Consider the following 109,778-nt stretch of genomic DNA (forward strand, 5'->3'; position numbering starts at 1 on the left):
GCCGCAGCGCGGGCTTCGACCGGCGCATCATGGACTGGGTCAACACCATCCGCAGCAAGGAGGCCAGCGGTGCGGTGCCCCCGGGCGAGTTCACCGACCTCGACCACATGCTGCACGACCTGCGCCTGGTCAAGAGCGCCGCCGAGCTGCGCCTGATGCGCCGCGCCGGCGAGGTCAGCGCAGCGGCGCACCGCCACATCATGCAGCTGTGCCGCCCCGGCATGTTCGAGTACGAGCTGGAGGGCGCGCTGCATTACCAGTTCGTGCGCGGCGGTGCGCGCTACCCGGCGTATCCCTGCATCGTCGGCGGCGGCCGTAATGCCTGCACCCTGCACTACACCAGCAACGACCAGCGCCTGCGCGACGGCGACCTGGTCCTGGTGGATGCCGGCTGCGAGTACGACTACTACGCCGCAGACGTCACCCGCACCTTCCCGGTGGGCGGCAAATTCAGTCCCGAGCAGCGACAGGTCTACGACCTGGTGCTGGCGGCGCAGGAGGCGGCGCTGGCGGAAATACGCGCCGGCAATCACTGGAACCACCCCCACGACGCCAGCGTGCGGGCGATCACCGCGGGGTTGGTCGAACTCGGCCTGCTGGATGGCGAGGTGGAGGAGCTCATCGCCTCCGGCGCCTACCGCGAGTACTACATGCACCGCGTCGGCCACTGGCTGGGGCTGGATGTACACGATGTCGGCGACTATCGCGTCGGCGACGAGTGGCGGGTGCTGGAACCGGGTATGGTGCTCACCGTCGAGCCCGGCGTTTACATCGCACCGGACAACACCAGCGTCGCACGCAAGTGGCGCGGTATCGGCGTGCGTATCGAGGACGACGTGCTGGTCACCCGCGACGGCTACGAGCTGCTCACCGCTGGCGCGCCGCGTCGCGCCGAGGAAATCGAGACACTGATGGCGGAGTCCGCATGAGCCCGGCGCGCGATGTGGTCATCGCCGGCGGCGGCATGGTCGGCATCAGTCTCGCCCTGGAACTGGCCGACCGCCTGCCCGCCCAGCAGCGCATCACCCTGGTGGAGAGCTTCCCCATGCCCGGCGCCACCAGCGCCGGCGACTACCACCCCTCCTTCGATGCGCGCTCTACCGCCCTGAGTTATTCCAGTCGAGTGATCTATGAGCGCCTGGGCGTGTGGGAGACCCTGTCGGCCCACGTCTGCCCGATCGAGACCATTCACGTTTCCAACCAGGGGCGTTTCGGCAGCACACTGATGCGCGCGACCGACTACGGCTGGCCCGCGCTGGGCTACGTGATCGAAAACCCCTGGCTGGGGCGCTGCCTGGCGGCTGCGCTGCAGCGCCAGGGCCGGGTGGAGGTGATCTCCCCGGCCAGGGTGGCGGGAGCGAAGAGCGCGGCGGACGGCAGCGTCGTGCAGCTGTCCGGTGAACACCAGCAGGAGCTGCAAACCCGGCTGCTGGTGGTGGCCGACGGCGCCGGTTCCGGGCTGCGCGCCACGCTGGGCATGCCGGTCAGCGAGAAGTCCTACGACCAGCACGCGGTGATCGCCAATGTCGCGACTGCCCGCTCCCACGACGGCTGCGCCTTCGAGCGCTTTACCCGCCACGGTCCCCTGGCACTGCTGCCGCTGCAGGGGGTGAGCGGCGCCGCCCATCGCAGCGCGCTGGTGTGGACACTGGCGGCGCCCGACTACGAGCACTACTGCAATTGCCCCGAGGATGAATTTCTCGCCGAACTGCAGTCGCGTTTCGGTTATCGCCTGGGCCGCCTGACCCGGGTCGGCGAGCGCCACCACTACCCTTTGTCGCTGGTACGTGCGGTGGAACAGGTGCGCCAGGGCGTGGTGGTCATGGGCAACGCCGCCCATGCGCTGCACCCGGTGGCCGGCCAGGGTTTCAACCTGGCCCTGCGCGATGTCGCGGCACTCGCCGCGGTGCTGCAGCAGGCGGTCGCCGCCGGTGTCTCCCCGGGCGACCTGGCCACGCTGCAGCGCTACGAGCGTCAGCAGTCCGCGGACCAGGCGCGCACCATCGGCTTCAGCGACCAGCTTCCCGCATTGTTCGCGCGTCGCGACCCGTTACTCGGTGTGGCGCGGGACCTGGCCCTGTCCGGCCTCGACCTGGCGCCGGCGCTCAAGCGCGGTTTCGTGCGCCAGGCTGCGGGGGTGGCCGCCCTCGGTGAATAGCGTGAGCGGGGAGAGCCGCCATGACGTGGTCATCGTCGGCGCCGGTATCGCCGGTACCGCGCTCGCCCTCGCCCTGGCCGACAGCGGGCTGTCGATCGCCCTGGTCGAGGCCCGGCCGCTGCAGCGCAGCGCGCTGCCCGACGCGCGCGACCTGGAGAGCTTCGACCTGCGCGTGAGCGCCCTCACCCCGGCCTCGGTGGGCTTTCTCGAAACCCTGGGCGCCTGGGACACCATCGATACCTACCGCCATTGCCCCTACCACCACATGACCGTGTGGGATGCCGAGGGCACCGGGCGTATCGAGTTCGACCGCGATGAAATCGATGCGCCGCGACTCGGGTCCATCGTGGAGAATCGCGCCATAGTCGATGCCCTGCTCGCGGCGCTTGAGCGCAACGCGGGGTCGGTCCGCCCGCTCAGCCCGGTGCGCGTCGAGTCCATCGAGCGCGAGAGCGATGGCACACAATGCCTGCAGCTGGAAGATGGCGCGACTCTGCGCACCGCGCTGGTAGTCGGCGCAGACGGCGCACTGTCGCGGGTGCGCGGCCTGTTCGATTTCGCCACCCGCGAATGGGATTACGGGCACCGCGGTATCGTCGCCACGGTACAGACCGAGCGCCCGCATGCGGATACCGCCTGGCAGCGCTTCCTCGCCAGCGGTCCGCTGGCCCTGCTGCCGTTGCCGGGCACGCCGCAGGCACATTTTTGCTCCATTGTCTGGTCGATCACCGATGCCCTCGCCGAGGAGCTGCTGGCGATGGACTCCGCGGATTTCTGCGCGGCCCTGGGCGAGGCCAGCGAACACTGCCTCGGCGAGGTCACCGGCGTCGGCCAGCGCGCGGGTTTCCCGCTGCGCCAACGCCACGCGCGCGACTACGTGCAGCCGGGGGTGGCGCTGGTCGGCGACGCGGCGCACACCATCCACCCGCTGGCCGGCCAGGGCATCAACCTCGGGCTGGCCGACGTCGCCGCTCTGGCGCGGGAACTGGCCGCGGCCCGTGAGCGCGGCGAAGCGCCCGGCGATATCGCTGTGCTGCGTCGCTACCAGCGCCAGCGCAAGGGCGAGAACCTGGCGATGATGGCGGCGATGGAGGGTTTCAAGCGGCTGTTCGAGAGCGAGTCCCTGCCACTGCGCTGGCTGCGCAACGCGGGTATGCGCGGGGTCGCCGACATCGCCCCGCTCAAGCAGCGCCTGATGCGCCACGCCATGGGCATCCAGTGAGCAGATTGCGGACCGCGGCAGCGCCCCGCCATATTGTTTTTCACAAGGCGGCGGTTAGAATGTGCCGGTCAGCCCTCCCCGCCGCCATCCAGAGGACTCCTCATGAGCCAGACGCCCAGTGAACTGAGATATGCCAAGAGCCACGAGTGGGCCCGCCTCGAAGAGGACGGCACAGTCACGGTGGGGATCACCGACCACGCCCAGCACGCCCTGGGCGACGTTGTATTCGTCGAACTGCCCGAGGTCGGCAGCACCCTGGCGGCGGGCGACGAGGCGGGCGTCGTGGAATCCGTGAAGGCGGCTTCCGACATCTATTCCCCGGTCGGCGGCGAAGTTCTCGCCATCAACGAGAAGCTCGAGGACGAACCGGAAACCGTCAATGCCGATCCCTACAGCGACGGCTGGTTCTTCAAACTGCAGCCGAGCGACACCAGCGAACTCGAGGAACTGCTCGGCGCCGAGGACTACCAGGCGGCCTGCGACGAGGACGACTGAAGCGGTCCGGCGGCCTGCCGAGGCCGGCCCTGCAAATGCCTGATACCGAACTGTTCCTGCGCCAGGGCGCCGAGCGCCGCCTGCGCGGCGGGCACCTTTGGGTGTATTCCAACGAGGTGGATACCGCGCGCCATGCGCTGACCGATTTCGCCCCTGGCCAGACGGTGCTGGTGCGCAGTGCGCGCGGCGAAGTCCTCGGCAGCGCCTACATGGACCCGCACTCCCTGATCTGCGCGCGGCTCTATGCGCCGGGCGAGAACTGCGCCCTGGATACCGCGTTCTTTACCCGGCGCCTGGGCGAGGCCCTGGCCGGGCGCGAAACCGCTTTCGACGAACCTTTCTACCGCCTGGTCTACGGCGACAGCGACGGCCTGCCCGGCGTGGTGGTCGACCGCTTCGGCGACTACCTCGTCGTGCAGCTGAACAACGCCGGGGCCGAGAGCGGCCGTGAGGCCCTGCTGGACGCGCTGCGCGAAACCCTGCAACCGGCCGGCATCCTGTTGCGCGCCGACAGCCGTGAGCGTCGCGACAGCGGCCTGGCGCGGGAGGCCGAGGTGGTGTTCGGTGATGTCCCGGAGCAGGTCGACTTGCGCGAGAACGGCGTGCATTTCCTGGCCCCGGTGCACAGTGGTCAGAAGACCGGCTGGTTCTACGATCACCGCGTGGGCCGCGCGCGGCTGGCCCCCTGGGTGGCCGGCAAGTCGGTGCTCGACGTGTACAGCTATATCGGCGGTTGGGGGATACAGGCCGCGGCGTTTGGTGCGAGCAGTGTTTGTTGTGTCGACAGCTCCCAGCCCGCCCTCGACGGCGTTCTGGTCAATGCCCGGCTCAACGCCCTGGAGGAGCGCGTCAGCGTGCGCCGCGGCCAGGCGGCGGATACGCTGCAGGCACTGCGCGACGAGGGGCAGATGTTCGACGTGGTGATCCTCGACCCGCCGGCCTTCATCCAGAGGCGCAAGGACCTGAAAAAGGGCCTGACCGCCTACCGCCGCATCTATGAACTGGGCCTGCGCCTGCTGCCGCCGGGCGGACTGCTGGTGGCCGGTTCCTGCTCCATGCACCTGGCGCGCGCCGACATGCTCAGCGTGCTGCAGCAGGCCGCCGTGCGCGCCGGGTGCCGTGTGCAGGTGGTGGAGCAAAGCGCCCAGGGCGCCGACCACCCCATCCACCCCGCTATTCCCGAGACCGAGTACCTGAAAGGCGTCTTCCTGTGTCGCCTGTGACGCCTCCGGCAGAAGAAGGCCCGGCCTTGTTCTCCGGAACTGTGCAAAATTGCCCGTTTTTTAACCAGCTTCTGGCCGCGATTCAGCCATACTGAAAGTTCGCCCTGAAAAGAGCACGCGACGACTTCCGCAAGCGAGCGTGCCGAGGAAGAACACACATGAAGCGCGCAACAAGCGTGGCAAGCCACTGGCCGTCCCGGGAAATGGCCGTGGTGGATACGTTCACAAAGCTGATTTTCGAGCAGGAGAGCGAATTTTCCGCGCTGGAAAACTCCATCATCCAGGCGTTTCGCGACGTCGATGACAACGTACTGATGGATTCCCTCGCGGACATGGGCGAATACCTGCGCGCCCTCGGCGTGACGGAGATGCTGGAGCTGGTGCACAGGGTTTGCGACCAGCTCGCCAGCGAAGGCCTCCTGCCCGAAATTTCCATGCTTGATTCCCGCCCGGCATCGCAGGTGCGCAGCGTCCACTGACCTGCCCCCCGGCCGCTCCCGCAGCGGCGCAGGCAGGCCTGCGGCGTTCCCGTTGAGGGGGGCTGTGCCGCGTTAACTGACCGGCGCCCGCCAGGGCGCTGCTGAACAACTTACCGCGAATCGACTTGCCGCCAACCCGCTGAGGATTGCCTTCAGCTTTGCGCCGCCTGCTTCTCGCGCGGCGGTTTCGGCGGCTTCAGGCCGCAGCCCTCGACCAGTTCGAAACTGGCCTGGTACTGGTTTTCCCGGTCCAGCCCGGCGAAGGTGAGCTCCACCTGTTGCTCCAGCTGGAAGCGCCGGGTAGTGCTGGTGAGGCTGGCCGTCCACTTGTCGTAGCTGAACTTCTCCGGGTCCTTGCGCAGGTCGACGAAGCCGTCCAGGCCATTTTCGTCCAGCCGCAGGTTGAAACCGCTGCTGGTGACGTGGGTGATGGTGGCGCGGAAGCTGCGGCCCGGTTCCGCCGCGAGCTTCTCGAGGTAGCGGCCCGCCAGCCAGCGCTCCGCTTCCTGGGTTGCCGCACGGGCGTTGGCCAGGCAGCGGTTGAGCGCCTGCAATGTCTCGGCGTCGATCTTGTCCGCCGGCTCACCGCGCAGCAGGGACTTGATCTGCAGGTGTGCGGCGTAGTCGAGGTACTTGCGCAGCGGCGAAGTGCAGTTGGTGTAGCAGGCCAGGGCCATGCCCATGTGCGGCCCCGGCTGGCCGGACAGTTCCGCCCGCGTGAGCAGGCGATTGACCATGCCGCGCAGGGGCAGCTCGTGGTCCGGCGCGGCCAGCGCGCGCATGATGCTGGTGTAACCCTCGACACTGGTCGGGTCGTGGCTGAGCGCCTCCGGCACGTGCATTTCGAGGAAACGCTTGAGCTCGTCCAGGCGGTCGCCGCGGAAGCCCGGGTGCACCACGTAAGGCCCGCTGGCGCCGTTGCTGTTGAGGAACAGCGCGCCACAGCGGTTGGCGGCGATCATGCACTCCTCAACCAGCTTCTGCGACTGCAGCTTCTCGCAGGGCTCGATGCTGTCGATACGCTTGTTGTCGTCGAGGATCCAGCGGTATTCGCGGCGGTCCTCCATGACCAGGTTGTGCGCCTCGCGCCCGGCGCGCAGGGCGCGGTACACCTGGTACAGGGCCTCGAGCGGCGAGGCGTGCATCATCAGCTCGTCCGCCTGGCCGTTGATATAGCGGTCCACGGCGTAGTAGGAGAGCTTCGCCCGCGAGCGGATCGTCGCCTCGATGAATTCGTAGTCGCCCAGGGAGCCGTCGTCCTTTACCGAGATCTTGCACACCAGCGCCGGGCGGTCGACGCCCTCGGACAGCGCGCAGGTCTCCTGGGACAATTCCTCCGGCAGCATCGGCAGGATGTCGCCGTGGAAGTACACGGTGGTGGCGCGCGCCAGCACGTCGCGGTGCAGTTCCGAGCCGCTGGTGATGTACGCGGTGGGATCGGCGATCGCCACGAACAGGGTCCAGCCGTCCTCGGCGGTCTCGGCGAACAGGGCGTCGTCGATGTCCTGGGTTTTGGCCGCGTCGATGGAGATGAACTCGAGGTCGGTCAGGTCCTGGCGATGCTCGTCCTGCAGCGGCTTGCAGGCGGCGAGCTGTTGCTCGAGGTCCTTGCGGCTGGCGCCGGTCCAGCTAGCCGGCAGGTGATATTTGGCGACGCAGTAGGCATTCTCGATACCCGCGGTATCGTCGCTGCCCAGCACGCTGAGTACCTTAGCCTGGGGTTTGCCGTCGCGGATCGGGTGGCGCAGGATCGCGGCGCGCACGTAATCGCCCTCTTTCACGCCGTTGCGGGCGTGGGGGGGGATAAACAGCCAGCGGCGCAGTTGTGGCAGGTCCGGTTCCACGAACAGGGCCTTGCCCTTGCGCACGCAGCGGCCGGTGAAATCACCCAGCGGGCTGTCTACCAGCGTTTCGATATCGGCGATGACGCGGTTGTCCTTGGACGGGCGGATGCAGACCTTCACCCGGTCGTCGGGGAATACCTTGAGCATTTCGTCCGGCGGGATGAAGATTTCGCGGCCGTCGTCGAGCACGGCAAAGCCGTAACGGGCCTGGGTGCCCTTGATCACCGCCTCGGCGCGCTCTTTTTCCGCCTCCATCTGTGATTTGAGGCCCTTGAGCTGGGCGAGGGAGTCCTGATTCAGCATGGAGGAGTGATTTATTACTGTCGGAAATACAAGCGCAGTATCCTAGCCTATCTTGGCCGTCCTGTCAGTGAGCCGGCGCACCGTGGACAAATCTCCCGCTGATCGCCCGCGCGGCATTGACACTGCCCGGGCGGGGCTTTAATAATGTTTGCAAAGACCGTGTGACGAACACGTCAGGTTGCCAGATTTGAAACAGCCGACGACGCGGGCCTTGTGGTGAATTACAGGCCGGAAGCGTCATTCAACAAGCGCCACTGCGCTGCCCTCGAGCCCTCCCGCGCTCCGGCCTCCTGCACCGTCACACACCGCCCTTCCAATCCCGACCCAGCCCCGGTCGATACCTGTTTCACCCGCCTGCCGGGTAGCCGTTTCCACCTTTCTATCCATCCCCAGCTGAACGTCGAATTCGGCCCTAACCGAGGAGTCCACCCACCCCACACCGCCGGAAGCGGTGCCGGTGCCCTATGGCGCAGGTGCAGCCGCCGGACACCACCAAGACCTATTAGTGAAATGTCTGTGAGGAATACTCTATGGATTCAGGCCCCGCCCTGCGCGTAGAAAACTCTGCCACCCTGAAACCTCTGTGCCGTAAAACCTACGTCCTGGACACCAACGTCCTGCTGCACGACCCCACCGCCGTCAACGCCTTCAAGCAACACCACGTGGTCATCCCGATGACCGTGCTGGAGGAGCTCGACCATATCAAGGACCGCCGCGACAAGACCGTCAGCCGCGAGGCGCGCATCGCCATCCAGATGATCGACAAGGTCGTCGACATGGCCACGCCGCAACAGATCCAGGAGGGGGTGGAGGTGCCCGGCTCGGAGATCGACGGCATGGGTCCCGGCACGCTGGCGATCTTCCCCGACCAGTTGCTCGGCGACAACACCGATGTGCCGTTCCTCGACGGCACCACCGACCAGGCCAACGACAACCGCATCATCAATGTCGCCCTGCGCCTGCAGGCGGAGAACCCCAACGAGTTCATCTGCCTGGTGACCAAGGACATCAACATGCGCATCAAGGCCAAGGGGTCCGGCCTGCTGCACGTTGAGGACTACCGCCGCGACCGCGTGCTCGACGATATCGACCTGCTGGCCAAGGGCTACGAGCATATCGAGGGAGATTTCTGGTCCACCATCAGCGAGGTGGACACGCTGCGCGAGGGCGACTGCACCCTGCACCGCGTGCCCCGTGCCTCGCTGCCGGGCGCCTACGCCAATCAGTTCCTGTACGACGACCAGGACTTCATGGCTTTTGTGAAGCGGGTCGACGACGAGCACGTGTACCTGCGCTGCGACAGCCGTGACAGCCTGATGAACAAGCGCTTCTGGGGTCTGGCGCCGCGCAACCTCGAGCAGGCCATGGCCATGGCGCTGCTCGACGACGAGGACGTCGACATGACCGTGCTCACCGGCCCGGCGGGCTCCGGCAAGACCCTGCTGGCGCTGGCCTACGGTCTGCACGCGATCCTCGAGCAGAAGAAATACTCCAAGCTGATCGTGGCGCGCTCCACGCCACCTATCGCCGAGGACATCGGTTTCCTGCCCGGCACCGAGGAGGAGAAGATGGCCCCCTGGCTGGCCGCCTTCGATGACAACCTGGAGATCCTGCACGGCACCGACGAGTCCTGCCACGGCAGCATCGACTACGTGAAGGAGCGCGCGAACATCCAGTTCAAGTCGCTCAATTTCATGCGCGGCCGCTCGTTCAACAACGCCTATATCATCATCGACGAGAGCCAGGGCCTGACCCAGTTCCAGTTGAAGTCGGTGATCTCACGGGTGGGGGCGGACTCGAAGATCGTGGTGCTGGGCAACCTCGCGCAGATCGACAACAAGTACATCAGCCCGCTGACCTCGGGGCTGACCTACCTGGTCGAGAAGGGCAAGAACTACTCCCACGCCGGGATCATGCACGTGAACGGGATCGTGCGCTCGCGGCTGGCGGCCTTCGCCGAGGAAAACCTCTAGCCCTCAGTCGCGGTTTCTCGCCCTGCGCAGGTCCTTGTGCAGGGCGATCTCCACCCGCACCAGGAAACTCCATGCGCTTTCCCGGCTCTCGTCCTCGTTGCGACGGCGGTAGTTCCATGCCGGTTCCAGGTTGAGGAACAGGAAGTCGCGGTAGACCTGGCGCCGCCAGACCACGCCCAGTCGGTAGTTGTTCACCAGGAAACTGGGGTCGGTCTCGCCGTTGATCGAGCCGTAGTAGGCCATGGCGATCGGCCGCTTGGCCTGCTGGTCCCAGACCTGGCGCAGCGACAGTCGGGTGCGCCACTCCACACCGTCGGTTTTCTCGCCGTAGACGATGCGGTTGCTCCAGCGCAGGATGTTGTGCTCATCCAGCAGGTGGTTGAGGTCGACGTTGGCGGTGGTAAAGAAATTCTCGTCCTTTTCGTATTCCAGGCGCTGGATGTAGCGGTACGTCGTCTGGTCGCTGAGCGGCGCCTCGTGGCGAAAGCGCACGCCGGGGCGCAGGTCGCCGCCGGCCCAGGCGAGGGTCGCATCGAAGCGCGAACGCAGGGTGCGGCTGATGCGGTATTGCAGGCCGAAGTCCTCGCTCTCCTCCAGTTCCTCCTCGGTGAGCTGGTCGCCGTCGCTCTCGGAGAACACCAGTTCGAGGCGCTTCGAGATTTTCGGCAGCTGCACCTTGCCACGCACACGCGCTTTCTGGTCGCCGCCGTCCTGCTCGTCCCAGTCATTGATCAGTTCCAGGCGCAGGAAGGACTGGGCGCGCTCGAGGTCGTAGTCCGGGTCGCCGAAGAAGCCGTCCAGCCACAGGGTGAGGGCCTGCGCCCGGTTGGCAACGACTTCGTGGCTGGTGTCCACCCAGTTGGGGGCATTGGGGTCGTCGACCTCCGCGGGGACTTCCTGCGCCCCGGCGAGGCTGCTGAGCGCGAGGCAGGGCAGCAACAGCGACAGCAGCGCGAGTGTGCGACTATTTACGCTCAACGACCGATTCCCTTTGGGGTTGCAGGCATTACACTACGCACTATGGACGACTTTTTCATCTTTTTGCAGCACCTCGTACCGCAACACCTGCTGTCGCGTTTCACCGGCTGGCTGGCCTCGCTGGAGCATCCGGTGTGGCTGAAAAACTGGGTGATCGGCCGCTTCGTGAGCCATTTCAAGGTGGACATGTCCGAGGCCGGGGAGCCCGACTACCGGCGCTACGCCAACTTCAACGCGTTCTTCACACGCGCCCTGCGCGAGGGAGCGCGCCCGCTGGCGGCAGCGGACGTGGTCAGTCCGGCGGACGGTGTGGTCAGCCAGGCCGGAGAGATCGTTGGCGGACGGATGCTGCAGGCCAAGGGCCATACTTTCAGCCTGATCGAATTGCTCGGCGGCGACCCGGAGCGCGCTGCGGACTATGCGGACGGCAGCTTCGCGACCATCTACCTGTCACCGCGCGACTACCACCGGGTGCACATGCCCATCGACGGTGAGTTGGTGTGCTCCACCTATGTGCCGGGCGACCTGTTCTCGGTCAACGGAACCACCGCTACCCACGTCGACAACCTGTTCGCGCGCAACGAGCGGCTGGTCTGTCATTTCGACACCCCGGCGGGGCCCATGGCCATGGTGCTGGTCGGTGCCATGATTGTCGCCGGTATCGAGACCGTGTGGGCTGGCCAGGTGGCGCCGCCGCCGGCGCTGCCGACCACCCGCGACTACCGCCATTCACCGGCGCCGGTACGGCTGGCCCGCGGTGAGGAGATGGGGCGCTTCATGCTGGGCTCGACGGTGATCCTGGTGTTCGGCCGCAACGCCCTTGACTGGTTGCCCGAATGTACCGCGGGTGCCAGCCTGCGCCAGGGGGAGGCCCTGGCGGCTATTGCCAACGGCTAACGCCAACGCTTCGCGGCGATTACCAACGCCTAACGGCTAGAGCCAATGCCTAACGGCTAATACCAACGCCTAACGGCTAGAGCCAACGCCTAGCGGCTGACGCCGAGGCCTACCGGCAATCACCAACACCCGGCGGTCATCTGCAGAAATGGGCTGCGTGTCCTGCGGCTAGCGGCCGGCCTGCGGCTGGTCGAGACTGGCGATGATGTGACGGTAGCTGTCGAGCCTGCGCTGGCTGATCTTTCCCTGTTCCACGGCCTCGAGAATCGCGCAGCCGGGCTCGGCCTCGTGACGGCAGTCGCGGAACCGGCAGTGGCCCAGCAGCGGCTGGAACTCGCGAAACCCGCCTGCGACCTCCTCGCGCGCCATGTGCCACAGGCCGAATTCGCGAATCCCGGGTGAATCGATCAGCTGCCCGCCGCACTGCAGCGGGAACAGGCGCGCGGTGGTCGTGGTGTGGGTGCCTTTCTGGGTGAGCTCGGACAGCTCGCCCACGCGCAGGTCCGCCTGCGGCAGCAGCGCGTTGACCAGGGAAGACTTGCCGACCCCGGACTGGCCGACGAACACGCTGGTGCGCCCGCGCAGTTGTTCTTCCAGCGCCTGCAGGCCGCCGGCGCGGGTGGACGTGGGCAGCACGCGATAGCCCAGTGACGGGTAGATGCCGATCAACTCCGCCATCTGCGCCGCCAGCGCCGGGTCCTGCTCCAGCAGGTCCGCCTTGTTGACCACCAGCACCGGCTCGATATCGACCACCTCGGCGGCGACCAGGTAGCGGTCTACGAGATTGGCATGGGGTTCCGGATAGGGGGCGATGACCACCAGGATCTGGTCGATGTTCGCGGCCACTGCCCGCAAGCGGCCTTGCGGGTCCGGACGCGACAGCACGCTGTTCCTGGCCAGTTGCGCGACGACCACCCCGGTGGGATCGCCGTCGCGCCACACCACGCGATCGCCTGTGACCAGGCCCTCGAGATTGGCGCGCAGGTGGCAGCGGCGCACCAGGCCGTCGGCGTCACCGACCTCCACCTGGGTGCCGTAGTGCGCCACCACCAGGCCCTCCTGTTCCGGACCCAGTTCCCCCGCCCCCAGCGCCTCGTCGGCGACGGCCTCGCGTCGCGCCGCTCGCTGGGCGCGCTCATTCTGGATTTTTTCGACGCGCCAGGCCTGGCGGCGGGTCAGTTTACGCTTTGCCATAGGCGTCATTATTGGACCGCCTATTAGGCCTGTCGAGGCAATTTGTTACACTGCGCTGCACACAACAGCTGGACAAGGCTTGCAAGCATGCAGGATGCCCGCAATCTGATCTGGGTCGACATGGAAATGACCGGGCTCGACCCGGATCGCGACGTGGTCATCGAAATCGCCACTATCGTGACCGACAGCGAACTCACTACCCTCGCCGAAGGTCCGGTGATCGCCATCCACCAGAGCGACGCCCGCCTGGATGCCATGGACGAGTGGAACACCACCCACCACACTGCCTCCGGCCTGGTTGCCCGGGTGCGCGCCAGCGAGCACGACGAGCGCCGCGCGGCAGCCGAGACCATCGCCTTTCTCGAACAGTGGGTGCCGCCGGGTGCTTCGCCCATGTGCGGCAACACCATCTGCCAGGACCGGCGCTTCATGTTCCGCCACCTACCGGAGCTGGAGCGCTACTTCCATTACCGCAACCTCGATGTGAGCACCCTGAAAATCCTCATGCAGCGCTGGCGGCCGGAGCTCGCCGCCGGCCTGAGCAAGAGCAGCGCCCACCTGGCGCTGGAGGATATCCGTGAATCCATTGAGGAGCTGCGCTTCTACCGCGAGCATTTCCTGCGCGCCGTGCCCTGAGCGCGGCATCTCCCAGTTCCAAGTCTCAGGCGGCCTCCAGTCGCGTTAGCGCCCAGGCCACATGCTCGCGCACCAGCGCCGAGGGGTGTTCCATGCGGCTGCGCAGGGCGGACAGCGCCGCGGGGTCCGGCGGGCCGTTGCCGAGGCCGACAGCGAGGTTGCGCAGCCAGCACTCGTAGCCGATGCGGCGGATCGCCGAGCCCTCGGTGTTGGCCAGGAAGGTGTCCTCGTCCCATTCGAACAACTCGACCAGCGTGCTGTTGTCCAGGCCGTGGCGCGGGCGAAAATCTTCTTCCGGACTGGGTTGGGCGAACTTGTTCCAGGGGCAGACCAGCTGGCAGTCGTCGCAGCCGAACACGCGGTTGCCCAGCAGCGGGCGCAGCGCCGGGTCGATACTGCCGCGGTGCTCGATGGTCAGGTAGGAGATGCAGCGCCGCGCGTCCAGCTCGAAGGGGCCGACGAAGGCCTGTGTCGGGCAGATCTCCAGGCAGCGGGTGCAGCTGCCGCAGTGCTTGGTCTGCTGCGGCGCAGTGGTGGGCAGCGGCAGGTCGGTATAGATCTCGCCGAGGAAGAACCAGGAACCTGCGTCGGAATTGATCAGCATGGTGTTCTTGGCGATCCAGCCCAGGCCGGCGCGCTCGGCAACTGCCCGCTCCAGCACCGGGGCGCTGTCCACAAACGCGCGGTAGTGGCCGCCGCCGGCGCGCTCCTCGATGCGTTTTGCCAGGTGCGCCAGCCGGCGGCGCAACAGTTTGTGGTAGTCGCGGCCGAGCGCATAACGGGAGATATAGGCACGCTGCGGGTCGTCCAGTACCTGTTCGGCCTGGGTGTCGGCGAGGTAGTCCATGCGCACGGAGATCACCCGGCAGGTGCCCGGCACCAGCTCGGCCGGCTGTGCGCGCTTGTCGGCGTGGCGCGCCATGTAGTCCATGCTGCCGTGGTAGCCGGCGTCCAGCCATTTGCGCAGGTAGGCGGGGTGTTCGCCGAGGTCGATATCGGCCACGCCGAGCTGCCCGAAGCCGAACTCGGCGGCCCAGTCGCGAATCTGGTCGAGCAGTGAATCGGCTTGCGTCGCGGGCATGGCGCTGCGGCTGGCTATGGAATGCGTATAATTTTGCCAGAACTTCTCACCGGACACAGGCCAGGATCGATCCGACTCATGGACACCACACGCTTCGCCCCACTTTACACGGCGCAACAGACCCGCGCGCTGGACCGCTGCGCCATCCAGGACCACGGTATTCCGGGCATCACCCTGATGGCGCGCGCTGCGGCTGCGGCCTGGGACGTGCTGCTGCAACACTGGCCGCAAGCGGAGCGCCTGCAGGTACTGTGCGGGACCGGCAACAACGGCGGTGACGGCTACCTGCTGGCGGATATCGCGCACAAGCGCGGCCTGCCGGTGAGCGTGCTGCAACTGGGCGACCCCGCGAAGATAGCTGGCGACGCCCTGCTTGCCCGCCAGCAGGCCCTGGCCAACGGCGTGGAAGTGCGCGCTTTCGCCGAGGCCGAGTTGCTGCCCTGCGGCGTGATCGTGGACGCCATGCTCGGCACCGGACTGGGCGGCGACGTGCGCGGGGAATACGCGCAGGCGATCGCCGCGCTAAACGCCTCCGGTGTGCCGGTGCTGGCCATCGACATTCCGTCGGGGCTGTGCGCGGATACCGGCAGGGTGCTGGGCAGCGCGGTCAACGCCCGCGCCACGGTCACCTTCATCGGCCGCAAGCGCGGCCTGTATTCGCTGGATGCGATGGACTGTACCGGCGCCCTGCACTTTCACGACCTCGGTGTGCCGCCAGAGGTGTACCGCCAGGTTGACGCGGACGCCCGCCTGGCGGACCTGGACCTGCTGCTGCGCGAGCTGCCGCCGCGCCCGGCCAGGGCGCACAAGGGCATGTTCGGGACGGTGCTGGTGATTGGCGGCGACCACGGCATGGCCGGTGCCGCGGCGCTGGCCGGCGAGGCGGCCCTGCGCTGTGGCGCCGGCCTGGTGCGCGTGGCCACCCGGCCCGAGCATGTCGCGCCGCTGGTCGCGCGCACGCCGGAGTTGATGCCGCGCGGGGTGGATTCCGGCGCAGACCTGCAACCATTGCTCGAGGCCGCGGATGTGCTGGTGGCGGGGCCGGGGCTCGGCCAGTCCTCCTGGTCCACCTACCTGCTGCAGGCCGCGGTCGCCAGCGGCAAGCCGCTGGTGCTGGATGCGGACGGGCTCAACCTGCTGGCGGCGCAACAGGTGCGCCCGCGCCCGGGCATCATCTATACCCCGCATCCCGGTGAGGCGGCCCGCCTGCTCGGCACTGACAACGCCGGCGTGCAGGCGGATCGCTTCGCGGCGGTGCGAACCCTGCAGCAGCAACTGGGCGGTGTCGTCGTGCTCAAGGGCAACGGCAGCCTTGTCGCCGATGGCGAGACGCTGCTGCTCAGCGAGTACGGCAACCCGGGGATGGCCAGCGGCGGCATGGGCGATGTGCTCAGCGGCGTGATCGGGGCCCTTGTGGCCCAGCGCATGGCGCCCCTGGCCGCGACCGCGCTGGGTGTCTGCATGCACGGTGCGGCGGCGGACCTGGCCGCGCGCGACGGCCAGCGCGGCCTGCTCGCCTCGGATCTGATGCCCTGCCTGCGCGAGTTGCTCGGATGAGCCGCGAACTGACGCTGGGCGCCGACGACGAGGCGGCCATGGTCGCCTGTGGAACGCGCCTGTCCTCGGCGCTGTTGCCCGGGTCGGTGATTTACCTGGAGGGCGACCTCGGCATGGGCAAGACCACCCTGAGTCGCGGCATCCTGCGCGGCTTCGGCCACCCGGGCGCGGTGAAGAGCCCCACCTACACGCTGGTCGAGCCCTACGAGTTGGCGGAACAGCGCGTCTACCATTTCGACCTGTACCGGCTGGGCGACCCGGAAGAACTGGAATTCATGGGCATACGCGATTATTTCAGTGACGACGCGATCTGCCTGGTGGAGTGGCCGCAGCGCGGCGCAGGTGTTTTGCCCCCGGCGGATTTAGTGATTACCATAGCGAGAAAAGAGCCGGGCCGCAGCTTGAGCCTGGCCAGCAACAGCCAACGGGGCGACGCCGTCCTCGACCGCGTGGCAGCGGACCCGGGGCAGCAATAACAGCGCAGACAGGCACGATGTGCGGGAGTGACATGGGCAGGGCGTGGATCGGGGCGATCCTGGGTTTGCTGGTGGCGGCCGCCGCACAGGCGGTGGAGGTGCACGACGTGCGCCTGTGGCGTGCGCCGGATCACACGCGGGTGGTGTTCGACCTCACCGGTCCCGCCGAGCACAAGCTGTTCGTGCTGGAAAACCCCACACGCATCGTGCTCGACATCGACGGCACCAGGCTGACCGACGACTTTCCCGAACTCAAGCTCGACAACACCCCGATCAGCAGCGTGCGCTCCGCCACCCGTGAGGGCACCGACCTGCGCGTGGTGTTTGACATGGGCGAGTCGGTCGACCCGCGCAGCTTTGCGCTGAAAGCCAACGAGCGCGCCGGCGATCGCCTGGTGGTAGACCTCTACGATCGCGGCGCGCGCAGCGCCAGCGCCCCGGAAGTGAAGAAGAGCGCAAGCCTGGGCGAGCGCGATATCGTCATCGCCATCGATGCCGGCCATGGCGGGGAGGACCCCGGCGCCATCGGTCCCGGCCGTCGCCGGGAAAAGGACGTTGTTCTTGCCATCGCCAAGGAGTTGTTCGCCCTGCTCGAGGCCGATACCGGTTTTACCCCGACGCTGACCCGCACCGGCGACTACTACATCAGCCTCACCGGCCGCCCGGCCATCGCGCGCAAGCGCCAGGCGGACCTGTTCGTGTCCATCCACGCCGATGCCTTCAAGAGCCCGCAGGCCCACGGCGCCTCGGTGTACGCGCTGTCCACCCGCGGTGCTACCAGCACCACCGCGCGCTACCTGGCCCAGCGCGAGAACGCCGCCGACCTGGTCGGCGGGGTGAATCTGGCCGAGCACGACGACATTCTGGCCGGCGTGCTCGCCGACCTGTCGATGACCTCCACGCTGGATGCCAGCCTGCAGGTGGGCAGTTTCGTGCTGCGCAACATGGGCGGTATCGCCCGCCTGCACAAGCGCAACGTGGAACAGGCCGGCTTCGTCGTCCTGAAGTCGCCGGACATCCCCTCGATCCTGGTCGAGACCGGGTTCATCTCCAACCCGACCGAGGCGCAGAAGCTCACCACCCGCAGCTACCAGCAGCAGATGGCGCGGGCCATCCACGCCGGCATCAAGAGCTGGTTCATGGCCCATCCGCCGGCGGGTACGCTGGTGGCCAGGCTCAAGGCCGAGGGCGGCACCGAGTACGTGATTGCCCGGGGTGATACACTGTCCGGCATCGCCCAGCGGTTCAACGTCTCCGTGGCCACGCTGAAAAGCATCAACGGCATCGACGGGTCGAAGATCCTGGTGGGACAGAAGCTGACCATCCCCACAAGCTGATACGACACATGCCTGCGATACACCGCCTCTCGCCGAGGTTGGCCAACCAGATCGCCGCCGGCGAGGTGGTGGAGCGCCCAGCCTCGGTGGTCAAGGAAGTCCTCGAGAACAGCCTCGACGCCGGTGCCACGCGCATCGATATCGAGGTCGAGGCCGGCGGCGTCAAGCTGATCCGTGTGCGCGACAACGGCGCCGGCATCGCCGCCGACGACCTGCCCCTGGCGCTGGCCCGCCACGCCACCTCCAAGATTCACTCCCTGGAAGACCTCGAGGCGGTGGGCAGCCTGGGGTTTCGCGGCGAGGCGCTGGCCAGTATCGGTTCCGTCTCGCGCCTGACCCTCACCAGCAACAGCGACGAGCAGGGCAGCGAGGGCTGCTCCGCCGCCTGCGAGGGGCGCGACATGGAGGTGGTGGTCAAGCCCGCGCCGCACCCGCGCGGCACCACCGTGGAAGTGCGCGACCTGTTCTTCAACACGCCGGCGCGGCGCAAGTTCCTGCGCACCGAGAAGACCGAATTCAACCACCTCGAGGAGGTGGTCAAGCGCCTGGCCCTGTCGCGCTTCGACGTCGACTTCAGCCTGCGCCACAACGGGCGCGGCATCCACAACCTGCGCGGCGGCCAGAGTGTCGCCGAGCAACAGCGGCGTGTCGCCGCGGTGTGCGGGCCGGCGTTCATGGAGCAGGCCATCTACATCGAAAACGCCGCCAGCGGCCTGCAATTGCGCGGCTGGGTGGGCTTGCCGACCTTCTCCCGCAGCCAGGCCGACCTGCAGTATTTCTTCGTCAACGGCCGCGTGATCCGCGACCGCCTGATCGCCCACGCCGTCAAGCAGGCCTATCGCGACGTGCTCTACCACGGCCGCCACCCGGCGTTCGTGCTGTTCCTGGACCTGGACCCGGCCCAGGTGGACGTCAACGTGCACCCGACGAAACACGAGGTGCGCTTCCGCGACGGCCGTTCGGTGCACAATTTCATCTTTTCCAGCCTGCACCGCTCGCTGGCGGAGGTGCGCCCGGCGGACCACGTGAGCGCCGCGGAAACAGCGGCGCAGCTGGTGGATACCGCGACCGGGGAAATCCGCAGCCAGCCCGGGCTGGCGCTCGCGCCGGCTGCGTCGCCCACACCGGCGTGGCCCGATGCGCCAGCCGGTACCAGTGCCGGCGGTGGCCATGCCTGGGGCGGCGCGGCGCGCGCGGTCGGCGATGCCGGGCGCCAGCAGATGGCCGCCTATCGCCAGTTGCACACCGAAGAAGCGCCGGCGGAGGGGGAAGTGCCGCCGCTGGGCTACGCCCTGGCGCAATTGCAGGGCATTTATATCCTGGCCGAGAACAGCGCCGGCCTGGTGCTGGTGGACATGCATGCCGCCCACGAGCGCATCACCTACGAGCGGCTCAAGCGCGCCCGCGACGACCAGGGTATCCGCAGCCAGCCGTTGCTGGTGCCGCGGCCGCTGGCGGTGAGCCAGCGCGAGGCGCAGGTGGCGGCGGAGCACGCCGATCTGTTCGCCGGCCTCGGCCTGCGCGTGGACGTGGCCGGCGAAGAGTCGCTGCTGATCCGCGAGGTGCCGGTCAGCCTGCGCGATGCGGATGTCGAACAGTTGTTGCGCGACGTTCTGGCGGACCTGATCGAGTATGGCAGCTCGGAGCGCATCGAGGCGCATATGGACGAGCTGCTCTCCACCATGGCCTGCCACGGCTCGGTGCGTGCCGGCCGCCGCCTGACTGTCCCGGAGATGAACGCGCTGCTGCGCGACATGGAGGAGACCGAGCGCGCCGGCCAGTGCAACCACGGCCGCCCCACCTGGACCCAGCTGTCCCTGGCCGAGCTGGACAAGCTGTTCCTGCGCGGTCGCTGAGGCGCCGGTGAACGCGCCCCGCCCAGCGCTGCTCTGCCTCTTCGGCCCCACCGCCTCGGGCAAGACCGACCTCGCAATAAAGCTAGCAAAAACAATAAATTGCGAGTTAGTCAGTGTTGACTCCGCACTGGTCTACCGGGGCCTGGACATCGGCAGCGCCAAGCCTGACTACCCGCATCACCTGGTGGATATCTGCGACCCGGCAGACGCCTACTCCGCCGCCCGCTTCGCCGAGGACGCGGCGCGCGTGTGCGCCGACATCGTCAGCCGCGGGCGCACGCCGCTGCTGGTCGGCGGCACCATGCTCTATTTTCGGGCCTTTCTCGAGGGTCTGGCGCCGATGCCCGCCGCGGACCTCGAGATCCGTGCCGAGATCGAGGCCAGCGCCCGGGAGCGCGGCTGGCCGGCCCTGCACGCGGAACTCGCCCGGGTCGACCCGGTGGCGGCGGCCCGCATTCACCCCAACCACTCCCAGCGCCTGTCGCGGGCGCTGGAGGTCTTCCGCAGCAGCGGCCGGCCGCTGTCCGAGTGGCAGGCCGCGGGCGGCGGCGCTCCGGCGGACGCCTACGAGGTGCGCCAGTTTGCCCTGTGCCCGGCGGATCGCGCCGTGCTGCACCAGCGCATCGAGGCGCGTTTCGCGCAGATGATGGCGCAGGGCTTTCTCGCTGAAGTCGAGGCCCTGCACCGGCGCGGGGACCTGCACCCGGGCCTGCCGGCGGTGCGCGCGGTGGGCTACCGCCAGTTGTGGCACTACCTGGAGGGCGAATGCACCCTCGCCGAGGCGCAGGAGCGCGGTATCGCCGCCACCCGGCAGCTGGCCAAGCGTCAGCTGACCTGGCTGCGCAAGTGGCCGGACCTGCACTGGCTGTTCACCGACCCCGCCGGGAACCTTGCCCCGGGCGGCTTGTCCGACCAGTTCCCCGAATCACCCGGCGGTGACCCGGGAGAACTGGTATTGAACTTTTTGCGTATCGACCCCGTGATTGCGGCAGCGAATGCTCTATAATGTGAACAGTAGTCATACGGGGCTGCTGGGCGCTGGACGTTCCGCGAATACGCCGAATGTCGCCGTGCCAGTAGGAGACTCATTTTCATTTTTTTCGGCTCGAGTTGAGCCTGTCAGGAGAAAGCGCTATGTCAAAAGGGCATACCTTACAAGACCCTTACCTGAATATTCTGCGTAAGGAACGCGTTCCGGTATCCATCTACCTGGTGAACGGCATCAAGCTGCAGGGACAAATCGAGTCCTTCGACCAGTTTGTCGTGCTGTTGAAAAACACCGTCAGCCAGATGGTTTACAAGCACGCTATCTCGACCGTGGTGCCCAGCCGCGTGGTGCGTCTGCCCATGCAGCAGCCCCCGGAAGAGGATGGCAACTAGGCATCCCGCGCACGGCGGCACCCGCCGCCGTCGGTTTTCCACACGAGGCAAGCTTGTTTTTTGACCGTCCCGAGTCCGGTGAACGGGCCGTGCTGGTGCACCTCAACCTGGACAGCGAAGCGGAGCGGGAGGACCCCCGCGAATTCGAGGAACTCGTGCTTTCGGCAGGAGGGGATCCGGCCGCCTTCGTGATGGGCTCGCGCAGCGCGCCGGACCCGCGCACCTTCGTCGGCAGCGGCAAGCTGCAGGAAGTGCGCGAACTGGTGCACGAGCACGAGGCCGAGGTGGTGATCTTCAATCACTCGCTGTCGCCCAGCCAGGAGCGCAACCTCGAGCGCGAACTCAAATGCCGGGTGCTGGACCGCACCGGGCTGATTCTCGATATCTTCGCCCAGCGCGCGCGTACCCACGAGGGCAAGCTGCAGGTGGAACTCGCCCAGTTGCAGCACATGAGCACGCGACTGGTACGCGGCTGGACCCACCTGGAGCGGCAGAAGGGCGGTATCGGCCTGCGCGGCCCGGGTGAAACCCAGCTGGAGACCGACCGCCGGCTGCTGCGCCAGCGCATCAAGTCGATCACCGCGCGGCTGGAAAAAGTGCGCAAGCAGCGCGACCAGGGCCGCCGTTCACGCCAGCGCCAGGACATTCCCACCATCTCCCTGGTGGGCTATACCAACGCCGGCAAGTCGACCCTGTTCAATTACATGACCAGCGCCGAGGTCTACGCCGCGGACCAGCTGTTCGCCACCCTGGACCCGACCCTGCGCCGGCTGGAGCTGGACAACGTCGGCCCGGTGGTGCTGGCGGACACAGTGGGCTTCATCGCCCACCTGCCGCACAAGCTGGTGGAGGCGTTCAAGGCGACACTCGAGGAAACACTCAACGCGGACCTGCTGTTGCACGTGATCGACGCCGCCAGCGCCGAGCGCGAGGACAACATCTATCAGGTGCGCGAGGTGCTCGAGGAGATCGGCGCCCGCGACATTCCGCGGCTGGAGGTCTACAACAAACTCGATCTGCTCGAGCGCGAACCGCGTATAGATCGCGATGCACAGGGCCGCCCGGAGCGGGTCTGGCTGAGCGCGGTCACCGGTGCCGGCGTGGACCTGCTGCTCGGCGCGATCAGCGAACTGGTCGGCGAGGACATGGTCGACGAGGACCTCGCGCTGACCCCGGAACAGGGCGGCCTGCGCGCGGCCCTGTACCGCATGGGTGCCGTGGAGTCCGAGGCCTATGCCGACGACGGCACCGCGCACCTGCACGTGCGCCTGCCGCGCGCGGACTGGAACCGGCTGATGAAAAAAGGGCCGGAACCACTGTTCTGACCGCGGCCGCGGCGACCGGGGAAGGGCGCGCGGCGATCGACGCCGATTCAGGGTCCTTCGCGGATTTAAATTTGGTAGACTTCCCCCACATTTCGACAGGAGCTGAATATGGCCTGGAACGAACCGGGTGGCGGCGATAACCGCGGCCCGCGCGATCCCTGGGGTGGCGGCGACCAGGGGCCGCCGGACCTCGACGAGGCGCTGAAAAAACTGCAGGAAAAACTCGGCGGCATTTTTGGTGGCGGCCCGGGCAAGGGCGGCTCCAGTTCCGGCGGCGGTTTCTCCGGACGGCTGCTGGGCCTGGTGGGCGTGGTGGTGATCGGCGTCTGGCTGTTCATGGGCCTGTACCAGCTGGATGAGCAGGAGCGCGCCGTGGTGCTGCGTTTCGGCAAGTATATCGATACCGTCGGTCCCGGCCTGCACTGGAACCCGCCGGTCATCGACCAGGTGATCAAGCTCAATACCACCAAGGTGCGGGCGGCGACACTGGAGGAGATCATGCTCACCCAGGACGAGAACATCGTCGAAGTGAATATGTCCCTGCAGTACGTGATCAACGACCCCACCAAGTTCGTACTCAAGGTCCGCGACCCGGAAATTTCCCTGCAGCACGCAGCGCAGAGCGCCCTGCGCCACGTGGTTGGCGACAACCGCATGGACCTGGTGCTCACCGAGGGCCGCGCGCAGATCGCCGCGGACGTGCGTTCGCGCCTGCAGGAATACCTCGACATGTACGAGACCGGCATCCTGGTCAGCAAGATCAACATCGACGAATCCAAGCCGCCGCGCCAGGTGCAGGCGGCCTTCGATGACGTGATCAAGGCGCGCGAGGACGAGGAACGCGTGAAGAACGAGGCCCAGGCCTATGCCAACGCGGTGATTCCCGAGGCGCGCGGTGCCGCGCAGCGTGAGATCGAGGAGGCCAGCGCCTACAAGGAGCGCGTGATCGCCAACGCAGAAGGTGAGGCAGACCGCTTCAGCAAGCTGCTTGCCGAGTACAACAAGGCGCCCAAGGTGACCCGCGAGCGTCTGTACCTGGACGCCGTCGAGCTGGTCTACAGCCGCAGCAGCAAGGTCATGGTGGATGTCGAGGGTGGCAACAACATGATGTACCTGCCGCTGGACAAGCTGGGCCAGCCGGACGCCGTCGGCAGCTCGCCGCGTCGCCTGACCCTGGACAGCTCGTCCCTGCGCCAGATCACCGACGCGGTGACCGACCAGCTGCGGCGTGATGCCGCGGTCTCCAGTTCCACCAGCCGGGGAGGGCGTTGAGCATGTCCAGTCGCAATATGACCCTTCTCATTATCGTCGCCCTGCTGGTATGGCTGGGCAGTAACGGCCTGTACGTGATCAAGGAAACCGAACGCGGCGTACTGCTCAAGTTCGGTGAGGTAGTAGACCCGGACCTCAAGCCCGGCCTGCACTGGAAGATCCCCTTCGTCAACAACGTGCGCAAGTTCGACGGCCGCGTGCTGACCGTGGATTCCCAGCCGGAGCGTTTCTTCACCCAGGAGAAGAAGGCGCTTATCGTGGATTCCTACGCCAAGTTCCGCGTTTCCGACACCGCCAAGTTCTACACCGCGACCAACGGTGAGGTGCTGCGCGCCATGCAACTGCTGTCCCAGCGCATCAACGACGGCCTGCGCAACCAGGTGGCGATCCGCACTATCCAGGAGGTGGTGTCCGGCGAGCGCGACCAGCTGATGATCGACCTGCAGGAATCGCTCAACGACGTGGCGCGCACCGAACTCGGTATCGAACTGGTGGACGTGCGGGTGAAGCGCATCGACCTGCCCTCGGACGTGTCCGAGTCCGTGTACCGGCGCATGAACGCCGAGCGCGAGAAGGAAGCTCGCGAGCACCGCTCCCAGGGCCAGGAACTGGCCGAGGGGATTCGCGCCGCCGCCGACCGCGAGGTCACCGTGATCCGCGCCAACGCCTACCGCGACGCGGAGCAGATTCGCGGTGAAGGCGACGCCGAGGCCACCCGGGTGTACGCCGAGGCGTTCAACCAGGATCCGGAGTTTTACGCCTTCACGCGCAGCCTCAAGGCCTACCAGGAAGCCTTCAGCGGTGAGGGCAATATCCTGCTGGTGCAGCCTGACAGCGATTTCTTCCGCTACCTGAAGAGCCCCCAGGGCGCCGAATAGGTGCCCTTGCCGGACTAAAACCGGCAAAAAACACAAGTGCTATCCGTACTGATTGTGGTAGCATTCCGCAACCGTGGGATTCGTCGTTTGCTGTGCAGGCGCCGCACCCGCGGTTTTTTGTGTCCGGCATACTGGCGAGGGATTGCATGGATTTCTGGCAAGTGCTCCCAGTCGCCCTGGCACTGGTATTTATTATCGAAGGTGCGATGCCTTTTCTCAGCCCGCGGCGCTGGCGCGAACTGCTCGCGACGGTGGCGGCGCTGGACGACCGCACTATCCGCTTCATCGGCCTCGGCAGCATGCTGATCGGCCTCGCGTTGCTTTACTGGGTGCACTGAAGGTGACAGATGACATCGGTTGATCGCTGGCAATTGCCGGACGGGATCGAGGAAGTTCTCCCCGGCCAGGCCGTGCCCGTGGAAGACCTGCGCCGGCGCCTGCTGGACCTGTTCCGTGCCTGGGGCTACGAGCTGGTGATCCCGCCGCTGGTGGAATTTACCGATTCCCTGCTCATCGGCCTCGGTGAAGACCTCGAACTGCTCACCTTCCGGCTCACCGACCAACTCTCCGGCCGCCCCATGGGGGTGCGCGCGGACATCACGCCGCAGGTGGCGCGCATCGACGCCCACAGCCTCGGCCGCGAGGGCGTGTGCCGGTTGTGCTACGCCGGCTCCGTACTGCACACGCGGCCCAAGTCGCTGATGGCCTCGCGCTCGCCGATCCAGCTCGGCGCAGAGCTTTACGGCGACGACAGCCTGGCCGCCGATGTCGAGATCATCCGCCTGATGCTGGCCACCCTGGACGCGGCACAGCTGCCGGCGGCCTACACCCTGGACCTCGGGCACGTGGGTATCTACAAGGCGGTGCTGGACGCGGCGCAACTGGACGCAGAGCGCGAGGCGCGCGTGTTCGACTGCCTGCAGCGCAAGTCGCGACCGGACCTGCGCGAGGCGCTGGCCGGGGTGGAAGCCGGCTGCGCCGACGCAATCCTCTCGCTGGTCGACATGCACGGCGACGAGTCCGTGCTGGCTCGCGCCCGCGAGCAATTCGAGACCTTCGCCCCCGCGGCCCTGCCGGTGCTCGACGCGCTGCAGGACATCGCCGAGGACCTGCGCCGCCAGCGCCCGCAGCTGTCGATCTATTTCGACCTGGCGGAGCTGCGCAGCTATCACTATCACACCGGTGTGGTGTTCGCCGCCTACGTCAGCGGCCACGGCCAGGCCCTGGCCAATGGCGGTCGCTACAATGGCGTCGGCGAGGTATTCGGCCGGGCGCGGCCGGCCACCGGCTTCGCCACCGACCTCAAGGCCATGCTGTCGCTGCTGCCGGCCGGCGCGCCTGCGGCGGGCGCCATCAGCATGCCCGACAGCGACGACCCGGCGCTGGTCACCGAGGTCGCGCGCCTGCGCGGCGCGGGAGAAATCGTTATCAACTGCCTGTCCTCGGACCCGGACTCGCGCTGCGACCGGGAACTTGTCGAGGAAGACGGGCAGTGGGTGCTCCGGTCGCTGGCGCCCTAGCGCCGCGGTCACACAGTTCAGGAGACGAGCAAAGCGTATGAGCAAGAATGTAGTCGTTCTCGGCACCCAGTGGGGCGACGAGGGCAAGGGCAAGATCGTCGATCTGCTGACCGACCAGGCCAGCGCCGTGGTGCGCTTCCAGGGCGGCCACAACGCCGGCCATACGCTGGTGATTGATGGCGAGAAAACGGTGCTGCACCTGATTCCCTCCGGCATCCTGCGCGAGAACGTGCAATGCCTGATCGGCAACGGCGTGGTGCTGGCGCCGGACGCGCTGCTCAAGGAAGTGGAGGAACTGGAAGAGAAGGGCGTGCCGGTGCGCGAGCGCCTGAAGATCTCCGCCTCCTGCCCGCTGATCCTGCCCTACCACGTGGCCCTGGACCAGGCCCGCGAGGCGCGTCGCGGCAACGACAAGATCGGTACCACCGGCCGCGGTATCGGGCCGGCCTATGAAGACAAGGTGGCGCGTCGCGGCCTGCGCCTGGGTGACCTCAAGGACGAGGGCCGCTTCACGCGCAAGCTGCGGGAGGTCATGGAATACCATAACTTCGCCCTGCAGCAGTACTACCGGGTAGAGCCGCTGGACGTCGAGCGCGTGCTCGCCGACACCCTGGAGATGGCCGAGCAGCTGTTGCCGATGATGGCCGACGTCACCGCGCTCCTGCACGAGTACCGCCAGACCAACGCCAATATCATGTTCGAGGGCGCGCAGGGGTCGCTACTGGATATCGACCACGGCACCTATCCTTTCGTCACCAGTTCCAACACCACCGCCGGCGGCACCGCGACGGGCTCGGGCTTCGGCCCGCTGTACCTGGACTACGTGCTCGGCATCACCAAGGCCTACACCACCCGTGTGGGTTCCGGCCCGTTCCCCACCGAGTTGTTCGACGCCACCGGCAAGCACCTGGCCTCGCGCGGCCACGAATTCGGCGCCACCACCGGGCGCCCGCGCCGCTGCGGCTGGTTCGACGCGGTGGCCCTGCGCAACGCGGTCAACATCAACTCGGTGAGCGGCCTGTGCCTGACCAAGCTCGACGTGCTCGACGGCCTGGAGTCCATCCAGATCTGTGTCGGCTACGCGGACGAGGCAGGCAACCCGGTCCCCAACCCGGTGGACTCCGACGACTACGAAGGCCTGGTGCCGGTGTACGAGGTGGTCGCCGGCTGGACCGAGTCCACCCTCGGCGCGCGCACCCTTGAAGACCTGCCGGACGCGGCGCGGGACTATATTGCGAAAATCGAGGAAGTGGTCGGCGCGCCGATCGATATCATCTCCACCGGTCCGGACCGGGTGGAGACGATCATCCTGCGCCACCCCTTCGGCAATTGAGGGCGAGTCTTTTGCTGGGCTGCGAGGCGCGGTAAACTCACTCGTGTCACACACCGAGCGGCTGCAATGACCGACGACAAGCATAACGACCAGAACAACGACAATCACGGGGACTCACAGGGGCCGGCAACCAACGCCAGCGAAGGGAATTGCAGCGAGGAACGTCGCCGCTTCCTGCGCAAGGCCGCCTACACCACGCCGACGCTGATCGCCCTGGGCCTGATGCTGCCCAGCGAAGACGCGGACGCCCAGTGCGATCCTCCTTTCGGCTGCCCTCCCAGCCTGACCCCCTGATCCTGCGGGCCTACGCGCGCGAGATCCTGTTTCCCGACGAGCCCGCTGCGGCGCCGTCGAGTCCGACACTGCAGGTCGAGACGGCTTACCCGCCTATCGCCCTGCGTCGCCGCAGTTCACCCCCGCCAGCCTTCACACATTCTAGTAGTCCCCAGCTTCTGGCCGGGCGCCGGGTCTGGTTTGCCGCAGCGCGTCCATTTGCCGACAGCAGCGGGCAGCAGCGCTGGCAGATGTACGTCGACGAGTCGCTGGTGTTGTGCTGGTCCGGTGATGCGACAGACATCGAGTACTGGCCGGGCGCAGACTTTTCTGTCGACAGCCTGCGGTTCTGGGTACTGCATACCCTGGTGCCCATATGCCTGGCGCTCAATGGTGAGGCCGAAGTCCTGCACGCCGGCGCCGTGCTGCGCGGCGGCCAGGTGCTGGGTTTCTGCGGCGCCTCGCGTGCCGGCAAATCCACGCTGACCGACTACTGCCTGCAGCGCGGTGACGCGCTGGTCGCCGACGACGCCCTCGCGCTGGTGCTGCACGCAGCGGCTGGCGAACATGCGCGGGAGATCCCCGGCGCAGACGCCGGGCGCTCCGGGGCGCCGGTGCTCGCCCTGCCGGCACACCCCTTCCACCGGCCCTACCGCCAGGTCGAAGATCTCGGCGTGCTGGCGGAAAACCCCGCGGCGGCTCCCGCCCCCCTGCGTGCCCTGGTGCACCTGGTGCCGGTGGCGGCGCAGCAACCGGCGCGCCTGGCCCCGGTGTCCGGCGTGGCGGCCTGGCGAATCGTGCACGACAGTGTGTTCAGCGCCCTGCACTACATGCGCCCGCGCCAGTTCAGCGGTGTGGCGCAACTCGCCGACCGGGTGCCGGTGTACCAGTTGGAACTGCCCCACGACCTCGCCCGGCTCGATGAGGTATACGAACTGCTCGGCGGTGTGTGACGCGCGTCAAGTAGTGACTCTTTTCGCCGGCAAGTTTGTTGCATTCGACCTTGATTGCCATAGAATCGTGGCCAAGCAGGGGTCAAATTATAACGACCGGTCGTTTTCCGGAGTCTTTATGTCATTCTTTCCAAGATGGACTTGCGCAGTTGCGCTGGGCGCTGCGTTGTCCGCAACCGGTGCCTGGGGCGCGGCTATCCAGCAGCAGATCCTCGACAACAACGGATCCGGCATCGGTACCGGCGGCGACTCCGTCGCTGTCGCCGGCGAGTGGGCGCTGGTCGGCGATACCGACAATTGCCGGGTGTATGTCTACCGCCTGGACCAGACCACCAAGCTCTGGGGCGATGGCGGCAAAAACACGGGTACCGTGCAGCCGGGTGTGCCGCACAGCCAGTTGAACCCGCGCAACAGCTGTTCCGCGGCGGAGTACGGCGGCTTCGGCAACGCGGTGTCGATTTCGCGAGACCTGCTGGTCGTCGGCGCCCCGCTGGCCAAGACCGGTGGACCGGTGCGCTACGGTATCGTCTACCTGTTCTCCTACGACAGCGGCAGCGACGAGTGGGTGATCGACCCCGGCATCGGTGAGCCGGTCGCTTTCAGCGGGCCGGGCACCATCGTCGATGACCGGCAGGCCGGCGCAGGCTTTGGCACCCAGGTCTCCGTGCGCTACTCGGAACTCGCCGATGAGGCCCTGATCCTGGCCGGCGCGCCCTTCTACGACGGTCCCAATGGCGTCAACGCCGGGCGCGCTTACGCCTACCTCTGGGACGGCGCTACCAGCACCGTCGAACTGATCGGCACCTACGACGGCGACGCCACCGGCGATCGCTTCGGTAGCTCGATTACCTCCAACGGCGTGCGCATTCTCGCCGGTGCGCCGAATGCCGATGTCGTGCTGCCGGACACCACCGTGGCCATCGACAGCGGTAGGGCCTACCTGTTCAGTTTCGACCGTGCCAACTTCCCGGCGCTGGCCCTCGACCAGATCGTGCCGGGCACCGCGGAACCGATGTCCGGGCTGGTCGTGCCGGGCATGAACCTGGCGCGCGAGGCGTCACTGAGCATCGACGGCGTGATGCTGCTCTCCGGCAACACCAATTTCAGTGGCGCGCAGGTGTTGTACCGCGGCGGCGGTACCTGTGGCGCAGACGAATACTGTCACGACGCGACCCTGCCGGGCACCCTCAGCGGCGACGTGACGCAAAGCGGTGTCTCGGCGGCGTTTGGCTATTCCGCCCGCTCCGTGCAGGTGTATACCAACAACCGCACGATCGGTGCCGACCGGATTTCACCCGGACCGGCCTACCAGGTCGCTCCTCCTGGTGGCCTGGAGAGCAGGTTCGGCCAGGACATCAGCCTGTCCGGACAGTGGCTGGAGGTCAACGGCGACGCCACCGACCGCGCCTACATGTTCGGCGCGGTGTGTGCCGGCGATGTCCAGCTCACCGCCATGGAGTGGACGATGATCGGCCTGCCCTGCGATATCGGTTCCGGCTCGGCCACCATCGACGATATTTTCACACCATCGCTGGGCGTCTACGGCACCGACTGGATCATGTACCAGCAGGACGGCGTCGATTTCGGCGGGCAGTCTTCGGTGTACGAGGTGATGAGCGATACCGACACCATGACCCAGGGCGTGGGTTACTGGATCATTTCCGCGGTAGATGCGGTTGTCGATTTCGGCCTGAGTGTCGGCACCAAGGCCGCCACGCCCTCGGTGTCGGATCCGCTGGCGCGCCTGAGCGTCACCGAGGTCTTCAGCCTCGATCTCAAGGGCCTGCTCAGCGGCTGGAGCGCGCCGTCGACGGACTTGCGCGTGATGCTGTCCAACCCCTTCCCGCAGCCGGTGAACTGGGGCGAGACCATCATCAATGACGGCACCGCGCTGAACACCGTCGCCAGCGTGCCGGTGCAGACGCTGTTCTTCGAGGGCGGCGACAACCAGGCGTATGTCTACAACGCCGCCAGCGGTGGCTATACGGCAATCAGCACCGATACCCCGGGAATGCCGCGCCAGATCAACTCCGGCGAAGGCTATTTTGTACGCTTCAGCGGTACTGGCGCCACACTGGTCCAGTCGGCGCCTACCTCGCTGTTGCAGACTTCCGTTTCGAACTGACGCGGCACGACCATGCAAGCATTTAGACACGCAGTTCCAGTCCTCCTTGGTCTCGTCCTCGGCGCCACCAGTGCCGTTGCCGAGGCCGGTTCATCATCCCGGCGTGACGCAGGCGACGAAGCCGCGCAGTGGTACGTCCGCGCCGAGGTCAGTGTTCGCGACCCGCTCGACGGCAGCGTGTCCCGCGCGGACAACGCCGCGGTGTTCGGTGTTCTCGCTGCCAGCAGCGATACTTATGATCGCCACGATATCCCGGCCTACGCCTCGACGGCGGGCGCCCGTATCGCGGGTGTGTTTGTGCACGATGACTGGTCCGAGCACGCCGGTGAGTACCACAGCGACTACCGCAGCGGCCCCACCCGGCGCGCGGCATGGCCGTTTACCGTCAACAGCTCGGTCAACGGCGCCGTGGTCACCGTGAGCTGGGATGGCCTGTATGAAGTGACCACCGCACCGGAGGGCTCGGCGAGCTCCTACGAGGCGCGACTGGATGCCGACAGCCGCACCCTGCGCCGCCTCAAACTGGTCGATCTCACTACCGGCGAGATCATTCCCGCTTATCGCAAGGGCGGGCTGAACACCTACAGTTTCACCCTCGCCGACGGCGAGCGCAGCCGCCAGCTGCTGTGGGTGCTGGGCGCGGTCAAGGGCAGCTACCTCGAGGCCAGCAATCGCGCCGCGGCTTATATGCAGCGTCAGGTGGAGGTCCAGGCCAATAGCAAGGCCGTCGAGCGGCGCTCGTCGAAGGCCCACCCGGTGTTCGGTTACCCGCCGGTCAACTGAGCGCGGTCGCTCTGGATCAACGGCCTGCCGCGACCTAGAATGGGCGGCAGGCAATCGACAACAACGAGGACTCCCCAACCATGCGCGAACATCTCAAGCGCTTGCGGCCCGTCGCAGCGGGGCTGGCCCTGCTTCCCCTGGCTGCCTTCGCCGCGCTGACCCCGGAGCAGGTAGCCGAGGTGGTCGCCGAGGCCCAGGCCGCCGGAAACCCGCCGGAGTCCATTCTGGAGACCCTGCAGCAGCAGGGCATGTCGCTGGAGGAAGCGGTGACCCAGGCGGTCAGCGTCGCGGGTGGGGGTGAACTCAAGGCCCGACTCGCGCGCGCCGGTATCTGCTCCTCGGGCGATATCGCCCAGGCCGAGGCGATCGGCAACGCGCTCTACCAGGGCGCCGACAGCGCGCTCAGCGACAGCGTCAGCCAGGCGGTCGCCGACTACGTATCCACCAGCTGCAACACCGCCCGCGGCATTCCGCGTTCCTCACCCGGTGAGGGCGCCGTAGACCCGATTCCCGGCAGCCCCGCCTGAGGCCGGGTCCGCCGCCCGCCGGTCCGCGCAAGCCGTGACCCGGGGCGCAGCAGACACCCACCACAGCACCGCTTCCGGCGGCGAGCGCCTGGTCTTCGCCGGGTTCCTCGCCGTGTTGTTCTGGGCACCCCTGCCGTTTGCTTCCAACCGGGTGTGGGCCGGCGCGCTGCTGTGCCTGCTGCTGGCCCTGCTGTCCCTGGCCTGGGCGCTGCTGGCCCTGCGCGGCCGGGCGCACATCGCTCCCGCCACCTGGCGCCGGGCGCGCCTGCCGCTGGCAGTGTTGGCCCTGGTGCAGGCCTGGGTGTTGCTGCAGACCTTGCCACTGCCGCCTGCGCTGCTCGCGGCTCTCTCGCCGCAGGCCGCCCGCTGGCAGCCCGGCGATGGCTGGGCGCCGCTGTCCCTGGACCCGACCGCAACCCGCTATTACCTGCTGCGCGGGTGCGCGATCTCGCTGGGGTTTTTCCTCGCCGTGGCGACGCTGGATTCCACGCACCGGGTGCGCCGCCTGTTGCAGGTGCTCGTGGCCAGCGGCACCTGCCAGGCGGTGTTCGGCGTTCTGATGGTGTTGACCGGCCTGGAACTCGGCTTCTTCGTGCACAAGTATGTCGGGCTGGGCGCCGCTACCGGCACCTTCGTTAACAGCAACCACTTCGCCGGCTACCTGGTCATGTGCCTGGCGGCGGGCACCGGCCTGCTGCTGGCGCAATTGCACAGCGGTCCCGCGCGCAGCCTGCGCCAGCACCTGCGCGACGCGCTGGCCCTGCTGCTGAGTTCGCGCATGCGCCTGCGGGTCTATCTCGCGCTGATGGTCATCGCCCTGGTCATGACCCACTCGCGCATGGGCAACCTCGCGTTTTTCCTTTCACTGGCGATTGCCGGCGCCCTCGCGCTGCTCGCCGGCAGGCGTTTTTCCTGGTCCCTGGTGCTGTTCCTGGCCAGCCTGTTCCTGGTGGACATGCTGATCCTGGGTCACTGGTTCGGCGTCGACCGGCTGATTCACCGGCTCGGAGAGGTCGGCAGCCAGCCGGGTGCCGAGCTCACCCGCTACGCCCTGAACCGGGACAGCCTGCCCTATCTCGGCGACTTCCTGCTCACCGGTAGCGGCGGTGGCTCGTTCTACGGGATATTCCCCAATTACCAGGGCGCCGCGGTGGACGGCTACTTCGAGCATGTGCACAACGACTACCTCGAATTCGCCCTGGAACTGGGCCTGCCCGCGGCGGCGCTACTCGCCATCGCTGCCGGCTATTGCCTGTGGCAGGCGCTGGCCACGCAGCGGCTGCGTCGCAACCCGTTATTGCGCGGTGCAGGGTTCAGCGTGGTGATGGCGGGAGCCTGGGCGGGCCTGCACTCGGCGGTCGATTTCAACCTGCAGATACCGGCCAACGGCCTGACTTTAGCCGTATTGCTGGCTCTGGGCTGCGTAATTCGTGAATTGTCCAGCAATAACAAACAATAGGGCCTGTGTAACATTCCCAGAGTACGGGTATGACTATATACTCCCGAAGTGCGCTACCCATGCTATTGCGAGTTTTGTGGCTGCCAAGCCCGCTGTCTCGCCCAACACAACAACTAGAGATGCTCGCACGTTATATTAAAATTTCAGGGGCAGTGGCCTTTTCGGCCGCCGCATTGTGCTCTACGGCGGTAATGGCGGTGGAGCCCGCGGCTATTCGCCTCGGGCCGCTGTATATGGCGCCGACGCTCAGTGTCGAGACCAGCCATACCGACAACCTGTTCCGGTCCGCCAACGATCCGAAATCGACGCTGATCCTGACCACGCTGCCGCGGGTGGAAACCTGGCTGCAGGATGGCAACAACACCTACCTGCTCGGCTACCAGATCGAAGACTTCCGCTACTCCTCCAGCCACGAGGATGACTTCACCGACCAGCAGGTCGACGGCAAGATCCACCACGAGTTCACCGCCCGCCATGCGGTCAATGCCTACGCGCGGTTCTACGATGGTCACGAGGAGCGCGGCACAGGTCTCAGCGAGGGCGATATCGCCGACCTGATCGACGAACCGATCGCCCTGGAGCGGCTCGGTTATGGCGGCGATTACACCTTCGGCGCCAACGCCTCGCGCGGCCGGCTCAACCTCGCCTACGATTTCGAGGACCTCGAGTACACCAACTTCCGCGATATCACCCGCTTCCGCAATCGCGAGCAGGACCGCCTGGGCGGTACCTTCTTCTGGGCGCTCGCCCCGCGCACCGACCTGGTGGCGGAAGTGCGCTACTACGACAACGCCTACGACGAGGTTTCCACCACCGACGCCGCCGGCAGCCGCGACAGCGAAGAGTGGAACTACTACCTGGGCGCCGAGTGGGATGCCACCGCGCGCACCAGCGGCAGTGTGCGCCTGGGCTGGTATGAGCGCGACTACGAGTCGAACGCCCGCGACGCCACCAACGGGTTTTCCTGGGAAGTGAGCGTCGATTACGCCCTGCGCAGCTACTCCATTTTCAACCTGGCGACACGCCGTTTCTCCCAGGAGACCAACGGCCTCGGTGATGCCATCGACGCCGAGGAATACGAGGCCAGCTGGCAGCATGACTGGAGCGGGCTGTCCTCGACCTACCTGCGCGTCCTCTACGGCAACGACGACTACACCGGCATCACCCGCGAGGACGATCGCTGGTCCGCGGAGGCGCGCTACCAGCGCCGGGTGCGGCGCTGGTTCGACCTCGGCTGCGGCTACCGCTACGAGGAGCGTGACTCCGAGGCGGCCTCGCTGGACTACGACCGCAACGTATTCTTCGTGGAGGCCCAGTTCAGCCTCTGACCCGGGCTGGCTCGATGGCCTTCATGCTTCGCCCTGTCTCCCTTGCTGTTTTCGTCGCCGGCCTGGCGGGTCTCATCGCAATGTCGATTTCTACCGCCTCCACCGACCTGCGCCTGGCACCGCTGGCGACTGAAGTGAGTTTCTGGGGTCGCGATGGCTACCAGCCGTCGCCGTCCCGGCGCGAGCAGGTGGCTGCGGGGCTCTCCGCCTTGCGCGAGGAATCACCCGACCACGCCCGCCTGCTGACGGTATCCGCCGCCCGGCTCGACCGCGAGGCGCGCTGGGCGACAGACACAGTGGAGAGCGAGCGCTTGCGCGATGCCGCCGTCACCATGCAGCGCCGCGCGCTCGGTGCGCGGCCCGCCCACGGACAGGGCTGGCGAATGCTGATACAGTATTCCCCCGCAGGTCCGCGCGGCGAGGCCACCCGGCGCGAGGCCTTCGAGCAGCTGCAGACCCTGCGCGCGGGGCGGTGAGATAGATGGCAAACACTCTATGGAAAGCGGCGCTGTGCCTGTTGTGCGCCTGGGCCATGCAGGCCGGCGCCCAGGTCAGCGCCCAGGACGGCGGTTACTCGCTGAATGCCGGCGACACCATCCGCATCTACGTTTACGGCGAGCCCGACCTCACCTTCGACAACCTGCTGATCGGGCACAGCGGCCGCATCTCCTATCCCTTCCTCGGTGAACTCGCGGTGGCCGGCAAGACCGTGGCCCAGCTGCAGGAGCGCCTGGTGGAGGGTTTGCGCCCGGACTACCTGGTGGACCCGCGGGTCTCGGTCAACGTGGTCAAGTACCGGCAGTTCTTCGTCAACGGCGAGGTGAGTCACCCCGGCGGGGTGGACTTCCAGCCCGGCCTCACCCTGCGCAAGGCCATCGCCCTGGCCGGCGGCTACACCGAACGCGCTAATCGCAAGTTCGCCCTGGTCATCGCCGACGACGACCCGCAGCGGCGCGAGCAAAAAGTCGACCTCGATTACCAGGTGCGGCCCGGCGATATCATCACCATCCAGGACACCTTCTTCTGATGATGCAGCCCCTGCAATCACCGCTGCACGTGCACGAGCCGCACGCGCGCTCCGCCGAGGGCGCCGGCGCCATCGACATCCTGCGCCTGCTCGGCGCGGTGCGCCGCTACAAGTGGGGCATTCTCGGTCTGGCCCTGGTCGCCGCGCTCGCCGCAGCGGTGTTCGTCGCCAGCCTCACCCCGAAGTACCGCGCCACGGCGTCCATCGTGCTGGAGTCCGAGGAGGCCAACGTGGTGGCGGTGGAGGACGTGTACAGCCTGGGCCGTACCGGCTACGAGTACTTCCGCACCCAGTTCGAGATCCTGCGCAGCCGCCACCTCGCCGAGCGCGTGGTGCGCCGCCTGGAGCTGGACCGCGACGCCGCCATCGCCAGCGCGGCCGAACCTGCGCAGCGCCCCTGGTACAAGCCCGACCTCACCGCCCTGTGGCCGGACTGGAAAAAAACGCCGCCGATCCAGCTGTCGGAACAGGAACAGAGCGAGGCGACGGTGCGCGCGGTGGCCAATACGCTGTCCCGTTCGCTGGACGTGGAACCGGTGGAATTCAGCCAGCTGGCCTACATCAGCTTCGAATCCGAGAACCCGCGGCGCGCGGCACAGGTCGCCAACGCGGTGGCCGAGGAATTCATCGCCAGTAATCTCGAGGGGCGTCTCGCGGGCACGCTGCAGGCGACCGAGTGGTTGAGTGAACGCCTGGCCACTTTGGAGTCCAACCTGCGCGACTCGGAACAGGCGCTGCAGGATTTTCGCGACAGCCAGGGCCTGGTCAGCGTCGACGGTGTCACCGGCCTCGGCGGCGATGAGTTGCGCTCACTGACCACGCGCCTGGACGACGCGCGCCGCGCGCGCATCGAGGCAGAGAACCTGCTGGAGGAGGTGCGCGGGCTGTCCGGCGCGTCGCCCGAGGAACTGATGACCATCCCCGCCGTGCTGCGCCACGAACTGATCGGCTCGCTCAAGGAGCAGCAGTCCGCGGCGGAGCGCCGGGTGGCGGAACTGGCCAAGCGCTACGGCCCCCGGCACCCGAAGATGATCGCCGCGCAGACCGAGCTGGAATCTGCCAACCGCGAACTGGCGGGCGAGGTGAGCAAGGTGGTCTCCGGCATCGGCCGCGAATACGAGGTGGCACTGCGCAACGAGCACGAATTGCAGGCGTCCTGGAATGCGCGCAAGTCCGAGATCCAGAATTTCAACCGCAAGGAGTTCCGCCTGCAGGAACTGCAGCGCGACGTCGATACCAACCGCCAGCTCTACGATATTTTCCTCACCCGCATGAAGAGCGTCAGCGAGACCGGTGGTTTCGAAAAACCCCACGCACGCATCGTCGACCGCGCCACGGTGCCGGCGCGGCCGGTGTGGCCCAACCAGCAGCGCATCATCATCGGCGTGTTCATCGCCGCGCTGCTGCTCGGTGCCGGTATCGCCGTACTGCTGGATATCCTCGACAACACGGTAAAGAGCCACGAGGACGTGGCGCAGAAACTCGGCGCCGTGCTGCTCGGCTCGGTGCCGCGCATGAAGACCGACAAGCAGGGCCGCTTCGCGCAGTTCTGGGAGGAGACCGCCGGCAACTTCGCCGAGTCCGTGCGCACGGTGCGCACCGGCCTGCTGCTGAGCGACCTGGACAGCCCGCCCAAGGTGATCCTGGTGACCTCCACGGTGCCCGCGGAGGGCAAGTCGGTGCTCTCCCTGAACCTCGCCTCGGCGTTGGGGCAGATGGAAAACACCCTGGTCATCGGCGCCGACCTGCGCCGCCCCAGCCTGGCTCGCGAGTGCGGGCTGTCACCTGACCACAAGGGCCTTTCGCATTTTGTCTCCGGAGTCGCGGAACTCGACGAGTGCATCGAGTACCTGGAGGACCTGCAGGTGCACGTCATGCCCGCCGGCCTGATCCCGCCCAACCCGCTGGAGATGATCAGCTCGCGCAAGTTTGTCGCCGCGCTCAAGGTGTTGCGCGAGCGCTTCGACCGCATCGTCATCGATTCCGCGCCGGTGCGCGCGGTGAGCGACGCGCAGGTGCTGGCCTCCTACGCCGACTACATCGTCTACGTGGTGAAGGCCGATGCCACCTCGGCGACCCAGGCCCGCCGCGGCCTGGCCGACCTCGCCGCCGCCAGCGACGCGCACGCCGCGGTGGTGCTCAACCAGGTGCGCCAGGGCTCCTCGGACAGCTACTACCACTACAGCGGGTACACGCACTACGGTGAATCCCCCACCAGCTGAACCGCGCTGGCTGCAACGCCTGCCGCCCGTCCTGCGCCGGTTGTGGCCCGCTTCCGACACTGAGCGCCGCGCCAGCTGGACGCTCGCCGGCAGCTTCCTGATTCGCGTGTCCAACCTCGGCCTGCGCTTCGGCGTGGCAGTGCTGCTGGCGCGCCTGCTCGGGCCGGAGGAATACGGCGGCTACTCCTTCGCGCTGGCGGTAATCATGGTGCTGGCGATACCGGTGCAGTTGGGCCTGCCGCGGTTGGTGGAGCGCGAGACCGCCCGCGCCCAGGCGCAGGCCAACTGGGGTTTGATCCGGCTGCTTTGGGGCTGGGCGTTTCGCGTCATCCTCGGCTTCTCCGTGCTGCTCAGCCTCGCCTGCCTGCTGCTCCTGTACCTCGCACCGCAACTGCTGCCTCCGGGTGCCGCTGCGCTGGTCGCCCCGGGCCTGTTGCTGGTTCCCCTGTTTGCCCTGGGTGCGGTGCGCGCTGCAGCCCTGCGCGGCCTGCGCCGGGTGATCAGCGGGCAGTTGCCGGACGCCGTCGTGCTGCCGCTGGTATTGCTGGCCGCGCTGCTGGTGCTGACGGCATTTGGCTCGCTCAACGCCCGCGACGCCATGCTCGCCCACGTCGCCGCGGCGGCGGTGGCATTTGTGCTCGGCGCCCTGTTGCTGCACCGCGCCCGTCCCGGAGAACTGCGTCAGGCGACTACCGCGGATACGCGACCCGCGGGGTGGCTGGGCGCAGCCTTTACGCTGGCCCTGGTGGCCGGCCTGCAACTGGTCAACAACCAGGCGGATATCCTCATGCTCGGCTACCTGCGCAGCTCCGCTGAGGTGGGCGTCTATCGCGTTGCGGCGTCCGCCGCGGTGCTCACCCTGCTCGGCCTGCAGGTGGTGAACACAGTCATCAGCCCGTGGATCACGCGTCTCTACACCCAGGACCGCCGGGCGGAACTGTGCAGCCTGGTGACGCGCGCCTCGCGCATTATTTTTGCCATCTCGCTACCGGTGGCGCTGGTGTTCATGGTGTGGGCGGAGCCGTTGCTGGAGTTCTGTTTCGGCGAGCCCTACAGGTCCGGCGCGACGGCCCTGCGCCTGCTGACCCTGGCGCAGGTGGTGAACTTCCTGGCCGGCCCGGTGGGCAACCTGCTGACCATGAGCGGGCATGAGCGGGTGACGCTCTTGGGCGTCATTGTCGCGACCGTCGTGAACGTGTTGCTGAATTTGCTGTTCATTCCCCGGTATGGGGTGGAGGGCGCAGCGCTAGCCTCCGCGCTCTCGATTGTGACCTGGAATACATTGCTGTGGTGGCAAACCCGTAGAGTTCTGGGAATCGATGCGAGTCCCGCAGGTTGGCACACTCGCTAGATTGTCAGTTCGGCGGAACTTGAAGGTCCAATAGCCGGCCTATTCCATTAATCGGATCTGGTGGTCGGGGCGGTCTTCAGCCAATGTCGAAGATCCCTGCCAGTGGCAGCTTGCAGCGCATGAATATCGTCGTGGAAAAATTGGAGCAGGTCGTCCCGAAGTTCGGTGTCGATTTGATTTCGCATCTGCGGCTTTCTGTTTAGTCTGTGCAACCAGCCGGTCAGGCTCAGGTGCCGAAGACCTACAGCGAGCTTAAACTTTATCCACGCCCTTATGAGGGGGCCTTGCTGACGCTTTCTCCATTTGCCAAGCCAGACGATCCTGTTCACCTTGTTTGAATGGATGACATCGAAATTTTCGCGGCCATCGTTCTCCAGGCCGAGAAAATCGAGCACGCGACGATACTCACCCGCGGTATCCGCACTGAAATCCTCGAAGAAAATGAAATGAACACGCTCCCTGTCGACCTGCCCCAGCAGGCGCTGCACCTGCTCGCCGAGGCGGCCCACTGCGGGATAGTCGAGCAGTTTGGGAATGCGGCAGTTTGTGCGCACCTGTTCGGCATCGCGAGTCCCGTCCCGGCTCGCGCGCCAGGCGCTGTCGAAGTCCTCGATCCACTCGTCGGCATTGAGCAGCAACTGGCTGTGGAAGGCGTGCAGGTAGTCGACGGGGTGGCGCAGCATGACGATAAAACGCGCCGCGGGGCAGGCGGCGAGAATGTTGGGGACGGCGTCGTCGGAATACAGGTAGAGCACCGAGGCTTCCATGACCACCTCGTGCTGCGCATCCGCGGCATCGAACAGGGCACCATATGCGCCGGCATCCGCGCAGCAACCGTAGGCACGCATGTCGGTGCCGAAGAAGTGCGGCTCCTTGGGCTGGCACATGAACACCCTGGGGTGGGTGCCGAGGTATTCGCTGAGCGCGGTGGTCCCGCACTTGGGTGCGCCGATGAGAAACGTGTTGGGCGCTTTCATCCTGCCCCCGCTGCTGCGCGCAGCTGGATATGTGCGTAGTTGCCCAGGGTGTAGCCGTGTGTTGCTGCCAGTGCAGGCAGGTTTGCGTTGCGCAGGTAACGCCATTCCGCCTCGCTCACCGCGCCGATACGCGTTGCACCCTGCATTGCCTGCTCCGAGCGCGCGGGATGCACCATGAGTTCCAGGACGCCGTCCGGGCGGTCCGCCAGCAGGCGGGCGTAGTCGGTGTCGGACAATGCCGGCGGCAACTCGCTGAGGTCGAACACGCTGGCCAGCGCGGTATTGCAGCGCAGGCGATCCGCCCAGGGGCGCACCGCGCTATCCAGCAACAGGCGCAGCGCCGTGCGTCGCAGGCGCCGCGCCAGGCTGCGCTCGCCGCTCCTGGCATCCGCCCACGGTACCCGCATCGGCAGGTCCAGCTCCAGGCATAGCTCGGCCATGGCAGCGAAGATCGGCGGCGCGCCGTGTACGTGCTGGTGCGAGTCGATGTGCGTGGGTTCCAGCCCGAGGTCCAGCATGCGCTGGTACTGGGCGCGCAGTTCCTCGCGGATGGCCGCGCGTGCGGCGGGCTTGGCCAGTGCGCCGAGAATCACCCTGCGCCGGTCGTGGCTCCCCCGTCTGGCATCGGCGAGACCGCAGTGCGCCAGGCCAGCGGTGAGCGGCATGCCCTGGGTCAGGTTGAAGTGCAGCCCCACGCCGAGTTCCGGCATCGCCCTGGCCATGTCCACCGCCTCCGCGGTGGCCGGGGCGTTGACCATCAGGGTGGTACTGGTCAGGTTGCCGGCGCGATGGCACTCGGCGATGGCCTCGTTCACGGAAGTATTGAGACCAAAGTCGTCCGCGTTGACGATCAACAGCTTCATCGCAACAGGCGCCCCAGCGCCTTGCGCAGGTAGATGGTCCATTCCAGCAGGGCGGGCGCCGGGTCGTCGCGCTGGTAGACCGCCCAGCAGCGCGCCCAGGGCTGGCGCGCCGCACTCAGGTCCGGGGCGGGGAACACGCCGCGATCGCCGCGCCAGCGGTAATAGCCGGCGGAGAACGTATCCTTCAGCCAGTAACGCCATACGACGTCATCCATTTGCCGGTTGTACGCGGGTTCACCGCCCTGGGTGTCCTGCGCCAAGGCGTGGCTGGCGAGGTACACGCCGGCACTGTTGCTGAGCTGGAACCACAATGTCGGGCGCGGGTTGATCTCGATAAGCTTGTACTGACCGTCGCGCGGGTCGAGTTTGTATTCAGCGCCATACATGCCCCTGTAGCCAGTGGCTTGCACGAACTCGCGCGTGAGCTGTGCCAGCTCCGGCAGCGGTGCGCTGATCGCCGTGGCGGCGGAGCCGAAACCCGGCGGGTACTGGCGCAGTTTGCGGGCGGTGAATTCCAGCGGTTCGTTGCCTGCGTAGCCCGCCACCAGTGCAATTTCAGATTCCGCACCCGGCACGATCTCCTGCAGCAGCCAGCCGCCGCAGTCCTCGGGCAGTTGCCGCGCCAGTGCGGCCAGCGCCTGCGCGCTCTCCAGCACGATCACCTTGCGCCCGCGCATCGCCGATTTCGCGCGGTGAATAAGCGTCGGCTTGAGGATGCAGGGGTAGGTCGGCGTGTTCGCCAGGTCCAGTAAATTGTTGCGATCCGCCGCCGACCAGGTGCCCGGCGTGGGCATGCCGGCGTCGCGGCACAGTGTGCTGAACTGCTGTTTGTCCAGAAAGCGGCGCGCGGCGCCGGCATAGCCGGCCGAGAGGTCGCAGTGCTCGGCGAGTGCCGGGTAGTGGTCGAGCAGGAACTCGATGTAGTGATCGTTGCTGGGCAGCAGGTACGGCCTGGTATCCGACTCCACGGCCAGCGCCTGCAGCCGGCGGGCCAGGTCTGCGTCGCCCGCTGCCCGCCAGACACCGCCGCCCAGGGCGCGGGAGTACTGCCCGCACTGCACTTCGCGATCCACGCCGAGAACCTGCGCGCCCGCCGCCGCCAGCTCCCGCGCCGCGTACAGGCCGGTCGGGGAGAGCCCGAGCACCACCGCCAGCGGCGCGCGCTCAGTGGAAGAGAAAGCTCTGGTAGGGGACATAGCAGCTCTGTGCGTGCCGGGAAAAGCCAAACCATACAAGCATATAGGCGAGGTAAACACCGGTGATGGCAAAAAACAGCAGGCGGCTGTCGCGGCCGTTCAGCGGCCCCGCAAGGCCGGGCAGCGCGGCGAGCACGAACGCCTGTGCCGGAATCAGGTAGTAGGCGAGCCGGTGCGCCATGACCGTGTTGACGAGATACGCCGGTACCAGGAAGAAGGACGCCAGTGAGAACACGTGCAGCAGGGTGAATTGCGCCGGAAACGCCTGCGCGAAACGCCGCCGGTACAACTCGAACACCGCGGCGCTGCCAACGATCAACGCGACCCGGTAGATGGCGCCGCTGGAATACATGTCGTCACCGGCCATGATGTAGCGCTGGTGGTAGATCTGCAGGCGTTCCTGCATCAGGACGTAGGCCACTGGCGTGAGCAGTAGCAACGCACCCAGCACGCGGCCGGTGGAGTAGTCCCGGCCGACCATCAGGGCCAGCGGCAGGAACACCAGTGCCGAGCTGTGAAAGCTGCCGGCGGCGAGTATGCACAGCACTACCACGCTGCGCTGGTTGCGGGTAAACGCCGTGAGCGCCGCGGTGAGAAACGCCACCGCCACGGCCTGGCGTACGCCGGACATGGCCAGCTGGATGACCAGCACCGGGAACATCAGCGCCAGCATCAGCAGGGCGTTGGGGTGGCGGCGGACGAAGTGCCACAGCAGGCCGAAGAACACTGCCGCAGCGGCGACGTTCACCCACAGGTAACTCAGGCCGGCGACCTTGATCAGCCAGGTCAGCAGGTAGTAGCCCGGTTCTGGCCGGTCCAGCAACGACTGGCTGGTGTCCAGGAACATGTAGCGGAAACGGTAGAGGTAGCCGTCGAAGTCGCAGCCGGTGTCGAAGCGTGTGCCGACGAACACGGCGAGGCCGATAACGCAAAGCGCCAGGACCCACTGCTGACCGCGGGCGCTGGTGACGGCGCCGGCGAGAAACACCAGCGCGAGGTAGATGCCCAGGTAGACGATCATCGGGGCGGCTCCGTCCCCAGGAGTTGGTGATAGATACCCGCGTAGCGGGTCGCGCCGTCGGCAAGGGCAAACAGGCCGACCGCTGTCTGCCGGCAATCGCGCCTGGTCTGCTCCGAGCGAACCAGGGTCTCCATCGCGGTGATGGCACGGACCATGGCGCCTTCGGAGAAATCATCCAGCAGGCAGCCGGTGCATCCATCTGCCAGCCAGGTCTCGATGTCGCCTATACCGCGATTGGCCACCACCGGGACGCCGCAGGCGAGATACTCGCCCAGTTTGGTGGGGCAGCTTGCCTTCATCGCCCGCCCGGGTCGGACGAAGGATATTCCCAGGTCGAATCTGCAGACCTCCTTCGCAACCTGTTCGAACGGCAGCGCCTGCAGCGTGTACTGCGAGTCCGGAACATTTTCCGCCTGCGCGATACGGGCGACATCGGCTGGATTGGCCCGGCTCAGGATATGCAGCCGTGCATCGTGAAAGTGGTCTCTGAGAAGAGAGAAAAAGCGAAAAATCTGGTGCGGCAGATAGGTGTCCCCGAACGAACCGAGGTAGCCGACCGTGAGCGGGGCGTGCGAGTCAGGCATGGCGCGCGACGGTGAGAAATGCGCCAGGTCCACGCAGGTCGGGATGGTGGTCATGGGTGGGGGAGCATCGTTGGCAAACATTGGTAGCGCCGTAATTTCGCGGCGCGCGGCTTCACTCAGGCAGACGATATGGTCGCTGCCGCGGTAGGCCCATCCCTCAAGGGCATTGCCCAGCCGATGGGCAGGTCCGTCTTCGCGAAGGGTCCTTTTGTAGGCCTTTTCATCGATCCAGAATCCGCGGATATCGAACAACAGGCGTAGCGGCCGGCGCGCCTTGAGCAGCCTCGCGGCGAGGGCCGGCACGAAACTGCGTGCGTGCACGATCTGTGCACCGTCGTCCAGCGCGCGGCGGATGCCCGTGATGCACTGCACGAACAGCGACAGGTCGCGCAGGGCGCGCGGGCGCAGGCCGCTGGTCAGCGGTGTCCATTCAATGTTCTCGGGCAACTGCGCCCGACGTTCGGCGACCTGCCCCGGCGTCCAGGCGCGGCGCTCGAAGGTGAGCAGCCTGAAGCGGTACCCCTGGTTGCCCAGCTCGCGAAGGTAGGCCAGCACCTGCGAGGCCACCAGCGGCTCGTCGATGCCGTTGTAGCTGACGTAGACGATACACGTGGCGCTCACGAATTAACCCCTGCGCCCGGGTCCGCCGCGGACAACAGCAGGCGGGCGAATGCGGGCCCCTGCTTTTGCAGGTCGAAGCGGGCCTCGACGTCCCTGCGTGCGGCGCCGCCGATACGTTCGCGCAGTGCGCGGTCGCCTATCAGCGCCTCCAGCTTGTTCAGCCAGTCCTGTTCGTCGCGGGCCAGGAAGCCGGTCTGCCCATCCTCGAGCAGTTCCCGGTTGTAACCGATATCGGTACATACGCAGGGCAGGCCCGCCGCCATGTAAGTGCGCGCCTTGCCGCCGGACTTGCCCTGGGACCACTCTTCCATCGGCAGCGGCATCACACCGATGTCGAAGCTGTGCAGTTCGGCCACTTCCGTGTCCAGCGACCAGGCCACGTGCTCCACCTCGATCCGGGGTTCGGTGAAGCGGCCGCCGCCGACAATTTTCAGGCGCAGGCCGGGGTGGCGTTCGGCCAGCGCCACCAGCACCGGGCGCAGAAGTTCGAGGTATTTTTCCGTGGAGGGCGAGCCCAGCCAGCCGATGGTCACGTCTTCCCCAGGCTGGTCGGGAGGCTTTGGCGTATAGCGCTGCAGGTCCTCGGCCACATGGAAGGTCACCGCCCGCGGGCAGTACTGCGCCGCGCGTTCGCGCAGCCAGTCGTTGCCGGCGACGACGAGGTCGCACAGGGCCATGATGCGCGGGATGCGCGCCGGGTTTTTCAGGCGCGAGAACAGCCGGCTGTGGCTGTTCGCCTTGTGGATGAACAGCGCGTCGTCGTAGTCGAACACCAGCCGCCGGCCGCGCAGGCGGAACCAGCGCTCGAGCAGCAGCGGCCCCAGCGGCAGGCACTCGCGCTGCATATAGACGAGGTCGACATGGCGCCAGTCGAACAACAGCGCCAGCCGGCGCAGGCTGGCCAGCAGGTACAGAGCGCTCTTGCGCAGGGTGTGGCCAGGCTGCTGCGACAGGCGGTACAGGGCCGGCGACATGAACGGCACCACGCGGTAGTCGATGCCGGCTGCGGCGAGGTAGGGCAGGTACTGGTATACGCGGTAGCGGCTGCTGGCGCCCTCCTCGGGATACTTGGGCAGGAACAGGACCTTCACTGAGCCGCACCGTGGGCGAGCCGGGTGCGCTCGAGAAACGCCTCCAGCCGCCGCGTGTTGGTCACCGGGTCGAAGTGTTCACGCGCGTAGGCCAGTGCGCGCTCCCCCATCGCCGCGCGGTCCTCGGGTTGTGCCAGGAGCTCGCGCAGTGCGCGCTCCAGGCCGTCGAGATCGCCGGGCACACGGCCCAGGCCCTCGCCTTCGATAATGCCCGCGGGATCAAACTGCAGCGACAGGGTGGGGCGGCCCTGCAGCCAGGCCTGGATAAAGTTGTTGCCGAAGCCCTCGGGCAGGCAGGTGTGCACCAGCGCCAGGCTCGCGCGCAGCGCGCCGTTGACGAGCGCGGGGCTGCGCTCGCCCAGGTAGTGCAGGTTGGGCGGCGTGCCCTCACCCCGCGCGATCCAGCGATAGCGCTCGCGGGCGATGCCGCCGATCATCAGGAAATCCAGGTCCAGGTCGGTGCAGCGCCGGGCCAGTTCCACATAGGCCTCGGGCTGCTTGTAGTCCTTTAATTGCGCCACCCACAGCACGCAGGGGCGGGGCCAGTCGAAGGGTTCACAGTCGCTGGCCATGGCATCGCGGATGGTGACGCGGTTGGCCACCGGCAGGCGCTGCGTGTAATCGGGGTTGAGCGACACGGCGCCGCTGACCAGGCGCAGGCCGCGCCAGTTCCAGCGGCTTTTCACGCGCTGCCAGGCGATGGAGGCGATGCGGCGCGGCGTGAGTGCGGCATCGCTGTGGTGGTAGGCCCAGGGCGTGACATCCTGCAGGCTGGAGACCGCGTAGACCAGTGGAATTCCCGCGTCGTGCGCAATCCGGGCGACCCGGTGCAACTTGTTTTTGTTGTGGCGGAAATAGATGATATCCGGCTGTTGCTCGCGCAGGCAGTCACGCAGTGCCGTCGCATCGCGCAGGTCGCAGTACTGCAACTGGTACTCGGTTGTCTGTGCCTGGTCGATCGCGGCGGTGGCGAGATAGGTGACGCTGTGGCCGAAGCGGGCGAAGTGGCGGGCGATCAGGTCGCACTGGATTTCGATGCCCCCGATCCCCTGCTGGAGATGATTGGCAATGATCATGATGTTCATGCGTGATGCTGGCGGCCACTGCTGGTTGTGCGCCGGTGCGCGAGCTGCGCCAGGCCCGGGGCATCCCGGACAGGCACCGCGTTGCCTGTCCCACGGCCCCCGGTCTTATGCCGTCAACGATAGCAGATTCGGGCCTGCAGACACAGTTTCAGCGGGCGCGGCATGGGGCTGACGGTCTCCCTGTCCGCGAATACCTCGTGGTATTTGCTCAACTTTCGCGCCTCGACCATCCGCGCCCTGCGCGAGCGCGGTGACCGGGTGGTCTGCCTGTCGCCGCGGGATGATTACTCGCAGCGCCTGGTCGACGATCTCGGCTGCGAATGGCGCGAGTTGCGTATGGACAACCAGGGCAGCAACCCGCTGCGCGACCTCGGCCTGGTGGCGCAATTCCTGGGCGCCTACTGCGAGCTGCGTCCCGACGCCGCGCTGCATTTCACCATCAAGAACAACGTCTACGGCACCTGGGCCGCGCGCGCCACCGGGGTTCCCGCCATCAACAACGTCTCCGGGCTGGGCACGGCGTTCATCCGCCGCGGCGTGCTCGGCGCTGTGGTGCGCCTCCTGTATCGCAGCAGCCAGCCCTTCGCCTTGCGCGTGTTCTGCCAGAACGAGGAGGACGCAGCGCAGTTGCGCGAGGCGCGACTGGTGGCGCCGGAGAAACTGGAACTGCTGCCCGGTTCCGGGGTGGACCTGCAGCGTTTTAGCCCCGTGCCATCGGCGCGGCCCGCGGAAGCGCCGTTCGTGTTTCTCTACGCCGGTCGCATGCTGGCGGACAAGGGCCTGCACGAACTGGTCGCAGCGGTCCACACCCTGCACGATGAGGGCCTGGCCCTGCGCCTGCAGTTGTGCGGCTTTGCCGGTGTCGAGAATGTCTCGGCGATCGGGGAGGCGCAGCTGCAGGCGTGGTCGCAACACCCGGCCATCGAGTGGCTGGGCCCCTCTGACGATATGCCCGCCGTGTATGCCAAGGCGGATTGCGTGGTGTTGCCCTCCTACCGCGAAGGCATGCCGCGCAGCCTGCTGGAGGCCGGTGCCATGGCCCTGCCGGTGATCGCCACCGACGTGCCCGGCTGTCGCAATATCGTCACCCACGACTTCAATGGCCTGCTTTGCGAAGTGCGCAGCGCGGCATCGCTCGCCGACGCCATGCGCCGCATGCTGGCGATGGACGCCAGCGAACGCCGGGCGCTGGGGGAGCGCGGTCGCGAGCGGGTCAGTTCGCAGTACGACGAGCGCCTGGTGGTGGAGGCGGCGCTGCGCGCCATCGACACCGCCTGCGCGTGCGGTTGACCGGCGTCGCGCTCAGCGCAGCTGCCCGCGCAGGTAGCGCGGCAGCTTGCCGGCGTTGAACAGCAGGGCCGCGCCGAGGTGCCGCCAGCGTGCCTGCATATCCAGTGCCCGCGCCAGGGATGGTGATGCCAGGCGCCGGCGCAGCGCGGCGAGGTCCGGGCCGGCATCGCTGCTGGGACAACTGCGCAACGCAGGTCCCAGCCCCAGCAGTTCATCCACCAGTTGTTCGAACTGGCACAGCGTTTTATCCACGCTGAAGTTGGTGATGCCGCCCCCGGCCTGTTCCGCTTCCAGTAGCGCCTTGTAGTCCATGCCTGCCCGGATCGGGAAGTCCCGGCGCGCCGCATAGCCATCGTGCAGGTAGGCGGCGTAGACCAGGGCCTGGCGTTGGCGCGCTGCGGCTGGCAGATGGAAGGCCGCACCGTGCTGTTCCAGCCGTTGTGTATTTTCCAGGAAGGCAGCCAGCGGCAGCTGTCGCTGGTAGCGGCGCGGCAGCGGATGGCTGTGCAGTTCCAGTGTGGCGTGCTGCCCCGCGCGCAGCATGGGCGGCAGGTGATGGTGATGGGCGGAAAGTTGCCGCGCCCGATCCAGGTCGGTGAACAGTTCCGGGGTTTTGCGGTGGTAGTCGCAAAACTGGTAGCCCTGCGCCAGCAGTGCCTGCGCCGAGGGCCACAGCGCAGCCGGCTCCAGCAGCAGGTCGATGTCCACCTGCTTGCGCAGGCCCGGGGGCGGCGCGGGCTGCACGAACATCAGCGCGGTGCCCTTGAGCAGGACCGGTTCGACGCCTGCGGCGTTCATCGCCCGTGCGGCCTTGAGCGCCTGGGCCTGCAGGTGGAGCTGGCGGCGGGTGTTGTCCTGCAGCGCGCTTTGCAGTGCGGTCACACTGGCCGGGTCGCCGCTGGAAAGCCTTGAGCCGAGGCGGACGGCGAGGGCGGGGAGCAGGTCGCGCGAGCCGGCCAGCTCGGTCAGTTGCGGCAACGCGTCAACGCTGCAGGCGGCCTCCAGCGCGGCGTCGTCCCCGCCGCCGAGACAGCGGCAGAGCAGGCGAAAAGTCTCCCAGGTAGTCATCGGCGGCAATATAGCACGCTGTCTCGCGCCGGCACCCGCGGGTATAGTGGGGGCGTCCGGGCCTGCAGTTCCAACGTACGCGGCGAACTTGAAAGACGAATTTGAACCACTAGCGTGATCGACCTCCACTGCCACATCCTGCCGGGTATCGACGACGGCGCCCCCGATACCGAGACCGCGCTTTCCATGGCACGCCTCGCGGCGGCCGACGGCATCCGCCTGCTCGCCTGTACCCCGCACATCCACCCGGGCCGTTTCGACAACGACGCCGCGGGTATCGCCAGTGCCTGCGCGGACTTTCGCGAGCGCCTGCGCGAAGCGGATATCGCGCTGGAGCTGACCACCGGCGCAGATGCCCACATCACCCCGGAGCTGCTGCCCGGCCTGCGCGCCGGGCGCATCCCCACCCTGCACGGCAGCCGCTATTTCCTCTGTGAGCCCTCGCACCAGGTGCCATTGCCCGGCCTGCCGGCGCTGGTGCGGCACCTGCTGGGCGCCGGCTACGTGCCGGTGATTACCCACCCGGAGCGGCTGCGCTACATCGACAGCCACTACGAACTGATCCTGGAGTCGGCGCGGCTCGGCGCCTGGGTGCAACTCACCGCCGGCTCGCTCACCGGCCGTTTCGGCGAGGGTCCGCAGGCGGCGGCTCGGCGCCTGCTGGAAGACGGAGTAGTGCACCTGCTGGCCACTGACGCCCACAACACCGGGCGGCGCGCACCGCTGCTGACGGAAGGGCGCGAGGCAGCCGCGCAGTTGGTCGGGGAGGAGGAGGCATCGCGCCTGGTGCTGGAGCGCCCGCAGGCGGTGATCGACGACCTGCCGCCTGAGCAGGTGGCGGCGGCGCCGGCTTTCGCGCGCTAGCCGCCGGTCGGCTGATCACCTCTGTTCAGCGGTATCGCGGGCTGATGTGGCCCGCCCTGCACCGCCGGGTCACACCTGGTAGTAATCGCGATACCAGTCGATGAATTTCGCCACGCCGACATCCACCGGGGTAGCCGGGCGGTAACCCACCGCCGCCTCCAGCGCGTCGATGTCCGCGTAGGTGGCGGGGACGTCGCCGGGCTGCATCGGCAGCAGTTGCTTCTCCGCCTGCATGCCCAGCGCCTGTTCGATTGCGGCGATGTAGTCCAGCAGCAGCACCGGCTGGTTGTTGCCGATGTTGTAGATGCGGTAGGGCGCGCTGCTGCTGCCCGGGTCGGGCACGGCGCTGTCGAAGTCCGGGTTGGGCGCCGCGGGCTGGTCGAGCACGCGCACCACGCCTTCGGCGATATCGTCGATGTAGGTGAAATCGCGCTGCATGCGGCCCTCGTTGAACACCTTGATCGGCTCGTCGGCGAGGATCGCCCGGGTGAACAGGAACAGGGCCATGTCCGGTCGGCCCCAGGGCCCGTACACGGTGAAAAAGCGCAGGCCGGTGGTGGGCAGCCCGTACAGGTGCGAATAGGTGTGGGCCATCAACTCGTTGGCTTTCTTGCTCGCCGCGTACAGGGACACCGGGTGGTCCACGTCGTCGTGCACCGAGAACGGCATTTTCGTGTTCATGCCGTACACCGAACTGCTGCTGGCGTAGACCAGGTGGCCGGTGTCGTGGTGGCGGCAGCACTCGAGGATGTTCATGAAGCCGACGATATTGCTGTCGATGTAGGCGTGCGGGTTCTCCAGCGAGTAGCGCACGCCGGCCTGGGCGGCGAGGTTGATGACGCCGTCGAAGCGCTGCTCGGCAAACAGCGCCTCAAGTGCCGGGCGGTCCTCGAGGTTCGCGCGCAGGAAGCGAAAGCCGGGGATGGCCTGCAGCGTCGCCAGGCGCGCTTCCTTCAGGCTCACCTCGTAGTAGTCGTTGAGGTTGTCCAGGCCGACTACCGTGTCGCCGCGCGCAAGCAACAGCTGGCTGACGTGGAATCCGATAAAACCGGCGGCGCCGGTGACCAGTATGTGCATGTTTGTCGCTCGCGGGTCGGGGTTACAGCCGCAGGTCGCTGGCGTCTACCGGCAGTACCTGCTTCAGGTCGTACAGAACATGTTCCGGCTTGCCCAGGCGATGGATGCCCCCGGGGCCCATGGCGGCGAACTCGCGGTGCGCCACGGCCAGGATAATGCCGTCGTAGGCGCCCTCCGCGGGGGTTGCCAGCAGGTCGATGCCGTACAGCTCGCGCGCCTGTTGTGCATCCACCCAGGGGTCGACCACATCCAGTTGCACGCCGTACTCGCCGAGTTCGCGCAGGATGTCGGTGACCCGGGTATTGCGCAGGTCCGGGCAGTTCTCCTTGAAGGATAGACCCATCACCAGTACCCGCGCACCCTTGACCTGGATCTGCCGCTTGAGCAGCGCCTTGATGAACTGCGCGGCGACGTATTCGCCCATCTGGTCGTTGATGCGCCGCCCGGCGAGCACCATCTCCGGGTGGTAACCGGCGGCCTGGGCGCGGTGGGTCAGGTAGTACGGGTCCACGCCGATGCAGTGACCGCCCACCAGGCCGGGCCGGAAGGGAAGGAAATTCCACTTGGTGCCGGCGGCTTCCAGCACGTGGGAGGTCTCGATGCCCAGCCGATTGAAGATCATCGCCAGCTCGTTCATCAGCGCGATGTTGACGTCGCGCTGGGTGTTCTCGATCACCTTGGCCGCCTCGGCCACGCGGATGCTCTGCGCGCGGTGGGTACCGGCCTCGACAATCGACGCGTACAGGCCGTCGACGAAATCCGCGGTGGCGGGATCGGAGCCGGCGGTGACCTTGGTGATGGTATTCAGGCGGTGGGTCTTGTCACCGGGATTGATGCGCTCCGGACTGTAGCCGACGAAAAAACCCTGGTTGTAGACCAGCCCCGACTCGCGCTCGAGGATGGGTACGCAGAACTCCTCGGTGGCGCCGGGGTAGACAGTGGATTCGAAAATGACCACATCGCCCTCGGCCAGCAGTTTGCCCACCGCGGTGCTGGCGGCGGCCAGCGGGCGCAGGTCCGGCTGGTTGTGGGCGTCGATGGGGGTGGGCACGGTGACCACGTAGACGTTGGCGGCCGTGATCTCGGTGATGTCCGCGGTGAACGCCAGTTGCGTGGCCGCGGCCAGCGCCGGCGCCTCGACCTCGCGGGTGCGGTCGTTGCCGGCGCGCAGTTCCTCGATGCGCGCGGCGTCCACGTCAAACCCCAGCGTGCGGTAGCGCTGGCCGAAGGCCACCGCCAGGGGCAGGCCGACATAACCCAGGCCGACGACGGCGATCACGGGGTCTTGCGTCACGGTAAGCGTTCCTTCAGGTCGTGAGATGCGCTTCGGGGGCGCGGTTGTCGGCCCTCAATACAAACCCACAGTGCCCGAAAAACAGCAGGAAATACAAGGCCATACTGAAGTATTCGGGAATTTGCTCGAGTGCCAGCCCGAGGCCGGCGGCGAGGGCGGCGTACAGCGCCATGCACAGCAGCGCCTGGCGCGCGGACAGCCCGCGGTCCATCAGGGCGTGGTGCAGGTGGCTGCGGTCGGCCTCCATCAGCGGCCGGCGCAGGCGCAGCCGGCGGCCCATGGTGGCGAGCATGTCCATCAGCGGCACGCTGACCAGCCACAGGGCGGTGACCGGTCGGATCAGCGCGTTGCCGCCCTGGGAGAAATACACCAGCGCGGCAGTGACCAGGAAGCCGAGGGTGATGCTGCCGGCATCGCCGAGGAACATCTTCGGCCACCAGCGGGTGTTGGGACCGAGGTTGAAGAGCAGGAAGACGCCGATCGGCAGCAGCATCAGGGCCACGGCCGGCGCCATCGGGTGGCCGGCCTTCAGCGCAAGGGCCAGCAGCACCAGCAGGGGCAGGGCGAGCAGGGAGGCCGCCAGTCCGTCGATGCCGTCGATCATGTTGTAGGCGTTGGACAGCCCGGCCACGGCCAGCGCGGTGAGCGGCACGGTGAGCAGGGCCAGCGGGATCGCCCCCACTGCCAGCAGGTCGCCCACGTTGTGGATGGCGATGCCGCCATAAGTGGCCAGGGCGATGCCCGCCGCGTACTGGATGCCCAGGCGCAGCCAGGGGTCGATGTGGCGCAGGTCGTCGAACAGGCCGACCAGGAACACGGCGCCAGCGATGACCAGCATCTGCGCGGTGAACGGCTCGATGCCGAGCACTGCGGTGCCGGTGAGCAGGGTGAGGAAGATCGCCGCGCCGCCGGTCAGCGGTACGCTGCCCTGGTGCTGTTTGCGCGCATCGGGGTGGTCGACCAGGCCGACCCGCGCGCCGCCGTGGACACAGACCAGGGCGAACAGCAGCGACAGTGCTGTGATGGCGAACAGGTGCATGAGCAGTATTAGTCCCGCAGTATCAGTCTCGCAGTCAAACTTCCCCCGGGGGGGTTATTGTTAGAGTCGCGTTTCCCGGCTGTTGAGCTTCCCTGCGAACCGTGCCGGCGAGGTTTGCCGCCAGCGATGCACAGTTTACCCGCTTCTCCGGTGCTGCGGGAGGGCCTGCCGGCCGCCGCTTGGGCGGGTCGCCGGGGGCGGGTTACAATCCGCTGCCCACCCCTGATGGATCATCGCATGGAGTCGTACATCCTGGTCACCGGCGGCGCCGGTTATATCGGCAGTCACGCCTGTGTCGCCCTGCTCGAGGCGGGTTACCGCGTGGTCGTGCTGGACAGTCTCCGCAACAGCAGCGCACAGGCGCTCGACCGGGTCGGGGAGATCACCGGCCAGAGCGTGGAAAGGCTGGCTGGCGACATCCGCGACGCGGCCTGCCTGGACGGGCTGTTCGCCCGCTACCCGGTGAGTGCCGTCATGCATTTCGCCGGGCTCAAGGCGGTCGGCGAATCGGTGGAGCAGCCGCTGGCCTACTACCAGGTCAACGTACACGGTACGCTGACCTTGCTCGAGGCCATGCAGCGCGCCGCCGTGACCCGCTTTATTTTCTCGTCCTCGGCCACCGTCTACGGCGATCCGCCCAGCGTGCCAATCCGCGAGGACTTCCCCACCGGTGCCACCAATCCCTACGGCCGCTCCAAGCTGATGGTGGAGCAGATCCTGGCCGACTGGCAGGTCGCCCAGCCCGATTGGAGCATTGCCCGCCTGCGCTACTTCAACCCGGTCGGCGCGCACCCCAGCGGGCGCATCGGCGAGGACCCGCGGGGGATGCCCAACAACCTGATGCCCTTCATCGCCCAGGTGGCGGTGGGGCGCCGTGAGAAACTCGCCGTGTTCGGCGGCGACTATCCCACCGTCGATGGCACCGGGGTGCGCGACTACATCCATGTGATGGACCTCGCCGAGGGGCATGTCGCCGCCCTGCGCTACCTGGAGCGGGAAAGCGGCCTGCTCACCGTCAACCTGGGCACCGGCAGGGGTGCCTCGGTGCTGCAACTGCTGAGCGCCTTCGAGGCCGCCAGCGGTCGCCCGGTGCCCTACGACATCGTGGACCGGCGCGCCGGGGACATCGCCGAGTGCTGGGCCGACCCCGCGCTGGCACAGGAACTGCTCGGCTGGCAGGCCGCGCGCAGCCTCGAGGACATGTGCGCCGACAGCTGGCGCTGGCAGCAGGCCAACCCCCAGGGCTACGCCTGAGCAGGCCGCGCAGTGTCCGACCTGAGCTACGCCACCACCAAGCTGCTCTCGCTGCTCGCCTACCCCCTCAACCAGGCGTTGTTGCTGCTGCTGGTCGCGCTGCTGGCCTGGCGCTGGCGGCGGCTGGCCTTTACCTGCTGTGCGCTGGGCGTCGCCTGGCTGTACCTGTGCTCGACGGCCTGGTTTGCCGACCTGGTGATGGGTTCGCTCGAAGACAGGTACCCACCGCGTGCCCTCAGCGCGCTGCCGGAGGCGGACGCGATCGTGGTGCTTGGCGGCGCCACCCGCGGCGACGGTCACCTCGGCAGCATGGCCGACCTCAACCAGCAGGCCGACCGGCTGACCCATGCCGCCGCCCTGTACCAGGCGGGCAAGGCACCGCTGGTGCTGCTCTCCGGCGGTTCCGGTACCGGCGGGCGGCCGGAGGCGGAACAGATGGCGGAGTTCATGACCCTGATGGGGGTGCCCGCGGACGCCCTGCTGCTGGAGCGTGCCAGTCGCGATACCCACGAGAATGCGGTGTACTCCGCCATCCTGCTCCAGAGCCGCCAGGTGCGCACCGTGCTGCTGGTGACCTCCGCCTTTCACATGCCGCGCGCGGTGCCCCTGTTCCGCCGCGAGGGCTTCGAGGTGATCCCCGCGCCCACCGATTTCCAGCGCCTCGCCGACCCGCCGGTAGTGCCGCGCCTGCTGCCCACCGTGGACGACCTGCAACGCACTACCCAGGGTTTGCGCGAGTACGTGGGGACGACGTACTACAGCCTGCGTTCATGGTTCTGATTTTTGAAAAGTAATCTGTGACTTGATTCAATTTTCTGACTGAAGCGCCCGGCCGGGTGCTTGCCTCCCCAATATAATGGCCGCTGGAAAAAGGGAGGCGTGAATGCCGCGATGACGGTGCTCTCAGTGACAAGACAACTGGCGTGGGTCGGGCTGCTGCTCGTCCTGCTCGCCGGTCTTTCGCTGTTGCTGGCCGCGCGCAGCGACGCCGATACAGCGAGCCCGGAGGTCGCCGTCAGTGCCGGTGCCAGCGGCATACCCACCGCCGGCGCCCTGACCCTGCAGGAGGGGCTGGACCTGCGCGGGCAGTGGCGCTTTCGCGCCGGCGACGAACCCGCCTGGGCGACCCCGGGATTTGACGACAGCGACTGGTCGACCCGCGCGGTGCCCGGCCGCTGGCCGCGCGGCGGTTTCCCGGAGAGCGGGCAGATCGGCTGGTACCGGCTGACGGTCAATGTACCCGTCGAACTGGTCGCGGCCTCGGACTTCCAGCTCGCGGTGAGAATCGGCAAGGTGATCAGCGCCTACGAGTTCTACGCGGGCGGCCAGCTGTTGGGCGGTGTCGGCGGCATGCCGCCGCTGGGCCAGACGGTCATTGACCAGGAGCGCCAGTACTTCGTGCCGCCCACCGCAGTGGACGCCCAGGGCAACCTGGTGCTCGCCCTGCGTGTGTGGGGCGGCGAGCCGACGGCAGTCAACGCCTGGGGCGGTGGCCCCCACGCCGGCGATTTCCTGCTCGGCGAGTACCGCAGCCTGCTTTACCAGGGGCTGTTGAAGGAACTGCCAGGGATGATGTTTTTCATCGTCACCCTTACCTTCGGCATCCACCACATGGTGATCTACTGGCGCAACCGCAGCCTGCGCGTGTACCTGTGGTTCGGCCTGCTGGCACTGGATATCGCGCTCTACGGCCTGATGCTCACCCAGTGGAAGTTCCTGCTCGGCTGGCCCTACCTGGTGCTGAAAAAAATCGAGTTCACGTCCATCTACGTGTTCCCCGCACTGGCCCTGCAGATGGTCTGGTCGCTGGTGGACAGGAAGTTTCCCCCTGCGCTGCGCGTCTACCAGCTCAGCTTCGTAGTCTTTGCGCTGTCGATCCTGCCGGTGCCCGGTCTCACCGTGCATTTTGCGACCCTGCTGTCCTGGCAACTGGCGACACTGCCCATGTTCGGTTTCGTACCATGGATGCTGTGGCGTGAGGTGCGCGCCGGCAACCGCGAGGCGCGCACCCTGTTGCCGGCGCTGGCATTGTTCCTGGCCACCTGCGTCAACGACATACTCATCGACCTCGCCAACCTGGAGACCATCCGCCTGATGCCCTTCGGCTTCATCGCCATTCTCGCCAGCATGTCGATGTCCATGATCACCCGCTTCACGCGCATGTTCGGCGCGCTGGAATCGGAGGTCGAACAGCGCACCTCCGAGTTGCGCGAGGTCAACCTGCAACTGGTGCAGATGGCGCGAGTCGACCACCTCACCGGCGTGCTCAACCGCCGCGGCTTTACCGAGGAGGCAGAGGAAGAGGTGGCGCGCATGCAGCGTACCGGTACCGGCTTTTCCATCGTGCTGACGGATGTCGACTTCTTCAAGCGCTTCAACGACCGCCACGGCCACGAGTGCGGTGACCACGTGCTGCGGCGCGTCGCCGATATCCTCAAGCTGCGCACCCGCGACATCGACCAGATCGGCCGCTGGGGCGGTGAGGAGTTCATCCTCCTGCTGCCGGAGACCGACGCCGAGGGCGCCGCCGTGCTGGCGGAGAAGCTGCGCATCGCGGTCGAGGAGAACGTATTCGAGTTCCGCGGCGAGCAGTTATCGCTCACCATGACCTTCGGCGTCGCCGCATTCCGCCTCGGTGACAACCTCGATACCTGTATCGCGCGCGCCGACACCGCCCTGTATCACGGCAAGAAGGACGGCCGTAACAAGGTGATGATCGGCAAGTACAAGGGCCTGAGCCTGGTCAACTGACCTCCCGGCACAGGCGCTTCTCAGCTGTTCAGCGGCTGGTGCAGGTAGCGCTCCTTGTACTGGGTGTAACTGACCCCGGTCCAGCGGCGAAACGCGCGATAGAAACTGTTCACTTCCAGGTAACCCAGTTGGTCCGCCAGGCATTTGCCCGGCAGCCAGCTCTCGCGCAACTGTTGCTCGCAGCGGTACTGGCGGGCGCGGTCGAGCAGGAACTGGTAGCTGGTGTGGTCAGCGCGCAGGCGCCGCCGCAGGGTGGTCGCGCTGATGCCCAGGGATTCGGCGACGCTGTCCGCGCGCAGGCGCGACAGGTCACCGCGCAGCAGTATGTTGAGGACCTGGTCGGTAGTGCGGAACTTGCCGTGCTGTGGTGGTCGGGGTGCGGGGGAGTGCGTGTACACACTCCCGCCGACGAGCGGTGCGATGTTTTCCATGGCCATAACATCCTTGTCGTGGTTTAGGAACGTTGTTTTGTATGCCGCCTGTACCACCGCGGCAGGGCTAATCTTAGCAGAGCGTACCGCCCAGACCAGCCCCGGCGGGCGCCTGGCTGCTTTTGGCCGACCGGGTATCGCGTGTCGATACGCCCTCGCCGCCGCGCTTCGTCGGATGACCGACTGGCCGGTGCAGACGCCAAACCAGGCCGACCCCGGCTACTGCCGCTACAGCAAATACCGCAGCTGCAGTAATGACAGCAAATCCAGCAGCTACAGCAACTCCGGCGCCGGGCAGTCCATCACCGCCGCCATCGCCGCGATAATCTCGCGCTCCTCCGGCGTCAACTGGCCGTCTTCGCCGGCGGCCAGCGCCATCGCCTTGAGCAACCGCGGTTTCAGCAGCGGGTAGAGGTCGGCCAGCTGCAACACCGCCTTGCTGAATGCGGCGACACTGCCCTGGGCCGCGGGCAGCGGCGACAAATCCGGTATCTCGAGTTCGCGTGCCCCGGCGGCGAAGGCGGCGGCGGTGTCCGCGCTGCCGGCCTCGGCGAGTACCGATAGCACGACCTGCAGCGACTCGCGCACCTGGGTAAGGCGGCGGTAGCGCGGCTTGCTGTGCTGCACCTGGATGAACTCCGGGTCGAGGTAGTGGCGCACCAACTGGTACAGGCACCACTCGTGCAGCTCGGTGCGCGCATCGGCCTGGATCAGTTGCAGCAAGGTGCGCTTGAACTTGCGGTACTGCGGCTCGGAGATCGCCTTCAGCGCCGGCAGGCACAGTTCGATCAGCGGCAGCCGGCGCGGCGCCCCGAGTTCGGCAACCGCCGGGTACAGCGTGTGGGTCAGTTCCGTGAGGCCGCGAATCCCGCTGTCCTGCAACACCTGCATCTGCCGCTGGTAGATCTCCGTATCCGGCTGTACCAGCAGTGCGCTGACGATGGCATGCGCGCCCAGCGGTTCATGGGAGTGGCGTACCAGGGCCACAGGGATGGACTCGCGCTGTGCGGTGTCCGCCTCGTAGTCGGTCGCGTTGGCGCTGAAGTCCGCATCCGCGGCAGCGTCTTCCTGTTCGGATTCCTCATCTGCCTCTGCCGCGGCGGCCATGGCGGCGGCCACCACCGCTGCGCGGTCCAGGCCGGCGGCCGCGGCACTGTTGCGCGACGCGGGGTTGGGATAGTGGCGCGGCGTGCGCTTGATGAACTGGCCGTCCCAGTCCGGGTCCAGGCGGCGGATGCGCTGGTCCAGCGGCGGGTGCGTGGCGAAGGGCAGCCACAGGGAGTGCAGTACCTCGCCGAAAAAAATGTGCGCCATCTCGGCCGCGCGGGCGCTGTGCACCAAAGTCCCGGGCACATAGCCGCCGATCACCTTGAGGGCGTCGCCGATGCCGTCCGGGTCGCGGCTGAACTGCACCGCGCTGGCATCGGCGAGAAATTCGCGCTGGCGGCTGATGGCGGCGCGGATGTAGTCCGCGACCAGGCCGCCGAGCCAGCCCACCGCGCACAGGCCCAGGCCCAGTACCGGCAGTGCGGGCACCCCGCCGCGGCGGTTGTCGTTGGCGCTGGGGTGGCCCCTGCTGCGCAGCATCAGGTAGCCGACATCGCCGATAAAGGTAATGCCCTTGAGCAGCGCCGCGAGGCGGATGTTGAGGCGCATGTCGCCATTGAGGATGTGGCTGAACTCGTGGCCGATCACGCCCTGCAGTTCGTTGCGCTTGAGGTGGTCTATGGCGCCGCGGGTCACCGCGACCACCGCGTCGGCGGGCAGGATGCCGGCGGCGAAGGCGTTGATGCCGCGCTCGTCAGGCAGCACGTACACCGCGGGCACCGGCATGTTGGCCGCCAGCGCCATCTCGTCCACCACGTTGAGGCAGCGGCGCTCCGCCGGGTCGGTGGTCTGCGGCAGCAGGCGCTGCCCGCCCATGCTCTCGGCGACTACCCGGCCCCCGGTGGACAGCTGGATCCAGCGGAACAGCACCACCAGCGCCACCGTCGCGCTGATGCCCAGGCCGATCATGCCGAAGCGCTGCCAGCTGAAGTAGGTGAGGAAACCGCGCCAGCCGTAGACCGCGGCGCCATACAGGTCGGTCTCGCTGCCGAAGAACAAGAAGGCGGCGACCAGCGCGTTGGTGATCAGGATCAGGGCGAAAACGGCCAGCACGAACAGGCCGACCAGCACGCGCGTGTTGCGCCGGGCGAGGTCCTGGTGGTGAAAAAAGTCCATGGCGATAGCGCCGGGCGCAGCGCGTCAGAGGCGGCGCGCGGCCGCCTAGTTGAACTCGACTTTAGGTGCTGCCTGGATCTGCGCGGAATCCTCGAATTCCAGCAGCGGGGCATCGTCCGGGTGGCCGAACTTCGGCGCGAAGAACACCGGCGGGAAAGTCTGGCGGTAGGTGTTGTAGGCCATCACCGCGTCGTTGTAACCCTGGCGGGCGAAGGCGACGCGGTTCTCGGTGGTGGTCAGCTCCTCGGACAACTGCTGCATGTTGTCGCTGGCCTTGAGGTCAGGGTAGGCCTCCACGGTGACGTTGAGCTTGCCCAGCGCCCCGCGCAGGTTGGTCTCGGCGTCCGCCAGCCGGCTCACCTGGGCGGCGGGAAGGTCGCTGCCGGACAGTGCCTTGAGCGCGGCCGCCGCCTCGTTGCGCGCCGCGACCACCGCCTCCAGGGTCTCGCGCTCGTGCTGCAGGTAGGCCTTGGCGGTCTCCACCAGGTTGGGGATGAGGTCGTAGCGCCGCTTGAGCTGCACCTCGATCTGCGCAAAGGCGTTCTTGTAGCGGTTCTTCAGGGTGACCAGTTTGTTGTAGATGCTGATGACGTAGATCACCAGCGCCAACAGAACCAGCCAGAAAATAGTGCCTGCCATAAACGCCCCCGGGACGGTTGTTGTCACTTATCCGGGGATATTACCACGCGCCGCGCGGGTAGATCAGCCGGGCCCGGCGCCGGCGTCCGCGGTGAGCAGGCCGGCCTCGAGCAGTTGGCCGAGCAGCTGCTCGAGGTCGCGGCGCAGGCGCGGCTCGTCCACCTCGTATTGCGCGGCCAGCGCCTCGTGCACCGATTGCACTGCACCGTCCTCGGCGATCAGCTGCCAGATGCGGCTGCCGACAGCGTCCAGGCCGAAGCAGTGCTCGGTTTCCACGTGCATGAGCACGAGTTCGCCGGAGACCTCATGGAAGATGACGTCCGGCGCATGCCGGACATGGCTGGGCAGGGTCACGGGAGTCAGTCGGCGCCGACGGCGCTGTAGAGATCGCCCCGGCGGCGCCAGTCGGTGACCTCGATATTGCTGACGATCGCGATGATGCCCTGGTTGCGATAGCCGGTGGCGGTTATGGTCATGATGTAGCTGCGCTCCTCGCCGTCCAGCTCGTAATCATACAGGTTGGTGAAGCTCAGGCGCTTGCCGTCGAGGATGTCGCGCAGCGCACGGGCGGTCGCCGCCGCGTCCTTGCGCCCGTTTTTCCGGCACATCTCGATGAAGTCGGTGCCGATGCTGGTCTTCAGCAGCAGCGGGTCGCCAATCTGTTTGGAGAAGGTATCCCAGGCGCGGTTGGTGAGGAAGATCTTGCCGCTGCGGTCGATCGCCGCCACCCGCTCGGGGAGGCCGTCCAGCACGTGTTCCAGGTCGCAGGCCTGCTCCCGGGTAGTGACGTCGAGCAGCGAGACGATCACGCTGTAGCGCGCGTGGCCGGCCTCGCGGAACGGCGAGAGTTCCACCGCGATCTTGCGCCCGCTGACGCTGTCCACCAGGCGCTGGGAGGTGTCGCCGTAGGCGGCCACGTTGGCCAGGTCCTGCATCATCGAGGGGTAGTCGAGGTAGCACTCCACGGCGCTCAGAGGTTTGTCCATGTCCTCCCGCTGAACCGCGAAATAGTCGCGCGCGCAGGGGGTGAAGCGGCGCAGGACGAGGTCCTGGTCGAGCAGCAGGCGGGCGCTGCCGCCGGCGCGGATCATCGCCTCGATGTCGGCGGGCCAGGGCGCCCCTGTGGCGTCTTCGGCGCGGGTGGCGTCCGCGCTGCGGCACAGTTCTTCCTCGAGTATCGAGGCGAGGTCGCGCAGGGCGGCCAGCTGGCGCTCCGCGGGGTAGTTGCGCGGCACCTGGTCGATGACGCTGAGGGTGCCGATGGTGCGCCCGTCGGGTGACTTGATCGGCTGGCCGGCGTAGAAGCGGATATTCGGGTCGGTGACCACCAGCGGGTTGTTGCGAAAGCGCTCGTCTTCCAGCGCGTCGGGGACCACCATGGTGGTTTCCTGCAGGATGGTGTGGCCGCAGAAGGAGGAATCGCGCGGGTATTCGCGGGCGGTGAGCCCGACCATGGCCTTGAACCACTGCCGCTCGCGATCCACCAGCGACATCACCGCGACCGGGGTGTCGAGAATCACCGAGGCCAGTCGCGCGAGGCGGTCGAAGCGTTCCTCGGGCAGTGTGTCGAGTATCTGCAGCGCGTCCAGGGAGGCCTGGCGCGCTGCCTCGTCGTCCGGGTAAGCCGGTTTCTGCATGCCGTGATAACCCCCATCGCCGGACCGGGATTGCTCCGCGAGAAGGGGAATGCCTGGCTCCGGAGCCGACATCGCCAGCCGCTCCGTGAGGCCGCTTGACCCGTGAGCATTCCCTGCACCGCGCCGATCAGCCTGTCGAGGGCTGATTATTGCGCTGCGGGCGCCCGACCTCAAGTCATTGCCGCCGCGCACGGGCCCGGTACCCCGGGCCATGTGTCAGGACACCATGGCGCCCTGGACCTGGTTGGCCCAGGAGATGCAGTGGCGGTAGCAGGGTTCGTAGAACGCTTTGTCCATGATCCCCTGCAGTGCATCGAAGCGGCCCTTCTCGTAGTACTCGACCTCGCGCAGGTAGCTGCCCATGTCGCCGGCGCGATCGACCAGCGCATCCTTGATGGACTGGCTGAGCGGCACCTGGTCGACGATCTCCGACATCGGGATCTCGGCGATGGTGTCGAGGTTGGAGAGCAGGCCGGTCATGAAGTAACTCATCGGCATCTCCTTCTCGGAGACCTCCGCCATGAGTTCGCACATACGCGCGCGCACCAGGGCGCTGCGCATCAGTTCCATCGGTTTGTCGCCGCCGTCCTCGAGCAGGAACACGCTGACCCAGCGGCGCACCTGGGTCATGCCCAGGATGTTGATGGCGTGGGAGACCGACTGAATCTCGCGCGACAGGCCCACGGCGGCGGAGTTGACGATCTTGAGGATCTTGAAGGTCAGGCTCGGGTCGCGCAGCACGATCTCCTCGATCACCGCGGTGGAGGCATTCGGGTTCTGCAGCTCGGACAGCAACTGGAACAGCACCACGCTGTTGTGGCCCAATTTCTTGTTCTCGCTGGGCTTGGGTTTGCCGAGCACGTCGCCGGAGAAGTAACGGAAGCCGAGGTCCACGCAGCTGACGAAGTCCTGGCGCGTGGCCAGGTTGTCCGCCGCCAGGTCCAGGCCGTGCGGCATCGCACGCTTGACCAGCGCCGGCAGTTTTTCCATGCCCACGGTGCCGACGTCGATGCGCAGAATATGCACGAATTTCAGGTAGTCCTGGTCGACGTCGAAATCCGCGTCGTCGATCGCCAGGGCGATGCGGTAGCCCTCGCCAGCCAGGGCGCGGTAGCGCGCGGCGGCGTCGGGGCAGTCGACATCCGACGGGCACACTTCGAAGATGAAGCGGTCGGCGGGGAAGTCGGGCAGTTCCAGCGAGGTCAGCGCCCCGGCGCAAACGCGCAGGAAACTGGGCACGGCGCGCTGGCCCTGCTTGCTGGGTACGCTGCTGTAGCTCTCGGCGATGATCAGGCTGAGGGCGCGGTAGTTGCCCTCGCCGGTCAGTTCGCTTCCCTCGAAGGACTGGATCACCGGGTCGAAGGCGACCACCTCCAGGTTCTTCGCGTAAATCGGCCGCATGGCCAGCAGCGCGTCTAGGCTGGCCTCTGGCTCTGTGGCTTCAATGGCAGTCGATTGCAGTGTCATTACCGATCCTCGTAACACACACCCGACGGGGCTTCGGGCAGAAGAAGATGCTAGCGCCGGCCCCCCTCAGGCCTGCGAACACAGGGTATTGCGGGTTGACCCTGTCTTTCCCTTGGTATCGTAGGTTTCCCCATCGCGGCTATCGCGGATGAAGTTGAGTATTCTCTCGTTCCAGGTCATGCGGGCGCGCAGCAGTTCGCCGTTGTGCTGGTTGAGATGGAAGACCTTGGTGGTCGTGGCGTACACCTGCTGCAGCAGGGCCGGGCACTGTTCGCGCGCGGCGGCGGCCTGGCGGCCTTCGCGTCCGCCCGGGCAGCCCAGTTCGCGCTGTAGCGATTCCACTTCGCTGTCCAGCGTCGACAGGCGCTCGAAGCAGGCTTGCTTGAGCGCCGCGGTGGCGGCCAGCGCTTCCCCGTCCGGGGCACTGGCGCAGAGCAGCTCGCGCTCTTCGCCCAGTACATCCACCAGGGTCTCGAGCTGTGCCTGTTGCTGGTCCAGGGCCGCTGCCAGGTCCACGGCTTACAGCCCCTTGAGGTTGTCGAGCAGGCCGTCGGCGATCCTGCCCGTGTCGATTTCGAGGCGGCCCTCGATGATCGCCTCGCGAACTTCGCTGACGCGCAGGCTGTCGATGTCCTGGCTGCTGTCCGCGAGCAGGCGGCTCAAGTCTACCGATGACGATGCGCCCGCTTGCGGCGCCGCGCCGGCCTGTGTGCCCTGGCGCGCTGCGCCGGGTCCTTCCTTGCCGCCGACCTGGTACAGGCTGGGCGGAGTCGAATTGTTGATCTTCACGATACACCTCGCTGCGTGATGGTATTCATACGCCTTCTGTATCGACCGATCCTGAAAATTCTTTAACCGTGTTGGTGAAAAAATAAATCGTTGAAATACAGTTAGTTACCGCCTCTTTCACAATGCGACCTGTACCGTTCCCCGGTTGGAGACGACCCCCGACAGAGTCTTGCGGGATTCGGTACGGATACGAATCGTCTCGCCCGGGTTGCCCGCCTCCAGCGCCTCGCCCTTGCCGGTGATGCGGAAGCCGGAACCGACCACGTCGAAGAACACCGGCTGGCCGCGGGCCACCAGCATGAAGGTCTCCAGGTTGCGGCTGCGCAGCACGCTGCCGGCGGTGAGATTGCGTCGCGCTACCCGGCCCACCGCGTCCTCGGGATGCAACACCGCCTCGCCGAGCAGGGGGGTCAGGTCGCCCTCGCGCGGCTCGAGCATGTCGGCGCTGATCAGCGTGCCCGCGGCAATATCGCGGCCGGCCACCAGGTAGCTGCCCTGCACGCGCAACTGCACCTGCAGGTACAGGGTCTGCTCGCGCTCGCCCTGGCAGTGCACCCCGACATACAGCCGGCCGGAGCGGCTGATCGCGGTATTGCGCAGAAAGGCGTCGGGCTGCGCGCACTGCTCGAGGTCGTGGCGGGTGTCCAGCACGGTCACCTGCAGCGAGTCGCCGAGGTTGGCGAAGCGCTCCTCCACCGCGGCGACCGCGGCGCGGCCGGCGGCACTGTCCGCGGTTTCGGCGACGGCCGGCGCCAGCCAGGCCCCGGCCAGCAGCCAGCATGTAAAGGAGGCGATGGGTATCGCGCGGTGGAAAATCTGTCGTGTCATTGGCTTGCTCCGCCACTGGTGTGTATCGGCATCTGGTGGGAATTCTAAAGAGTCGCGAGCGACGAAGAAGGATGAATTAGCGTGCAAAAGCGTCGCTTATCCCGCCTTTGCCTGGTGCCCCGGGCGCCTAGTATTGACCCTAAGTTACTGTCTCCGGCACAGGATCATGTTCGACAAACTCGACGACGCGTTCCAGTTTCACAGCCAGGCCCTCCAGCTGCGGCAACAGCGCCAGACGGTGCTGGCGAACAACATCGCCAACGCCGACACGCCGAATTTCAAGGCGCAGGATTTTGATTTCTCGCGCCAGCTGGCCTCGGCGGTGGGTCGCCCGGGCGCCTCCGGCGCCGGCGCCCAGGTGCGCATGGCGACGACCGCGGAGGGCCATCTGTCGCGCTCGCCGCAGGGCGGCGCCAACTACAACCTGGACCTGGCCTACCGCGTGCCGGCCCAGCCCAGCCTGGACGGTAACACCGTGGAGATGGACCGCGAGCGGGCGGAGTTCATGGACAACTCGGTGCGCTACCAGGCCAGCCTGGTGATGATCAAGGGTTACCTGCAGGGGCTGAAGAGCGCCCTGCAGCCGGAATAAGGCGCGCAACCGCGTCGGGGAGCCAATAAGCCATGTCACTGTTTTCGATCTTCGATATTTCCGCTTCGGCGCTGTCCGCGCAGTCCCAGCGCATGAACGTGTCCGCCAGCAACCTGGCCAACGCCGACAGCGTGGCCGGCCCCGACGGCGAACCCTACCGCGCCAAGCAGGTGATTTTTGAAAGCCGCCTGCGCCAGGGCCTGGGCGGCGTGGACTCAGTCGCGGTAGTGGAGAGCACAACCGAGTTCGCCACCGAGTTCGACCCCGGCAACCCGCTGGCCGACGAACAGGGCTACGTGCGCAAGAGCAACGTGGAGCCGGTGGACGAGATGATCAACATGATGTCGGCCTCGCGTTCCTACCAGGCCAACGTCGAGGTGATGAACACCAACAAGCAGCTGATGCTGAAAACACTGACGATCGGAGAAGCCTGATGGTAGCGACCAACTCGATAGACAGCTCGGTACTGTCAGCGGTGAACCAGACCGGCGCCGCCAGCAGCACCAGCACGGCGGACGACCTGGGCAACAACTTCATGACCCTGCTGGTCACCCAGTTGCAGAACCAGGATCCGCTCAACCCGATGGAGAACACGGAGCTGACCTCGCAGCTGGCGCAGATCAACACCCTGGACGGCATCGAAGACCTCAACCAGACGCTGCTGGATATCAACACCCAGCTGGATGCCGGGCAGCAGCTGCAGGCCAGTATGCTGATCGGCCGCGGCGTGATGGTGCCCGGCGACCAGGTGCTGGTGGGCAAGGAGGGCGTGACCACGCCCTTCGGTATCGAACTGGAAAACCCGGCGGCGGACGTGCGTGTCTCTGTGGTCAGCGAAGCTGGCGAAGTGGTGCGCACCTTCTCCCTCGGCGCGCAGGATGCGGGCAGTGACACGCTGGTCTGGGACGGCCTGCTGGAAAATGGAGACCTGGCGCCGGAGGGCGCCTATCGCGTGACGGTAGAGGCAGTGGACGCCGATGGTTCTGTCATGCCGGTCACCCCGCTGGCCTATGCGGTAGTGAACGGCGTGTCGAAGACCGACCAGGGCGAGCCCCTGCTGGATCTCGGCGGTGTCATCGCCCCGATCACGCTGGATGAAGTCAGGCAGATTCTTTAATTGATCGCAAACAAACCGGCCCGTCGGCCGGCCAGGAGTAGATAACCATGGGATTTTCACAGGCGCTGAGCGGCCTCAACGCGGCCGCTACCAACCTCGACGTGATCGGCAACAACATCGCCAACTCGCAGACCGTCGGCTTCAAGGCGGGACGCACGCTGTTCGCCGACGTGTTCGCGGGGGCGCAGGCGGGCCTCGGCACCAAGGTCGCCGCGGTCATGCAGACCTTCAACTCCGGGACGCTGGAGAACACCGGGCGCAACCTGGATGTCGCGATCAGCGGCAATGGCTTCTTCCGCCTTATCCAGAACGGCGAGGCGGTCTACTCGCGCAACGGCCAGTTCAACCTGGATGCCAGCGGCTATATCGTCAACGCCCAGGGCGCGCGCCTGACCGGCTACTCCGAGGGCGTGATCGGTTCCGACCCGGAGCCCATCTTTATTTCCACCGGCGGCCTGCAGGCTACCGCGACCACCCAGGTCAACGCCACCCTGAACCTGGATTCGGCCACCGACGCCATCGACCGCGGCACTGTCGCCTTCGACCCGGCGGACGATGCGACCTACTCCTACACCAGCAACATCACTATCTACGACTCACAGGGCAACGCGCATCCCACCACCCTGTATTTCAGCAAGGTGGCGGACAACAGCTGGGAAGTGAACATGTCGCGGGGCGGTGAACTGGCCACCAATACCGGTTCCATCACCTTCGACGTCAACGGCGTACTGGACACGGTGACCAACCTCGACAGCTTCCAGTTCTCCCCGGGCGGCGGTGTCGCCGACCTGGATCTCGCCCTGGACCTCGATGGCACCACCCAGTTCGGCAACGACTTCGAGCTGACCGCGGCGACCCAGGACGGTTATGCGGCGGGCTCACTGGTCGGAATCGTCATCGATGACCGGGGCAACGTGGTGGCCAACTACGCCAACGCGCAGACCCGTGTGCTGTCGACCATCACCATCGCCAACTTCACCAACCCGGAGGGGCTGGAGCCGATAGGCGACAACGTGTGGGTGGAGAGCCCCGCCTCGGGCCAGCCGATCGAGAACTCGCCCGGCGTGGGCCTGGCGGGCACTGTGTCTTCGGGCGTGGTGGAGAACTCCAACGTCGACCTCACCCGCGAACTGGTCAACCTGATCATCGCGCAGCGCAACTACCAGGCCAACGCGCAGACCATCAAGGTCCAGGACGAAGTCCTGCAGAGCGCGGTCAACCTGAGGTAATAGCGCATGGACAGGGTCATCTATACCGCCATGAGCGGCGCCCGCCAGTCGCTGGAGCGGCAGGCGGTCATCAGCAACAACCTCGCCAATGTCGCCACCAGCGGATTTCGCGAGCAGCTGCTGGCGATGCGCGCGGTGCCGGTACAGGGCGCGGGTGCCTACGACACCCGCACCTCGGTGGCCGCGTCCACGCCGGGCGCCAACATGATGTCGGGCCCGGTGCAGTACACCGGCCGCGCCCTCGATGTGGCCATGCTCGACAACGCCTGGCTGGCCGTTACCGGCAGCGATGGCCAGGAGGCCTACACCCGCCGCGGCGACCTGCAGATCGACGGCGAGGGCTTCCTGCGCAGCGCCGGCCGCCAGGTGCTGGGCGAGGGCGGACCGATCCAGGTGCCGCTCGGCGCACAGCTGTTCATCGCCGACGACGGCACCCTGAGCAGCCTGGGCGAGGGCGAGAACCCGGATTCCATCGCGCAGCTGGGCCGCCTCAAGCTGGTCGACGCCAGCGAGGTGGACCTGGTGCGCACCGAGGAGGGCCTGTTTCGCCAGGCACCGGACGCCGACGGCAACAGCGCCGCACTGCCCGCCGCCGAACTGGCCCGCGTGGCCACCGGCTCGCTGGAGGGCAGCAATGTCAGCGCCGTGCAGGGCATGGTGGAGATGATCGCCAACGCGCGCCTGTACGAGATGCAGATGCAGGTGGTCAAGAGCACCGAGGAAAACGACCAGCGGGCCACCAGCCTGCTGTCGATCAACAACTGAACCAACTGATGAATAAGCGGCGGGGGATAGCGCCATGATCAAGTCACTGTGGACGGCCAAGACCGGGCTGGAAGCCCAGCAGGTACAGATGGACGTCATCTCCAACAACCTGGCGAACGTCAGCACCAACGGCTTCAAGCGTTCGCGCGCGGTGTTCGAGGACCTGCTCTACCAGAACGTGCGCCAGGCGGGAGCCAACTCCTCCAGCCAGGACACCCTGCCCTCCGGCCTGCAGGTGGGCACCGGCGTGCGCCCGGTGGCCACCGAGCGCCTGCACACCCAGGGCAGCCTGCAGAGCACCGGCAACTCGCGGGATCTCGCGATCAACGGCGAGGGCTTCTTCCAGGTGTTGATGGTCGACGGCAGCACCGCTTTCACCCGCGATGGCAGCTTCCAGGTGGACGAGAACGGCCAGCTGGTCACCGCCTCCGGCTACCCGGTCGAGCCGGCGATCCTGATTCCCGACAACGCGCTGTCGGTGACCATCAGCCAGGACGGCATCGTCTCGGTGACCACGCCGGGCAATATCAACGCCGAGCAGGTGGGACAGATTACGCTGTCCACCTTCGTCAACCCGGCGGGCCTGCAGTCCATCGGCGAGAACCTGTACCTGGAGACCACCGCCTCCGGCCCGCGCAACGAGAACGTGCCGGGCATGAACGGTGCGGGACGCATCTACCAGGGTTACGTCGAGACCTCCAACGTCAACGTGGTGGAGGAGATGGTCAGCATGATCCAGACCCAGCGCGCCTACGAGATCAACAGCAAGGCGGTGCAGACCAGCGACGAGATGCTGGCGCGGCTGACGCAGCTGTGATTCCACGCCAGTACATGAAGGCCGCCCGCGCGGCCCTGGTCGGCGGCGCCCTGGCGCTGCTCGGCGCCTGCTCGTCCGTGCCCGGCATGGGCGACAAGGACGAGTTCCGCACCACCGAAGTCATCGTCCCGCCGCCGCCGGAGGCCAACGGCTCCATCTACCAGAGCGGCGGCGCCTACATGCCGCTGTTCGAGGACCGCCGCCCGAACCGCGTCGGCGACCTGCTGACCATCGTGCTCAACGAGCAGGTGTCGGCGAGCAAGAACTCTTCCGCCACCGCCAGCCGCAGCAGCGGTGCCAGCATGACCGCGGACGTGGTGCCCGAGGGCCTCGAGGACCTGGTCAAGTACGGCTTCGATATTTCCGGCACCAACGATTTCTCCGGCAGCGGCGGCGCCCAGGCCAACAACCGCCTGACCGGCACGATTACCGTCACCGTCGCCAACGTACTGCCCAACGGCAACCTGCGCGTGGTCGGCGAGAAGCAGATCGTGATCAACCAGGGCACCGAGTTCATCCGCTTCTCCGGCATCGTCAACCCGCTCACGGTGGACGGCGACAACAGCGTGCGCTCCACCGAGGTGGCGGACGCGCGCATCGAATACACCGGCAAGGGCTACGCCAACGAGGCCCAGCGCATGGGCTGGCTGCAGCGTTTCTTCCTCAACGTGTCGCCCATCTAGGGCCATGGAGCACACAGCCATGAGAATCCCACGTCTACTTCCCCGCGTACCGCGCCCGGCCCTGTGGGTGTACCTGGGCCTGTGGATGTTGCTGTTGCTGTGGGGTTCGCTGGCCGGCGCCGCCGAGCGCCTCGGCGAGATGGCCGACTTCCTCGGCGTGCGTAACAACTCGCTGATCGGCTACGGCCTGGTGGTCGGCCTCGACGGCAGCGGCGACCAGACCATGCAGGCGCCCTTCACCGGGCAGAGCCTGACCAACATGCTGCAGAAGCTGGGCGTCAGCGTGCCCCCGGGCAGCAACATGCAGCTGCGCAACATCGCCGCGGTCGCGGTGACCGCCAAGCTGCCGCCCTTCGCGCGCCAGGGCCAGCCCATCGACCTCGTCGTGTCGTCCATCGGCAACGCGCGCAGCCTTCGGGGCGGCACTCTGCTGATGACGCCGCTCAAGGGCGCCGACGGCCAGGTCTACGCCATCGGCCAGGGCAATATCCACGTCGGCGGCGCCGGCGCCGAGGCCGGCGGCAGCAGCGCGGTGGTCAACCAGTTGTCCGGCGGGCGCATTCCCGGCGGCGGCACGGTGGAGCGCGGCGTGCCGCTGGACATCGTGCGCGCGGACGGCACCCTGGACCTGCAGCTCAAGCACGCGGATTTCAACAACGCGCAACTGGCCGCTACCCGCATCAACCAGGAGTTCGGCCAGCGTGTCGCCAGTGCCATGGACGGCAGCACCATTCGTTTGCAGGCGCCGCCCAACCCGGACGCCCTGGTCGGCTTCATGGCCCGGGTCGAAAGTATCGAGATCGAACCCCAGGCCCAGGACAGCCGCGTGGTGATCAACTCGCGCACCGGCTCGGTGGTGATGAACAGCCGCGTCAGCCTGCGTCCCGCGGCGGTCGCCCACGGCAATCTCTCCATCTACATCGACACCAACTACGGTGTCAGCCAGCCGGCGCCCTTCAGCGAGGGGCAGACGGCGATCGTGCCGGACAGCGACATCTACATCGAGCAGGAAGAGGGTGCCCTGCACTTCATGGAGGGCGCCGACCTCTCCGAGGTGGTGCGCGCGCTCAACGCCATGGGCGCCACGCCTCAGGACCTGATGTCGATCCTCGAATCGCTGAAGGCCGCGGGCTCGCTGCGCGCGGACCTGGAGATTATCTAGATGCAGTCGCTGACCAGCGGTTTCGCCCTCGATGTGGCGCGGGTCAGCCAGCTCTCCAATGGCGCCTCGCTGGAGCGCGACAACCCGTCGCTGCGCGAGGCGGCGCGCCAGTTCGAGGCGATGTTCCTGCAGCAGATGCTGACCTCGATGCGCGATGCGTACCTGAAGTCCGACCTGATGCACAGCCCGCAGATGGATTTCTACGAGTCGCTGATGGACCAGCAGTGGGCCCAGCACATGGCCGGCCAGGGCGGTATCGGCCTCGCCGACCAGATGGTGCGCCAGCTCACCGAGCGCGTTGGCGCGCCGACCGCGGACCAGCCGGCCGGCCGCGACCTGCCCGGGTTTCGCGGCGAGGACATCGCCCCGGCGCTGCGCCGGCACCGGCCGCGGCTGGCGCCGGAGACCATCGCCGCGGTGACTGCACCGGCGGGGCCCGCGGTAGTGGCGCCCGGCGCCAACGAGTTTGTCGCCGGCATCATGGGCCAGGCGCGCGCGGTGGAAGCGCGCAGCGGCGTGCCGGCGGAACTGATGGTCGCCCAGGCGGTACTGGAGACCGGCTGGGGCAACCACCGCATCACCCGCGCCGACGGCTCGGACTCCTACAACCTGTTCGGCATCAAGGCCGGTGCCGACTGGCGCGGCGACACCGTCGACGTGGTCACCCACGAGTACATCGGCGAGCGCCGGGTGCAGGTGGAGGCCAGCTTTCGCGCCTACGCCTCCTACGAGGAGGCCTTCGACGATTACGCGCAACTGATTACCGGCAGCCCGCGCTACGCCGGCGTGGTGGCGGCGCAGAGCCCGCGCGAGGCGGTGGCTGCACTGCTCGATGCCGGCTACGCCACCGACCCGGCCTACGGCAGCAAGCTGCTGGCCCTGCTCGACCAGGGCCTGCAACCGCGCGGCGGCAGCTGAGAACCAGTTCACAGGTTCAAGAGATTTTTACTCGGGCCGATACATGAACAAGTATGAAAGGGGTATGCCTCGATGAGCATATTTTCCATCGGTGTTTCCGGGATCACTGCCGCGCAGACGGCCCTGAACACCACCAGTAACAATATCAGCAACGTGTACACACCCGGCTACAACCGGGAGCTGACCCTGTTGCAGGATTCCTCGGTGACCGCCGGGGTGCAGGTCAATGCCATCCAGCGCCAGTTCAACTATTTCACTGCCGGCCAGCTCAACGAGGCGACCACCGGCCTGCGCTACTACGAGACCTACGAAGTGCAGGTCAACCAGATCGACAACCTGCTGGCGGACCAGGATGCGGGGCTGTCCGCGCTGATGCAGAACTTCTTCTCGTCGCTGTCGGACCTGTCCGCGGCCCCCGCCGACCCGGCGGCGCGCCAGGGCGTGATCGGCGCGGCCAACACGCTCACCGCGCAGTTCCGCTCGGTGACCGATTACCTGGCGGACATGCACCGCGGTATCAACACGCAGATCGACCTCGAGGTCGACCAGGTGAACAACATCACCGAGCAGATCGCCCACCTGAACAAGGAGATCTCGATCACCCGGGCCAAGACCCAGGCCGAACCGAACAGCCTGCTCAACCGCCGCGACCAGCTGGTGGCGGAGCTTTCCGAGAGCCTGGATGTGCGCGTCATCATCCAGGGCGGCGGCAGCTACAGCGTCACCCTGGGCAACGGCCAGCCGCTGGTCTCCGGCAACGACAGCTACCAGCTGCGCAGCATCGATTCCTCCGCCGAACCCGGACGCCGGGTGATCGGCTACGTGGATGCGGCGGGCAATACGCTGGAGATATCGGACAGCAAGATCAAGGGCGGCAAGATCGGCGGCCTGCTGAGCTTCCGCAGCGAGTCCCTGGACCCGGTGCGCGATGAGATCGGCCGCCTCGCGGTGTCCCTGGCCACCGAGTTCAACGCCATACACACCGGCGGTATCGACCTCAACGGCGACCCCGGCCTGGAGTTTTTCAGCATCGGCGGGCCGACCACGTTCAGCAACGACAAGAACCTCGGCACCGCGGCGTTCAGCGCCGTGTACGGCGACACCCAGGACCTGACCGGGGTGAACTACACGCTGCAGGTGTCCAATGCGGCCACCGGCGAGTTCACCGTGACCCGTTCCGACGGCCAGGGCAGCTTCACCGCGACCCTGGACGGCGCCAACCAGATCACCGTCGACGGCGTCGTGCTCACTCTGGACAACCCGGCGCTGCTGGTCAACGGCGACAAGTTCAACCTGCAGCCGACGCGCAACGCCACCGCCGACTTCGGCGCGGTGATCCAGGATATTTCGCTGATCGCCGCCGGCCAGGTGGGCGGCACCGGCGACAACCTGAACGCCATCGCCCTGCAGGATTTGCAGAACACCAGCATCGTCGGCGGCAGCGCGACCCTGGGGCAGGGCTATGCGTCGATCGTCAGCGACGCCGGCAACCGCACCAACATCGTCCAGATCAACCGCTCCGCCCAGGAGGGCATCACCCAGCAGGTGCGCAACCTGCAGCAGTCCGAGTCGGGGGTGAACCTCGATGAAGAGGCCGCCAACCTGGTGCGTTACCAGCAGTACTACCAGGCCAACGCGAAGGTGATTGAAGTGGGCTCAACCGTGATCGATACCCTGCTCGGCCTGCGCGCCTGAGCGGCAGTGAAGAGGTAGCACTATGCGCATCAGTACCGTCAGCATCTACGAGCAGGCCGTGTCCTCGCTGAACCGGCAGCAGGCCGCGTTCATGCAGGCCGGCGAGCAGATCGCCACCGGACGGCGCGTGGTAAACCCCTCCGACGACCCGCAGGCCGCGGCACAGGCGATCGGCGTGTCGCAGTCCATCGGCATTCTCGAGCAGTACACCGAGTCGCGGGTGACCGCGCGCAACTCGCTGTCCCAGGAGGAGAGCGTGCTGGCCAGCGTCAGCGACGCCCTGGCCTCGGCCAAGAGTCTTATCGTGCAGGGCGTGAACGGCACCCTGAGCGATACCGACCGCTATTCCATCGCCACCGAGCTGGAGGGGATCTTCCAGACCCTGCTCGGCCAGGCCAACGCCGCGGACGGCAACGGCCGCTTCCTGTTCGGCGGCTTCCAGGACGACAGCGCGCCCTTTGTCGATGACGGCCTGGGCAACATTACCTACAACGGCGACACCAACGAGCGCAGCCAGCGCGTGGACGCCTCGCGCCTGATGCCGGTGTCCGACAACGGCGAGCGCGTGTTCAGCTCGATCCAGCCCGGCGCCGGTTACATCGCCGAGGCCGCCACTACCAACGCCGGCACCGCGGTGTTCAAGGGGCCGGGCATCGTCGATGCCACCGACCCGCTGTTCGGCACTGCGTTTACCCTGGACTTTGTCGACGTGGCCGGCGAGATCAATATCTCGATCAACGGCGGCGCGCCGACCCCCTACGTGGACGGCGAATCGATCAGCTTCGGCGGCCTCAGCCTGGAACTCAACGGCACCCCGGTGGCCGGCGACAGCATCCAGGTCGCGCCGGCGGACACCATGAACACGGATATCTTCGTCACCCTGGGCAAGGCCCTGGACGGGCTGCGCCAGCCGCTGCTGAGCAATGTGGACCGCGCCGGTTTCGAGAACGCGATGAGCACGATCATGCGCGAGCTGGACAACAGCCTGGACAACGTCCTCACCGTGCGCGCCTCGGTCGGCGGCCGGCTCAACGAACTGGACGTGATCGACGGCGTCTCGCAGAACCGCCACCTGAGCTACAAGACCAACCTCTCGGCCCTGATCGACCTCGACTACAACGAGGCAGTGGCCGAGTACAGCCTGCGCCAGGTGGGCCTGCAGGCGGCGCAGCAGGCGTTTGTCGACATCAACGGTATGTCGTTGTTTGATTTCTTGCGTTAATACCGCGGAAACCGGGGTCAGAGCCCTTTTTTTGGCGCCCCACACCGGGGTCAGAGCCCTTTTTTGGAGTCCTTTTTCCCTGAAAAAGGACTCCAAAAAAGGGCTCTGACCCCTACCTACCTCAGAAGCCCAACATCAACACCTGGATAAACTCATACCCCCGCTCAAACAGGGCCGTGAACACGCCCTGCACCCGCGACATCAGCACCGCCATCAGTACCAGTCCCACGGTCAGTGAGATCGGGAAGCCCACCGAGAATACCGTGAACTGTGGCGCCGAGCGGTTGAGGATGCCCATGGACAGGTTGATCACCAGCAATACCCCGAGCACCGGCAGGGAGAGCAGCAGGCCGAGCTGGAAAATGGCGCTGGTGAAACCGACCAGCGCGTAGAAGCCGTCGAAGTTGAGGCTGAAGGCGGCCACCGGCACCTGGCGGAAGGAATCCGCGAGCAGCTGGATGAGCGCCAGGTGGCCGTCCACGGTGACGAACATCAGCAGCGCGACGATGTACAGGATGCGCGACAGGATCAGCGTATTGGCGCCGCTGTCAGGCGAGAAGAACGAGGCGAAGGCCAGGCCCATCTGCAGGCCGATGAAGTCGCCCGCGGCCTGGATGATGGCAAAGATCACCTGCATCACCACGCCGATGGCGATGCCGACCAGCAACTGCTCGATGATGATCGCCACGCTGTGCCAGGACATCAGCGGCACCGCCGGCAGGGGCGGCAGGGTAGCGCTGATGATCGTGGTGAGCAGCACACAGATGCCGATCTTTACCGGCATCGGCACGCTGGAGTGGCTGAGGATCGGCGCCGTGGCGACCATGCCGGTGACGCGCATGAACGGCCACAGGAACAGCGACAGCCACAGCTCCAGTTGCGCGAAGGTGATGTTGAGCACGGCGTCAGCGCAGCATCGACGGGATGCCCTGGAACAGCTCGATGGTGTAGCCGGTAATCAGCTGCAGCAGGAAGGGCCCGGTGAGCACCAGCACGCCGAACACCCCGAGGATCTTGGGGATGAACGACAGCGTCATCTCGTTGATCTGGGTTACCGCCTGGAACAGGCTGATGACCAGGCCGATCAGCAGTGCGGTGAGCAGCAGCGGTGCCGACAGCAGCAGCGCCACGCGCATGCCCTGGTAGGCGAGGTCCATGACGGCTTCAGGTGTCATCGGTATTCTCCTTCGGGGTCAGGCGACGAAACTCTGCGCCAGTGAGCCGATCAGCAACTGCCAGCCGTCCACCAGGACGAACAGCATGAGCTTGAAGGGCATGGAAATCGTCGCCGGCGGCACCATCATCATGCCCAGCGCCATCAGCACACTGGCCACTACCAGGTCGATGATCAGGAACGGGATGAAAATGGTGAAGCCGATCTGGAACGCGGTTTTCAGCTCGCTGGTGATAAACGACGGAATCAGCACCTTGAACGGCACATCGTCGGGACCCTGGAACGCGCCGGCGCCGGACAGCCCGGCGAACATGGCGAGGTCGGTTTCGCGGGTCTGGGCGAGCATGAACTCGCGCATCGGCACGCCGGCGGTCTGCACGAACTCCTCGAAACCGATCTGGTTCTCGCTCATCGGTTTCCAGGCCTCCTCGTAGACCCGGTTGAGCACCGGCGACATGATGAACAGGCTGAGAAACAGGGCCATGCCGATCAGCACCTGGTTGGGCGGCGCCGCCTGGGTGCCCATGGCGGTGCGCAGCAGGCTGAGCACGATGACGATGCGCGTGAAGCTGGTCATCATCAGCAACACAGCCGGCAGGAAGGCCATGCTGCTGAGCAACAGGAGCAGCTGCAGGTTGATCGACCACTCCTGGCCGCCGCCCGCGGTGGGCGTGCTGGTCAGGCCGGTGAGTTGCGCGTGGGCGGGTCCGGCGAGCAGCATCAGCGCCAGGCACAGGGCCAGCGCGATGGCGGGCGGCAGCAGTTTTCTCACGGCTGCTTTCCGGTCGCTGCGGCGCTGTCACCGCCCTGCAGGCGCCCGGCCAGTTGTCTGGCGAACTGGCCCGCCTGGCCGCTGGCAGCCAGTTCCGGGTCCGCCGGTGTCTCGTGCAGTTTGTTGACCTGTCCGCCGCCCACGCCCAGCACCAGCCAGGTGCCGTTGAATTCCACCACTACCACGCGCTCGCGCGGTCCCAGCGAGGTGCTGGCGACCTGGCGCAGCAGCTGGCGGCCGGAGCCGCCGCTGCGATTGAGGCGCCGCAGCAGGTAGCTCAGGGCGAGGATCAGGGCGACGATGAACAGCAGGGAGAGGGCGGTCTTGCCCAGCATCGCCATACTGCTGATGGTATCGACGCCACCGGCGGCGAGAGTGTCCGTTTCCATGTTCGCGTCCGTGCTCAGCGATTGAGTTTCTTGACCCGCTCCGAAGGCGTGATGATGTCGGTGATGCGGATACCGTACTTGTCTTCAACCACCACCACTTCGCCCTGGGCGATCAGGTAGCCGTTGATCAGGATGTCCATGGGGTCGCCGGCCAGGCCGTCGAGTTCCAGCACCGAACCCTGTGCCAGCTCCAGCAGCTGGCGGATGGAAATCTTGGTGCGGCCGAGCTCCACGTTGAGCTTGACCGGGATGTCCATGATGATGTCGAGCTCTCGCGACGAGGTGTTGGCCGCGCTCTGGCCCAGGGGCTGGAACACGTCGCTGCTGCCCTCGCGCACCGCGGGCGGCGGCTCCGGTTCCGGCTCCTGTGCTTCCGCGCCGGCCTCCGCCGCCTGTTGCTCGGCGAGGGCTGCGGCCCAGGGGTCTTCCTCGTCCGCATCATCCGCCGCGGCGGCCTCGCCGTCTGCTGCACCGGCGTCGGCGCTGTCCCCCGCTGCGTCCGCGAACACCGCGTCCGGGTCGATGGCGGCTTCGTCGGCCATCGTCTCCTCCGCCGTGGTTTCTTCGCTTGCTTCACTCATTGTCGTGTCCCCGCGACTAGCCCCGCGCCTGTTCCGGCAGCGGGTTGTTGGTGTAATTGGCCTGGCCGGTGTCGAACACCTCGCGCACGCTCAGTGCGCGGTGGCCGTTGCGGCTGCCATAGCCGCACTCCAGCACCGGCACGCCGTCGATATTGGCCTCGATGCTGTCCGGTAAATCGATGGGCAGGATGTCGCCGATCTTCAGTGACAGTACGTCGCTGATGCGCGTGGTCACATCGACGAAGTCCGCGACTACCTCTACTTCGGTCTCGCGCAGTTCCCAGGACACGCGGTCGCTCCAGGGCACCTCGCCGTCGGGCTGGCTGCGGTCGCGCGGGTTGCTCAGCGTCTCGCGCAGCGGCTCGATCATCGAGTAGGGAATGCAGATCTGGAAACCCATGGAGGCGTTGCCCACGTCCAGGTGGAACTTGGTGTTGACGATCACCTCGTTGGGCGAATTGGTGATGTTGGCGAACTTGGCCTGCATCTCCGAGCGCAGGTACTCCACCTTGATCGGGTAGATCGACTCCCAGGCTTCCTCGTAGGCGCCGATGGCCAGCGACAGCAGGCGCTGGATGATGCGCTGCTCGGTGGCGGTGAACTCGCGTCCCTCGGAGCGGGCGAGAAAGCGCCCGTCGCCGCCGAACAGGTTGTCCACCACCATGAATACCATGGCTGGCGGGAACACGATCAGCGCGGTGCCGCGCAGCGGCTTGATCGAGACCAGGTTGATGTTGGTCGGCACCGGCACATTACGCGAATACTTGCTGTAGCTCTCGTAGACGATCGGGTCCACGGTGATGTCCGCGTTGCGCCGAATCAGGTTGAACAGGGCGATGCGGAACAGCCGCGCAAAGCGCTGGTTGATCATGTCCAGGCCGTGCAGGCGCTCCTTGATGATGCGGTGCTGGGTGCGCGGGTCGTAGGGGCGCGGACGCGCGCCCTTGGGTCCGGCATCCGCCTCCGAATCGTCGTCGCCGCTCACGCTGTTGAGCAGCGCGTCGATCTCATCCTGTACCAGAAAATCGTCTTCAGACATGGTCGCCTACCGCTACTGCACTATGAAGTCCTGGAAGAACACGCTGTCGATCACCAGCTCGGGCTGGGGGTCGGCGAAGGGCTCGCGCATGGTGGCGAGGATCTTCTCCGCGACCATCTGTTTGCCCTCGATGGCGTTGAGCTCCTCGGCGGTCTGCTGCGAGAGCAGGATCAGCATCCGGTTGTTGATGTCGGGCATCTGCGTGAGCAGGAATTTCTCGGTGGTCTCGTCGCCCACCTTGAGCATCAGGCTGGTGTACAGCAGGCGGTCGCCGCGCATGCTCTGGATGTTCACCGTCATCGGGCCCACTTTCACAAAGATGGGATCGACGATCTCCGGGGGCGGCGGTTCCGCGTCCTCCGCACTGGCCTCATCCTTCCCGCCGAGAAAAAAAACGGCGGCGGCTCCACCGCCGCCGCCAAGCAGGAGAAACACTACGACCAGGATGATAATCTTGAGTTTGCCGCCTTTTTTTCCTTCCTCTTCACTCATAACCTTCGTCCAGATGGTTGGTCAGACTTTGGTTCAGTGTACTGACGGCGGCTGTGGACAATGCCCGGAAAAACGCTGGATTTGGGCCCTATTTATAACGAATAGAAACGGCGCAGCGTGCGCCGTTCACAGTTTCAGATATACAGGTTGACCAGCCCGCGCTGCAGTGGCTGGACATTGCCCGCCACGCGCTCCACCGGCTGCAGGGGTTCGTCCGCCGCGGGGGCCTGGCGCTGGAACTCGCGCTCGGGTCCGGGCTGGCTGTCGCGGCGGTCCTGTTGCGAGACATTGGCGTCACCCAGGGCGATGCCCTGCTGGTCCAGCGCCTCACGCAGTTGCGGCAGCGCCTGTTCCACCGCCTGGCGCACGTTCTGGTGGCCGGTGACGAAATGCAGCTGGGCCTGTTTGTCGACCATGGTCAGCTCCACCACCAGCGGGCCCAGTTCGCGCGGGTTGAGGTGCAGGGAAATCTGCCGCTCGCCGCGCAGGGCCATGCCCACCAGCTGGTCCTCGAAGTCCTGTGACCAGGCATCGCTGCCGAACAGGGCCTGGACCTGTGCCGCCCCTGCCGGTGCCGGCGCGGACGAGGTGCTGGCCCCGGCCTGCTGCAGGCTGGCCGCCGCCGCGTTCAGCTGTGTCTCGAAGCGCGCGGCGGGTGCCTCGCGCGAGGTATGTTCGCCGGCCGCGCCCAGTTCCGGCTCGGCGCTGGTGATTGCGGGCTCAGCCTGTCCGTTCAGCCCGTTCAACCCCGGCTTCTGTTGCTCGCTGTTGCGCCAGTTGGGTTGCAGCTCGAGCTCGGCCTCGGCCTCCGGGGTCGCCCCGGCCTGGCCGTCAGTCAGTGCCTTGCCGGGCTGTTGGCCGTTGGCCGCCGCCAGCAGGCCGGGTGCAAAACGCTCCAGGCCAGGCACCGTTGCCGCGGCGCCGGTCTCCGCCTGCCCCGGGCCGGATTGTTGTTGTGCATACTGGTTGTACAGGGCGATCAGCACGCCCAGCGCCTCGGACTGGCCGCCGCCGACACCCAGCTCGCCGTCCACATCCAGGTCGATCTCACCGAGCTGCGACGGGTCGGGCAGCTTGACCTGGGCCAGCGGGTGTTGCATCAGCCAGGGCAGTACGTTGTCGGCGGAGAGCTCGGACAGGCCGAGCGGGTCCAGCCCCGGGAGCTCGCCGGGCAGGGCGCCGGGCAGGCCGAGGTCCTCGACATCGGCGAAATCGGCCAGCAGCTGGTCCAGCCCGGCGGGCAGGGCCTGGTCGCCGCCCAGGGCGTTCTGCCGCAGCTGCTCCAGGATGGCGGCGAAGGCCTGGTCCTGGCCCGGCAGTGGACTGCCGGCGGCGGGGTTGTTGAGTCCGGTGCCGGCGCCGGCGAGTACGGTGATGAGGTTGGCAATCGAATTGTTCATAGTCGCTTCCCGCTTATTGCGTTGTTGTGGTCGCGTCGGATTAACCGTCGGTGTTCTTGCGTTGGTGGATGCGCGTCGCCAGGGCGTCCTGCTCCTTGCGCTCGCGGCGGTCCAGTTCCCTGGCATGCGCCGCCTGGCGGCGCTGTACCAGTGTGTTGAATGACGAGAGCTCGCGCTGGCAGCGGCTCATCTCGGCAAACGAGTCCTCGGTCTGGCGCTGTTGTTTTTCGTGATAGGCGTAGGCGTTGTCGATCGCCTGGTCCAGCGAGACCAGGAAGGACTGGATGTCGCGCACGGTGTGCAGCGGCGTGCCCTTGAGCAGCGCCTGGTTGAGGCGCCGCCGGTACTCCTGGCGGTACTGGGTCAGCATCTCGATCTGATCGCTGATCTGCTGTTCGGTATTGCGCGAGCGGGCCAGTTCGACGCCAGCGCTGTCGCGCAGTTTTTCCGCCTTGCCGATCAGGTATTCCAGTGCCTGGTTGCTCATCAAGCGCCCTCCATCACCCGCGCAAGGGCGGCGGCGGATTCCTCGACCGAGGCGCGTTCGCCGACTCCCTGTTGCAGGAATGCTTCAATTTTCGGGTAGCGGGCTACCGCCGCGTCGAGCTTCTCGTCGTGACCCTGGGCGTAGGCGCCCACGCTGATCAGGTCGTGGTTGCGGCGGTAGACCGAGTAGTTCTGCTTGAGCCGCAGCGCCTGGCGGTACTGCTGCTCGGGGATGATACTGTCGATAGTGCGGCTGACCGAGGCCTCGATATCGATGGCCGGGTAGTGGCCGGATTCCGCCAGCGAGCGCGACAGCACGATGTGGCCGTCGAGGATGGCGCGCGCGGAGTCGGCGATCGGGTCCTGCTGGTCGTCGCCCTCTGTCAACACGGTGTAGATCGCGGTGATCGAGCCGCTGCCCACGGCGCCGTTGCCGGTGCGCTCGATCAGCGCCGGCAGCTTGGCGAACACCGAGGGCGGGTAGCCCTTGGTCGCCGGCGCCTCGCCGATGGCCAGGGCGATCTCGCGCTGGGCCATGGCGTAGCGGGTCAGGGAATCCATAAATAACAGGACGTTGTAGCCCATGTCGCGGAATTCCTCGGCCAGCAGGGTGGCGTAGGTGGCGCCGTGCAGGCGCTGCAGCGGCGAGGCGTCCGCCGGGGCGGCCACCACCACCGAGCGCTGCAGGCCCTCGGGCCCCAGGTTGCGGTCGATGAATTCCTTCACCTCGCGGCCCCGCTCGCCGATCAGTCCGACCACCACCACGTCGGCGGAGGTGTAGCGGGCCATCATGCCCATGAGTACCGACTTGCCCACGCCGGAGCCGGCGAACAGGCCCATACGCTGGCCGTTGCCGATGCTGATCAGCGCGTTGATGGCGCGAATACCGACATCGATCTGGCTCTCGATAGGCTTGCGCGAGAGCGGGTTGATCGGCTCCGGCACCGCCGGGCGGTACTTGCAGCGCAGCGGCGGCCCGCGCCCGTCGATGGGGTTGCCGAAGCCGTCGAGGACGCGCCCCAGAAGCTCCGCCCCCACCGGGTAGCGCTTGCCGTTGCGCTCGCCGTCGCGGTCCAGCGGGTAGACCGCGGCGCCGGGCACCAGGCCCTCGATATCGCCCAGCGGCATCAGGAACAGTTTGTCGGCGCCGAAACCGACCACCTCGGCCTCGGCCACCCGGTGCTGCGCCTCGGTGTGCGGCTCGGTGATGTCGATCAGGCAGTTGCTGCCCAGCGGCAGGCGGATGCCCACCGCTTCCAGCACCAGGCCGGTGGCGCGCACGATGCGCCCGCTGTGGTTGAAATGCGGCACCTGGCCGACGCGCTCGCGCACGCTGCCCAGGGCGCTGAGCCAGAGTTCGCTGTGGCGGTTGCGGGCGGTGGCTTCGCTCATGCCTCGCTCTCCCCCGCGTCGTCCTTGCCGGAAGTATCTTTGTCAGCGGTATCCTGGCCGGCGCCGGGCTGGCGCCGGCGCACTTTGGCGGTGAGCGTGCGCCAGCGCGACTCCCAGGTGGCGTCGATCTGTGACAGCTCGCTCTTCACCAGGCAGCCGCCGCGGCTGACCCGCTCGTCGGGTTTGATCTGCCAGCCCAGCACCGCCAGTTCATCGCCCAGTGCGCTGCGCACTGCGTCGATATCGACCGGGTTGAGCAGCAGTTGCGGGTGGCTGCCGGGGGCGACCTCGCTCTCCAGGATCGAGCGCACCGCGATGGTGGCGATCTCCGGGTGTTCCTCGATGCATTCCAGCGCCATGCTCTGGCCGATGGCCAGGGCCAGTTCCACCAGTTGCCCGGTGACCTCCTCTGACATGTGGCCGAGGGCGTGGGAGAATTCCTCCGCCAGCTCGCCTATCGGTTGCAGCAGTTCCTTGCTGCGCTGTTCCAGTTCTGCCTGGGCCGCCGCGCGACCCTCTGCCAGGCCCGCCTCGTAGCCGGCCTTGCGGCCCTCTTCGCGACCCTCGCGCAGGCCGTCGGCGCGCGCTTTCTTGAACGCCTTGTCCTGCGCCAGGGCGGCGCGCTGGGCGCTGGCCTCGGCCGCCGCCGGCTGCTCCGGCTGTACGGCGGCGCTGCGCGGCTGGCGCGGCTTGTCCAGGCTGTCCATTTCCCAGTGGCGCCAGGGTGAGGCGCCGCCGATGAGTTCCAGGTCGCGACGGGTACTAGACATAGCTCTCGTCCGCGCTTGACAGGATGATCTCGCCCGAATCGGCCATGCGCCGCACTACCTGCAGGATTGTCTTCTGCTCCTCCTCGACCACCGACAGGCGCATCGGGCCGCGCGCCTCCATGTCTTCGATCAACATCTGCGAGGCGCGCTGGGACATGTTGCCGAGGAACTTGTCCACCAGCGACTGCGGTGCACCCTTGAGCGCGACGGTGAGGGTGTTGGTGTCGATTTCCTTGAGCACCAGCTTGATCGAGGCGTCGTCCAGGTTCTCCAGGTTCTCGAACAGGAACATCTCGTCGATGATCTTCTGTACCAGGTCCTCGTCGTAGCCGCGCACGTTCTCGATGATCGCCTCCTCGGTGGAGCTGTTCATCAGGTTGAGGATCTCCGCCGCGGTCTTCACGCCGCCCATCTTGCTGCGCTTGAGGTTCTGGCCGCTGATCATGGTGGTCAGCACCTCGGTGAGGGTCTGCAGGGCGGCCGGCTGCACGCCGCTGAAGGTGGCGATACGCAGCATGATGTCGTTGCGCACCTTCTCCTCGAAGGCGGCGAGGATGTCTGCGGCCTGGCCGCGTTCAAGGTGCACCAGGATGGTGGCGATGATCTGCGGGTGCTCATCGCGGATCATCTCCGCCACGGTGCCCGGGTCGATCAGGTTCAGCGCGTCGATGCCGTTATGGGTGGCCTTGGTTTCGGTGATGTCCTCGATCAGGCTCAGCGCGCGGTCGTTGCCCAGTACTTTCACCAGGATGTTCTGGATGTGGTCGGTGGAGGTCACGCCGAGCACCGAGTACTCCTCGGCCTCCACGTAGAAATCCTCCAGCACATTGGTGACGTCGGCGTGGGACACCTGGCCCACCGTCGCCATCTCCTGGCTGACTTCCTGGATCTCGCGGGAGGACATGTGCTTGAGCACTTCCGCGGTGGCCTCCTCCTCCAGAGAGAGGAGGACGATGGCGCTCTTGCGCAGGCCCGGGAGTCCGCTGCTGCTGTTGTTGCTTGGCTTAGGCATCTTCTTTCATCCAGCCGCGCAGGATCATGGCGATCATGCGCGGGTCGTCGCGGCCAATGCGCCGCAGTTCATCCAACTGTTCCTGGTAGCTCGCCGACTTGTCGACGCGCTTGAAGCCGACCGAGCCGCCGCCGTCGCCGGCGGAGTCCAGGCCCAGGGCGGCCAGCGCTGCCGGGTCGCCGGACAGCGCGGCCATGGTGGTGGCGCGGTCCGGGGCCGGCGGCGAGGAGAACTTGCGCAGCACCGGCTTGACCAGGCGGCGGTAGGCGAACAGCACCAGCACGGCGGCGAGCAGGTAGCGCGCGGCAGCGGTGGCGGTGTTGATGAAGAAGGTCTGCTGCCACCAGGGGGTCGGCTCGATGAGTTCCGGTTGCACCTCGGTGAACGGGCTGTTGATGACCTCGATACGGTCGCCGCGCTGTTCCGAGTAGCCCACGGCCTGCTGCACCAGGCGGGTGATCTGCTGCAGTTCCTCGTCCGGCACCGCCTCGCTGGTCGGGTTGCCCTCGTCGTCGACGCCCGGACGGTTGTTGACCACCACGGCGACGGACAGGCGGCGCAGGCCGCCCATCTGGTGGCGCACGTGGCGAATATTGCGGTCCAGCTCGAAGTTGAACACGCTGTCGCGCTGCAGGCTGGTCTGGTTGCCCAGTTGTTCGCCTGCGACGGCAGCATCGTCCTCCGCGGTGGTCTGCTCGATCGGCGAGGGCGCCCAGTTCGGGGCGGTGTTGCTCAGCGCCCCGGGGATGCCCCTGGCCACGGCCTCGTCGCCGGTGAAATTGGCGCTGGACTGGCTGCTGCGCACGGCGGCGCGGCCCGGTTCGGGATTGGGTGCGTAGGCCTCGCTGGTCTCCTCCACGGCGGAGAAGTCCACGTCGGCGCTGACCTGTACGCGGAAATTGTTCTCGCCGAGCAGCGGCGCGAGGATGTTGTCGACCCGCTCCTGGTAGGACTGCTCCATTTTCTGCGTGTACTTGAGCTGGGTGCCGTCCAACCCGGCCAGGGCGGTATCCGGCTGCGACAGCAGCTCGCCGCGCTGGTCGACCACGGAGACGTTTTCCGCCGCCAGGTCCGCCACCGAACTGGAGATCATGTGGATGATGGCGTTGACCTGCCCCTCGCTGAGGGTGCGCCCGGGGAACAGGTTGAGCACCACCGAGGCCTTGCTCGGCACGCGCTGCTGCACGAACACCGAGGGCTTGGCCATGGCCAGGTGTACGCGCGCGGCGGACACCGGGCCCAGGGATTCCACGGAGCGCGCCAGCTCGCCCTCCAGCCCGCGCTGGAAGTTGACCTGCTCGGCGAACTGGCTGACGCCGAAGGCCTGGTTGTCGAGCAGCTCGAAACCGACCTTGCCACCCTTGGGCAGGCCCTGTTCCGCCAGTTGCAGGCGCAGGGAGTGGACCATTTCCGAGGGCACCATGATGGTCTGGCCGCCGGCGCCGAATTCATAGGGCACCGCGCGGCGGTCGAGCTCGGCGATGATGGCGCCGCCGTCGGCGTCGCTGAGGTTGCTGTACAGCACCTGGTAGGTGGGGCCGGTGGCCCAGAGGATCGCGACCACGGTGATGGCGACGAAGGCCGCCGCCACCAGCAGCAGCGGCAGCACCGACTGCGGGCCGATCAGCGCACTCAGGCGCTCGGCGGACAGCGGTTGCACTGCGGTCTGCTCGGTGTTGCCCAGGGCCACCTGGCCGGCGCTGGGCGTGGCCTGCGCCTGCATGTCGGCGGCGGGGGTGGCGGTGGCTGTAGCGGTCGCTGTGGCCATGCTCAGCGCCCCGCCATGCGCGCTGGGCGCCGGCCGGCCCTGTGGCCCCGGTGCATCGCGCTGTTCAACTGTTTCGTCCTGCCCACGTCCGCGTAACTCCCCTGATTCTTGTGCCGGGCCGGTCTGGCCGGGCTGCGGCCAATGACCCTGAGACTGAATTATGGGAGCGGGGGAGTCCTGCTTATCGGCCGAATAAGCGCGTTTTTTAGCCCCTTATCAAACCAATGATCCGGGCGCGCCGGAACTAGGATGTGCAGCATCAGGAGACCTGTCCGGAGGAGTCAGGCCATGGTGTCACCGGTAGTTCAGACCGCCCTGCGGCAGATGCAGAGCCTTGCTGCGGAGGCGTCCGGCGGTGCGCGGACCGAGCAGCAGCTCGCTACCAGCGTCGGCGAGGGCGGTTTCGCGGAGGAGCTGCGCTCGTCTATCGTGCGCATCAACGAAATGCAGCAGACCGCGCGCGCCGAAGGGCGGGCCTTCCAGGCCGGCGACCCGGGCGTGAGTCTTGACCAGGTCATGGTCGACTCGCAGAAGGCGTCGATCGCCTTCCAGACCGGGGTGCAGGTGCGCAACCGGTTGATCAATGCGTACAAAGAAATCATGAACATGCAGGTTTGATGCGATCTATGTATCTGATTTCAATAAATAAAATACTTTCCTGGGCGGGCTGGCCATACACCTGCCCAGGGCGCGTGCCCTCACGCGGTCTCCTGCAGCAGCACGCCTACCGCCTCGTCCAGGCGCTCGGCCACTGCCAGCACCGCCTCGTTGGGGATCTGGCGGATGACCTCGCCGCTCTCCAGGTCGACGATTCGGGTGACCACGCGGTTGGATTTCTCGCTGAGATCGAACTCCAGCCCGTAGGCCTTGAGTGCCTGGTTGATGCGCGCCACGGGGGCGACCAGATCGTCGAGTTCCGGTTCTGCCGGCGGCACGCTCTCGCTGCTGGCCAGCTTCAGGACGGCTTCGACACGGTCGCCGGTGGCGAACCTCTCACTGTTGTTACGCACCGCCGCGGGATTGACCCCCGGGATGTTCTGGATTTCCAGAGGCATGGTGGACCTCCTCGATTCGTCCTTCACCCGACCTTCAATAGATGTATCGGCACCGTGCAGGCCGACTTTAGCGGGCCGGCGCGCTACCGCGCTGCCCAATCACCGCGAATCCTGCCGGAAACTGCCCGGCCACAAAAAAAGACGCCCCGAAAACGGGGCGTCGAAGTGTGCAGAGCACAAGTTGGACCCAGGATGGGTTTTACCGCAGGAGTGACAGCACGCCCTGGGGCACCTGGTTGGCTTGCGCCAGGACCGAAGTGCCAGCCTGCTGCAGGATCTGCGCACGGGTCATGTTGGACACTTCTACCGCGTAGTCGGCGTCCTCGATGCGTGAGCGGGCTGCCGACAGGTTGGTGGACGTGGTAGCCAGGTTGGTGATCGCAGACTCGAAGCGATTCTGGGCCGCACCCAGCTCGGAACGCATCTGGTCGACTGACTGCAGCGCGTTGTCCAGGCTGGCCAGCGGGTCGGTGGTCAGTTGATCGCCCAGGGTTACAACACCGGTGGTATCGTCGACGGTGGCATCGTAGTACACGGTGTCGCCATCGGCGTTCTGGCCGGTAACCACGTAGCCGGAGGCGTCGTTCAGCGCGAACACCTGCGGGCCGGTGAGGCTGGTGATACCGGAAGTATCGATAGCCACGCTGGTGGTCGGGTCGCTAACCTGGTCCAGGGACGAGCTCAGGTTGGTGGTGCTGAAGGTCGCGGCAGCGGTGCTGTCGTAGTCGACCTGGCCGTAGGTGGCCGAGTTGACGTCGAGGTCGACAGTCGCGTCGTGGTAGGTGGTGCCGCCGTCCAGGCTGACCACGTACTCACCGCTCTCGTTGACGAACAGTTCCGGGGTAGCCGCCGGGTTGTTGTCGACGAAAGAGCCGTTCTCCAGGTCCTGGGCTTCCAGGGTTACGCCGCCGCCGACGGCGACGCCGTCAGTGCCGGTAACCTGGCTGTAGTTAGCCGCAACGCCAGCCGCGGTCACGTCACCGCCGGAACCGTCACCGACCGCCGTGGTGGTGTCGAATTCCAGGGCGCCAGTGGTGGAGTTGTAGGTGGCGTTGAAACCTTCACCGGTGGTCTGGTTGACCACGATGATGTTGTTCGGGTCCGCGGTCTCGACATAGATGTCGTAGGCAGCGGCAGCCGCACCGTCAACGAAAGTGGCGTCGGCAACGTTCAGGGAAGCCGGCACCGTTTCCGTCAGCGGCGTGCTGGACAGCTCGGAGGTGAGCAGGGTGTTCTCCACCTGGAAATCGGCCAGGCCGAGGGTAGAGGAAGACACTTCGCTCAGGTTCAGGGTGATGGTCTCGCCGTCATTGGCGCCCACCTGGATGGTGATGCCCTGCTCGGAGGCGAGTACGCTCACGCCGTTGAAAGAGGTCTCGGCGGAGATGCGGTCGATCTCTTCCAGGCGCAGGCCGATTTCGTCCTGGATGGAGGACAGGTCGCTGGCGCTGTTGGTCTCGTTGGAGGCCTGTACGGTCAGCTCGCGGATGCGCTGCAGGTTGTCGTTAACCTGGTCCAGTGCGCCTTCTGCGGTTTGGGAGATGGAGATACCGTCATTGGCGTTGCGCTGTGCCTGCATCAGGCCCGTGATCTGGGAGGAGATGCGGTTGGCGATAGCCAGGCCAGCGGCGTCGTCTTTGGCGCTGTTGATGCGCAGACCGGAAGACAACCGTTCCATGGCGGTGGACAAAGCGCTCTGAGAGCTGCCCAAGTTCTGTTGGGCGACCAGCGCGGTAATGTTGGTGTTGATAACTGACATGGTCGAATTCCTTTGTGAGTTAGCTGTTCACTGTTGCCGAAGCAGGTATCTGAGCCTTGCCTGGGCACCAACGGCTGAACCGCCGTTAGGCCATGTTTCGGCGGATTTCAAAATCCCTTTAACGGTTTTTCTCTCACGGCTGTCGCCGGCCCGGGTGCAATCGCGCGCGCAGGTAAAGTTATCCGGGAGAGTGACGACTACATACCCAATGACAAATTTCAGGGGTGACGGACTGTGGATGCGGGCCAGACAATGGATGTGACACTGGAGGAAAACCCGGGCGAGGTGCAACGCTGGCTGGGGGTTTTCCAGGAGGCCCGGGGCGCGGTGATGGGCCTGGCCGAGGGCGACGGCGAGTGTTTTCCCGTGGTGGTGCGGCATATCGCCGCCGGCGAACCGCTGCTGGTGGATGTCGGTTCCGTGCCCTTCGCGCGCTCGGCCTTCGAGGCACAGCGCCCGGTGCAGCTGAGCAGCTTCGGCAGCAACGCGCAGGTCACCACCTCCGCCGAGCCGCTGCTGGACCTGGCCATGGCCGAGGGCAAACTCACCGCCAAGCTGGCCTACCCGCAGGCGCTCACCGTGAAGTGGCGGCGCAACGAGTTTCGCGCCGTGCTGCGCCACGAGCTGGTGTGCAAGGTCACCCTGCGCAGCGGGCACGCGAAGGAGCCGCTGGTGGGCACCCTGCGCGATCTCTCCATGGGCGGCTGCCAGGTGGTGTTCCCGCCCCAGGCGGTCTACCTGGACGACGGTGAGGTCTCTACCTACGACCTGAACCTGAAATTCGCCGGCGGCGACGACCTCAGCATCCGCGGCATCCTGCGCCACTGCGAGATCGTGCGCGAGGACTCGCGGGTGCGCGCCGGCTTCCAGTTCGAGAGCGTGAACCACGCGCAGGATCGCCAGCTGTGGTATTTCGTGCGCGAGATCGAGCGCGAGCACGCGCGCGGTGCGCAGGAGGACCGGGAGCGCCCGGCCTCGCCCCTGTTCGCGACCGACAGTTCGGCGGCGCCGGAACCGGCGGAGGCGCCGACCCACGCGACCTCCATGGCGCATCGGCTGTCCGCCGTCGCCACCAGCGTCGGCGTGCAATTGCGCCTGCTCAAGCAGGGTGAAAAGCTCGATGGCTCGGCGATCTCGCGCGCCGCGGACACCCTGCTACGCCTGCTCGAGGCCGATCGTGAAGAGGTTCTTTTTGCGCTGATCTGCCTGCCGGAGCAGCCGCCGGTGGTGCGTCACGGTGTCGCCGTGGCGACGCGCCTGGCGGATATCGGCATTTCCCTGAACATCCCGCGCGACGCCCTCAAGGGCATGACCACCTGTGCCCTGTTGCACGACCTGGGCGCCGAGCTGCGCGGCGGCGGCATGACGCCGGCGGCGCGGGCGGAGCAGGTGTTCTGTATTGCCGACCGCCTGCGCGAGGTGCGCTGGCTGTCGCCGGTGATGATCGCCGAGGTCGTGGAGCAGATCAACGAGCGCCTCGATGGCCGCGGCTATCCGCTGGGCCTGGAGGGCAACAAGCTGAGCGAACTGTCCAAGCTGGCGGCGGTGGTCAACACCATCGATGCCGCCTGTCGCATCAACCCCGAGGGCGGCGAGGAGACCTTCGGCCGGGTCGCCACGCGCCTGGCCACCCAGGAGGCGGCCTATTCCGCCAAATGGGTGAAGCTGTTCTTCGAGCGCTACGGCGCACTGCCGGTGGGCGCCCGGGTCGCCGCCCCCGACGGCGAGCGCTACTGGGTGCGGCGCCTGGACGAGTGCCGGCGCGTGGCCCAGCTGGTGCCCTGCGCAGACCAGCAGGTGCCCAGCGCGGAGCTGGTCGCGCGCAGTGTGCAGGGCGAGGCGCTGGCCGATATCGGCGAGCTGCGCGAGGTCACCGCGGGCCTGTAAACGAGCCGCGCAACGTCCCTGCACGAGGCGCCCTCGGGGCGCCGCAGAAACGTGAAATTTATCGCAAAAAGGGTAAATTTCGCCCCCCCGCAGCCGATACCCAAAAGCAGAGCAGCTGGCCGCGCAAGCCCCCGGGCACAGGCGGTCCGCACAAGGAGTACCGGGAGAGACTTATGTCCACAATCAGCGCGCTGGGAATCGGTTCAGGCCTCGACCTGAACGGCCTGCTGGACCAGCTCGAAACGGCGGAACGCGAGAAACTGGTTCCCATTGTCGAGCAGAAGAACAGCTACCAGTCGAAGATTTCCGCCTTCGGCCAGCTTCGCTCATCCCTTGCCTCGTTCCAGGCCGCGGCTGAGAAACTCAACAACAGCAGCCTGTTCGGAGGCGTCAAGAGCTCGGTGAGCGGTGACGCCCTGACCGCGGCGGCCACCAGCGGCGCCCAGCCGGGCAGCTACCAGGTCAATGTCTCGCAACTGGCACGCGCCTACAGCGTGGCCACCGCCGGCGTTGCCGACCGCGATGCGGATCTCGGCGCGGGCACTGTGAGCATCAGCCTGGCCAACGGCGACAGCCTGAGCGTGGAGCTCGGCGCCGAGGACAGCTCCCTGGAGGCACTGCGCGACGCCATCAACGAACAGGACGCCGGGGTGCGCGCCAGCATCGTCAATGACGGCGGCGACAGCCCCTACCGCCTGGTGCTCACCTCCGCCACCGAGGGCGAGGATGCGGCGATCAGCTCGGTGGACTTCGGCGACCTGTCCGCCAGCCTGGCGCTGGACCCGGTCACCGAGGTGACCGCGCGCAACGCTGAATTCAGTGTCAACGGCGTGGATGTCACCAGCCAGACCAACCAGGTCGAGGGCGCCCTGGAGGATATCACCCTGGTGCTGGCCGAAGAGGGCGAGGCCACGGTGACCATCAACCCGAACACCAAGGCCATCGAGGACGCCATCACCGGCTTCGTCTCGGCCTACAACAAGCTGCAGAACAGCATTGGCGACCTGACCCGGTTCGATGCGGACAGCGGCGTTGCCGGCCAGTTGCTGGGCGACAACACGCTGCGCTCGGTGAGCACACGCCTGCGCTCGGTGTTTGTCGAGGGCGTCGAAGAGGGCGCATTGCAGCGCCTGACCGACGTCGGCATCACGCTGCAACTGGATGGCACCCTGGAGATCGACGAGGAGGCCCTGGGCGAACTGGTCGAGACCGGCCTGTCCGACCTGCAGGACTTTTTCGCCGGCGATAGCAGCACCTCTGGCCTTGCCGGCAAGCTCGGCGGCACCCTGGATGACATGCTCGAGAGTAGCGGCCTGCTGGAAACCGCCACCGGCGGCCTGGAGTCGCGCATCGACTCGCTGGATGACCGCTACGACCGGGTCGAGCTGAGTATCGAACGCACCATGAACCGCTACCGCATGCAGTTTGCACAACTGGACAGCCTGGTGGCGAACATGAATTCGACCAGCAGCTACATCGCGCAGCAGTTCGACATCCTCAACGCACAATTGAACCAGTAACCGGTGCGTCCGGCGCACCCCAAGCCATCCAGGTACGGCAGGAGTAAGTGATGATTTCTCAATTCGGCTCAGGTAAGGGAGCCAGCGCCTACGCCAAGGTAGGCGTGGAGAGCGGCGTGATGTCCGCCGACCCGCACCACCTCATCGTGATGCTGTTCGACGGCCTGGAGACCTGCATCCGCAGCGCGCGCAGCCACCTGCTCGCCGGCAATATCGCCGGCAAGGGCGAGGCGATTTCCCGCGCCATCGATATCGTCAACCGCGGCCTGATCGCGGCGCTGGATACCGAGAAGGGCGGTGACGTGGCGGTGAACCTGGGGCGCATCTACGAGTATGTGAGCCTGCTGCTGCTGCGCGCGAACCTGCACAACGATGCCGAGGCGCTCGATGAGGCCGAGCGCCTGATCGGCGATATCAGTTCCGCCTGGCGCGAGCTGGGCCTGCGGGAAAAGACCGGGTAAGACCATGCAACAACAGATGGACTGGATCGACGACGCCCTGGGCGAGCAGACACTGGCGCTCTACGACGACCTGCGCCTGAGTTCCCGGCGTATGCTCAACCGCGCCGAACAGCGCTGCTGGGCGAGCCTGGCCGACGAGGAAGTGGAGTTCTTCAAGGCCTACGAGCGCATCATGGAGAACGAGAGCGTCATCGATTACAGCGAGGAACAACTGCAGCGCCGCGAGCGCATGCTCGGCGAAATCTTCGACGGCGTGCAGCGCACCCGCGGCCTGCTCAGCTCACGACAAACGGAACTGTCCAGGGAAATGGCCCACGAGGCGCTGCCCTTTCGCACGCGCTACTCCACCGCCGGCGGTCATCTGGGGGCCCGTGTCCTGGTGAACTGAATGAGCGGGCTGACGCCGATATTGGACACCCTGCTCACCCAGGTGCTGGGGCGGCGTGCCGACGTGCAGACCGCGGCCTTCCGCGCGGCGGAACAGGCCGTGGGCGAGGTGCGTCCCGGCGCGCCGGCGCGACCGGTGGAAAGCGATTCGCGTCTCGACCCGCGCGTGCTGGACCCGCGCCTGGCCGGACCGCGTGGTGCCGAGGCGAAGGATGCGTCATCGCGTGTCGGCCAACCCCCTGCCGGCGCTGCCGAAAACACCCCCGCTCGCGGTGCCGAGCGCCTCGCCGAGCGCGCCAGCGTCACCGAGTTGAGTACCTCCGCAAGAATCATCTCACGCCTGCTGCAACCGGCGCGCGGCGACCTGCCGTCGGTCATCCGGGCGCCGGGCCAGCTGCTCGACCCCGCCGCGGGCGAGCCGCGCGCGGACCAGCTCGCCCAGCGCCTGGGGCAGAGCATTCGCAGCAGCGGCCTGTTTTACGAATCCCATCTCAACCAGTGGTTCCAGGGCAAGCTGCCGGCGTCGGAGCTGGCCCGCGAGCCGCAGATGCGCCTGTTGCCGGCCCCCGCCGCTGCCGCGCGCGAGGCCGCGCCGCAATCCAGCGTGCCCGGTGAGGGCGGCGTGCGCGTGACGCTGGAATCGCCGCGCGGGGCGCTGCCGGCGAGTCCCGGTACCGCCGCGACGTCCACCGCGCCGGATGTCGCGCCCGAGGGGCCGGCGAAGATCGTCGCGAATTCCGCCCGCGAGGCGCTGGCGCGGCTGGTGGAATTCGACCTCGAGCTGCCCGCGGACAGCCCGTCCCGGGACACCAGGCTGGCGCCGGAAGCGCAGGAGCGCATCCAGTCCATCGTGCGTCACCAGCTGGAAATGCTCGGCACGCCGGTGCTGAAGTGGGAGGGCGAGGTCAGCAACGGTTTCCTCATGTTCATGGAGATCACCCTGCCGCAGTACGACCCGGAGGACGGCGTGGAGCGCGACGCCGACGGCCAGCGCCAGCGCGAGGCCGCCGGCCAGTGGTCGACCAACATCGAGCTGGAACTGCCGCTGCTCGGCGAAGTCGCGATTTCCCTGCGCCACTCGCCCGGCGCCCTGGCGATGGACATCGCCACGGCGCAGGAGGATACCGCCGAATTGCTGCGCCGCGAGGCCGACCAGGTGATACAGCGGCTCGAGGCGATGGGCTTCGCCGCCCCCGCGGTGCGCGTGGTGGTCGCCAGCCAGGAGGACGCCGATGGCTGGGCCAAGTGACGACCAGCGCCCGCGCAGTGCGGTGGCGCTGCGCTACGACGCCGCGCGCGACAACGCGCCGCGGGTGGTGGCGCAGGGCTACGGCGAACTGGCCGAGCGCATTATCGAGGAGGCCCGGCGCCACGGCGTGTTCGTGCACGACTCGCCGGAACTGGTCGGCCTGCTCATGAACCTCGACCTCGACGAGGTGATTCCCCCCGAACTGTACCTGGTGGTCGCGGAACTGCTGGTGTGGCTGTCCTCGCTGGAGCGCGGCGAGGCCGAGGCGCTGGCGCCGGGCCAGATCCTGGTGCAGGACGAGGCCGGCTGACCCCCGCCGCCGCGCGCCCTGCGCTGCCCGAATGCGCAATCTGCAAGCCGGTTATCAGTTTGGGCATGCGCCCGGCGGGCACTGCCGGCAACCGTTGCGCCGCGCAGCCTGCCAAGCTAAAGTGGCGAAAAAGAAGCCACAATAACCACCGTAGCACCGCGACGACCGGGAAGTCTGTCTGGCTTGAAACGCAGGAGCGGGAATGGCCGTATTGTACCTCGTTGTCACCGCGTTCGGCAGGAACACGCATGCTGGACAGTGAGACGTTGAATGAAATCCAGGAGCTGAACATGACGTACCTGCTCCTGGCCAAGCAACTCCTCTCTGAAGATCGCGAGGCGGGCATTTTCCGGCTTGGCGTTACCGAGGAGGTGGCTGACTACATCCTCTCCCTGTCCGCCAAGAAACTCGCCCAGATCTCCCGCACCAGCCAGTTCATCTGCACCCTGCGCATCGAGGATGTCGCAGAACTCGAGGCCACCGTCGCCAGTCACCGCGACTACCTCGCCACCCCGAGCCACCAGGCAATGCTGCTGGCTTCCAAGGCAGCCAAGGGCTGAAACCCCTGGGCTGGCGCGCGCCATGACCACCAAGAACATCGCCGAGGAAGCCCGCCAGGTGCAGATGTGCATCGAGCTGATCGACCTCGGCGCCCGCCTGCAGGTGCTCGAGGTGGAGTCCGATTTAAGCCGCGGGCGCCTGCTCAAGCTGTACAAGGAAGTGCGCGGCGAATCGCCGCCCAAGGGCATGCTGCCGTTCTCCGCGGACTGGTTCCTGACCTGGATGCCGAACATCCACGCCTCGCTGTTTTTCAATATCTACCGCACCATCCACGCCATCAGCCACGCCGAGCGTATCGACGATTTCATCAAGGCCTATCGGCTGTACCTGGAGCAGCTGTCGCTGGACAAGCTGGAACCGGTGCTGTCGCTGACCCGGGCCTGGACCCTGCTGCGTTTCTACGAGAGCGAGATTCTCGACCTGGCCACCTGCGAAAGCTGCGGCGCCGACTACATTCGTCACGCCCAGGACCTCAAGCAGGGATTCGTGTGCGGGATCTGCCAGCCGCCCTCGCGCGCCGGCAAGACGCTCAAGGGCCCAGAGGACTAAAAAAGCGGAATGGTGAGTGTGCGGCTGCCCGCCCGGGAGGCGGGTGCCGCACTCAGCTGTTGCCGGTCTGGCGGTTGACCGCGCCGTGCAGCCAGTAGACGTTGTTGGCCTCGCGGCGCCAGGCGTCCGGCCAGTCGTAGTGCTGCACCCACTCCATGAACTGCTCTGCCGGCAGCGGCGGCTGGATACCGTAGCCCTGGCCATACTCGCAACCCATGCGCAGCAGCATCAGGCCGTGGTCGTCGGTTTCCACGCCCTCGGCGATCACCTTGCGGCCGAAGGCCTGGGCGAGGTTGATCACGCCCTCCACCAGCGAGCGGCTCTCGGCGTCGGTGGGCATGTCGATGATGAACGAGCGGTCGATCTTCAGCGTGTTCGAGGGCAGCTGCTTGAGGTAGGTCAGCGAGGCGTAGCCGGTACCGAAGTCGTCCAGTGACACCGCCACGCCCAGTTCCTGGCACTCCTTGATCACCCGGGTCACCGTGTCCAGGTCGGTGAGGGCGGTGGATTCCAGGATCTCCAGTTCGAGCATCGCCGGTGCCACCCCGGGCTGGGCGGCCAGGGCCTGCTGCACATCGCTGACGAAATTCGGGCTCTGCAGGTAGCCGCCGTCGATGTTGACGCTGACCGGGATGTCCAGGCCGTGCTGCTGGAAGATGGCGACCTGCTGCAGCGCCTCGCGGATCACCCAGCGGTCGATGGCCTCGGCCTGGGCGGTGCCCTCGACCAGCGGCAGGAAGCGTGCCGGTGCCAGCAGGCCCTCCTCGGGGTGCTGCCAGCGCACCAGGGCCTCGGCACCGATCACCTCGCCGCTGCGCATGTTCACCTTCGGCTGGTAGTACAGTACGAACTCGTTGTCCTGTACCGCGTACTCGATGCGCTGCACCTGGCGGCGGCGCGAGTGCTCGACCTTGCGCTTCTCGATGTCGAACATCTCGAAGCGGTCGCGGCCGTTTTCCTTGGCCAGGTACATGGCCTGGTTGGCGTGGCGCAGCAGGCTGTCCGGGTCGCCGTCGTCGCGCGGGTAGAGGGAGATGCCCATGCTGGCCGAGAGGTAGACCTTGTGCCGGTCGCTCAGCGTGTAGGTGCCGCGCACGCCGCACAGGATGCGGTCGGCATGCGCCTGGCACTCGTTGAGGTCGAGCAGTTCGTTGAGTACCACCGCGAACTCGTCGCCGCCGATGCGTGCCACGTAGTCGGAGGGCCGGGCCAGCGATTTGAGCTTGTTCGCCACCAGGGTGAGCAGTTCGTCGCCCATGGTCTGGCCGAGGCGCTCGTTGGTGGCGTTGAAGCCGTCCACGTCGATATAGCAGATCGCCATGGCGCGTCCGAACAGCTGGGCGCGGCCCATGCTGGCGTGCAGGTCCTTGTGCAACTGGGCGCGGTTGGGCAGGCCGGTGAGGTGGTCGGTACAGGCGATTTTTTCCAGGCGATGTTTCTGCTCGACGCTCTCGGTGACGTCGGTGACGACCGCCACATAGCACTTGGGCTTGCCGTGGGCATCGCGAATGGTGGCGATGCGCTCGCGCGCCGCGAACAGCTCGCCGTCGCGGGTCTTGTTCCACACCTTGCCCTGCCAGTAGCCCTCGCGGCGCAGCTTGCGCAGCAATTCGCGGTAGAACTCGTTGTCGTTGCCGTCGGCCTTGAGGATGCGCGGCGACTGGCCCATCACCTCCTCCTTGCGGTAGCCGGTGATGGCGGTGAATACCGGGTTGACGTCGATGATGCGGAACTTGTCGTCCATGATGATCAGCGCGTCGGAGATGTTCTCCCAGGCGGTGCGTACCACCTGGCTCTGGTCCTCGCGCCGGGCGCGGTCGCTGATATCGTGCAGGATCGAGGTGTAGCCAACCGGGCGGTTGTGCTTGTCACGCTCGCAGATCATGCTCGACTCGATCATGCGGGTGACGCCGTCGCTGCCGGTGACGCGGAAGGTATAGGTACTCTCGTGGGGAATCATGTCGTCGGACTGGTGCGCCCCCATCATCTTCTGGATGTCTTCCGGGTGCACGTTGGCGAGGGTCGATTCCAGGGTCAGCAGGCCGGTGCTGGACATGCCCAGCAGCTTGCGCGCGACGTCGTCGATCTTGATTTCCTTGGTTTTGCTGTAGTACTCGATGATGCCGATGCTCGCACTGGCCTGCGCGCAGCTCAGGCGGTCGTTGCTGCGGCGCAGCGCCAGGTTGATCGCCGCGGACTCGCGCAGGGCCCGGTCACGCTGCCCGGTGATGGCCACCACCAGCGCAAACAGGATGAAGTCGAAGAGCAGCGCCCCGCCGGCGACCCAGTAGGGGTTGCGCGTACCCATCAGCTCGTCGAAATTCCCGTTGCTGCGCAGGTCCAGCAGCCACTCGCGGCCGGCAACCTCAACGGAGGTGCGGCTGTTGCGCGCGCCGCTGGCGGCTGCCTCCCAGTTCTCCGAGGTGAACAGGACCTGCCGGCCATCGTCCATCGCCGCATCCTGGACGCGGATTTCCAGCGCCGGCTGCGGGGCGCGCAACAGGCTGGCGAACAGGTCGGAGGCGCGAAACGGCGTATAGACGAAACCGAGCAGGGCCTCCCGCCGCTCGGCGAGGCTGGCGGGCAGGTCACCGGTGCGGTAGACCGGCAGGAAGGCGATCACGCCGGGCGCGCTTTCCTCGACTGTTGCGTGCAGGGCCTTGACCGGTCCGGAGACCGCCAGTGCCCCGCTGTCGCGGGCGCGGTCCATGGCCTCGCGCAGTAGCGGGTCCGAGTACATGTCGTAGCCGAATACCCTGCGGTTGCGCCAGTCCATCGGCTCCATGTATATGATGGTGCTGTAGCGGTCGCGGGCGCCGGCCGGCGTGACGCGGAAGTCCGGGAAACCCTCGCCGCGGACCCTGTCGACCATCTGCGGTACTTCCTCCGGCAGCATCACCTGGGCGAAGCCTATCGAGGCCAGGTCCGGGTAGCGGTGGCTGAGGTCCATGGCGGTGACGAAGGAGGCCCACTCGCGGCGCTCCGGTACCCGCTCCAGGGTATCGAACAGCGCGACGACGCCGGACAGGGCCTGGTCATAGCGTTGCAGGCGGGCCTCGGCGTTGGCCTGGGCGTCGCTCACCAGGTACTCGAACTTGTTGTCCAGTCGGTGCTCGCGGGCGAGCAGGATGAGCGTGGTGCCGCCGATGGTCAGCACAAGGGTGAGGGCGAGGACGCTCCAGGCGATGACGTTGCCGCGCGCTGGAACGCCCGGCGACGAGCCGACGGGCTCCGTCTCCTCCTCGTTAGTTGTTGGGCCCGGAGGCGGTAGTGCGGTCATTTCGGGGGTGTCTCTGCGGCATGGGCCGTTGCAATCCACTCTAGGGGAGTATCTCGGCATCGCGGGGGGCAACTTTAGACCGCCTTGCCCCCGCCGGAATGGACCCATCCTGCGCCTGTTCGCACGAATTCATTGCCCGGAAATAGGCCGCCTTTTCCCATCTTATCGACGCAATAGACACGGCTGCTTCGCCATATGCTGTTGTCCAGACTGGCAGGAGCCTGCTTTGCGCGAGCGCCGTCGGCCATCGGGAGACAACAGTAAAGTAACCCCGGGGCTTGCCGATAACCCGACTGTCGTTGTGTCTGGCAAATCAGGGGTATCGGGTGCTCATCGTCGTCGGCTTTCTCATTGTCATCCTGTCCGTGTTCGGCGGTTTCGCGCTGGCCGGGGGGCATCTCGGTCCGCTGTTCCAGCCGACCGAGGTATTGATGATTTGCGGTGCCGCGGCGGGTGCCTTCGTGGCGTCCAACAACGGCAAGGCGATGCGGGCCACCGCGCAGGCGTTCCGCCGCCTGCGCCCGACCAACCGCTACAACCAGGAGATGTACATGGAGTTGATGTCCCTGTTGTACACGCTGCTGGCGAAGATTCGTCGGGACGGGATGATGGGCGTCGAGAAGGACATCGACAATCCCGAGCAGAGCGCCCTGTTTGCCAAGTTCCCCAATATCCTCGGCGATGCCCTGATCATGTCCTTCATCACCGACTACGTGCGGCTGATGGTCGCCGGCAGCCTCGAGGCGATGGAGCTGGACGAGCTCATGCTGCACGAGATCGAGGTGTTCGAACACGAGTGCCATGTACCCTCCGGCGCGCTGACCAAGGTCGCCGACGGCATGCCCGCCTTCGGTATCGTGGCGGCGGTGATGGGCGTGGTGAAGGCCCTGAGTACGGCGGATGCCGGCCCCGACGAGATGGGCGAGATGATCGCCCACGCCCTGGTCGGGACCTTCCTCGGCATTCTCATCGGCTACGGATTTATCGCGCCCCTGGCCAGCCGCATCGACCGGCAGGCGGAGGAGGCGCTGAAAGTGCTGCAGTGCATCCGCGTCACCCTGCTCGCCAGCCTCAACGGCTACGCGCCGCAGATCGCGGTGGAATTCGGCCGCAAGGCACTGTTCAGCGCTGAGCGGCCCAGCTTCGACGAGCTCGAGGACCACGTCCGGGAGCGTCGCGCCGTATGAACGCCCACGCCCGCCCCATCATCATCCGGCGCAAGAAGGTGGTACATGCCCACCACGGCGGCAGCTGGAAGATTGCCCTGGCGGACTTCATGACCGCGCTGATGGCGCTGTTCCTGGTCATGTGGATTCTCACCGCTGCCAGCAAGCAGCAGCGCGAGGCGGTGGCCGAGTACTTCCGCACGCCGCTGGTGGTGGCGCTCGCCGGCGGCGACAAGAGCACCGCCAGTACCAGTGCGATTCCCGGCGGCGGCGACGACCCCACCCACGCCGAGGGCGAGGTGCGGCGCATAGACCGGCGCGAATACTCGCGCCCCAGCGACGCCCAGCGGCGCTTCTTCGAGGCCCTGCAGCTGCGCATCGAGGCCGCCATCATGGCCGACCCGGAGCTGCGTGACCTGCGCGGCCAGATGCGCTTTGACATGACCCTGGAGGGCCTGCGCATCCAGGTACTGGATACCGAACAGCGACCCATGTTCAGCCTCGGCAGCGACCGCGTGGAACCCTATATGCGTGAACTGCTGCGCACCATGGCGCCGTTGATCAACGAGCTGCCCAACGAAATGAGTATCAGCGGCCACACCGACAACCTGCCCTACGCGGGCGGCATCGGCGGCTACAGCAACTGGGAGTTGTCCAGCGCGCGCGCCAACGCCTCGCGGCGCGAGCTGGTGGCCGGTGGCCTGAGCCCGGAAAAACTGCTGCGTGTGGCGGGTATGGCGGACAACGTGCCGATGCCCGAGATGCCGCGCGAAAGCCCCATGAATCGGCGTATCGAACTGCTGATGTTGTACCCGGAAACCGCCAACAGCATCCGCTCGCCGGCGGTACTGCCGGAGCCGGCCGCCGAGCCGGTATGGATACCCGGCATCGAAGATCTGACCGCAATGCTGCAATCGCAGGCGCCCGCGCCCGCGGAGCAGCCAGAAAGAGTCTTGTAAGCCATGGATTTGAGCGAATTCAGTGACACTTTTTTCGAGGAGGCCGACGAGCTCCTGGTGGAGATCGAAAGCCACCTGCTCGATATCGACCCCGATGATCCCGACCCGGAACAGCTCAACGCGATTTTCCGCGCGGCGCATTCCATCAAGGGGGGTGCCGGAACCTTCGGATTTACGGTTCTGCAGGAGACCACCCACGTTCTGGAGAATCTTCTCGACGATGCGCGCAAGGGCAACCTGTCGCTCAACAGCCGCATCGTCGACCAATTTCTGGAAGCCAAGGACATGTTGAAAGATCAACTCGACGCATATCGCAACGGAACGGCTCCCGACCAGGAGGCTTTCGAGGCACTGTGCCAGGCGCTGCAGCGCATCGCCGAGGAGAATCGCGCGGGCGCCGACGCCGCGCCGGCCCCCGCCGCCGCTGAACCGCCAGCGCAGGAAAGCGCAGCGGGTGCCGGTTTCGAACTGTTCGATGGAGCGTCGGCGGACGCAGACGATGGCACGCCGCGGCTGCAGGTGCGATTGCGCGAGGTCGGTGAGGCTGACCGCACCCTGATCATCGAGGAACTGGGTAATCTCGGCGAGATCCTGGACAGCGGCGGCGACGAGGCCTGCTTCGACATCCAGCTGGCCACCGAGGAGAGCCCGGACAACCTGGAGGCGGTCCTGTGCTTTGTGATCGATGCGGAGCAACTGGAAATTACACCGCTTGGCGGTGGCGAAGACGAGGCGACCGCCGCGCAGGAAGCGTCAGCGCCCGCCGAGCCGGAACCGGAACCGGAACCCGAACCTGCGCCGGCCGAGCCGGAAGCTGCGGCCGAGGTTGCCGGCAGCGAGTCGTCCGAGCCCGCTGGCGAAGCCGGCGAGTCGCCAGCCGAATCGGCCGCGCCGGAGCAGCCCGCCGCACAGGACACGCCTGTCGCCGAGGAACCAAAACCCGCAGCACCGCCCCAGGCCGCGGCGCCGAAGGAGGCCGCCAAGGCCCCCGCCAAGCCCGCCGCGGCGCCCAAGGCGGGCAAGGCCGGTGCACCCGAGACCTCCTCCATCCGCGTGGCGGTGGACAAGGTCGACCAGGTCATCAACCTGGTGGGCGAGTTGATCATTACCCAGTCGATGCTCAACGAGACGGTCAACGGTCTCGAGGGCGTGGTCAACAGCGACCTGCTCAACGGCATCAACCTGCTGCAGCGCAACGCGCGCGACCTGCAGGACGCGGTGATGTCCATCCGCATGCTGCCCATGGACTACGTGTTCAGCCGCTTCCCGCGCCTGGTGCGCGACCTCGCGGGCAAGCTGGGCAAGGAGATCAACCTGGTCACCGAGGGCGAGTCCACGGAACTCGACAAGGGCCTGACTGAACGCATTATCGACCCGCTCACCCACCTGGTGCGCAACAGCCTGGACCACGGCCTGGAGTCCCCGGAGGCGCGGGCCAGGGCGGGCAAGCCGCGCGAGGGCAAGCTGGTGCTCTCGGCGCAGCACCAGGGCGGCAACATCCTGATCGAGGTACGCGACGACGGCGCCGGACTGAACCGCGAGAAGATCCTCGAAAAGGCGCGCGCCAACGGCATACCGATGAGCGACAACCCCTCCGACGACGAGGTCTGGCAGCTGATCTTCGCGCCGGGGTTCTCCACCGCCGAGCAGGTCAGCGACCTCTCCGGCCGCGGTGTCGGCATGGACGTGGTCAAGCGCAATATCCAGTCCATGGGTGGACACGTGGAGATCATGTCCAAACAGGGGCAGGGCACCACCACGCGCATCGTGCTGCCGCTCACCCTGGCGATACTCGACGGCATGCTGATCAAGGTCGCCGGCGAGATCTACATCCTGCCGGTGAGCTCCATCATCGAGTCGCTGCAACTGCGCAGCGAGCACCTGTCCTCCCTGCCCGGCAACGTGCAGATGCTCAAGGTGCGCGGCGAATACTACCCGGTGATCTCCGTGTACGACGCCATGGGCCTGCGCGGCCTGGCCAGCGAGACCGACGAGGGTGGGCGCGGCACCGCGGTGATGGTGCAGGCGGGCAATATCAAGTACGTGATGCTGGTCGATGAACTGCTCGGCCAGCAGCAGGTGGTGGTGAAGAACCTGGAGGCGAACTACCGTCGCATCCCGGGCGTCTCCGCCGCCACGATCCTCGGCGACGGCAACGTTGCGCTGATTCTGGACATGCCCGACCTGTACCGGCTCGGGCAGGAGGCACGGGTGCGCCGCGGCGGTCCCAGCGACGCCGCACGCGCGCCCAGTGCCTCCACTGAGGAGGCGGAGCAAGCATGACCGAACCCCATAAATACCGGCATTTCCCGTGTCTTTTCCAGCAATTGCCTGTTGCAAGTGGCGCTATAGTCGTGACAGGTAACATCGGCGGAAATGCCACTCCCATTAACGACTTGCGCAGCGAGAGTGAACAGTGAACAAGGATATCAGCATACTCGTCGTCGACGATTTTCCCACCATGCGGCGGATTGTCCGCAGCCTCCTCAAGGAGCTCGGATTCACCAATGTCGATGAGGCGGAGGACGGACAGGTCGGTCTCGCAAAACTGCGTGGCGGCGGCTTCGACTTCGTGGTCTCGGACTGGAACATGCCCAACCTGGACGGCCTGGAGATGCTCAAGCAGATCCGCGCCGACGACGCCATGAAGGACCTGCCGGTGCTCATGGTGACCGCGGAGGCGAAGAAGGAAAACATCATCGCCGCCGCCCAGGCCGGCGCCAGCGGCTACGTGGTGAAACCGTTCACCGCGGCGACCCTGGAAGAAAAGCTCAACAAGATATTCGAGAAACTGGCCAAGTAACGGGGCGTCCGTTACTGGCGGGGAGAACAGGCTATGCAATCAGCGCAAGAAGTAAAAGCGACGCCTCCCGTGGAGAACGTCGACGAGTTTGTCGGCCGCGTCGGCAACCTGATTCGCAACCTGCGCGAGAACATCAAGGCGCTGGGTGTGGAAGGGGCGGTACAGAAAGCGGCGGAGATCATTCCCGACGCACGCGGTCGCCTGAGTTATATCGCGAACATGACCGAGGAGGCCGCCGAACGCGCCCTCAACGCCGTGGATCGCGCACAACCGATCCAGGACGAACTGGAGGCCCGCTCGCAGGAACTGAGCGAGCGCTGGACGCACTGGTTCGGGCATCCGCTGGACGACGATGCGGTGCGCTCGCTGGTGCTGGATACCCGCCAGTTCCTGGAGCAGGTGCCCAAGAGCACGGCGGCGACCAACCAGGAGCTGCTCGAGATCACCATGGCCCAGGACTTCCAGGACCTCACCGGCCAGGTCATCAAGAAACTCATGGAACTGGTGGTCTCGGTGGAGCACCAGTTGCTCGACCTGCTGGTGGACAGCCTGTACCCCGAGGAGAGCCGCGACGAGGTGCGCGCGCGCATCTACGAGCAGTCCGAGGTGCCGGCGGACGATCCGGAGCAGAGCCTGCTGAATGGCCCGCAGGTGGACCCGACCGCGGCCGACGTGGTCAGCAGCCAGGACCAGGTCGATGACCTGCTCGACGAGCTCGGGTTCTGAGCGAAGGAGAACAGCGATAATGGCCAGGATACTGGTAGTGGATGATTCCCTGACCCTGCGCAGGATGGTGGTACACGTGCTGACCTCCGCGGGGCACGATATTGCCGAGGCGGCGAGCGCCGAGGACGCGCTCAAAGTGCTCGAGGCGTTTACTCCGGACCTGGTCCTGACCGACATGTACATGCCCGGCCTCGACGGCATAGACCTCACCGTGCGCATTCGCGCCATGCCCGATTACGGGCGCACGCCCATTCTCGTGCTGAGTACCGATTCCAGCGACGACGCCAAGCAGCGCGGTCGCAGCAGCGGGGTGACCGGCTGGATTGCCAAGCCGTTCGACCCGGACATGCTGCAGGGCGTGGTCGACAAGGTGCTGCACTGAACATTTTGTTGCGCTGACGCGGTAAAGCTACTGAAGACTTGTGCAATGTGGCCGATAACCGAGCATACGAGCATCGGTGAAGGCCAGACCCAAGGGGGGTTCACCCAATGAATACAGCGGCGGTATTACAGGACGAGTTTTCCGGCATCCCCGGCGAGAACGGTCAGTACCTGACCTTTATCCTCGCCGACGAGGAATATGGCATCGAGATCCTGCGGGTGCAGGAAATCCGCGGCTGGTCGCGGGTGACCCCGCTGCCCAACTCGCCCACCTACCTCAAGGGCGTGATCAACCTGCGCGGCACCATCGTGCCCATCCTCGACCTGCGTGAGCGCTTCGCGATGGAGTCGCTGGAGTACAGCTCGACCACGGTTGTGATCGTGGTGCGTGTGGAGCACGAGGACGAGCAGCGCGTGATGGGCCTGGTGGTGGATGGCGTGTCCGAGGTCTACACCCTGGGCAAGGACCAGTGCCAGGACCCGCCCGAGTTTGGCGGCAGCCTGGACCAGCGTTTCGTCAAGTCGCTGGCGTCGGTGGACGAGAAGATGATCATCGTGCTCGACGTCGACGCGTTCCTCACCGCTGAACTGCAGCGTTCGCTGGACTGAGGCCATGGGCATGAGACGCATCGCTGTAATAAATCAAAAGGGCGGTGTGGGAAAGACCACCACCAGCGTCAACCTGGCCCACGCCCTGGCCATGGTCGGCCGCAGTATCGGCCGCCGGGTACTGGCGGTGGACCTCGACCCCCAGGGCCACATGGCCACCTCTTTGGGCATCCACGGCGTCGATCGCGGCCTGGACGCGGTATTCCGCGGCGAGGCGCAGCTGGCCGAGGTCATGGTCGAGGCGCGCGAGAATCTCGACCTGGTCACGCCGGGGGTGACGCTCAACGATTTCGAGGGACTGGACGAGACCGTCGCCGCGGATACTCAGCGCCTGTCGCGCGCGCTGGATGGCGTCAGCGACTACGACTTCGCCATCATCGACTGTCCCCCATCCTCCGGCCAACTGGGCATGAACGGCATGCTGGCGGCAGATGAAATCCTGATACCGGTTCCCGGTGACTACCTGGCGATGGTGGGGCTCTCCAGCCTGCTCACCATGCTGGAGAAGGTCGAGGAAGAGCGCGGCCGCCACTTCCTGAAGTGGATCGTGGTGACGCGCTTCGACAGCCGCCGCAACCACGCACACGAGGTGTTCGGCAAGCTCCGCGAGTATTTCCCGGAGCAGTTGCTGGACACCGTTATCTCGGAGTCTGTGGCGCTCACCGAGAGCCCCAGCTTCGGCCAAACCATATTCGAACACCAGGGCAATTCGCGCTCGGCCAGCGAGTACGCCGGCCTGGCCCGCGACCTGGTACAGGCGATCAACCAGACGAGGAAATCGGCATGACTGCGAGAGGCGCCAAGAAAATGGGTGATGACCCGCTGGCCTGGCTGCATGGCGAGGCGGGGGGCGACAGCGCTGACGCGCCCGCGGAGAAGCCGGCACGCAAGCGCCGCAGTGCCGCCGCCGAAAAATCGGCGCCGGACACCGCGGACCTGATCGAAAGCAGCTTCGAGTTGCTCGCCCCGCACGGCGGGGAACTGGTGGCGAAATTCTACGACACGTTGTTTGAGCGTCACCCGGAAGTCGAGCCGCTGTTCGCGGGCACCTCGCGCGAAGAGCAGGACCTGAAATTGCTCGGCGCCCTGCAGCTGGCGGTGGCCAATATCCGCAAGCCGGATGTGCTCGGGCCGGTGCTGGTCGAGCTGGGGCACAAGCACCAGGGCTACGGCGTCCTGCCGGAACATTTCGAGGCCGCCGGCGGGATCCTGCTGGAGACGCTGGCGGAGCTGGCCGGAGAACACTGGAACGATGACCTGGCGCAGGCCTGGGCAACCACTTACACCGACATCAGTGAATTGATGCTGTCGGGCTACGAACCTGACGAGGATACGACAATGGCAGCTGAAAGCGTCGCCGTACTGGCACCGCAACAGGGGGACGAGCAAACCGTCCGTTCCGAGCTCAACAAGATGCGTTCCGCGGTAGATGGCGCCATGACTGCGATCATGATGGTGGATCGCGAGCTGACGATCACCTACATGAACGAGTCCGCGCGCACCCTGCTGCGCGAGAACGAGGACGAGCTGCGCAAGATCTACCGCGGCTTCGACGTGGATAACATGATCGGCATGTCCGCCGACTTCTTCCACGCCGACCCGTCCCACCAGCAGCGCCTGCTGGCGGACCCGAATAACCTGCCCTGGCGCACGGATATCACCGTCGGCCCGCTCAAGCTGGCCCTCAACGTGACCGCGATTATCGATGAGCAGGGCAACTACCTGGGCAATACCCTGGAGATGGCGGACGTCACCGAGACCCGCGCCCGCGAGGCGGAGAACGCTCGCCTGCAGTCGGCGATCAAGGGTGCGACCACGCGCCTGATGATGTGCGACGACGATCTCAACATCGTCTACGCGAACCCCGCGGTGATGGAGATGTTCCGCAACCGCGCCGCCGAGATGCGCCAGGCCTTCCCCGGCTTCGACCCGGAAAACCTGATCGGCCAGAACATCGACAAGTTCCACAAGAACCCGGCGCACCAGCGCAAGCTGCTCAAGGACCCGTCGATGCTGCCGGCCAAGGCCACCATCCACATGCTGGACCTGGTGTTCGAGGTCAACGCCACCATGATTCTCGGCCCCAAGGGCGAGTACCGCGGCAACATGGTCGAGTGGGTGGACATGACCGAGCAGTTCAACGCGGAGCAGGAACTGAGCAACCTGGTCAAGGCTGCCTCCGAGGGCGACTTCTCGGTGAGCATGGACGTGTCCCGCTACAAGGGCTTCTACCGCACCCTGGGCGGCACCATCAACGGCATCATGATCGGCCTGAAGGACCTCTCCCAGGTGCTGGCCAGCATGTCCCGTGGCGACCTGACCTGCGGCATGCGCGGTGACTACGACGGCCTGTTCGCCAAGTTCAAACTCGATGTAAACGCCACGGTCGACGTACTGCGCGATACCGTGCAGCAGATCCTGGCCAGCTCGGCCAACATCTCTGCATCGTCCTCGGAAATTTCCGAGGGCAACTCGGACCTGCTGCAGCGCACCGAGTCGCAGGCGTCCTCCCTGGAGGAAACTGCCTCCAGCATGGAGGAGATGACCGCCGCGGTGAAATCCAGCGCGGACAACGCGCGCCAGGCCAATCAGCTGGCGTCCAGCGCCCGCGAGCAGGCCGAGGTCGGCGGACAGGTGGTGCGCCGCGCTATCGACGCCATGGGCGAGATCAACAAGTCCTCCAGCCAGATCGCCGACATCATCTCGGTGATCGACGAGATCGCCTTCCAGACCAACCTGCTGGCGCTGAACGCCGCGGTGGAAGCGGCGCGTGCCGGTGAGCAGGGCCGCGGCTTCGCGGTAGTGGCGGCGGAGGTGCGCAACCTCGCCCAGCGCAGCGCCGAGGCGGCCAAGGAGATCAAGACCCTGATCAAGGACAGCGTGATCAAGGTCGAGGACGGCTCGCGGCTGGTCGGCGAGTCTGGCAACACGCTGGACGAGATCGTCACTGCGGTGAAGAAGGTCAGCGACATCATCGCCGAGATCGCCGCGGCGGCGCAGGAGCAGTCCCTGGGTATCGAGCAGGTGAACACCGCGGTGTCGCAGCTCGACGAGGTCACCCAGAAGAACGCCGCCATGGTCGAGGAG

106 protein-coding genes (1 of these 106 cut by a window edge) are annotated in these 109,778 nt (G+C 66.6%); 66 read left to right on the top strand and 40 right to left on the bottom strand.

From position 1 onward, the window contains the following. The 6 genes from pepP to E4634_RS12435 all read left to right on the top strand — a co-directional run. Positions 1-929, top strand: the 3' portion of a protein-coding gene (gene pepP / locus E4634_RS12410; protein WP_135444332.1) for a Xaa-Pro aminopeptidase. 430 nt of this gene lie to the left of the window's left edge; only the last 929 of its 1,359 coding nucleotides appear in the window; the start codon falls outside the window, past its left edge; it ends in the stop codon at positions 927-929. After that, positions 926-2,158 (top strand): 2-octaprenyl-6-methoxyphenyl hydroxylase, encoded by a 1,233-nt coding sequence (gene ubiH / locus E4634_RS12415; RefSeq protein WP_135444333.1) that lies wholly within the window; start codon positions 926-928, stop codon positions 2,156-2,158. The genes pepP and ubiH overlap by 4 nt, the downstream gene beginning before the upstream one ends. Then, positions 2,151-3,380, top strand: a complete 1,230-nt coding sequence (locus E4634_RS12420; RefSeq protein ID WP_240725168.1) for a UbiH/UbiF/VisC/COQ6 family ubiquinone biosynthesis hydroxylase — start codon at positions 2,151-2,153, stop codon at positions 3,378-3,380. Before ubiH ends, E4634_RS12420 begins: the two co-directional genes overlap by 8 nt. Before the next feature lie 102 nt (positions 3,381-3,482). Next, positions 3,483-3,875 (top strand): glycine cleavage system protein GcvH, encoded by a 393-nt coding sequence (gene gcvH, locus E4634_RS12425; RefSeq protein ID WP_135444337.1) that lies wholly within the window; start codon positions 3,483-3,485, stop codon positions 3,873-3,875. Between the two features lie 35 nt (positions 3,876-3,910). After that, a complete protein-coding gene (locus E4634_RS12430; protein ID WP_135444339.1) occupies positions 3,911-5,098 on the top strand; it encodes a class I SAM-dependent rRNA methyltransferase in 1,188 nt (395 codons plus the stop codon). A gap of 158 nt (positions 5,099-5,256) precedes the next feature. After that, a complete protein-coding gene (locus E4634_RS12435; RefSeq protein WP_135444341.1) occupies positions 5,257-5,577 on the top strand; it encodes a hypothetical protein in 321 nt (106 codons plus the stop codon). A gap of 152 nt (positions 5,578-5,729) precedes the next feature. Here the strand turns inward: E4634_RS12435 and E4634_RS12440 are convergent, their stop codons facing one another. Continuing rightward, a complete protein-coding gene (locus E4634_RS12440) occupies positions 5,730-7,724 on the bottom strand; it encodes a VacB/RNase II family 3'-5' exoribonuclease (protein WP_135444343.1) in 1,995 nt (664 codons plus the stop codon). Positions 7,725-8,254: 530 nt separating this feature from the next. Between E4634_RS12440 and E4634_RS12445 the strand changes: the two genes are divergently transcribed. Further along, a complete protein-coding gene (locus E4634_RS12445; RefSeq protein WP_135444345.1) occupies positions 8,255-9,697 on the top strand; it encodes a PhoH family protein in 1,443 nt (480 codons plus the stop codon). A gap of 3 nt (positions 9,698-9,700) precedes the next feature. On the opposite strand, the gene E4634_RS12450 is transcribed toward E4634_RS12445, so the two are convergent. After that, positions 9,701-10,675 (bottom strand): hypothetical protein, encoded by a 975-nt coding sequence (locus tag E4634_RS12450; protein WP_135444347.1) that lies wholly within the window; start codon positions 10,673-10,675, stop codon positions 9,701-9,703. 42 nt (positions 10,676-10,717) lie between these two features. Here E4634_RS12450 and asd point away from each other — a divergent pair, with 42 nt between their 5' ends. Next, positions 10,718-11,572, top strand: coding sequence for an archaetidylserine decarboxylase (gene asd / locus E4634_RS12455; RefSeq protein ID WP_135444349.1), 855 nt, complete (start codon positions 10,718-10,720; stop codon positions 11,570-11,572). A gap of 168 nt (positions 11,573-11,740) precedes the next feature. On the opposite strand, the gene rsgA is transcribed toward asd, so the two are convergent. Continuing rightward, positions 11,741-12,766 (bottom strand): small ribosomal subunit biogenesis GTPase RsgA, encoded by a 1,026-nt coding sequence (rsgA, locus tag E4634_RS12460; protein WP_135444351.1) that lies wholly within the window; start codon positions 12,764-12,766, stop codon positions 11,741-11,743. A gap of 87 nt (positions 12,767-12,853) precedes the next feature. Between rsgA and orn the strand changes: the two genes are divergently transcribed. Next, positions 12,854-13,402, top strand: a complete 549-nt coding sequence (gene orn, locus E4634_RS12465; protein ID WP_135444352.1) for an oligoribonuclease — start codon at positions 12,854-12,856, stop codon at positions 13,400-13,402. Positions 13,403-13,427: 25 nt separating this feature from the next. Here the strand turns inward: orn and queG are convergent, their stop codons facing one another. Further along, on the bottom strand, positions 13,428-14,483 hold the full coding sequence (gene queG, locus E4634_RS12470) for a tRNA epoxyqueuosine(34) reductase QueG (RefSeq protein WP_135444354.1): 1,056 nt from the start codon (positions 14,481-14,483) through the stop codon (positions 13,428-13,430). 78 nt (positions 14,484-14,561) lie between these two features. On the opposite strand from queG, the gene E4634_RS12475 reads away from it, so the two are divergent. The 23 genes from E4634_RS12475 (at position 14,562) to E4634_RS12580 (ending at position 39,465) form a co-directional block, all read left to right on the top strand. Further along, on the top strand, positions 14,562-16,040 hold the full coding sequence (locus E4634_RS12475; protein ID WP_135444356.1) for an NAD(P)H-hydrate dehydratase: 1,479 nt from the start codon (positions 14,562-14,564) through the stop codon (positions 16,038-16,040). Continuing rightward, positions 16,037-16,516 carry a tRNA (adenosine(37)-N6)-threonylcarbamoyltransferase complex ATPase subunit type 1 TsaE gene (gene tsaE / locus E4634_RS12480; RefSeq protein ID WP_135444358.1) on the top strand — a complete coding sequence of 160 codons (480 nt, stop codon included), beginning with the start codon at positions 16,037-16,039 and terminating at the stop codon, positions 16,514-16,516. Before E4634_RS12475 ends, tsaE begins: the two co-directional genes overlap by 4 nt. A gap of 32 nt (positions 16,517-16,548) precedes the next feature. Beyond that, positions 16,549-17,853 carry an N-acetylmuramoyl-L-alanine amidase gene (locus E4634_RS12485; RefSeq protein WP_135444360.1) on the top strand — a complete coding sequence of 435 codons (1,305 nt, stop codon included), beginning with the start codon at positions 16,549-16,551 and terminating at the stop codon, positions 17,851-17,853. An 8-nt stretch (positions 17,854-17,861) separates the two neighbouring features. Next, a complete protein-coding gene (gene mutL, locus E4634_RS12490; RefSeq protein ID WP_135444362.1) occupies positions 17,862-19,709 on the top strand; it encodes a DNA mismatch repair endonuclease MutL in 1,848 nt (615 codons plus the stop codon). A 7-nt stretch (positions 19,710-19,716) separates the two neighbouring features. Beyond that, positions 19,717-20,715: a tRNA (adenosine(37)-N6)-dimethylallyltransferase MiaA gene (gene miaA / locus E4634_RS12495; protein ID WP_135444363.1), complete on the top strand. Its 999-nt coding sequence runs from the start codon at positions 19,717-19,719 to the stop codon at positions 20,713-20,715. Positions 20,716-20,843: 128 nt separating this feature from the next. Further along, complete coding sequence (hfq, locus tag E4634_RS12500) at positions 20,844-21,089, top strand: RNA chaperone Hfq (protein ID WP_135444365.1); 246 nt, start codon at positions 20,844-20,846, stop codon at positions 21,087-21,089. 53 nt (positions 21,090-21,142) lie between these two features. After that, the gene (hflX, locus tag E4634_RS12505; protein WP_135444367.1) at positions 21,143-22,414 is read left to right on the top strand and encodes a ribosome rescue GTPase HflX; all 1,272 of its coding nucleotides are present in this window, start codon (positions 21,143-21,145) and stop codon (positions 22,412-22,414) included. 108 nt (positions 22,415-22,522) lie between these two features. Next, positions 22,523-23,686 (top strand): FtsH protease activity modulator HflK, encoded by a 1,164-nt coding sequence (gene hflK, locus E4634_RS12510; protein WP_135444369.1) that lies wholly within the window; start codon positions 22,523-22,525, stop codon positions 23,684-23,686. A gap of 2 nt (positions 23,687-23,688) precedes the next feature. Further along, the gene (hflC, locus tag E4634_RS12515) at positions 23,689-24,564 is read left to right on the top strand and encodes a protease modulator HflC (protein ID WP_135444371.1); all 876 of its coding nucleotides are present in this window, start codon (positions 23,689-23,691) and stop codon (positions 24,562-24,564) included. A 146-nt stretch (positions 24,565-24,710) separates the two neighbouring features. After that, positions 24,711-24,902, top strand: a complete 192-nt coding sequence (locus tag E4634_RS12520) for a DUF2065 domain-containing protein (protein ID WP_135444373.1) — start codon at positions 24,711-24,713, stop codon at positions 24,900-24,902. A gap of 9 nt (positions 24,903-24,911) precedes the next feature. Beyond that, entirely contained in the window at positions 24,912-26,084 is a 1,173-nt protein-coding gene (locus E4634_RS12525; RefSeq protein ID WP_135444375.1) for an ATP phosphoribosyltransferase regulatory subunit, read from the top strand. Between the two features lie 37 nt (positions 26,085-26,121). Then, positions 26,122-27,417: an adenylosuccinate synthase gene (locus E4634_RS12530; protein WP_135444377.1), complete on the top strand. Its 1,296-nt coding sequence runs from the start codon at positions 26,122-26,124 to the stop codon at positions 27,415-27,417. Positions 27,418-27,483: 66 nt separating this feature from the next. After that, on the top strand, positions 27,484-27,711 hold the full coding sequence (locus E4634_RS12535; protein ID WP_135444379.1) for a hypothetical protein: 228 nt from the start codon (positions 27,484-27,486) through the stop codon (positions 27,709-27,711). Beyond that, positions 27,669-28,643: a hypothetical protein gene (locus E4634_RS21485; RefSeq protein ID WP_167854885.1), complete on the top strand. Its 975-nt coding sequence runs from the start codon at positions 27,669-27,671 to the stop codon at positions 28,641-28,643. The genes E4634_RS12535 and E4634_RS21485 overlap by 43 nt, the downstream gene beginning before the upstream one ends. 166 nt (positions 28,644-28,809) lie before the next feature. Next, positions 28,810-30,768: a hypothetical protein gene (locus tag E4634_RS12540; protein ID WP_167854886.1), complete on the top strand. Its 1,959-nt coding sequence runs from the start codon at positions 28,810-28,812 to the stop codon at positions 30,766-30,768. Between the two features lie 12 nt (positions 30,769-30,780). Beyond that, the gene (locus tag E4634_RS12545) at positions 30,781-31,551 is read left to right on the top strand and encodes a hypothetical protein (protein ID WP_135444382.1); all 771 of its coding nucleotides are present in this window, start codon (positions 30,781-30,783) and stop codon (positions 31,549-31,551) included. Positions 31,552-31,631: 80 nt separating this feature from the next. Then, a complete protein-coding gene (locus E4634_RS12550; RefSeq protein WP_135444384.1) occupies positions 31,632-32,078 on the top strand; it encodes a hypothetical protein in 447 nt (148 codons plus the stop codon). A 34-nt stretch (positions 32,079-32,112) separates the two neighbouring features. Then, positions 32,113-33,537 (top strand): O-antigen ligase family protein, encoded by a 1,425-nt coding sequence (locus E4634_RS12555; RefSeq protein ID WP_135444386.1) that lies wholly within the window; start codon positions 32,113-32,115, stop codon positions 33,535-33,537. A gap of 191 nt (positions 33,538-33,728) precedes the next feature. Next, positions 33,729-34,865, top strand: coding sequence for an outer membrane beta-barrel protein (locus tag E4634_RS12560; protein ID WP_276606627.1), 1,137 nt, complete (start codon positions 33,729-33,731; stop codon positions 34,863-34,865). 80 nt (positions 34,866-34,945) lie between these two features. Beyond that, positions 34,946-35,341 carry a hypothetical protein gene (locus E4634_RS12565; RefSeq protein WP_135444390.1) on the top strand — a complete coding sequence of 132 codons (396 nt, stop codon included), beginning with the start codon at positions 34,946-34,948 and terminating at the stop codon, positions 35,339-35,341. A 5-nt stretch (positions 35,342-35,346) separates the two neighbouring features. After that, complete coding sequence (locus tag E4634_RS12570; RefSeq protein ID WP_135444392.1) at positions 35,347-35,892, top strand: polysaccharide biosynthesis/export family protein; 546 nt, start codon at positions 35,347-35,349, stop codon at positions 35,890-35,892. Continuing rightward, complete coding sequence (locus tag E4634_RS12575) at positions 35,892-38,114, top strand: GumC family protein (RefSeq protein WP_135444394.1); 2,223 nt, start codon at positions 35,892-35,894, stop codon at positions 38,112-38,114. Before E4634_RS12570 ends, E4634_RS12575 begins: the two co-directional genes overlap by 1 nt. Continuing rightward, the gene (locus tag E4634_RS12580; protein WP_135444395.1) at positions 38,095-39,465 is read left to right on the top strand and encodes a flippase; all 1,371 of its coding nucleotides are present in this window, start codon (positions 38,095-38,097) and stop codon (positions 39,463-39,465) included. Before E4634_RS12575 ends, E4634_RS12580 begins: the two co-directional genes overlap by 20 nt. Positions 39,466-39,512: 47 nt before the next feature. On the opposite strand, the gene E4634_RS12585 is transcribed toward E4634_RS12580, so the two are convergent. From E4634_RS12585 to E4634_RS12610, 7 genes are read right to left on the bottom strand one after another with little or no spacing between them, the layout of a single operon-like run. Beyond that, complete coding sequence (locus tag E4634_RS12585) at positions 39,513-40,442, bottom strand: sulfotransferase family protein (protein WP_167854888.1); 930 nt, start codon at positions 40,440-40,442, stop codon at positions 39,513-39,515. Further along, entirely contained in the window at positions 40,439-41,305 is an 867-nt protein-coding gene (locus tag E4634_RS12590; RefSeq protein ID WP_167854889.1) for a carbohydrate deacetylase, read from the bottom strand. The genes E4634_RS12585 and E4634_RS12590 overlap by 4 nt, the downstream gene beginning before the upstream one ends. After that, positions 41,302-42,501: a carboxylate--amine ligase gene (locus E4634_RS21490; RefSeq protein WP_167854890.1), complete on the bottom strand. Its 1,200-nt coding sequence runs from the start codon at positions 42,499-42,501 to the stop codon at positions 41,302-41,304. The genes E4634_RS12590 and E4634_RS21490 overlap by 4 nt, the downstream gene beginning before the upstream one ends. Continuing rightward, positions 42,470-43,522 carry an EpsG family protein gene (locus E4634_RS12595; RefSeq protein WP_135444401.1) on the bottom strand — a complete coding sequence of 351 codons (1,053 nt, stop codon included), beginning with the start codon at positions 43,520-43,522 and terminating at the stop codon, positions 42,470-42,472. Before E4634_RS12595 ends, E4634_RS21490 begins: the two co-directional genes overlap by 32 nt. After that, on the bottom strand, positions 43,519-44,727 hold the full coding sequence (locus E4634_RS12600; protein WP_135444403.1) for a glycosyltransferase: 1,209 nt from the start codon (positions 44,725-44,727) through the stop codon (positions 43,519-43,521). Before E4634_RS12600 ends, E4634_RS12595 begins: the two co-directional genes overlap by 4 nt. After that, a complete protein-coding gene (locus E4634_RS12605; protein ID WP_135444405.1) occupies positions 44,724-45,818 on the bottom strand; it encodes a glycosyltransferase family 4 protein in 1,095 nt (364 codons plus the stop codon). Before E4634_RS12605 ends, E4634_RS12600 begins: the two co-directional genes overlap by 4 nt. Then, positions 45,815-46,903 carry a glycosyltransferase family 4 protein gene (locus E4634_RS12610; RefSeq protein WP_135444407.1) on the bottom strand — a complete coding sequence of 363 codons (1,089 nt, stop codon included), beginning with the start codon at positions 46,901-46,903 and terminating at the stop codon, positions 45,815-45,817. The genes E4634_RS12605 and E4634_RS12610 overlap by 4 nt, the downstream gene beginning before the upstream one ends. Before the next feature lie 162 nt (positions 46,904-47,065). Between E4634_RS12610 and E4634_RS12615 the strand changes: the two genes are divergently transcribed. Then, positions 47,066-48,193 (top strand): glycosyltransferase family 4 protein, encoded by a 1,128-nt coding sequence (locus tag E4634_RS12615; RefSeq protein ID WP_135444409.1) that lies wholly within the window; start codon positions 47,066-47,068, stop codon positions 48,191-48,193. Positions 48,194-48,205: 12 nt separating this feature from the next. Here E4634_RS12615 and E4634_RS12620 read toward each other — a convergent pair whose 3' ends face one another. Next, the gene (locus E4634_RS12620) at positions 48,206-49,261 is read right to left on the bottom strand and encodes a nucleotidyltransferase family protein (protein WP_135444411.1); all 1,056 of its coding nucleotides are present in this window, start codon (positions 49,259-49,261) and stop codon (positions 48,206-48,208) included. 114 nt (positions 49,262-49,375) lie between these two features. Between E4634_RS12620 and E4634_RS12625 the strand changes: the two genes are divergently transcribed. Next, positions 49,376-50,125 carry a tyrosine-protein phosphatase gene (locus E4634_RS12625; RefSeq protein WP_135444413.1) on the top strand — a complete coding sequence of 250 codons (750 nt, stop codon included), beginning with the start codon at positions 49,376-49,378 and terminating at the stop codon, positions 50,123-50,125. A 69-nt stretch (positions 50,126-50,194) separates the two neighbouring features. Here the strand turns inward: E4634_RS12625 and E4634_RS12630 are convergent, their stop codons facing one another. Genes E4634_RS12630 through E4634_RS12640 form a run of 3 tightly spaced genes read right to left on the bottom strand, consistent with a single transcriptional unit; the run spans position 50,195 to position 53,535 of the window. After that, positions 50,195-51,202, bottom strand: a complete 1,008-nt coding sequence (locus tag E4634_RS12630) for an NAD-dependent epimerase (protein WP_135444416.1) — start codon at positions 51,200-51,202, stop codon at positions 50,195-50,197. Between the two features lie 22 nt (positions 51,203-51,224). Further along, entirely contained in the window at positions 51,225-52,496 is a 1,272-nt protein-coding gene (locus E4634_RS12635) for a nucleotide sugar dehydrogenase (RefSeq protein ID WP_135444418.1), read from the bottom strand. 13 nt (positions 52,497-52,509) lie between these two features. Continuing rightward, complete coding sequence (locus tag E4634_RS12640; protein WP_135444420.1) at positions 52,510-53,535, bottom strand: undecaprenyl-phosphate alpha-N-acetylglucosaminyl 1-phosphate transferase; 1,026 nt, start codon at positions 53,533-53,535, stop codon at positions 52,510-52,512. Positions 53,536-53,772: 237 nt separating this feature from the next. Between E4634_RS12640 and galE the strand changes: the two genes are divergently transcribed. From galE to E4634_RS12655, 3 genes are all read left to right on the top strand, one after another. Continuing rightward, positions 53,773-54,789 (top strand): UDP-glucose 4-epimerase GalE, encoded by a 1,017-nt coding sequence (gene galE, locus E4634_RS12645; protein WP_135444422.1) that lies wholly within the window; start codon positions 53,773-53,775, stop codon positions 54,787-54,789. Between the two features lie 12 nt (positions 54,790-54,801). Further along, on the top strand, positions 54,802-55,569 hold the full coding sequence (locus E4634_RS12650) for a YdcF family protein (protein WP_240725169.1): 768 nt from the start codon (positions 54,802-54,804) through the stop codon (positions 55,567-55,569). Positions 55,570-55,695: 126 nt separating this feature from the next. Further along, positions 55,696-57,540, top strand: a complete 1,845-nt coding sequence (locus E4634_RS12655) for a sensor domain-containing diguanylate cyclase (protein ID WP_167854891.1) — start codon at positions 55,696-55,698, stop codon at positions 57,538-57,540. A gap of 20 nt (positions 57,541-57,560) precedes the next feature. Here the strand turns inward: E4634_RS12655 and E4634_RS12660 are convergent, their stop codons facing one another. From E4634_RS12660 to flgA, 9 genes are all read right to left on the bottom strand, one after another. Further along, positions 57,561-57,971, bottom strand: a complete 411-nt coding sequence (locus E4634_RS12660) for a helix-turn-helix domain-containing protein (protein WP_135444426.1) — start codon at positions 57,969-57,971, stop codon at positions 57,561-57,563. Positions 57,972-58,244: 273 nt separating this feature from the next. Next, on the bottom strand, positions 58,245-60,194 hold the full coding sequence (locus E4634_RS12665) for a M48 family metallopeptidase (protein WP_135444428.1): 1,950 nt from the start codon (positions 60,192-60,194) through the stop codon (positions 58,245-58,247). 45 nt (positions 60,195-60,239) lie between these two features. Then, positions 60,240-60,833, bottom strand: a complete 594-nt coding sequence (locus tag E4634_RS12670; protein WP_135444430.1) for a LemA family protein — start codon at positions 60,831-60,833, stop codon at positions 60,240-60,242. A gap of 63 nt (positions 60,834-60,896) precedes the next feature. After that, entirely contained in the window at positions 60,897-61,187 is a 291-nt protein-coding gene (locus E4634_RS12675) for a PqqD family protein (protein ID WP_240725170.1), read from the bottom strand. Positions 61,188-61,192: 5 nt separating this feature from the next. Next, positions 61,193-62,470, bottom strand: coding sequence for a GAF domain-containing protein (locus E4634_RS12680; RefSeq protein WP_167854892.1), 1,278 nt, complete (start codon positions 62,468-62,470; stop codon positions 61,193-61,195). Positions 62,471-62,686: 216 nt separating this feature from the next. Further along, the gene (locus E4634_RS12685; RefSeq protein ID WP_135444434.1) at positions 62,687-63,937 is read right to left on the bottom strand and encodes an EAL and HDOD domain-containing protein; all 1,251 of its coding nucleotides are present in this window, start codon (positions 63,935-63,937) and stop codon (positions 62,687-62,689) included. A 66-nt stretch (positions 63,938-64,003) separates the two neighbouring features. Further along, positions 64,004-64,453, bottom strand: a complete 450-nt coding sequence (locus tag E4634_RS12690) for a flagella synthesis protein FlgN (RefSeq protein ID WP_135444436.1) — start codon at positions 64,451-64,453, stop codon at positions 64,004-64,006. 3 nt (positions 64,454-64,456) lie between these two features. Further along, positions 64,457-64,726 (bottom strand): flagellar biosynthesis anti-sigma factor FlgM, encoded by a 270-nt coding sequence (gene flgM, locus E4634_RS12695; RefSeq protein WP_206046874.1) that lies wholly within the window; start codon positions 64,724-64,726, stop codon positions 64,457-64,459. A 117-nt stretch (positions 64,727-64,843) separates the two neighbouring features. Continuing rightward, a complete protein-coding gene (gene flgA, locus E4634_RS12700) occupies positions 64,844-65,554 on the bottom strand; it encodes a flagellar basal body P-ring formation chaperone FlgA (protein WP_135444440.1) in 711 nt (236 codons plus the stop codon). A 166-nt stretch (positions 65,555-65,720) separates the two neighbouring features. Here flgA and flgB point away from each other — a divergent pair, with 166 nt between their 5' ends. The 11 genes from flgB (at position 65,721) to flgL (ending at position 75,754) form a co-directional block, all read left to right on the top strand. Beyond that, the gene (gene flgB / locus E4634_RS12705) at positions 65,721-66,146 is read left to right on the top strand and encodes a flagellar basal body rod protein FlgB (protein ID WP_135444442.1); all 426 of its coding nucleotides are present in this window, start codon (positions 65,721-65,723) and stop codon (positions 66,144-66,146) included. A 32-nt stretch (positions 66,147-66,178) separates the two neighbouring features. Next, complete coding sequence (flgC, locus tag E4634_RS12710; RefSeq protein ID WP_135444444.1) at positions 66,179-66,580, top strand: flagellar basal body rod protein FlgC; 402 nt, start codon at positions 66,179-66,181, stop codon at positions 66,578-66,580. After that, positions 66,580-67,263, top strand: coding sequence for a flagellar hook assembly protein FlgD (locus E4634_RS12715; RefSeq protein WP_135444446.1), 684 nt, complete (start codon positions 66,580-66,582; stop codon positions 67,261-67,263). The genes flgC and E4634_RS12715 overlap by 1 nt, the downstream gene beginning before the upstream one ends. Positions 67,264-67,310: 47 nt before the next feature. Continuing rightward, positions 67,311-68,492: a flagellar hook protein FlgE gene (gene flgE / locus E4634_RS12720; protein WP_135444448.1), complete on the top strand. Its 1,182-nt coding sequence runs from the start codon at positions 67,311-67,313 to the stop codon at positions 68,490-68,492. A gap of 6 nt (positions 68,493-68,498) precedes the next feature. Next, positions 68,499-69,257, top strand: a complete 759-nt coding sequence (locus E4634_RS12725) for a flagellar basal body rod protein FlgF (RefSeq protein ID WP_135444450.1) — start codon at positions 68,499-68,501, stop codon at positions 69,255-69,257. A gap of 34 nt (positions 69,258-69,291) precedes the next feature. Next, positions 69,292-70,074 carry a flagellar basal-body rod protein FlgG gene (flgG, locus tag E4634_RS12730; RefSeq protein ID WP_135444452.1) on the top strand — a complete coding sequence of 261 codons (783 nt, stop codon included), beginning with the start codon at positions 69,292-69,294 and terminating at the stop codon, positions 70,072-70,074. After that, positions 70,071-70,757, top strand: a complete 687-nt coding sequence (locus E4634_RS12735; RefSeq protein ID WP_240725171.1) for a flagellar basal body L-ring protein FlgH — start codon at positions 70,071-70,073, stop codon at positions 70,755-70,757. The genes flgG and E4634_RS12735 overlap by 4 nt, the downstream gene beginning before the upstream one ends. A gap of 19 nt (positions 70,758-70,776) precedes the next feature. Continuing rightward, positions 70,777-71,919: a flagellar basal body P-ring protein FlgI gene (locus E4634_RS12740; RefSeq protein ID WP_240725172.1), complete on the top strand. Its 1,143-nt coding sequence runs from the start codon at positions 70,777-70,779 to the stop codon at positions 71,917-71,919. Further along, positions 71,920-72,837, top strand: coding sequence for a flagellar assembly peptidoglycan hydrolase FlgJ (gene flgJ, locus E4634_RS12745; RefSeq protein ID WP_135444456.1), 918 nt, complete (start codon positions 71,920-71,922; stop codon positions 72,835-72,837). It begins immediately after the preceding gene. A gap of 72 nt (positions 72,838-72,909) precedes the next feature. Continuing rightward, positions 72,910-74,532 (top strand): flagellar hook-associated protein FlgK, encoded by a 1,623-nt coding sequence (gene flgK, locus E4634_RS12750; RefSeq protein ID WP_135444458.1) that lies wholly within the window; start codon positions 72,910-72,912, stop codon positions 74,530-74,532. Between the two features lie 22 nt (positions 74,533-74,554). Next, positions 74,555-75,754, top strand: coding sequence for a flagellar hook-associated protein FlgL (flgL, locus tag E4634_RS12755; protein WP_135444460.1), 1,200 nt, complete (start codon positions 74,555-74,557; stop codon positions 75,752-75,754). Positions 75,755-75,875: 121 nt separating this feature from the next. On the opposite strand, the gene fliR is transcribed toward flgL, so the two are convergent. The 13 genes from fliR to fliF form a co-directional block, all read right to left on the bottom strand. Next, positions 75,876-76,655 (bottom strand): flagellar biosynthetic protein FliR, encoded by a 780-nt coding sequence (fliR, locus tag E4634_RS12760; RefSeq protein ID WP_135444462.1) that lies wholly within the window; start codon positions 76,653-76,655, stop codon positions 75,876-75,878. A gap of 4 nt (positions 76,656-76,659) precedes the next feature. Next, positions 76,660-76,929, bottom strand: coding sequence for a flagellar biosynthesis protein FliQ (gene fliQ / locus E4634_RS12765; protein WP_135444464.1), 270 nt, complete (start codon positions 76,927-76,929; stop codon positions 76,660-76,662). Between the two features lie 18 nt (positions 76,930-76,947). After that, a complete protein-coding gene (gene fliP / locus E4634_RS12770; RefSeq protein ID WP_276606628.1) occupies positions 76,948-77,700 on the bottom strand; it encodes a flagellar type III secretion system pore protein FliP in 753 nt (250 codons plus the stop codon). Beyond that, entirely contained in the window at positions 77,697-78,089 is a 393-nt protein-coding gene (fliO, locus tag E4634_RS12775; protein ID WP_135444466.1) for a flagellar biosynthetic protein FliO, read from the bottom strand. Before fliO ends, fliP begins: the two co-directional genes overlap by 4 nt. 14 nt (positions 78,090-78,103) lie before the next feature. Then, positions 78,104-78,598, bottom strand: a complete 495-nt coding sequence (fliN, locus tag E4634_RS12780) for a flagellar motor switch protein FliN (RefSeq protein WP_240725175.1) — start codon at positions 78,596-78,598, stop codon at positions 78,104-78,106. A gap of 88 nt (positions 78,599-78,686) precedes the next feature. Further along, positions 78,687-79,709 (bottom strand): flagellar motor switch protein FliM, encoded by a 1,023-nt coding sequence (fliM, locus tag E4634_RS12785; protein WP_135444468.1) that lies wholly within the window; start codon positions 79,707-79,709, stop codon positions 78,687-78,689. Positions 79,710-79,721: 12 nt separating this feature from the next. After that, positions 79,722-80,201, bottom strand: a complete 480-nt coding sequence (locus E4634_RS12790) for a flagellar basal body-associated FliL family protein (RefSeq protein WP_135444470.1) — start codon at positions 80,199-80,201, stop codon at positions 79,722-79,724. Positions 80,202-80,335: 134 nt separating this feature from the next. Beyond that, on the bottom strand, positions 80,336-81,601 hold the full coding sequence (locus tag E4634_RS12795) for a flagellar hook-length control protein FliK (protein WP_135444472.1): 1,266 nt from the start codon (positions 81,599-81,601) through the stop codon (positions 80,336-80,338). Positions 81,602-81,641: 40 nt separating this feature from the next. After that, positions 81,642-82,088 carry a flagellar export protein FliJ gene (fliJ, locus tag E4634_RS12800; protein WP_135444473.1) on the bottom strand — a complete coding sequence of 149 codons (447 nt, stop codon included), beginning with the start codon at positions 82,086-82,088 and terminating at the stop codon, positions 81,642-81,644. Further along, positions 82,088-83,479 (bottom strand): flagellar protein export ATPase FliI, encoded by a 1,392-nt coding sequence (gene fliI, locus E4634_RS12805; protein WP_135444475.1) that lies wholly within the window; start codon positions 83,477-83,479, stop codon positions 82,088-82,090. Before fliI ends, fliJ begins: the two co-directional genes overlap by 1 nt. Beyond that, the gene (locus E4634_RS12810) at positions 83,476-84,249 is read right to left on the bottom strand and encodes a FliH/SctL family protein (RefSeq protein ID WP_135444477.1); all 774 of its coding nucleotides are present in this window, start codon (positions 84,247-84,249) and stop codon (positions 83,476-83,478) included. The genes fliI and E4634_RS12810 overlap by 4 nt, the downstream gene beginning before the upstream one ends. Continuing rightward, entirely contained in the window at positions 84,242-85,261 is a 1,020-nt protein-coding gene (fliG, locus tag E4634_RS12815) for a flagellar motor switch protein FliG (RefSeq protein ID WP_135444479.1), read from the bottom strand. The genes E4634_RS12810 and fliG overlap by 8 nt, the downstream gene beginning before the upstream one ends. Beyond that, positions 85,254-87,029 carry a flagellar basal-body MS-ring/collar protein FliF gene (gene fliF / locus E4634_RS12820; protein ID WP_206046875.1) on the bottom strand — a complete coding sequence of 592 codons (1,776 nt, stop codon included), beginning with the start codon at positions 87,027-87,029 and terminating at the stop codon, positions 85,254-85,256. The genes fliG and fliF overlap by 8 nt, the downstream gene beginning before the upstream one ends. Positions 87,030-87,317: 288 nt before the next feature. On the opposite strand from fliF, the gene fliE reads away from it, so the two are divergent. After that, a complete protein-coding gene (fliE, locus tag E4634_RS12825; protein ID WP_135444481.1) occupies positions 87,318-87,647 on the top strand; it encodes a flagellar hook-basal body complex protein FliE in 330 nt (109 codons plus the stop codon). A gap of 80 nt (positions 87,648-87,727) precedes the next feature. Here fliE and E4634_RS12830 read toward each other — a convergent pair whose 3' ends face one another. Further along, complete coding sequence (locus E4634_RS12830) at positions 87,728-88,084, bottom strand: flagellar protein FlaG (protein ID WP_135444483.1); 357 nt, start codon at positions 88,082-88,084, stop codon at positions 87,728-87,730. Between the two features lie 199 nt (positions 88,085-88,283). Then, entirely contained in the window at positions 88,284-89,843 is a 1,560-nt protein-coding gene (locus E4634_RS21985; RefSeq protein WP_135444485.1) for a flagellin N-terminal helical domain-containing protein, read from the bottom strand. Positions 89,844-90,095: 252 nt separating this feature from the next. Between E4634_RS21985 and E4634_RS12840 the strand changes: the two genes are divergently transcribed. The 8 genes from E4634_RS12840 to flhC all read left to right on the top strand — a co-directional run bounded on the left by E4634_RS12840 (position 90,096) and on the right by flhC (position 96,767). Next, the gene (locus tag E4634_RS12840; RefSeq protein WP_135444487.1) at positions 90,096-91,730 is read left to right on the top strand and encodes a PilZ domain-containing protein; all 1,635 of its coding nucleotides are present in this window, start codon (positions 90,096-90,098) and stop codon (positions 91,728-91,730) included. 173 nt (positions 91,731-91,903) lie between these two features. After that, the gene (gene fliD / locus E4634_RS12845; RefSeq protein ID WP_135444489.1) at positions 91,904-93,250 is read left to right on the top strand and encodes a flagellar filament capping protein FliD; all 1,347 of its coding nucleotides are present in this window, start codon (positions 91,904-91,906) and stop codon (positions 93,248-93,250) included. A 50-nt stretch (positions 93,251-93,300) separates the two neighbouring features. Beyond that, positions 93,301-93,711, top strand: a complete 411-nt coding sequence (gene fliS, locus E4634_RS12850) for a flagellar export chaperone FliS (RefSeq protein ID WP_206046876.1) — start codon at positions 93,301-93,303, stop codon at positions 93,709-93,711. A gap of 4 nt (positions 93,712-93,715) precedes the next feature. Further along, complete coding sequence (locus E4634_RS12855; protein WP_135444493.1) at positions 93,716-94,099, top strand: hypothetical protein; 384 nt, start codon at positions 93,716-93,718, stop codon at positions 94,097-94,099. Then, the gene (gene fliK, locus E4634_RS12860) at positions 94,100-95,347 is read left to right on the top strand and encodes a flagellar hook-length control protein FliK (RefSeq protein WP_135444495.1); all 1,248 of its coding nucleotides are present in this window, start codon (positions 94,100-94,102) and stop codon (positions 95,345-95,347) included. Then, positions 95,331-95,657 (top strand): EscU/YscU/HrcU family type III secretion system export apparatus switch protein, encoded by a 327-nt coding sequence (locus tag E4634_RS12865; RefSeq protein WP_135444497.1) that lies wholly within the window; start codon positions 95,331-95,333, stop codon positions 95,655-95,657. The genes fliK and E4634_RS12865 overlap by 17 nt, the downstream gene beginning before the upstream one ends. Before the next feature lie 248 nt (positions 95,658-95,905). Continuing rightward, positions 95,906-96,217, top strand: coding sequence for a flagellar transcriptional regulator FlhD (flhD, locus tag E4634_RS21495; protein ID WP_167854894.1), 312 nt, complete (start codon positions 95,906-95,908; stop codon positions 96,215-96,217). 22 nt (positions 96,218-96,239) lie between these two features. Continuing rightward, the gene (gene flhC / locus E4634_RS12875) at positions 96,240-96,767 is read left to right on the top strand and encodes a flagellar transcriptional regulator FlhC (protein WP_135444501.1); all 528 of its coding nucleotides are present in this window, start codon (positions 96,240-96,242) and stop codon (positions 96,765-96,767) included. 52 nt (positions 96,768-96,819) lie between these two features. Here the strand turns inward: flhC and E4634_RS12880 are convergent, their stop codons facing one another. After that, positions 96,820-100,047, bottom strand: coding sequence for a bifunctional diguanylate cyclase/phosphodiesterase (locus E4634_RS12880; RefSeq protein ID WP_167854895.1), 3,228 nt, complete (start codon positions 100,045-100,047; stop codon positions 96,820-96,822). A gap of 326 nt (positions 100,048-100,373) precedes the next feature. Here E4634_RS12880 and motA point away from each other — a divergent pair, with 326 nt between their 5' ends. The 9 genes from motA to E4634_RS21990 form a co-directional block, all read left to right on the top strand. Then, positions 100,374-101,234 carry a flagellar motor stator protein MotA gene (motA, locus tag E4634_RS12885; protein WP_135444505.1) on the top strand — a complete coding sequence of 287 codons (861 nt, stop codon included), beginning with the start codon at positions 100,374-100,376 and terminating at the stop codon, positions 101,232-101,234. Beyond that, positions 101,231-102,172 carry a flagellar motor protein MotB gene (gene motB, locus E4634_RS12890; protein WP_135444507.1) on the top strand — a complete coding sequence of 314 codons (942 nt, stop codon included), beginning with the start codon at positions 101,231-101,233 and terminating at the stop codon, positions 102,170-102,172. Before motA ends, motB begins: the two co-directional genes overlap by 4 nt. Positions 102,173-102,175: 3 nt before the next feature. Next, positions 102,176-104,455: a chemotaxis protein CheA gene (gene cheA, locus E4634_RS12895; protein WP_135444508.1), complete on the top strand. Its 2,280-nt coding sequence runs from the start codon at positions 102,176-102,178 to the stop codon at positions 104,453-104,455. Between the two features lie 133 nt (positions 104,456-104,588). After that, the gene (cheY, locus tag E4634_RS12900) at positions 104,589-104,975 is read left to right on the top strand and encodes a chemotaxis response regulator CheY (RefSeq protein WP_167854896.1); all 387 of its coding nucleotides are present in this window, start codon (positions 104,589-104,591) and stop codon (positions 104,973-104,975) included. Between the two features lie 33 nt (positions 104,976-105,008). Next, on the top strand, positions 105,009-105,701 hold the full coding sequence (cheZ, locus tag E4634_RS12905; RefSeq protein WP_135444510.1) for a protein phosphatase CheZ: 693 nt from the start codon (positions 105,009-105,011) through the stop codon (positions 105,699-105,701). A 19-nt stretch (positions 105,702-105,720) separates the two neighbouring features. Next, positions 105,721-106,083: a response regulator gene (locus E4634_RS12910; protein ID WP_135444512.1), complete on the top strand. Its 363-nt coding sequence runs from the start codon at positions 105,721-105,723 to the stop codon at positions 106,081-106,083. Between the two features lie 107 nt (positions 106,084-106,190). Beyond that, the gene (locus E4634_RS12915) at positions 106,191-106,691 is read left to right on the top strand and encodes a chemotaxis protein CheW (protein ID WP_135444514.1); all 501 of its coding nucleotides are present in this window, start codon (positions 106,191-106,193) and stop codon (positions 106,689-106,691) included. Between the two features lie 10 nt (positions 106,692-106,701). Continuing rightward, positions 106,702-107,478, top strand: coding sequence for a ParA family protein (locus E4634_RS12920; protein WP_135444515.1), 777 nt, complete (start codon positions 106,702-106,704; stop codon positions 107,476-107,478). Further along, positions 107,475-109,778: methyl-accepting chemotaxis protein (locus E4634_RS21990; RefSeq protein ID WP_206046878.1), on the top strand; the 2,304-nt coding region annotated here is incomplete at its 3' end. The genes E4634_RS12920 and E4634_RS21990, both read left to right, overlap by 4 nt.

This window comes from Mangrovimicrobium sediminis, from assembly GCF_004745945.1.
Lineage (GTDB): Bacteria > Pseudomonadota > Gammaproteobacteria > Pseudomonadales > Halieaceae > Mangrovimicrobium > Mangrovimicrobium sediminis.

Excerpts from the sequence above, each read along its gene's own strand:
- fliD (WP_135444489.1), top strand. The coding sequence starts at position 91,904 with ATGTCCACAATCAGCGCGCTGGGAATCGGTTCAGGCCTCGACCTGAAC.
- E4634_RS12610 (WP_135444407.1), bottom strand. The coding sequence starts at position 46,903 with ATGAACATCATGATCATTGCCAATCATCTCCAGCAGGGGATCGGGGGC.
- flgL (WP_135444460.1), top strand. The coding sequence starts at position 74,555 with ATGCGCATCAGTACCGTCAGCATCTACGAGCAGGCCGTGTCCTCGCTG.
- E4634_RS12595 (WP_135444401.1), bottom strand. The coding sequence starts at position 43,522 with ATGATCGTCTACCTGGGCATCTACCTCGCGCTGGTGTTTCTCGCCGGC.
- motB (WP_135444507.1), top strand. The coding sequence starts at position 101,231 with ATGAACGCCCACGCCCGCCCCATCATCATCCGGCGCAAGAAGGTGGTA.
- E4634_RS12520 (WP_135444373.1), top strand. The coding sequence starts at position 24,711 with ATGGATTTCTGGCAAGTGCTCCCAGTCGCCCTGGCACTGGTATTTATT.
- cheA (WP_135444508.1), top strand. The coding sequence starts at position 102,176 with ATGGATTTGAGCGAATTCAGTGACACTTTTTTCGAGGAGGCCGACGAG.
- E4634_RS12535 (WP_135444379.1), top strand. The coding sequence starts at position 27,484 with ATGACCGACGACAAGCATAACGACCAGAACAACGACAATCACGGGGAC.
- E4634_RS12830 (WP_135444483.1), bottom strand. The coding sequence starts at position 88,084 with ATGCCTCTGGAAATCCAGAACATCCCGGGGGTCAATCCCGCGGCGGTG.
- E4634_RS21490 (WP_167854890.1), bottom strand. The coding sequence starts at position 42,501 with ATGTCCCCTACCAGAGCTTTCTCTTCCACTGAGCGCGCGCCGCTGGCG.
- E4634_RS12570 (WP_135444392.1), top strand. The coding sequence starts at position 35,347 with ATGGCAAACACTCTATGGAAAGCGGCGCTGTGCCTGTTGTGCGCCTGG.
- hflC (WP_135444371.1), top strand. The coding sequence starts at position 23,689 with ATGTCCAGTCGCAATATGACCCTTCTCATTATCGTCGCCCTGCTGGTA.
- flgA (WP_135444440.1), bottom strand. The coding sequence starts at position 65,554 with ATGACACGACAGATTTTCCACCGCGCGATACCCATCGCCTCCTTTACA.
- orn (WP_135444352.1), top strand. The coding sequence starts at position 12,854 with ATGCAGGATGCCCGCAATCTGATCTGGGTCGACATGGAAATGACCGGG.
- E4634_RS12855 (WP_135444493.1), top strand. The coding sequence starts at position 93,716 with ATGCAACAACAGATGGACTGGATCGACGACGCCCTGGGCGAGCAGACA.
- E4634_RS12435 (WP_135444341.1), top strand. The coding sequence starts at position 5,257 with ATGAAGCGCGCAACAAGCGTGGCAAGCCACTGGCCGTCCCGGGAAATG.
- E4634_RS12440 (WP_135444343.1), bottom strand. The coding sequence starts at position 7,724 with ATGCTGAATCAGGACTCCCTCGCCCAGCTCAAGGGCCTCAAATCACAG.
- E4634_RS12430 (WP_135444339.1), top strand. The coding sequence starts at position 3,911 with ATGCCTGATACCGAACTGTTCCTGCGCCAGGGCGCCGAGCGCCGCCTG.
- fliE (WP_135444481.1), top strand. The coding sequence starts at position 87,318 with ATGGTGTCACCGGTAGTTCAGACCGCCCTGCGGCAGATGCAGAGCCTT.
- flgE (WP_135444448.1), top strand. The coding sequence starts at position 67,311 with ATGGGATTTTCACAGGCGCTGAGCGGCCTCAACGCGGCCGCTACCAAC.
- flhD (WP_167854894.1), top strand. The coding sequence starts at position 95,906 with ATGCTGGACAGTGAGACGTTGAATGAAATCCAGGAGCTGAACATGACG.
- E4634_RS12445 (WP_135444345.1), top strand. The coding sequence starts at position 8,255 with ATGGATTCAGGCCCCGCCCTGCGCGTAGAAAACTCTGCCACCCTGAAA.
- flgB (WP_135444442.1), top strand. The coding sequence starts at position 65,721 with ATGTTCGACAAACTCGACGACGCGTTCCAGTTTCACAGCCAGGCCCTC.
- E4634_RS12810 (WP_135444477.1), bottom strand. The coding sequence starts at position 84,249 with ATGTCTAGTACCCGTCGCGACCTGGAACTCATCGGCGGCGCCTCACCC.
- E4634_RS12790 (WP_135444470.1), bottom strand. The coding sequence starts at position 80,201 with ATGAGTGAAGAGGAAGGAAAAAAAGGCGGCAAACTCAAGATTATCATC.
- flgK (WP_135444458.1), top strand. The coding sequence starts at position 72,910 with ATGAGCATATTTTCCATCGGTGTTTCCGGGATCACTGCCGCGCAGACG.
- fliQ (WP_135444464.1), bottom strand. The coding sequence starts at position 76,929 with ATGACACCTGAAGCCGTCATGGACCTCGCCTACCAGGGCATGCGCGTG.
- fliG (WP_135444479.1), bottom strand. The coding sequence starts at position 85,261 with ATGCCTAAGCCAAGCAACAACAGCAGCAGCGGACTCCCGGGCCTGCGC.
- fliJ (WP_135444473.1), bottom strand. The coding sequence starts at position 82,088 with ATGAGCAACCAGGCACTGGAATACCTGATCGGCAAGGCGGAAAAACTG.
- E4634_RS12615 (WP_135444409.1), top strand. The coding sequence starts at position 47,066 with ATGGGGCTGACGGTCTCCCTGTCCGCGAATACCTCGTGGTATTTGCTC.
- E4634_RS12560 (WP_276606627.1), top strand. The coding sequence starts at position 33,729 with ATGGCGGTGGAGCCCGCGGCTATTCGCCTCGGGCCGCTGTATATGGCG.
- E4634_RS12920 (WP_135444515.1), top strand. The coding sequence starts at position 106,702 with ATGAGACGCATCGCTGTAATAAATCAAAAGGGCGGTGTGGGAAAGACC.
- E4634_RS12550 (WP_135444384.1), top strand. The coding sequence starts at position 31,632 with ATGCGCGAACATCTCAAGCGCTTGCGGCCCGTCGCAGCGGGGCTGGCC.
- E4634_RS12670 (WP_135444430.1), bottom strand. The coding sequence starts at position 60,833 with ATGGCAGGCACTATTTTCTGGCTGGTTCTGTTGGCGCTGGTGATCTAC.
- flgJ (WP_135444456.1), top strand. The coding sequence starts at position 71,920 with ATGCAGTCGCTGACCAGCGGTTTCGCCCTCGATGTGGCGCGGGTCAGC.
- E4634_RS12620 (WP_135444411.1), bottom strand. The coding sequence starts at position 49,261 with ATGACTACCTGGGAGACTTTTCGCCTGCTCTGCCGCTGTCTCGGCGGC.
- E4634_RS12545 (WP_135444382.1), top strand. The coding sequence starts at position 30,781 with ATGCAAGCATTTAGACACGCAGTTCCAGTCCTCCTTGGTCTCGTCCTC.
- rsgA (WP_135444351.1), bottom strand. The coding sequence starts at position 12,766 with ATGGCAAAGCGTAAACTGACCCGCCGCCAGGCCTGGCGCGTCGAAAAA.
- hflK (WP_135444369.1), top strand. The coding sequence starts at position 22,523 with ATGGCCTGGAACGAACCGGGTGGCGGCGATAACCGCGGCCCGCGCGAT.
- E4634_RS12640 (WP_135444420.1), bottom strand. The coding sequence starts at position 53,535 with ATGCACCTGTTCGCCATCACAGCACTGTCGCTGCTGTTCGCCCTGGTC.
- fliK (WP_135444495.1), top strand. The coding sequence starts at position 94,100 with ATGAGCGGGCTGACGCCGATATTGGACACCCTGCTCACCCAGGTGCTG.
- E4634_RS12660 (WP_135444426.1), bottom strand. The coding sequence starts at position 57,971 with ATGGAAAACATCGCACCGCTCGTCGGCGGGAGTGTGTACACGCACTCC.
- E4634_RS12475 (WP_135444356.1), top strand. The coding sequence starts at position 14,562 with ATGGACACCACACGCTTCGCCCCACTTTACACGGCGCAACAGACCCGC.
- E4634_RS12680 (WP_167854892.1), bottom strand. The coding sequence starts at position 62,470 with ATGCAGAAACCGGCTTACCCGGACGACGAGGCAGCGCGCCAGGCCTCC.
- fliS (WP_206046876.1), top strand. The coding sequence starts at position 93,301 with ATGATTTCTCAATTCGGCTCAGGTAAGGGAGCCAGCGCCTACGCCAAG.
- E4634_RS12865 (WP_135444497.1), top strand. The coding sequence starts at position 95,331 with ATGGCTGGGCCAAGTGACGACCAGCGCCCGCGCAGTGCGGTGGCGCTG.
- queG (WP_135444354.1), bottom strand. The coding sequence starts at position 14,483 with ATGCCCGCGACGCAAGCCGATTCACTGCTCGACCAGATTCGCGACTGG.
- asd (WP_135444349.1), top strand. The coding sequence starts at position 10,718 with ATGGACGACTTTTTCATCTTTTTGCAGCACCTCGTACCGCAACACCTG.
- E4634_RS12685 (WP_135444434.1), bottom strand. The coding sequence starts at position 63,937 with ATGACACTGCAATCGACTGCCATTGAAGCCACAGAGCCAGAGGCCAGC.
- galE (WP_135444422.1), top strand. The coding sequence starts at position 53,773 with ATGGAGTCGTACATCCTGGTCACCGGCGGCGCCGGTTATATCGGCAGT.
- E4634_RS12725 (WP_135444450.1), top strand. The coding sequence starts at position 68,499 with ATGGACAGGGTCATCTATACCGCCATGAGCGGCGCCCGCCAGTCGCTG.
- E4634_RS12795 (WP_135444472.1), bottom strand. The coding sequence starts at position 81,601 with ATGAACAATTCGATTGCCAACCTCATCACCGTACTCGCCGGCGCCGGC.
- E4634_RS12910 (WP_135444512.1), top strand. The coding sequence starts at position 105,721 with ATGGCCAGGATACTGGTAGTGGATGATTCCCTGACCCTGCGCAGGATG.
- mutL (WP_135444362.1), top strand. The coding sequence starts at position 17,862 with ATGCCTGCGATACACCGCCTCTCGCCGAGGTTGGCCAACCAGATCGCC.
- E4634_RS12880 (WP_167854895.1), bottom strand. The coding sequence starts at position 100,047 with ATGACCGCACTACCGCCTCCGGGCCCAACAACTAACGAGGAGGAGACG.
- E4634_RS12665 (WP_135444428.1), bottom strand. The coding sequence starts at position 60,194 with ATGGACTTTTTTCACCACCAGGACCTCGCCCGGCGCAACACGCGCGTG.
- ubiH (WP_135444333.1), top strand. The coding sequence starts at position 926 with ATGAGCCCGGCGCGCGATGTGGTCATCGCCGGCGGCGGCATGGTCGGC.
- E4634_RS12715 (WP_135444446.1), top strand. The coding sequence starts at position 66,580 with ATGGTAGCGACCAACTCGATAGACAGCTCGGTACTGTCAGCGGTGAAC.
- E4634_RS12585 (WP_167854888.1), bottom strand. The coding sequence starts at position 40,442 with ATGAAAGCGCCCAACACGTTTCTCATCGGCGCACCCAAGTGCGGGACC.
- tsaE (WP_135444358.1), top strand. The coding sequence starts at position 16,037 with ATGAGCCGCGAACTGACGCTGGGCGCCGACGACGAGGCGGCCATGGTC.
- cheZ (WP_135444510.1), top strand. The coding sequence starts at position 105,009 with ATGCAATCAGCGCAAGAAGTAAAAGCGACGCCTCCCGTGGAGAACGTC.
- E4634_RS12590 (WP_167854889.1), bottom strand. The coding sequence starts at position 41,305 with ATGAAGCTGTTGATCGTCAACGCGGACGACTTTGGTCTCAATACTTCC.
- E4634_RS21985 (WP_135444485.1), bottom strand. The coding sequence starts at position 89,843 with ATGTCAGTTATCAACACCAACATTACCGCGCTGGTCGCCCAACAGAAC.
- E4634_RS12630 (WP_135444416.1), bottom strand. The coding sequence starts at position 51,202 with ATGCACATACTGGTCACCGGCGCCGCCGGTTTTATCGGATTCCACGTC.
- E4634_RS12485 (WP_135444360.1), top strand. The coding sequence starts at position 16,549 with ATGGGCAGGGCGTGGATCGGGGCGATCCTGGGTTTGCTGGTGGCGGCC.
- fliF (WP_206046875.1), bottom strand. The coding sequence starts at position 87,029 with ATGGCCACAGCGACCGCTACAGCCACCGCCACCCCCGCCGCCGACATG.
- fliO (WP_135444466.1), bottom strand. The coding sequence starts at position 78,089 with ATGGAAACGGACACTCTCGCCGCCGGTGGCGTCGATACCATCAGCAGT.
- flgG (WP_135444452.1), top strand. The coding sequence starts at position 69,292 with ATGATCAAGTCACTGTGGACGGCCAAGACCGGGCTGGAAGCCCAGCAG.
- flgC (WP_135444444.1), top strand. The coding sequence starts at position 66,179 with ATGTCACTGTTTTCGATCTTCGATATTTCCGCTTCGGCGCTGTCCGCG.
- gcvH (WP_135444337.1), top strand. The coding sequence starts at position 3,483 with ATGAGCCAGACGCCCAGTGAACTGAGATATGCCAAGAGCCACGAGTGG.
- E4634_RS12530 (WP_135444377.1), top strand. The coding sequence starts at position 26,122 with ATGAGCAAGAATGTAGTCGTTCTCGGCACCCAGTGGGGCGACGAGGGC.
- E4634_RS12525 (WP_135444375.1), top strand. The coding sequence starts at position 24,912 with ATGACATCGGTTGATCGCTGGCAATTGCCGGACGGGATCGAGGAAGTT.
- E4634_RS12915 (WP_135444514.1), top strand. The coding sequence starts at position 106,191 with ATGAATACAGCGGCGGTATTACAGGACGAGTTTTCCGGCATCCCCGGC.
- E4634_RS12565 (WP_135444390.1), top strand. The coding sequence starts at position 34,946 with ATGTCGATTTCTACCGCCTCCACCGACCTGCGCCTGGCACCGCTGGCG.
- fliI (WP_135444475.1), bottom strand. The coding sequence starts at position 83,479 with ATGAGCGAAGCCACCGCCCGCAACCGCCACAGCGAACTCTGGCTCAGC.
- E4634_RS12740 (WP_240725172.1), top strand. The coding sequence starts at position 70,777 with ATGAGAATCCCACGTCTACTTCCCCGCGTACCGCGCCCGGCCCTGTGG.
- E4634_RS12840 (WP_135444487.1), top strand. The coding sequence starts at position 90,096 with ATGGATGTGACACTGGAGGAAAACCCGGGCGAGGTGCAACGCTGGCTG.
- fliM (WP_135444468.1), bottom strand. The coding sequence starts at position 79,709 with ATGTCTGAAGACGATTTTCTGGTACAGGATGAGATCGACGCGCTGCTC.
- E4634_RS12575 (WP_135444394.1), top strand. The coding sequence starts at position 35,892 with ATGATGCAGCCCCTGCAATCACCGCTGCACGTGCACGAGCCGCACGCG.
- flhC (WP_135444501.1), top strand. The coding sequence starts at position 96,240 with ATGACCACCAAGAACATCGCCGAGGAAGCCCGCCAGGTGCAGATGTGC.
- hfq (WP_135444365.1), top strand. The coding sequence starts at position 20,844 with ATGTCAAAAGGGCATACCTTACAAGACCCTTACCTGAATATTCTGCGT.